Consider the following 115343-nt stretch of genomic DNA (forward strand, 5'->3'; position numbering starts at 1 on the left):
CGGTTTCGATAGTTAAGGTGCGACCATCTCCAAAATCGAAGGTTCGCGTGTGAGCTTGCCAACTCATAATAAATACTTAATTGTTAAGGTTTGTTTTAACTGCCCACGCGGACAGCCGTGTGTATAATAAATAATGACTATGTAATTTTATATTTAATTGCTCCGGAAAAAAACGGATGCTTATTTTAGTGCTAAAATATAAAAAGACTTAACCCAAAAGTTACGGCCAAGTCTTTTCGAGTAACAAAAATTTATAAGTTTTATAAACTGGGGGCTATTGTTTATTAATATACGCAAACAACAAAATTCGGTTTTATTAATTCGATGAATTTACAAATACAAAACAAAGTAAAATCTAAAAATATGGCAATAAAAAAATGCCTCCTGATAGATTTAATTTTTTTGAAGTGCAAAGATACCCAAAAACTAAACATAATTTTGTTAATATAGTCAAATATTCCGGAAAATATTTTTTAAACATTTAAAGTCAAAACAAACTGTTTTTGAACTTATCTTTTTAACTGTGGGAAATAATTTGTTTATACCATCAAAATAAAACTTAGATTTGCCTTAATTTTACGCTTTAAAAAATTATTAAACTACAATGAGTCTTATGAAAAAGCGGTTTTTTATTGTTTTTGCTTCCCTGTTTGCTGTTGCTTTTGCCTTATATACCCAGCCAGTTTTGGCCCAAAGCAAAACAAAACCAAAAAGTACCCCAACCTCGTCTGAGGAACGCGACACGCCCTACAACAGTAATGACGGCGATGCCCCCAACCGCAAAGGCCGTTTTACTTTTGGGGGCGATATAGGATTTAATTTTTACAACAATAATATTTACCTGCGCTTAGCTCCGCTTATTGGCTATTATTTTAGCAATAAATATGAGGCGGGCTTAGGCCCAAGTTTTGAATATTACAAACAAACCGGAAGTTCGTTTAATGCTTTTGGTGGCCGCGTTTACAATAGGTTATACCCCATTGACCGTATTAATTTGTTTTTACACGGCGAGTACAATATAATGAGCTATAAAAACTCGCTGCAAGATGGTCGCGAAATTGTAATGCGCTTACCCGTTGGTGCTGGCTACCAGCAAAGTTTAGGAGGTAAGGCATCGGCCAATTTAACTGTTTTGTACGATTTGTTATACCAAAAATACAAAGACAAAGGGTATAACTATGGTTATTTAAATGGTTTTCCGGGTTTAATTATACAAGGCGGAGTTAATATTGGTTTATAAAGTTTGTACCATCAGTATTAGTCCAAAAACTGATTAAAATGTGCAATTTCGGCCTCAAAATTAAGTGCCGGATATTGTGTTTGTAAAATAGCTATTTTTTTTAATTGTTGTTGGCAAAATATTTGGTGGGCATTACTTTTGGCAGTGCGTGGCCGGTGTTGGGCTGCGGTTGTTATGGCTTCTACAGCCTGCATAATAGGGGTGCATTGGGCTACATTAAAACAGGCTGTGTAAAATTGTTGCCAAATGTATTGAATGGCTGTTTCGGAGGGGTGCAACATATCGGAAGCATAAAAACGATAGTCGCGCAAATCGTCCATCATTATTTCGTAGGCCGGGAAATAAACAGCCGTCTCGCGGTTTGTTGTAGTATTAATTTGTTGGCAAAGCTTATGGGCGGCAGCAATTAAAAGGGCTTTACTATGGGCATTTATTACCGCACCATGCCGCCAATGCCGAACGGGGCTAACGGTAAGTACTATCTTCAAACTTGGGTTGGCTTGCAGCCAGTTTTGTAGGCTTGTTTGCAAGGCAGCCACCATTTCGTCTATATTGCTTAATTGGGTATTAAACGTTTCGTGGGGTGCTTTATGGCAGTTGCCTACTATTTGATTGGTTTGTTTATGTTGCCAGGCAAAGGCCGTACCAAGGGTAATTATTAAAGCACTGGCTTGGTTTATGGCTTGATGCCCTTGCGTAATAGCCTTGTTTATTTGCTGCAAACAAATTTGTTGGTCGCTATGCGAAAAACAACCATGATGCGCCCAGCTTGCCCATTGTTCATTAGTATTTACAAATAAATCGGCGGGGGTAAACAAAGTGGGCTTTAACAGAACTTGTAAAGCATTAGCAATAGCAATGGGGTGGTATAAAATGCCAAAAGGGTTGGTATAGCTGGGCAGTTTATTTTGCGCCGTTATTGCCGATATATTTTGTGCAAAACACGAGCCTAAAAACACCAAAGGGGTATGGTAATTAAAATTAAGTTGTGGAAAAGAGCAGGTTATTTCGGTTCTAAAATTTGACATGCCAATTTGGTAAATAACGACTTTATTAAAACAGGCAAAAATTAACAGTACACGCTGCTAAGTTTTTTCCGGATTAAAAATAGTTAGCCAGTTTTGCCTAAAGGGTGGAACATGCAAACAAGCTACAAGACTTACAACGTAATCAAACAGTTAATATTACTTATCTTATCTAACCTCCATTGCCTTGTGTATTCGGCGGTGCAGAAGTTGGTGGATTTGTATTTGGTGGCGGTGCCTGAGTTGGAGTAACCGGAGGTGAACTTTGCGTTGCCGGAGGTGTATTGTTATTCTCTGCGCCATCTACTTTCCAAACCAAATGATTGGTATCGCCTTGCCACGGAAATGTTTTAATTTTTTGTTTATAGTGCAACACAACGTTCTTGCCCTCATATTTTTGCAACTCCTTAAAAACCTTTTCGTTTAAAGCCGAAAACTGCCAAATATGCGGCATACTACCATCGGGCGCACTACTTATAACTCCCGTTGGCAAGGTGTTCAAGTCACCTTCGTAAGTTTTAAATAAATACCCTTTTTTCGATATTTTAAGAAGCGTACCAGCCCGCGTTCCTTCACTAAAAGTAATATTACAATAAAGGTAATAACCAAAAAAGGCAATTAAACCCACAAGGATGGCAAATAAAAAAATTTTTCGCACAATACGCATACCAGTAAATTATTTGATATTGTTTTCTGTTATTATTGTTAAATTAGTTTGTTTGTTTACGTGTTTTTTACCGTATGGTCTGCAAACTGTTTTATCATATCAGAAGTAAACCACAAAGGTAATAATTCGTTTACCGAATTTACTACACCCACCCATTGTTGCGGGCCTAATAAGTAAAGCTTTATCGGTTGGGCATAAAGCTGCTCGTACTCGGCAAGCACTTGCCTACAAGCACCACAAGGCGAAGCAACGGTATTAACGCTTCCCTCCATTTCCTCCTCCTCCTCCTCAGGGTATTGAATGGTTATGGCAATTGCGGTGATTGGCACATTGGGGTTTAGCGCCGCTGCCTGAAAAACAGCTACCCGCTCGGCACACAACCCGCTTGGGTAGGCGGCATTCTCTTGGTTGTTGCCTACATATATTTTGCCGTTAGCCAATAAAACTGCGGCACCAACCTTAAATTGTGAGTAAGGCGCGTAGGCATGCTGGCAAGTATTTTTGGTCGCTCCAAAAAGCACTCTTTCCTCCGTCGAAAAATTTTGCCAATCATGATGTATCTGCAAAGTACAAGTTAGTTGGTATATTTTTGCCATGTTTTAGGTGTTTGGCTTTTGTTTTAATATTGTTTCTGTTATGCGGTTCCTAATTTACCTCCGTAGTAGCCACAACTTCAAATCCAAGCTGGGTAATGGTTTGTATAATAGTTTGCAATATGGCGTTTTCGCCCGAAAAGGTAACGGCAGCTTGTTTTTCTTCAAAACTTACCGCCACACTTTGTACACCAACGATGCCGGCAACTGCGGTTTCAATGCTTTTAGCGCAATTTGAGCAGCCCATTCCATTTATGGTTAAGGTTTGGGTTGTTATTTTCATGTTAGTAGTAGTTATTATTATGTTTTTGATTAATAAAAATTTTGATTCTGCCAATTTAAAAGGGCAAAATTACACAATATATTGGTTTTTTGTGCGTTGCTAAAACAAAACAATTTGTGCTGTAAATTAACGATTTTAGGAGTTGTTATGCAAGCTTAAAAATAAATGTCTGCCGGATTGTGTTTACCACGTTTCATCATCCGGATAATTACTGCTTGTTGAATTATTTCTTTTTCTCTCGTTTTTATACAGTTTACGGGTATGTACTTTTTTCATTTCGCGTTGCAATATAATTTCGGCTAAGGACAAATGAAGCGCCTGCCCCGAAAAACGCCTAAATGCCTGCCGCACCCATTTTTCTTGCACATCTAAACGATACAAAGCCTGAAAAAAAACGCCTGGTTTATGTTGTAACATCCAGGCAATTTGCCCTCCTAACCAATGGCAAAGCACTTCCCATGTTGCGTTATAGCCCTGTTGTTGGTGTTGAACAACGGATTCTTGTTGGTTCAATTCAAAATCGGTGCAAACTAATTGCATTGTAGCTTGTAGCAGTTGCGCATCGTCAGGGTTAGCAGTTTCCTCGTTGGGTGGGGGCAATGGTGGGGGCGTGTGCATTTGAGTAGGTTATTTAGGTGCAAAAATTCGGTGGCATATTTTTTTGAGGTCCTATTTATACTGGTTTTACTACGTGCAAAGTATGTCTTTAGGGATATTAATCTGATTTTTTCTTGGCAAAGTTAATTACTAAAAGGCAAATCAACTCTTATCATAATTAGCCGTCGGGTAATAAAGCATCCGGAAAAATTTGCACCAAAATTGCCTTAATCAAACTGGCTCATAGCGACTTCCAGGGAGCGTTCTTATAAGTCCGTTTAATTCTAAATTAAGTAATATACCGCTAAGTGTTTGCAGTGGCATTTGTGTTGTTTGCACAAGTTTGTCAATATGTTGGGGATTTTCGTTGCGCAAGGCAACCATTACTGTTTGTTCGTTTGGCATTAAATCGAACAACAGGGCTTGTTTTGTGGGTTGTGTTGGTGCATTGGGGTTTTCAGGCCAGTTAAGTATTGCCACCACGTCTTTGGCATTTTCAATTAACGAGGCAATATTGGCTTTAATAAGCATGTTGCAGCCACTCGAGTACACGTCGCCCACGCGGCCGGGCACCGCCATTACTTCGCGGTGGTACGAGCGGGCTAATTGTGCCGTAATTATGCTGCCGCCTTTGTTTGCTGTTTCAATTAGCAGGGTGGCTTCGGTAAGGCCGGCAATAATGCGGTTGCGGCGCGGGAAATTGGTTTTATCGGGCAGAGTTTTGGTCATAAACTCGGTAAGCAGCCCTCCTTGCTGTTGTATTTTTTGAGCTAATGTTTTGTGTTCGCGCGGGTAAACTTCATCTAAACCATGCCCAAGTACGCCTATCGTATTTAGCTGGTGTTGCAGGGCCGACTTGTGAGCGGCGGCATCAATTCCCAAGGCCAAACCGCTTACTATTAGCGGGTTGTAGGGGGCTAATGCTGCTACTAAGGCTTCGCAAACGGCTTTGCCATAAGCCGAGGCAAGGCGTGTGCCTACAATACTAATAGCCCGGGGCTGATGCAGTGCCGCAGGTGTTTTTCCGGAAAAATACAGGAGTATTGGCGCATCGTAACAATTTTTAAGCCTTGCCGGATAGTCGGGTTCGGTAAAACCTAAGCAAGTAACCCCATTTTTTTGAGCCAAATTCAGTTCTGTTTCAGCGCGTTGCAGGGCAGATTTTCCAAGGTTTACAATATCATCGGCAATTTTAGGTCCAATGCCCGGGGCTTTTTGTAAGGTGGCTTTTTTGGTTTTAAATACCGCCTCGGCACTGCCGCAGTAGCTTATTAGGGTGCGAGCGGTTACGTTGCCAATATTAGGCAGTTGAGTAAGGGCGGCTAAGTATAAAAAATTGAGAGACATAAAAAACTTTGGTGCAAAATTACCAATACAATCCGTAAAATTGCCATTTCCCTTTGCTGTTTAACGAAATAGCCGGGGCTGGTATTTTAATAATATTCAACATATTTAAAGCTATATTTACACCTCGCCACCGAGTTTTAATACGGCTCAAATCAATATCAGGCGAGAGGTAAAATTGCCGTACCCTAACAATATGTGGGGCGTTAATGGTTTGTCCTTGTGGTGTTTCCCAACTGTTTTTTTGTGCGCCCAACAGCCCTTCAACGCCGTAGCCGGCGGCTAAATTTAGCCATTTTGGAAGCCATTTTGCGCGGGGGGCAAAACTTTTAAGATTTGCCGACACCCAATAGGTTTGGCCGTTATAATCTTTTAAAACACGCTCGGGCAACGATTGGCCATACAAACTTAAAGCCCTTGCTTGCACAGCTGGGCCGTAATGGCCATAATTAAGTTTGTGCGAAAAAAACTTTATCCGGATGCGCTGTTGCCGCCATGTCAATGCTTGAATAGTGTGGGCAGCTGCGCCCAAAGCATTAGCCGCAATATCTCCCGGAGATGCCCCCCACCCAACCGAGGTGCCATCGAGCAATTCGATGCCATTTTGATAAACAAGGGCGGTGCCGCCACCTAACAAAGCTGCTTTGGGCAAGGACAGTCCGGCCCATTGGTACAAATTAGTTAAGTATTCGGCTTCAAAATAGGCTGTCCAAGCGTGGCCGGCCTTGTCAATTTGCATCCAGCCATCCCAATCTTTAAACCAATGAAATTGTGTGCGCGGGTATTGCGAGTACCATGTTTTGTTAAGCATTACCATGCTGGCAGTGTAAGTAGCAGTACTGCCGCCTGCCACAAACCATAGTCGGGTTTTATTGGGTTTTGGTGCTGGCTGTAGTAGGGTTAGTTTTTTTGTTTTATAATTAGAAGTAGCGATAATGGCATTTGTTTGAGCTAGGATAGCGGACTTGCTAAAAAAACATCCGGAAAGAAATAAAAACAATAGCAGTTTGCCAATAAAAAGCCTGCCTTTCCACTTGTTTATCCGGATAAAAACGAGAAGTTCAGCTTGTTTTGGGGCGGCCATATCGCAAAAACCAATTTTAATACCATCATTATTTTTATCCGGACAAAAAAAGCAGTTAACAAGCTTAAATCACAAATCAAGTTGTTTAAATTGCCAAAAGTTGTTGCTGTACTGTCGATAATAAAATTTCGACCTCGTTGGCGGTAGGCGCTTCGGCATAAATACGCAATAGTGGCTCGGTGCCCGAGGCCCTAATCATTGTCCACATTGTATCGCTAAGGTGATATTTATAGCCATCAATAGTTTCAGTTTTCTGCACTTTGTAGGGGCCAAAATTACTAAATCCGGCAGTTTGACATTGTTGCAAAATGCGCTCTTTTTGATTTTGGGTAAGGTGTAAATCGCTGCGGTTATAGGCAAACGCCCCCACAATAGCGTAAACTTCGTTTATTAACTGTTGAAGCGTTTTTTTTGTCTCTGCCATCATTTCAATAATAAGCAAAGCCATCCAAACGCCGTCTCGTTCGGGAATATGGCCTTTTACGGCTACCCCGCCCGATTCTTCGCCGCCAACCAATACATTTTCGGTAGTCATTATTTGAGCTATATATTTAAAGCCAACGGGTGTAATTTGATAGGGCAAATTATAAGCATGGCATAGTTTTTTCACTTTTTCGGTTACCGAAAACGCTACTACCACTTTGCCAGTTTGTTGTTTGTAATGGAATAGGTAATGGATTAACAGTAGTATTAGATGATGTGCATCTATATAGTTGCCTTCTCCGTCCATTAAGCCTAAGCGGTCGGCATCGCCATCGGTAGCAAAGCCAAGGTCAATTGGGTGAGTGTGTTGGCGTATAGCTTGGGAAAACGAACTTAGGTTTTTAGCAATAGGCTCGGGATTTATGCCCTCGAACGAGGGGTTGTAGGTGCATTGGTGCAAGAGCGCATTGGGAAAAAGTTGCCGCATAATTTGTTGCCCCGCTCCAAACATAGCGCAGGCGGCTAATTGTAAATTGGCTTGGTTTATAGCATTTAAATTAAATCCTTTTTGAACGGCTTGCAGGTATAAGGCATCAAAATTATAATACTGTATTAGGCCGCTTTGTAGATAGGGCTCAAGGTCTGTAGGAATTAAAATGGCATCATCTGCATCATTATTTGCAGTATCATTAGGCAAGCAGGCTTCAACGGCGGCAATTTGCTGGGGCGTTGCCGGGCCGCCAAAATGGGCTTTTAGCTTAAAGCCATTATAGCTTGGTGGGTTATGGCTGGCAGTTAGCATAATGCCACATTGCGCGCCTAAGTGTAAAGTGGCCAACGAAATCATTGGCGTTGATACAAAATTGGGCGACAAATAGACTTTAATTTGTTTTTCGGCTATTATTTTAGCACAAACCTCGGCAAACATTTGACCACCAAAACGGCAGTCGTAGCCAATGGTTACAGACGGGTTGCTGTGGTTTTGGTTAAGCCATTTTGCTACGGCGGTAGCTACTTTTGCAACGTTGGCATTGGTAAAGGTGTCGGCAATAATGGCACGCCATCCATCGGTGCCAAACTTAATTTGGGTACTCACTCCTATAAATTTTGGGCAAAATTACAGCAATTTTTGGCAATTTATAGCAATTGTGGCTTAGTAAGCAACCCTATTAGCAGCTTACATGGGCTCTAGCAGAGGTATATAGTTTAATTTATAATACTAATGTCTATGGTTAAGCAATAGTTTTTGGCTTTTAATAGCCCTTTGCTCTTGGTATAAAGTAGTCAAATACCACCCAACGGGCAGGTTTGTTGGCAAATTAATAGTAGTGCCGTTGGCAGTGGCAAGGTCTGAGGGCAAAACATTGTGCTGCAACATTATTTTTCCTTGTGCATTAACAAGTTGTAACGAGTATGTTTTTTGACTTAACAGTTTTTCATCCGGATGGTGCGCTATAATTTGCAACCTGTTTTCATCCGGAAAATAAAGTATTTGCAAGTCATTTTTAGGATTCTGTAATTCTTCCTGCTCAAAAATATTGGTAAATACTACTTGTGCTTTTCCTTCGGCAGTACAATCAAAGGCATCGGTTACGGTTACGGCATATAATCCGGGCTGTGTAACGGTAATGGTGCGCGTGGTTTCGCCCGTTGACCAAGTATAAAAAGTACCATCTTCGCCCGCATCTAACAAAATAGGAAAACCGCCGGGGTTTACCTCCGTCCATTCGAGGGGTATATTGGGGTAGGCAGTGCAATAATGGTGAATTTCGGCTGGTTTATACAATACGTTGTTTGTTTTGCAGGCTTCGTTATATTTTCCGGCAAAATCGGCAAATACTGCCACCACATTACTGCCATTTACATTTAAGTCAATAAAATCGTTTTTAAATACCAATTCTAACGTATCGAGCATAGCGGGTATGGGCACCTTTATTGAGTCTAACATTAGCAATGAGGCATCTTCAAATATACGGCCTACATGCAGCCAAACGCTATCGTTTACATATTGGCCGTAGTTGTGCAGTACAAATTTAATGTTTACACCGGGCATTTTTTCGGTAATAAACAAAGGCGTACTAAGCAACGGAAAATCATCGGCGGTACTGTTATAGCGTGTTTGCGATTCATAAATGGCCAATTCGGGGCCACGCGGGTTTGGCACAGCTTGTATCAGAGGGTCGCCGCTTAGGGTAAAAGCTTGGGCTAATAGCTGGGCTTCGGCAGGGCTTAAATTGGGATTATTGGCTAAGGCGTTGCCCGCTAACAGCATGGCCTGACCTAAGCCAAGTCCGTAATTAGTTTGCGTTAAAATAGCTAACAAAGTATCGGCAAAAAGTTGGGCTTGGGCTTGCGGTATTATAAACGACTTGTCAACAAAGCCTATAAATCCGGCATTTTGCGCCATAACGTAGGTTATACTCATGGGTTGATTGTTTCCGTAGTTAAATAAATTGCCCACACTGCCCGCATTCGATATTACTACCGGATACCGCGCTTCGTTGTTATATACATCGGGCGGAAGCAAATAAAAATTCCAAGCCAAACTACCTGCATTTGCCCCGCCAGTAAACGTTATTAAACCAAGCCCTTGGTTAATAAGTTGGGTCATTTGCGGCAATTCGGTTATTACATCACCTTTTTGTGCCAACAAAGTAATTTGCTGTGCTCCTATGCCAAAACCTTTATATAGCGGCTGTTTAGTTAGTGCTTGTTCGGTAAGTGTATTGGTTTCGGGGGCTGAGCTGCCTTGTACCAATTGCAATACGTTTTTACGCCACATATAGGTTAAAGTATCGCAAGAGGGGGGAGCAAACCAGGGCGACTCGTGTTGCATTAATTTATTCAAATAGGCTTTCAACTCGGCGGCGTTGCTTGCCGACACCCTGCCTATGGGCAATTGTGGTTGCAGTTGGGTTGCAGACCGGGCAGTTAGCAATACATCGCTGGGTTGGTATCCATAAGTTGGCACTAAACATGCCTTATAGGCTGTGGGGTCTAAGGTTGTTTTGTTGTAGCTAACACCTTTGCCCAGTAGCAATAGTTGTTTTGGTGGAATTTTCCATTTATCTATGGCGTAGTTTACAAAATTACGAATAGCTAACGGCGATTTATAGGTACCATAAGCAAATTGGTCGTAAAGCGTTTCGATAGATACTGCTGCTGCGGTAAAATTACCTCCGGATGGGCTTTTCCGGTAATTAAGATAGCGTTCAACTTGGTTTACGTCGCCCATGGCCAAATCCGGATGATAAACCATGCAAAAATCACCTTGCAGGGAATCTTCTTCTTGTTCAAAATTGTAAAAAGGTACTGGAATTAAATTCTCTATTTGGGTAATAACTGCGCCCGTTTGAGGGATAAAATTAGTGGTGTTGGCCAAATACAGTTTTCTGTTTACACTTGGGTTTAACCCTTTGGGTAGTTTAATAATAGTTTTACCTGCTTGTGTTATTGCGGGTATTCGCAAGCGGTTGGTAAGGTCGTACAAAACGGGAGCGGTGCCGGCGTTAAAATTAACAATTTCGAGCAAATAAGTATTATCGTTGAGCAGTTCAAAAGAAAAGCCCTTTTTATTGTCAAAATCAAATAAGCGGGGGTAGGTAAGGCGCAGCCAATTGGCCGATATTTTGTCGTCATCGGCTAAGTCGCCAAGGGCTTGCAAGGCGAGGGTGGTTTGGGGCGAGGTTAGCAAACTCGGGTCGAAGCTTGTGGTATAGGCGTTTAAAAAATACCCTTCGTTGGTGTTGTCAATTAGGGTTGTGGTGCTAATTTTTAATTTAAAATGGTGGTCGGGATTAACGCCGGCTACCTCGCTGCGCCCCATTAAGCCAATTTGCAACTGTGGCAGGCCGTCGGCATCGGCAGATATGGCCGGCGTTGCAATTTTTAAGTCGGTTTGGTTGCCTTTGGTTATCAGCGCACCGCAATAGCCCTCGCCCAAATCGAAGCTGGGTGAGTATGCGTTAAAACTTCCGGCTTGGGTAATAATGCCCGGATGAAATGTATTTTTAAAATTTATTTGTTGGGTGTACCAAAACCAGGTGGGTGCAGTTGGTGCATTTATGGTATCGTTTGCAAGGGCAAAATAGCGTTCGTTAAAGCCAAAAATGTTAGTAGTTAAATAATAGGTGGCGGTATCGGTAAACAAATTAATATACGGGTTGGGTTGCCAATTAGCGTTGGCATATAGTAAAGTGTCGAATTGGCCATTGTTAGGTTGGCCATAAAATTCAATGTAGTCATTTGTGCCAAGTTCGTTGCTGGTGGTAACGTAAAGCGGTACTTCTTTGCCATTGCAAAATAATTGGTAGTGGCTGCCTGTTAAACCCAATTTTGTTGTACTTAGCACTTGCTGCGAAATGCGGTAAATGCCCTCGGCACCAACTTTGATTTTATAGTAGTTTTTGCTGGTATTTATCCACTCGTTGCCGTAAAATGTTTGGGCAGCAAGGGGCAAAAAGCATCCGGCAAATATAAATAGGGTTAATAGCAGTAAAAGACGACTGCTGTTAGAAAAAAAATGCTTTGGGCAAGGTATCACAACAAGTTTTTTAAAATCGAAATGTTAATCTAATTGAGACAATTAAAGAAAATAAGCAAGTTTTTTGTCCTTGGTTTAATATAAAGACGCAAAAATAACAAAGTAGGTTGGGTTGGCAAAATTACACACGCTACGCTTTTAAGGGTCGTTTTTTGTATTTATTGGAATTGGAATAAATTGAAAGCAAGCGCTAAAAAACGCTGTTTAAAGTCAAATAATTGGGTAGGTGTATGATTGAAGTTATTTTTTATTCAAAGCCATATCGGCTCGTTTAAAATAGGCGTTTGCTTTATCCATTTGTTTAAGGTTAGCGTAGCTAATGGCAATATTGCGCAAAATAGGCTCGTATTGAGGGTATTTTTGCTCGGCTTTGAGACCAATTTCAAGGGCTTTTTCAAAATTACCCATCATGCCGTAGGCGGTCATATAGTCTTGCCAGGCGGCGGCACTTGCGTTGGGCAGTTCAACGGCTTTAGCTAAAAACTCGGCGGCTTTTTCAAGTTTATTCATTTTTTTGCCGTACAAAATACCCAAGGCGTGGTAGGGCTGGTAGCGGCCATTGTTTAGGGGTAACACTTTTTGCTCTATAAACTCGGCAAGGTCGGCAATAGCGTGTACTTCGGTAATTTGCTCGGCTACTGTTACCAAATTACTGTTTACCAACTCGTGGTTAGGATTTCGCTCTAAGAGTTGTAAATACGGCGGGAAAGCTTTTTGAAACTCGCCCATTTCTAAATAAGCATTTCCTAATAAAAGTTGGGCGTTGTGGTTATCCGGATAAATTTTCAGGGCTTTTTCTAAATAGGCAACGGCGCGTTGGCGCATTATTTTTTGGTCGTCTTTATTATTGGTAATTTTAGCAGCTTTTTCTAACAAAACGCCTCCTGCTGCTGTGTTTACTTTGCTGCTGTTAGGCGAGTTTTCAACATCGGTTAAAAACAGGGTTTCGTTGCTGCGCCATGCGGGTAGGCGTGCCCAGGTACGCAAGCTATATGTTGCCAATAATAAACCCAGCAATAAAACGGGTGCGGTATGGGCTATTTTGGGTTGCCACTTGGGTAGTTTTTGCACCAAAATCCATGCTACTAACACGCAAAAACCAATAGATGGGATAAATAAAAAACGTTCGTTTAAAAATGTTCCTACCGGAAAAAGCAGGTTCGATACAATAATTAAGGATAAGCCGTAAAATGCCCAACACCAAGCCCAAATTTTCCGGCGCAATAGCCCCCAAACAGCCAATCCGGATAATACAAGGTAGAATAGCAAAGGCAAAAATGCCCTATAATCGCTCCAATTGAGAATGGGTATTTGTTTTGGGTAATAATCGTGCGTTAAAGTTAGGGGGGCAATTAAAAGTTTCAGGTAAATCCAAAGGGTATAAAAAATGGTGGCATACTCTTGCGATTTAGTGGCTTCGGCAAACGGGTTGTTTAGCAGTTCGGTTATTTTTTGCCCGCCCGAGTTCCAAAAAAAGCCAATAGCCATAAAACGCACCAGCATAAAAACAGCAAATGCGCCAAACATGGTACCTGCTACTATAATAATTTGTTTGTTTAGTTTGGTTTGGGGCCGAAACACCCATAAACTTATTGGAACAATAGCTAAAAATGCAATAGCACTTTCTTTTGTCATTAAAGCACCAAAATAGCAAAGGGCAAGGCCTGTAATCATCCGGATGTTAAACGTTGTACTATTACCACTATTTGTTTTTGCGGCATATTTAAAGGCAAACCACATAGCTCCTAAGCATCCCAATAGTTCTAAAATTTCCATGCGTCCTTTAATATTGGCTGCCACCTCAGTATGAACAGGGTGGGCTATAAATAGGGCTGTTGCTACAAACGGAACTGCTAAATACCACTTGTTATTTAATGAGTCGCTAAAATGGCTTGTTTGCCACATTAAACTTAGCAGCCTAAACAACAACAAGCCCAAAAGTGCATATAACAACACGTTAACTGCGTGCGAAAAGCGGGGATTTTCGCCTAAAAACTGATATTCAAGGGCAAAAGTTGTTATTACCATTGGTCTGTACCGGGCGCCCTCTAACAAGTCTTTTTGTTCGCCCCAAAAGCCTACAAAACTTTCTTTTGTTAAAATATCGGGTATGCCTTTTAAGCCTTTTTTAGTAAAATCATTTTTGGTTATATACAGTTGGTCGTCTAAGGCGTATTCAAAACCGCTCGAGGCAGTATAGGCATACAGTGCTATTGCCAGCACAAATAAAATTAAGGCGGCAAGTTTGTTTGTTTTCCAAAAATTAGCCGTAGTGCTATTGCTGCTATGATTGTTTTGCGGCTCAGCGGGCAATGATTTTTTACTATTAGTGTTTGTAGTTGCGCTCATATAAATAATAACAAAATACAAATTAAGGGTTAAGTCCGGATTTTTTTTAGATTAAAAACTTATGTTTTAGTGTGCAAACAACCAAAACTCGAGCATATAAACCAAGGCACCGGCAAAATAGCCTAAGGTGGCAGCGAACGAAATATTGCGCACGTACCAAAAAAAAGTTACGCGCTCAATACCCATTACCGCCACACCAGCCGCCGAGCCAATAATAAGCATACTGCCACCTGTGCCGGCGCAATACGCTACAAACTCCCACAGTTTATGGTCTATTGGATATTGCTCAACCGGGTACATTTGTATGGCGGCAGCCACTAAGGGCACGTTGTCAATAATTGCCGATAAAACACCCATCATAACTACAATAATATCTAAATTGCCTACACTGGCATCTAACCCCCGCGCTAATTTGCCCAACGAGCCTATAGATGACAAACAAGCAACGGCGGCCAAAATACCAAAGAAAAACAAAATGCTTGGCGTATCAATGCGCGACAATGCTTTTAAAATACTGTATTGTGTTTTTTCTTCGTTAGATTTCTTGTGGTGTAAAAATTCGTTTAATATCCACACTATCGAAACACCCAGCAAAATGCCCATAAATGGCGGCAAATGGGTAATAGTTTTAAAAACGGGTACAAAAATTAAACTGCCAATTCCGGCAAAAAACATTAAATTGCGTTCAAGCGGGGTGGTTTGGGTGTCCTCTTGGTGGGTAATTCCGTCAAATTCGCCTTTATATTTAAAGCTAAACCATATTAAAGGTACTACCATACAAATTAAACTAGGCAAAAACAGCTCTAAAATAATATTAACGGTCGAAATACGTTCGCTAATCCAAAGCATTGTAGTTGTTACGTCTCCAATAGGCGACCACGCACCGCCAGCATTTGCGGCAATAATAACCAAGCCGGCAAACACTAAGCGGTCTTCTCTATGCCGTATTAGTTTGCGCAGCAACGAAACCATAACAATAGCAGTGGTTAAATTATCTAAAACCGCCGACAGAAAAAAAGTAATAATACCAATAATCCATAGCAGTTTTATTTTGTTGCGCGTTTTAATGCGTGCGGTTATCACATAAAAACCATTGTGCATGTCAATTAGCTCCACAATGGTCATTGCCCCTAGTAAAAATAGTAAAATATTTAAAATTTCCGGAAGATGGTATTCCAACTGGTGTGTTACACTAGCCAAAACACTGCCGTTTGGGTGCTGTGCATAGTCCGAAACCTCGTGGTGGCTTCCTACAAATACGGCGTAAATACTCCATGTTATTACACCGATTAATAAGGCTGTAGCCGCTTTATTTATATGTATATTGTGTTCAAGCGTTATTGCAATATAACCAACAACAAACACAAGTACAATTAGCAATTCCATCATATAACAAGCCGTGTGCGAATTAACAACGATAGGTTGTAGCAAGATTAATAAACAAATGAGGCACGAAGTTAGTGAAATTATAGAAAATGCCCAAAATAGGCCTCGTGTCAATTTTTATACAAACCGGATGGGTAAGCCCTTCCATTAGTTTACTACCACCACATTATAAAATGCTCTTTTGCTTGTTGCTCTTGGCGTAAAAAAACCAAGCCCAACCTAAACAAATCAATGGTTAAAGTAACCTGTGGATGTTGTTGTATGGCCGCCCATGCTTGCTCCATCTCTTTTGACCAATGAATATCGTCAAAAACAAACACTGTATCGTTGTGGGCATGGGGCAAACAAGCTTCAAAATAGCGCAACGTAGGCGCATAGCGGTGGTTGCCATCAGCCCAAACAAGGTCAAGTTGTGGTAGTTGTGGCAATAGTTGTGGCAACACCGCATCAATATTGCCAATATAGCTTTTTATATTGTTTGCCCGCATTTGAGCAAAGTTTTGCCGGGCTATTGCTGCCGTTTTGGCACACCCCTCAATGGTATGGATAGTGGCCTTTTTGCGGGCTTTAGCCAAGTACAGGCTACCCAAACCTAACGATGTTCCCAGTTCAAGGCAGGTGTTCGCTTCAAAATAATTTGCTAATTTAAACAGCAGTTCTCCCACTTTTTCGGTGGCGCCGGCGCGGTTTGCTATAGTTTTAATGCTACGCATGTAAGTTGATGCCGCAGCAACATCATTTTTGCTTGCGGCATTTGTCGAAGCACCTAAGTCAGTAACTATTAGCATGGTTGAGTTTTTCAAGAGCGCACGCCGTAAGTCGGCAATATCGTAAAAAGCATAATAGCTGCGAGGGTCGTAAATAACATTTTCTGCAAGGGCGTAAACAAATGGCGAGTGCAGGTAATACTTGGTTTGTGCTCGAATACCGTAGCGCAGAGCGGCTAACAATTGGTTAAACATGAGGCAAAATTAGGGTTAATAATTTTATTTTTATCCGGACAAAATTTGCTTTTTACTCTCTTAGTTTGAGAACATAGGCAATTACGAGTAAAATTCCATCCCAAAAATCGCCGCAACTATTTTACTCGCCGCAAAATATTTTTTCAACAACAATATATCCGTTAGCTTGTAAAACGGCAAAGTACAAGCCTTGTGGCAAAAATGCCGCCATATTTAAGCTAAATGCCGTATTGGCGGATATATTGCCTTGCCAAACCAACTGGCCTGTAACCGCATACAGTTGTAAATTAGCTGGCACATTTTCGGGGTTAGCATTGTAAATTTGCAATAACCTGTTGCCTGTATGACTATAAACCTGCATTTGCAAAGGATTATCAATGGCTACGCCAAGCGTTATGCTTCGCACAACCGGGCAGCCCGACCCATCTGTAACCGTAAGCGAATAATTGCCAAAGTTTAAACCCGTTATAGTATTTGCGTCCTCTAAACCTGTGCTCCATTTATAGCCATAGGGGGGCATCCCCTCCGAAACCAAGGCCATTATTTGCCCATCAAATTGGTTTAAATGTGCCGCTCGCGTCTGAAAAACTATTTCGGGGGCAGCGGCAACTTTAATTGTAAGTGTAGCGGTGTCGGTGGTATATAAGTCGGCAGCAATAAGTGTTATGGTGTAATTGCCGGGTTGGGCAAATTGCAAGGTAACGGTGTCGGTGGTGGCACTGGCGGGTTGGGCATTGGGCAGCAACCAGTTAATTTTATGCGGCGTGTTATTATATTGTCCTTTTACAAAAATGGGTTCGTTGGTGCAAAACACACCGCTGGCCGGCATATTGCCCACCCAAATAGCAGCAGTCATTGCCGGGTACTGGCTCAATAAGGTGGCATGGGCAATTGTTTGGCAGCCGTTAGCATCGGTAACAGAAACACTGTATTGGCCTGCTGTAATTTGGTTTAATTGTGGTTGGTTGGGTGCGCCGGGCAAACTCCAGTTATATTGAAGCGGCTCAACACCTATAGCAACAGCCGTTAAGCTGCCGTCGGTGGCAACAGGTGTAGTAGGCAACTGCGATTCTATTGTTACCACCGGGGCCGAGAGCACCGTAATAGCTGCCGGCAAATTGGCTTGGCCGGCACCCTCGCCTTTAACTACCAATAAATTTACACTATACTGACCCGCCTGCGGATACACTACCGCAATATTTTTTCCGGATGCTGTTGCCGGAACCGCTCCATCTATCGCCCAGTAATAGGTATCAGCATCCTCCGGATAATTGCAACTATAATATACCGTGTCGTTGGGGCAAACAATACTATCAGATGCGGTAAAAGTTGGCACCAACTCGCCACTACCTTCTACACAAAAACTTATAGATGCGCTGCCCTTAAACTCGGCGCCCTCTCCTAAAAGATTTTGTTCAGCATCAATAAGTTTATAGTTGCCATTGCCAAACTCGCAACAAATGCCATCACTTAGGGCATCGTAAATGGTGAATATATAGCAACCAACCGGCAAACAATAATTAAACATATAGTTTTGTTGTTTATCGGCAAAGCCCGCTTGGGCATACATCGTTTTATTGTTTGTGTCTTTTATATCAAACGAGGTTTCGCTGCCATAGGCATCGGTGGTTAAATAAACGGTTACATAACTGTTTGATGGTACTAAGTTGAGCTTAGTTATGATGGTATTATTTGCCCCATTTTCATCCGGATTATTGTTCGGATTAAATAAGGTGATTTCTAAATTATGTACCCCCGGCTCTAATGCCGGGAGCGGCAAATCTATATAATCAATTTGGTAGTAATTTAACGACCCCGACCAAGTAAACAACAACGGGGTTTGGCCGTTAATACTTAGCTTTATTTCGAGGCTTGTTATGGGGGTACTGCCTTTATTCCGGATTTTTATTTTTGGGTTTAATGGACTATCGCTGCAAGCAAATTCCGGAAGGTCTTCAATGCTCATCAACGCCACATCTAAGGCAAACGGCGGTTGACTGCAATCTTTCCCGTCTATGCTTGTAACACCGGTGTTGTCGGGGTCAAGCCAATCTTTAAGGCGGGCTTTAGAGTCGGCGCCTTTTGCCCACGACATTGACAATTTGCCAAAATCGTCGTAGTCAATTTTGGTACACGAGGCATTACCTCCGTACAATTGCCCAATAATTAACCCAGTTTGATTATACAACGGCGAGCCCGATGAGCCTCCTTCGGTAGTGCCAGCGTCCCAGCCATCAATGCGCCAATGCGAGTTAGGCACGCCGCTACCCCCTGAAGACTCGGTCAAAAGGTCGTCGTTTAGCGAAATTTTTTTAATATCGCCCTTGGGGTGGTGTATGCAGGCGCAAATAGCAACAGGGGTATTGGCGTTGTCCCACCCCGAAAACCATACGTTATAATCGGGCGGAATTGGTTCGGACAGTTCTAAGAGCGCAAAATCGCTGGCAAAACTATTTGCCAATAGTGTTGCCCCCGATACGGTTTGGTTGGTTGGCCCATCGTTATTATTGCAGTCGGGGCTTTCGTAATTAAACATAAACAGCCATGTTTCAGGTTCGGTGGGGTAATCAACGCAGTGATTGGCTGTTAAAAATAAAGGCGTACAATCGTTACGGGCATTGTTAATTAAGGCGCCAGTGCAAAGGCGCGTACCTTGTTGCGACAATATTAAACCTACTGAGCGTTTGGGGTTTTGCCAATCGTCTCCTTCGGGGCAATTAACGTTGATATTGCACAACCCCGAGTCGCCAAACCCTTCTTCGCTTTTTGATTGTTGTTGTTCCTCCTCCTCCTCTTGCAATGATGGCGATTGTCGCTTATTATCCAAATTAAACTGTGCGTTTGCAAAGCCTCTATAATGATGTACAACGGTAGCAACCTGTATTTGCCCTTGTCCGGCATAAGCGGCGGGTTCGTAGTATTCTAATATAGTAGTTTCGCCAAAAATAATACCTGTGGCCATGCGGCCATGTGGTTTGTTGTTTAGCGGGGTAAATGCACCCAATATTTGCTGCTGGTTGGGGCTGTAAAGATGAAGCGTAGCACCGGGCGGCAAATAAAACTGTTTGTAAATTAAATGTATTGCTTGGGCTGCTGCCGAGTTTATAGCAAGGCGGCAAATTTTGTCGCCATTTGGCAGGGTTTGCCATAGTCCTTTTTGCAGTACATCAATATTGGCAGACAATGGAACGCCAAAACGATAGGGCTTGGTGGGGTCAAGGTCGTTTATGGCATCTTTGGCGGCAATTTGCCCCCAATTAATGGTAGTGGGGTTAGTTGCTATAATTGGAAGAGAGGTATTTTTATTTAGCTGTGCTTGTAAAAACGAGTTAAAACTAATGGGTTGCCCGCCCGCGCTTACCTGTGCGCTAGCATTTGTTAAGGGGCATAGTAAGTGTAATAAAGCTACAACTACGCAAATAAAAGTATAAAAACGAAAAAACAACATGGTGCCGCACAAAATTTTATTTCTTTATTCTTTAATTAAACGCAATATTGTTAGGTTTGGGTTGTACGTTTATTGCACAAAAATAACAAAACTGCCATTAAACCAACTTATAGGAGTTAAATTGACAACAAAATGGCTCGATGCTGCTATTTATTATCCGGAGTTTTGGCACTATGGCGTAAAATTAACTTGTTAGTCGTCATCAGCAATAATACCCATTTGTTTAGCTATACTTAATGTTTCACAAATCGCTTTAGAGGCTTGTTTTTCGGCCTCTTTTTTATTGGGACCTTCGCCGCGCCCTAACTCTTCATTATTTACGTAAGCTGCTACGGTAAAGCGGCGGGTATTTCCGGTAATACGTTCGTCAACCAATTCGTAATCAAGGGTATGTGCATGTTTTTGTGCCCATTCTAAAAGCAGGCTTTTATAGTTAAGGTCGCCGGTTTCGAGGCGGTCAATATTAATAAACTGGGCTAATATTTTTTGGTAAACAAACTGCTGTGCCTTGTCGTATCCGGCATCTAAATAAATAGCACCCACTAAAGCCTCAAGTGCATTGCCCAACAACGTATTGGTAACGTGTACGCTTAGGTGGTCGTAGTCTAAAAACTCCGAAAGGTCTAACAAATAGCCAATTTCGCCTAATTTTTTGCGGCGTACAATTTTCGAGCGCATTTCGGTTAAAAAGCCTTCGCCTTTGAGGGGGTATTTCTTAAATAAAAATTCCGAAACGGCTGTGCCAAGTACCGAGTCGCCTAAATATTCTAAGCGTTCGTTGGTGGTGTGTGTAGCCGTTGTGCGCGAGGCGTGCCTAAATGCCATTCGGTAAACGGCAATATTTACGGGTGTAAAGCCCATTAGGTGCCGTAGCTGGTTGACATATATTTTGTGTGGAGAAAACCACCTATTGTACCATTTTTGAAACAGCAAAACGTTACAGTTTTTTTATTTGCGAGGCAAAGGTAAGGAAATGGCTTTAGGTTCCGGATTTATTGTAAGGAAAATACATTATAAAAAGGCATCATTGCTGCAAAAAAAAATATCCGGATATTTTTTATTATCAACGCAAGTTGGATACTTGTTTATTTTACGACGCCTGGGGTCATGGGTACAAATTTAAACTCGTCTCCTTTGGTTTCTACAAACCCGTTTTCTGATTTTCGGGTTACCCCTACCATGGTTTGAATGTTTTTACCCACCGGAACCACCATCATGCCGCCAATTTTTAGCTGATTGAGCAAAGTTATGGGTATTTCTGGGGCAGCTGCCGTTATTAAAATGCGGTCAAACGGGGCATATTGCGCAGCGCCTTCGTAGCCGTCTCCAAATAAAAGTGTAGGGTGGTAGCCCATTTGTTTTAATAATTTTTTGGCGGCAACATGGAGGGTGTAATCTCGTTCTATACTTACTACGCGGCAGCCCATTTCGAGCAAAATGGCGCACTGATACCCCGAGCCGGTGCCTATTTCCAATACATTTGCGCCATTAAACGTTTGTAACATACTGCTTTGATAGGCCACGGTAAATGGCTGCGAAATAGTTTGCCCCTGCCCAATAGGAAATGCTTTGTTTTGGTAGGCTTGTTCGGCAAATTCCGGAGGAAAAAAATAATGGCGTGGTACTTTGTGAATTGCAAACAAAACTGCTGTGTCTTTAATGCCCTCATCCACTAACTCGTACATAAGTCTATCGCGCAGGCCTTTGTGTTTAAAATTATCAATTAAACTATTATCCATAGGACTTGCGAAGGCGATTGGGTTTAAAAAACTTATTGTCGGTGCAAAGTTAGGCTAATACTTTGGTAGTTTTGTTTAATTTGGGGTGGGTTTACCCTGTTTTAGGTGAGAATTGTTGTTTTTTTATGCCTTGATAATCTAAGTAATATAAGAGTTTTAGCGCTACAAAATTGGCTTGGGGTTCGGCAAAGGTTTTGTTTATGTTTTGCAAATAGTTTCCGGTTTTGGTGTTATAAAAAGCTATAATATTGTTTTTCCAAACAAAACTTAGTTGGCTGCCTGGCAAAAACTCCCAGCTATAGACAAAATCTAAATTAAACAGGTTAAAATTGCCATCGTGGGCTTGGTTGTACTGCTTATACCATAAAAGGCGGCCATTAGGTTGTAGCAGGTGGTAATCGTAATAATCAACTTTACCCCAGTAATGGCGTGTTCTTACGTTAATATTCATACGCGGGGTAAAAACATACCTTACCGATACGGTATTTGAAGCATTAAACAACTGCCTGCGGCCAAACACTGTTTGCTGGTTAATGGTGTTTACCCATCCGTAGTTGCTTTGGTCGTAATCGGCAAAAATGGTATATGTGGCGGTCAATCGCTGGCTAAACCGAAAATTAGAGGCAAGTTGGCCTGAGTAGTAATAGTCTTTGTGGTTGTACGAGTCGGCGATATTGCCTTCAAAACTAAACCAAACTTTTTTACGGGTATCGGTTTGCAAATTAAATCCGGTAAAAAAATATCCCGGACGTAAAAAATAGGTATCCTCCTTGCGTGGTTCGTTATAATCGTGGGTATCAAACGGGCTACCATCTACCCAAGCCGACAGCATCCAAAAATTAGTAAATTGACCATTGAAGTTAATATTAACAATCTGTTTTTCGTGTGCAAACGGGGTAAAATGGGTTTGGTAATTAAAATTGCCGTTAACAGACCAGCTATTGAAGGTTTTGTTGGGCTTGTATTGAAAATATCCGGCCTCAATACTTGTTTTTGTGTTGTTGTTACCATACTGTAAGCCCATATCGTTGGGGTCATAATTTTTATCCATCCCAACATGCGAAACCTTCCAGCGCCAGGTGCCCGATATTTTGCCGTAACCCACTTGGTAGTTGTATCCGCGTTGTGTTTGCTCGGCAGTAAATATTTGGCTTGCTTTAAGTGTTGCATTAAACGCATATTTGTTTTTGCTACCAGCCAATCGGGTTTCAAGCGCTGTAACGTTGGCATCGGGGCTGGTGCCATTGCGCAACAAATTTGTGTTTATTAGGCTAATAGAAGAATTGTTTTTAAGCACCTTGTCAAGTACAAAGACGTTGTAATTGGTTAGCGGAGCGGTTTCAAAACGCCGTGTTTTATTGGTTTGGGTGTTAATTATAGCGGCATGTGTAGGGGCTTGTATTACGTTTAACACCCCTATTCCTAAGTTTTTGGCTGTGCGTCCCGAAAATTTTGTGGCATTATATAGCTGGCTCATGGTAGGGTTTTCGGCTACATATTCAAGGGTGTCGGTTTGTAAATAGGCATCGAAAAAGTGTAGGGGCAGGCCTCCGATACGGCGCGAGTAAAAAATATCGCCTTTGCTAAACAATTCGGTGCCCTCGGTAAAAAAGGGGCGGCGTTCGTTGTAGCGGCGTTCAAAAGGGCCTAACTCTAATACTTTATCGTCTGATTGTACTTGGCCAAAATCCGGAATTAACGTTGCATCTAAAGTAAAACTTTCGTTGATACCCCATTTTACATCCATGCCGCCATTAATATTTTTACCTTCTTCGTAGCCGGTTACGGGTAAGTTGTCGCTATTATTTGTCGGGTATCGCTCGTAACTCAAGCCCAAATAGGGCGTAAACGACAGGCGCAAAGGTGGCTTAATATTTTGCAAATTGACCCAGCTACCCCATTGATTTATAATTCCATCAACGGCGGGGTTTATAGCTGCCCAGGTAGTAAACTCTTGGGTGCGCTCGCTAAACCGAAAAAAATTAATGCCCCATGTTTGTACGGGTTTATTTGGAAAACGCAATGCCGAGTAAGGAATTCGTATTTCAATTACCCACCCTCCGTTGGGGTGCATAGTGGCGCGGCTTTGCCAAACGGCATCCCAGGCGTCGTCGTAGTCGGTGCCGTTAATTTTAAAATCGCCTTGCACGTTAGCCGCCGATACGGTAAATACGTTGGCGTTTACATTGTCGTTATAGGTGTCAATTCCAACTCTGAAATAATCGGTGTTTGCATCTACAATTTGGTCGCGCACCGACATTTCGTTGGCAATTGCGTGGGCTTTGTCTTCAAACATTTGTGCGGCAACGTAAATAGCCTTGTCGTCGTACAATAGCCATACTTGGGTTTTTTGTTGTGCTGACTGTCCAAAAACCGGCTCGGAGGTAATAAAATTAGTAGCCATTGGGGCGTTTTTCCAGGCATCTTCCTCTAATACACCATCAATATGCAGGTTTTGGCTGGTTTTGATGGCGGTTAGAGTTAGCTCGTCAAGGGTTTTAAGTGGTGGGGCGGCAAGTAATGAAGTCCAACAAAAAATAAAAAATAAAGCAAGTATAAATTTGTTTTTCATAAAGAGAGCGCGTGAGTATAATTTTGTAAAAAGGGAGCAGTAAAAACAAGGCCGCAATATGGCAATTATTTTTACTAACAACTATTAATTAACAAAATATAGCATTTTACAACTATGCTTAAGAAAAATAATGTTAATTAAGGCGATTCATGGTTTACAACCTGCTATTTGCTTCTTATTATCCGGATAATTATTTTGATTGGTTTTAATGCCTGCTTTATATTCCGGGAAGTTGTTTAATAATTAAACCATATAATTAACCACATAGACACATAGAATTTGTTTAAGTATTAAAAGGTGTGACAGTTTTAAACGCTTGATACTAAGAAAATATTGAGGTAAAAACAGGCTACAAAAATGTAAAACAGATTTATAGAGGACTTAGTTTCGCAATTATTTCAAGGGCACATAGTTCCAAATTAGTTCAACAAACTAATTTTTAAACAATTTCCGGATTAAAAAAAAATCATTCAACTAAAATCGCTAATATTTGTTTGTTGTTGTTTTTCGAGGTTGTATTTTAACTTGCCGTTAGGTGTGTTCGTACAGTTTTTTAAACTCGTTTTGCAAGGCAAATAATTCGTCTCGCAGGCGTGCGGCGGCCATAAAATCTTGTTCTTTGGCAGCTTTTAGCATGTCGCGGCGGGTTTTTTCAATTGATTTTTCTAATTGTGGGCGGGTCATGTATTGTATAATGGGGTCGGCGGCAAGTGCGGTGCTTGTTTCATCGGGTTCAATATAAACGGCGTTGGTTTTATTGCCTTTAATGTCAACAACGGCGGTTTGTTCTAAAATTTGTTCGCGGCTTTTTAGCACGGTTTGTGGTGTAATGCCATTGGCTTCGTTAAAGGCAATTTGTTTGGCGCGGCGGCGGTTTGTTTCATCAATGGTGGCCTGCATACTTTTTGTGATGCGGTCGGCGTACATAATTACCAAGCCGTTGGCATTGCGGGCAGCCCTTCCGGACGTTTGTGTAAGCGAGCGCTCGTTGCGCAAAAAGCCCTCTTTGTCGGCATCTAAAATAGCCACTAACGACACTTCGGGCAAATCTAAACCTTCGCGCAGCAAATTAATACCCACCAACACGTCAAAGTCGCCCAGGCGCAGCCCTCTTATAATTTCAACCCGTTCAAGGGCATCAACCTCTGAATGGATGTATTTGCAATTAATATTTAACTGCGTTAAATATTTGCTTAATTCTTCGGCCATTCTTTTAGTGAGGGTTGTAACCAAAATACGCTCGTTTAGGGCAACACGTTGGTTAATTTCGCCAATAAGGTCGTCAATTTGGTTAAGGCTGGGGCGCACTTGTATTGGCGGGTCGAGTAGGCCGGTTGGGCGCACAACCTGTTCTATAAACTCGCCGCCGGTTTTGGTCATTTCGTAGTCGCCGGGGGTAGCCGACACATACACAATCTGGTTAATTAACTGCTCAAATTCTTGAAAGCTTTGCGGCCTGTTGTCTAATGCCGATGGAAGCCTGAATCCATAATCAACAAGGGTTAATTTGCGCGAGCGGTCGCCGCCGTACATGCCCGATATTTGAGGTACGCTTACGTGACTTTCATCTAAAAACAACAAATAATCTTCCGGAAAATAATCGAGTAAACAAAACGGGCGTTGTCCGGGCTTTCTGTTGTCAAAAAAGCGCGAGTAATTTTCAATTCCCGAGCAATAGCCCAATTCTTTAATCATTTCAATATCGTTTTGCACTCGTTCGTAAATTCGGTCGGCTTCGGCGTGTTTACCTACACTTTCAAAATAGTTTTTTTGGGCTTGTAGTTCATCTAAAATTTGATGCAAAACTTGCCCTAATTGACTTTGGTCGGTAAGGTATAAATTTGCCGGATAAAAAATTGCTTGCTGAAGGGTTTCTATTCGTTTTCCGGATTCGGGGTGTACTCGCTCGATGGCATCTATTTCGTCGCCAAAAAACACCACCCTAAATACATAATCATCGGCATACGGCGGAAAAACATCTACCGTGTCGCCCCGAACTCTAAAAGTACCCCGGTTAAACTCGTCTTCAGTGCGCGAGTACATAATTTCTACCAAGCGGCGCAAAAAAGGGTTCCGGCCAATTTTATCGCCTTGGTTAAGGTAAATTATTTTATCTTTATATTCGTTAGGGTTGCCCATACCGTAAATACAGCTTACTGATGCTACCACAACAATATCGCGCCGCCCCGACATAAGCGAAGAGGTAGCCCGTAACCGCAGCTTTTCAATTTCGTCGTTAATTAACAAATCTTTTTCGATATAGGTATTTGTTACCGGAATATAGGCTTCGGGCTGGTAATAGTCGTAATAACTTACAAAATATTCAACTGCATTTTCGGGAAAAAACTGTTTAAACTCGCCATACAACTGGGCTACTAAGGTTTTATTATGGGTCAAAATTAGGCTGGGGCGCTGTAATTCGCTAATTACATTTGCCATTGTAAAAGTTTTGCCCGAGCCGGTAACCCCTAATAAGGTTTGGTATTTTTCGCCCTGTAAAATGCCGTTTACTAAGGCTTTAATGGCCTGGGGCTGGTCGCCGGCAGGCTTATACAACGAGGTAAGTTTAAACTGCATAGTGTAGGTAAAACAACAAAAGTTTATTTGCTTTGTTTGGTTTTTTGTTTAATTAGTAGTTTTAAAACAGCTATTTTTGCCTTTAAAATTACACCGTCTTTGGCTAAAAACTATAAAATTTGCTCAAAAATAGTCATTTTAGGATTATTGTAATACAAGCCAACTTTTTCTTTGTATAGGCAAATTAAAAAGGTTAAATTGCTTTGGTTTTTTTCACTTAAAATTTGTTCGAAAAATTATGCGCTTGCCTTTTTTTATCCGGAAAATAGCTCGCGAAATAGCACTGCAAATAGCTCCAAAATGGTACAAGCATCGGTTATTGGCTTTTATTCGGCAAGTAAGTTGGCATAATTTAAACACAATTAACCGTAATTTAACCGATTTTGAGCCCGAATTGCTGTTATTGCCTTATTTGTTGCAGCCCACGCTAAGTTTTATCGATATTGGTTGCCACAAAGGAGAGTATTTATATGCCGCACAGTATTATGCAAAGCATCCGGAAAATTTGCTGTTGGGGTTCGAGCCTATACCAAGTTTAAATCGGCTGCTTACTCGTTTTTTTCCTAAAGCAATTATTTCTCCGGTGGCAATAAGCAATAAAAATGGCGAGTTTTTGCTTAAAATTCCACAAATAAACAAACAATGGCGCTTGGCACGTGCTACTTTAAATACCCATTACCTCGAAACCAACGAAGAAAACTCCCAAAAGCTTACAGTTAAAACACAACGTTTAGATGATTTTTTAGCCCAAAACAAGGCGGCAATTGCCCCACCATGCCTGCTTAAAATAGATACCGAAGGCCACGAGTGGGAAGTAATTGAGGGGGCGCAACAAACTATTGCCTTATACCATCCGGCATTAATTGTCGAGGTCGAGCAAAGGCATCACAACCAACCCATAACTCAAATTATAGATGCTATTTGCGAGTTAGGATATAATTGTTACTACTATCAGCCAGTAGCGGGGCAGATGGTGCCGTTTAGTGCCACCCAAGCCAATGCGCTACAAACTGCAAACCCTAAAACAGACCGGCAAGCTTATATTAACAATTTTTTGTTTTTACCTACTAATACCGACCAACAAATTATTAGCAATATAAATACGCAAATAGCAAATAGCACCTGTTAGTTAGGCAAACGCTTGTTCAACAATAGCCTTTTGTTCGGCATCGGATATTGCCTTGAACCCCGATGCAGGTGATGCACTATTTGGCCGTGCTATAAATGCCATATCAAGGTTAAGTTCGGCAAAAAGGTTGCGCAAATACCACAATGCGCCCATATTTGCCGGCTCTTCTTGCACCCAAATCAAGCGTGCTTTTTTAGGGTAGCGGCTAATAATATTTTTAAATTGGGCTTCGGCAAACGGGTATAATTGTTCGATGCGAACGATGGCAATATCTTTACGCTGATCTGTTTGTTGTTTTCGCAGCAGGTCGTAGTATATTTTTCCGGAACAGAGCAATACGGTTTTTATTTTTTCCGGATTATTAAGATTTGTGTCGTCTATAATTTCTAAAAAGCGTTTGTTGTTGCCAGTTACCTCGTCAATATGCGAAGTGCAAAGGGGTTCGCGCAGCAAAGATTTAGGCGACATAACCACCAGCGGTTTACGGAATGGGCTAATTACCTGCCGGCGCAAGGCATGGAAAAAATTAGCCGGAGTGGTTATATTTGTTACAAACATATTGTCGTTGCCACAAAGCTGTAAAAAGCGTTCTAAACGGGCGCTGCTATGCTCGGGGCCTTGCCCTTCGTAGCCATGGGCAGCAACAAAACCAAACCTGTTGCGTTCGTCCATTTCGCTTCAGAGCTGGCAATAAATTGGTCGATAATAATTTGAGCGCCGTTGGCAAAATCGCCAAACTGTGCTTCCCAAATAGTAAGCGCATTTGGCCAAGCAAGGGCGTAGCCATACTCAAAACCCAACACAGCATACTCAGAAAGCAGTGAGTTGTATATTAAAAACTGCCCTTGTTGATTTGGCACCACCTGACTAAGTCGGCAATACTCGTTATACGTGTTTGCATCGTACAACATAGCATGGCGATGGCTAAAAGTGCCGCGCTTTACATCTTGCCCACTCATACGCACATTAAACCCTTCGGCTAAAAGGCTGCCGTAGGCTAAAAGCTCGGCCCCGCCCCAGTCGAGGGTTTGCGTTTTTTGAAAGTTTTCGCGGCGTTTGCGCAGCATAGTATTAATTTTAGGCAGTGGGTCAAAATTTTCGGGTATGGCGTCTATTTGTTTGGCTATTTGGTTTGCAATACCGGCCTCAATACCTGTTATTACCGACTGGGCTAAATCGGTGGGAGTTGCATGGCGCAGTTTTTGCCAGGCCAAGTCGGGTTTTTGTAGTTGGTAGGGCAACGGTTTTTGTTTTACCATATTGAGCCTGTCTTGAAGAAGTTGCCAAAACTCGTCGTTTAGGGCTTTTACATCGTCATTGTTAAAGGTTGTTTCGGCATATAATTTTTGGGCATAAATTTCGCGGGGGTTGGGGTGGTTTTCAATAAGTTTATACAATCCGGGCTGGGTGTAGGTTGGGTCGTCGCTTTCGTTATGGCCATGCTTGCGGTAGCAAACCATATCTACAAACACATCGGCATTAAATTTTTGGCGATATTGCACGGCCAGTTGGCAGGCAAAAACAACAGCCTCTATGTCGTCTCCGTTTACATGAATTACTGGTGCCTTTACCATACTGGCTACGCTAGTGCAATAGTCGGCGGTGCGTGCATCGTCAAAATCGGTGGTAAAGCCCACTTGGTTATTAATTACAAAATGAAGTGCACCTCCGGTATAATACCCTTTTAGCCCACACATTTGGGTTACCTCGTACACAATGCCCTGCCCTGCTACGGCTGCATCGCCGTGTATTAAAATGGGTAAAACTTTGTCGTAATTGCTATTGTATAATATGTCGGCTTTTGCGCGGGCAAAGCCCTGTACTACGGGGTTTACTGCCTCGAGGTGCGATGGGTTAGGCATTAATTTAAGATATAATTGCTGGCCATTGGGGGCAGTATGCTGCGCACTATAACCCAAATGGTATTTTACATCGCCACTGCCCATTTTGTGGTCCATAGCCGCGTAGCCTTCAAACTCGTTAAAAATTTGCTCGTAAGTTTTGCCTATAATATTAGCCAACACGTTTAAACGCCCCCGGTGAGCCATACCTATCAGCACTTCGCTTACATCAAGGTTCGAGGCTGCATTAATAGCGGCATCAAGGCCCGGAATCATAGATTCGCCTCCCTCTAAGCCAAAACGTTTTTGACCAATATATTTGGTATGTAAAAACTGCTCAAAAACAACCGTTGCGTTTAATTTTCTAAAAATATGTTTTCGTTCGTTTAAACTAAATCCAAAACTGCCACCCTGTGTTTCAATACGCTGGCGCAACCATTGCAATGCCTCTAAATTGGTAATATATTCACACTCAAAACCTAAAGTGCCACAATAAATTTTACGCAACTGCTGGTAAACTGTTTCCAGTGTTTGTTTTCCTTGCAGCCCTATTTCGACACCTAAGTTGGTTTCAGTAGTTAAGTCGGCATTGGTAAAACCAAAGTCCGATAAGCTTAGGTGTGCCTTGCGGTCTTTCCGGGGTTTAAGTGGGTTGGTAACTGCCTCTAAATGCCCTTTGTGCCGGTGTGCGGCAATTAGCTGGTAAACACGCAAATCGAAGCTAAGGCTTTGCGTTGTTGTTGTTGCATTAGTAGCAACGCTTTTTGTGTGCCATTGCCATTGCCATTTGTAGGTGTGGTGATGGCATTGGCTAAGGCAAAATCAAAACCTTCGAAAAATTTTTGCCATTGCACATCAACACTTTGTGGGTTTTGTTGATAGGCATGGTATAACGATTCTATAAACTCGGGGTGCGCATTGCTTAAATACGTGTAATTAGCAGACATTTTTTTTAGTTAGATACGATTTAAGAAAATAAAATATTATTTATCCGGGAATATTAACTGCAGGATGAAATGGCTGCAAAATTACGCAATTACCGTTGTTTTAAAAAACGCAGGTCAGCATCCGGAGCAATTTGATACTGCCCGGCAGCATTTTTAAGCTTCATATTGTATTAAAAAGTTTGGAGTTGTTGTTTTCTCGCCCGTTATATTCCATTTTAATTATGGCAGCACCATTTGAACGGTCAAACTGCCGGCGCCGCTATTACCCCACTGTACTTGCACGTTGGGCGAGCCCTGTCCGCTTAGCACTACGCCTCCGGTAACTACCCAGTTATAGGTTGCATTGGCATAGGTTGGGGCAGTATAATCGTGCATCGAGTTGTTGCAGGGATTTATGCTGCCGGCAATAGTTTTATTTACAGTATGAAACTGCAACACACCGGCCACCGATGCCGTGCAACTGCCCATTGCATTTTGTGTAACTTGCACGCTACCTGCTGCAAAATCAACCTGGTAATTGGCGTTTGGTTGAACACCGCAAAGGGTATGTTGTGTTAGCTCGTTGCTGCCCCATACATATTGCGTGTTGGTAACTGGTGCGGGGGCTAATCCGGATTGGCTGTTGAACAACGCAACATATTGGTTTTGGTCTCCATTCGTTATAGCAGCGCCGGTCATTTTTGCATCGGTAGTTGTAATGTTTTGGGTTGTAATGGCGGGCAAATTAGTATTTCCGGCGGTTATAACCGTTAAAAACGGATGTTCGAGGGTATTATTAACGGGGTGCTTTACATCAATACGCCATGTTTGAGGATTTACGTTGTTGTCGTCATAGTATAATGTATCCGGATTATTTGATTCGTCAATTAGGTCAATAGAAGCAGTTTGCGGCAACAAGGTATGTAAATATAGTTTCGAGGTGTTTTTTTGAAGGGTAGTAATATTGCCGTTTTGGGTGGGTTGGCCGGTAAAGTGCCAACGCAATGCTTTTATATAGGGGTTTCCGGAGTTGCTTGCCACCTTAACCTGGTCAAAAACTACCATTAAGTTAGAGCCGTTCAGGTATAAATAATTCCGGTAAAAATGTTGCAGCGGGCTGTTCCATAGTGTTGTATCATAGCTCTTATAGTAGGCTGGGCGTAAGTTTCCGCGCACATAGGTCCATTTATTATTTTGTTCGGCGGCAACAATAGCATCGTGGCCAAAACTTGTTTGCCCTCCTACGTAGTAGTCGCTATCGTACATATAATCGCCGTTATCGTAAAAAAACAAGGTATTGCTATGCGCCGAATTGCTCATATAAACATTGCTGCCTACCATTCCATTACAATCTTCGCCCGTAGTTTGTTTAAATAACGAGGCTTCCATTAAAAGCCATTCGTTGTTTCGTTTTAGTGCAATATGCCCTGCCTGTTTATGTTCGTGGCCTTCATAAGTAGCGCAACCCATGCGTATAGATGCCCAGGTAGCCGAGGTGTCCCAGCTATTGCGCATTAAAAAATAGGGCACGGCCTGATTATTATGCCATCCGCCATAGTAGCCATTGGCAAAACCACTGTGGCAAAGGGGTTTTACTTCTTCAAACGGTGTAGCTGTGGCATTAGGTAGGTGAAAATAAAAAGCCTCCCAAGCGGCATCGGGGTAAGGAACGCCCGATGGGTTGTATTGTGTTATGCACTCGTTTTGTGTAGGTTGTAAAAAAGTGTGTCTAAAGTATTGGGCATACTCGCCTTCGGTAGTACCTGCCAAATAAAATGCTAAGCGTGTGGCTAAATAACGCGGGAAAAATGCGCCCCAATCGCCGCCCCAGTCAGCAAAAAAATCAATTTCAGAGCGGTTGGGCATGCAGCCTCCAATTTGGCCATTTAATAATTGCACCAACCAGTTTTGATAGGTTTGTATTAGGTTTTGGTCGGTGGTGGCGGTGCTGACAACCTGCATATAATCGAGCAGCCGGCTAAGGGCAGCGCCGTAAGCCCAGCCTTCGGTGTACCAGCCGCCAGCTAAGGGTTTTGCTACTAAGGTGTCGGGGTTGTTGTAGGTTTCGGCGCTCAATACGGTGGGGTAACCGCCGTTGTAAAGCTGACTAATATAAGTATAAGCCGTGTCGTTGCCAATAGTGGTCGTTTTAGTGCCATCAAATCGGTTGCGCGCCCAGTCAATCATGGTTTGTGCGTTGGCGTTGTCGTTAAAAAGTGCGTAGCCCATATAACCAATACCAGCCGTATGACCCATAAAATAATTATCGCCGGCGCGTTCTTTATTTTGGTAGCCGTTGTTGCGTATGGCGGTAAAATATTGGTTCATTACGGCAGCTAATTGGGTACGGCGGCTTGCACCTAATTCGTCGTAAGCCCAGTCGTAAATAATGGCTGCAGCCCGGCAAATAAAACGCGAGGGGTAGTGGCTATCAACTCTAATTGGCCAAATGGTGTCGGCTACGCCTACTATCCAATAATGGTTTTGTGCGGCAATAATGGTATCGGCTAATTGTAGCAGTTTGTTCGAGTAATCGGTTGGAAAATTGCCGGTATTATTTCCTTTGCTTATTTGGTGTGCCAAGCCTAAATTCATGGCAGCATCAAACCACCCCGACCCTTGGTAGGAATAAGCGATAGTGCTGCTGGGTTCTTGGGAGTAGGTGGTTTGGTTCCATGTTAAAACATTGAAATTGGTTAAATTGTCGGCGCGGGTTTTAAGTGCCAGCCAAGTTGGGTCGTTATTGTTTTTTTTGTCGAGCAGGGCATTTTTTATATCGGTGGTAAACAACAAACGAGGGTGGGTGCTTACAATTTGAGCACTTGAGTTGATTGAGCCAGTCAAAAAATAGCTTAAAAAAAACAACGGCAAGGCAAGATGAAATAACTTGAAATTGAACATGGTGTAGGTGATTTTTATTAATTTTATTAGTAATGAGATGAAAATGCGGCGTTAAAGTTTATCCGGAGTTTTTGAATGAATTGGCATTTATTGGTCAAATTTTCTAAGCATACTCATCCGGATTAATTTAAGGCAAAAATAATCAGCCTATTTTTAAAAAATCAATTTTTATTGAGCGGCATCTGCCTTTGTTTAATACCGTTCATAAAATATCGTTTAAATGATGTAATTTTGCCTTTATTTTTGCTTTTTTATCCGGATATTTACAAATTGTACGCCTTAAAATAATCATTTTTATACAACAACAAACAAACACATATCCGATTTTACGTTTTTTAAGATAGATTGATTAGTATGCTCGACAAACTTGAAGTAATATACCACAGATGGGAAGATATTGGCGAAAGCCTTGCCGACCCCAAAATAATGCAAGATAATAAACAATTTGTACGCCTTAGTAAAGATTACAAAAACTTAGAGGGTATAGCGCATGCCTACCTTCGCTACCGCACTATTTTAAGCAATATTGATAATAGCCGCGATATAATTGCCAACGAAAAAGATGCTGATTTTAAAGAAATGGCCAAAGCCGAATTAGATATTTTAGAAAACGACAGACAAATATTAGAGGAGAAAATTAGAGAAATGTTAGTGCCCAAAGACCCCGAAGATGAAAAAAATGCAGTACTCGAAATTAGGGCTGGGACTGGTGGCGACGAGGCTTCAATATTTGCCGGAGATTTGTTTAGAATGTATCAGCGATTTTTTGAAACCAAAGGTTGGCAAGTTGAATTGGTTAGCATGAACGAAAACCCCGTAGGCGGGTACAAAGAAATATCGGTACGGGTTGAGTCGGCAAACGATGGCGTTTACGGGCAGCTTAAATACGAGTCGGGGGTACACAGGGTACAGCGTGTGCCAGCAACCGAGGCGCAAGGGCGTGTGCATACCTCGGCAGCATCGGTGGCAGTGCTGCCCGAAGCCGAAGAAGTGGACGTGCAAATTAACACCGCCGACCTTGAGTGGGATACTTTTAGGGCACAAGGAGCAGGTGGCCAAAACGTAAACAAAGTTGAAACCGCCGTTAGGGTTAAACACCTACCAACGGGTATAGTTGTGGCCTGCCAAAAAGAACGCTCGCAACACGGCAACCGTGCCATAGCTCTTGAAATGCTGCGCACAAAAATTTACGAAATTGCCTACCAAAAACACGTAGATGAAATTGCATCGAGGCGCAAAACCTTAGTATCAACCGGCGACAGATCGGCAAAAATACGCACCTACAACTGGCCGCAAAACCGCGTTACCGACCACCGCATTAACCTTACGCTTTATAATTTAGATGCCATAGTAAATGGCGACGTACAACCTTTAATAGATGCCCTTCAATTAGCCGAAAATGCCGAAAAAATGAAGGCCGGCGAAACATTATAGAAAGGGACGAGAACATACAACAGCTCGGCAATGCAATGAAAGGCTTACAAACGGCATAAATAAAATATGCTGGCCAACGCCTATATCGTGTTATATTTTGATTTTTTTCACTTATATTCAACTACAAATAATGTTACGTACAACTGCCTACTGTTTATTGATTGGCATTTTTATAGCCAACACTATTGCGGCAAACGCTCAATTATTTTGCCAAAACACTACAAATAAAGATATTTGGTTGTCTTTAGCTTACAACTATGTTCCGATTGAAAAGATTGGCGAGCCAGACCTGTACGACACCTTTGTGTGCGAAGGATGGTTTTATGTTCCGGCCGGCGGGGCTGCTCAATTAACAACACATATTGGTTTTGACCGCAAGCATGGCGTAAAAACTAATTTCTTTTTTTATGCCTACCAAATTGGTGGTCGCGAGTGGAGTGGAAGCCGCCTGTTTTTAACTGATTTTAATGCACCCAAAAAACAAGGCCAATTAGGTTTTAAAATTGAAAACGCCCAAAAAACGGCTACCAATACAAATCCGCAATATTGGACTTTAAACTTTAAGCGCGGCGTAAATACCGATATGGCAACCTATGTATTAGTGCTGCGCGAAGATGATGTAAACGACCCGCCTCATAGTTTAGAAGCGGCTTTCGACGCCGAAAATCCATTTGACCCACAAACAATGTTTGGCAATGCACACCAAAACGAATCCTACAGCAATTCAGCACCAAATCCGGCAAATAGACCCAGTTCTACTGCGCCAATATCAATATGGTCATCGGCACCCCAAAATATCGACTTAATTCAGGTGCGCCAAAATTTAAAGGAAGTTGAATCCGAAAACCCAAGATAAAAGACTAACAGCAACAATATTGGAGCGTGCCTTAAAATGGTTTCAATTTTTTTAATGAATTTAAGGCTTAATGGACAAAAATGATGCTAAAATCGTCTGGAAAGCTTAATATTATTAGCTTTGAGGACAATCAAAGGTTATGAATAAAAAAAGTGCTTTTACTGCGGTAGTTCTGTTACCAAGAAAAATGGGTTAGTAAAAGGTAAACAGCGATATAAATGTGCCTGCTGTAATAAACAATTTTTAGGTGGGCAACGCATCAATAACGAGCAAATATGGGAAGAATACAAAAGTGGTAAACAGACCTATTTGCAGTTAGCTCACAAGTATAATTGTTCTGTTAAAACGATTCAAAGGCGGTTAGACAAGATTAAAATAGTGGCTACGGAAAAAACAGGTAGAGTAGTCGTTGTATTAATGGACACCACCTATTGGGAGCGGGGTTTTGGCGTAATGCTTTTTAAAGATGCCTACACCAAAGAAAACCTTTTGAAATATTATGTGAAGACAGAGACAAATGGGCTGTATATAGAAGGAATTAAGGAGTTAAAAAGGCGAGGTTTTACTATTTCGGCTATTGTTTGTGACGGAAGAAAAGGCTTAATTGCGTCGTTTAAGGGTATTCCTGTTCAAATGTGCCAGTTTCATCAAGCAGCAATAATTCGAAGATATTTGACCCGTAAGCCAAAGCTAAAAGCTGCACAAGAGCTGATGGATGTTGTAGATTTGATGAAGCAAACAGACAAAGAAAGCTTTGTCGGAGCATTAGGGCTATGGCTTGAAAAATGGAAAGTGTTTCTAAACGAGAGAACTGTAAATCCGACTACAAACAAATCGTTTTATACGCATAAAAGGCTTAGAAGTGCTTATCGTAGTTTGAAGAATAATTTACCTTGGTTTGTTTACTTGGCACGATAACAGGGAACTTCAAATACCTAACACAACCAATGCTATTGATGGACATTTCGCAGATTTAAAAAACAAATTAAGAAACCATAATGGCCTATCAATGAAACGGAAAATGAAATTTATAGATGGGTTTTTAAAGGTATAAGGGCTTTCTGAAAATATCAAAGGCTTACAATATACAGTAAGCCTTTGATAAGACATTTTCGTCAAGCATCTGTTTTATCCCTGACAAGTTGCTCCCCAGCAGAGCTTGTTTCCGTTTTTACAGACATGCAAAGAAATAAAATATTCAAGAATAATGTAAAAAAGTGAATAAAAAAACAGCATTAAAAATGTCCACTTGAACCAAGCGTCTAAAAAATAGCATTAAAAATGTCCATTACTCCGAATTTAACCTTAAAAGCTTTCTTTATCTTCACATAAAAAATCAAGCCTACTTGTTTAAAAACAAGTAGGCTTGATTTGTTTGTTTATGGCAAGGTGCAAACAACAAATAGTTTTTTGCTATCGCATTAGTTCAATAAAGCCATTATATTTTTCGATTACTCCAGCTTCGGGCTTAACGGTAATAACGTAATAATAAGTGCCCTCGGGAGCAGGCTCGCCGTTAGTTTGCCAGTTGCCGTCCCAAACGCACTCCTCGTTAACTGTTTCGGGGCAGTACATTAAATCGCCCCAACGGTTAAATATAAGCAGTTTTACTTCGGCGCCTGGGTTGCAAATTTCAAAATTGGCTATATTGCTAATATACCAGCAATCGTTTTTATTGTCGCCGTTTGGCGAGAAGCCATTAGCAGGCACTAAAACACATTCGGGTTTGGGTTCGATGGTGATATAGACCCAAGCGGTATCGCATATTTTAGTAGCCGGGTCATCCGGATTTGTTTGTACGCACAATACATATTGGAAGGAATCAACCCCTTCATAATCATCCTCCGGATTGTAGTTTATTGGCGTACCATCGCCCGGATTTGTAACAACGCCTTGTTGAGGTGGCGTAATAATGGTTACGGTAATTATTCCGGATGGGTAAGAGTCGTTATCTAAAATATCAATGGTAAGGTCTGTATTAAATGGAGTTGTAACCGTGTCATTTACTGCATCTATAACTTGGTCAATGGTATCGGTGCTAATACAAATGCTTACCAAAGCTGTGTCGGTTAAGCCATCGGGGTCTTGTATTACGTAGCTAAACGAGTCGGTTCCTTCAAAACCGGTTGGCGGCGTATAAATAATGCTATCGCCTGTGGTATTAATGGTTGCTGTGCCGCCTTGCTGGGTAGGTGTTTGCACCCATATAATTAAGAGCAAGTCGCCATCGGGGTCAGTATCGTTGGCAAGTACCGGAATTGTAGCCGTATCGGCAGGGCTAATACAATCTTGCACGTCTGTTAGGTCATCGTTGTTAGCAACTGGGGTATCGTTTACACATGTAATTTGAATAACGGCACACACCGTATCACAAATTTCGCCAAGTGCATCGCAAACCAACATGGTAAAATCATCGTTGCCACAATAATTTGCGTTAGGTGTATAAGTTAAACAGCTTGGGTTGCCAACAATGGGGTTAAGCGTGCCATTAACTGGGGCAGTAACAACCTGAATACTTCCAATAACAAATTCTACTTTATCGGTTGCGCACACCTCAACAGCGGTGTCTTCAATGGTTTGTGCAACCACGCACCCAACTTGGGCGGTATCGGTAATTAAAATAGTAACATAAGCCGTATCGCACAAGCTTGGCGTACCATCGTCGCAAATTACATACTCAAAATATACATTTTCTCCTTCAACGCAGTTGGTATCGGGGGTAAAAGTAACAGAGCCATCGCCGTTATTGGCAACCGTGCCACATTCGGGTTGGGTAATTAAGGTAATAGCAATATTATCGCCATCGGGGTCGGTATCGCCATCTAAAAGGTCAATGGTTACGGGTGTATTTTTGTCGGTGGTGGTTTTTTCATCATCGGCCAGCGGTGGATGATTTACTTTTGGCTCTTCCTCTTCGCTTACAGTTACGCAAACAGTAGCTATATCGCAAAGGTTAGGGGCTCCGTTATCGCAAATAGTATAGTTAAAGCAACAAACGCCCAAAAAGTCGGTAGCAGGTGTAAATATTAACTGGGTGCTGTCGGCGTTAAAGGCTACCACACCACAAACGGGCTGTGTAAATTCGGTAATTACTAAGCTATCGCCGCCAAATGGGTCGTTATCATTATTTAAAACATCAATTTCAATGGGTGTAGTTGGTTTGGTGGTAGCTACATCGTTTACAGCATTAGGCGGCACGTTAGTCGAGTCGGCGGGCAAAACTATCACCTCAACTACGGTAATATCGCATTGGCCAAACACGTCACAAATTTGATACTCAAAATAATCAACGCCTATATATCCGGAGTTAGGTGTGTAAACAATACTATCTCCTACAACTTCGGCTGTGCCATGTTCGGGTTCGTCAATTAAGGTAGGCGTTATAGTAATATCCGTGCCTTTGTCGTTAGCCAGCACATCAATTGTAACGGGGGTGTCCATGTTGGTATAGTCAATATCGGGTTGGGCATCAATAAGCGTTGGCGAAATGGTAATAAATACAATAGCTGTATCGCAAAGGGGCGGATAAGGGCCTTGGTCGCAAACTTCGTAGAAGAACAGGTCGTTGCCCAAGTAGTTTTCATCCGGAGTATAGGTAAATGTGCCATCGCCGTTATCAACAACGCTACCATGTGCGGGGTTGGTAATTGGTTTAAAATCCAAGTCATCAAGCAGGCCATCGGGGTCGCTGTCGTTGGGTTTAACGTCAATGGTAACGGGTGTATTTACAAATGTAGTTTTGTAATCGTCAACTGCTAAAGGTTTTTTATTTAAGCAACTATCTGTACCAACACCTACGGCAACAATGGCATCATCGCAAAGTCCAAATGGGTCGCAAATTGTATAGGTAAAGGTGTCGCAGCCCACAAATCCGGGATTAGGGGTGTAAACTGGTAGGCCGTCAATTATTTCAACGGTACCATTGGCTGCGGGGTTTACATCAGTTACTTCAATAGGGTCGCCATCGGGGTCAAAGTCGTTTCCGGTTACAGGTATGCTAATTGGCTCGTCGGGGTTAGTTGTTGCTACATCGTTTACCGCTACGGGGGGCAAATTGTTTTCTAAACTATCAATAACGATGCTTACCCAAGTCGAGTCGCAGCTATTGCCACAATCGCAAGCTTTGTAGTAGAAATAAACAGTGCCAACAAAATCAGTTTCCGGAATATAGGTTGCCGTTAAGCCATCAGTTGTTACTGTGCCTTTTTCGGGAGTACTTAGTTGCGTAATGGTTAAATCGCTACCGATATCATTTTTTAGCACCTCAATTAAAACTGGTTTGTTTTGTTCGGTATAGGCCACATCGGGTTGTAAATCTATAATGCCGGCAATATTAATTATTACGGTTGATTGTGCTTTTTGCCCTTGTGGGTCGCAAATTTCGAGCACAACAGTATCAATACCCGTAGCACCAGGGTTAGGAATATAACCTATTACTTTGCTTCCAACGCCAATAACCGCCGAGCCTTTTGTAGCTTGCGCAATGATGGCACAAATACTTAATTCACATCCGGAGTCGTTAAGCAATGGGCTAATTTCGGCAGGGGTATCTATGGCAATACAAATTTCGTCGTTTTGTACTAATAAGTTACAGTCAACGCCAATATTAATTTGCACATAGCTGGTATCGCAGAGCGGCACCAAATCGTCATCACAAACTATATAGGTAAAATAATCAACACCTGTATAATCATTGACAGGCGTGTAATCGAACGTTCCATCCGGATTAATTATTACTGAGCCGTGTGCAGGGTTTGAGCCTTTAGAGAAGATAAGTACATCAATGGCATCATCGGGGTCGTTCACCAAAGGTTTAAGGTCATCGCTTACGGGCGTGTTGATGGGCGTGTTGTAAACAGCGGGGTTGGCAAAAGGTGGCAAATTGGGGTAGGGTGCATTAACGCATATCTGAACCAATGCCGTATCTGTTGCACCTTGATTGTCTTTAATTATATAGCTAAAAGTATCGCAACCGGTAAATCCGGAATTAGGTGTGTAGGTAATTTGGTCGCCGTCAATAGTAGTTGTTCCATTTGCAGGCTGCGTTACCGTTTCAATAATTAGCGGTTGGTTTTCGGGGTCGCTATCATTATCTAACACATTTAAAGTTATAGGCGTTTCAAGGGGTGTTTCGCCTGTATCGTTATTTGCGGTTGGCGGCTGATTGGGTGCATCGGGCGGCAATACCGTTACGCTTACAATAGTTTGATCGCAAACGCCATTGCAATCGCAGGCTTGGTAGAAAAAGTAATCAACGCCCGAAAAGCCTTCGTTTGGGGTGTAAATTACCTCGTCATTAGCTGTTAGCTGTGCCTGGCCATTTTCGGGTTTAGTTAAAGAGGTAATATCTAAGTCGCAGCCCTGGTCGTTATTTTTGGGCAATATTGTAATTGGTGTTTCAAAGGGTGTTTGTACTATGTCGGGTTGTAACAGCATAACTTCGGCGCCAATAAATATTTTAACCCACGAGGTGTCGCAGAGCGGAAAGATATCGTCGTCGCAAAGGATATAGGTAAAATAATCAACGCCTTGATAGTTACTGCTTGGCAAGTAGGTAAAATTGCCATCGGGGAATAGGGTTATAACACCATTTTCGGGTGGCGAGCCTAAGGAAACAGTTAAGTCGTCAAGTGCATCGTTGGGGTCACTGTCGTTGGGTTTAACCTGCCCCGAAACGGGTGTGTTTATTTCGGTATAAACGCTGTCGGGTAGGGCAATGGGTGGCAAATTAGGATTGGCAGTTCCGGTACACACAATTACTAATGCTTGGTCGGTAAGGCCACCATTATCTTGTATCACATAACTAAAGGTGTCGCAGCCCACAAATCCGGGATTAGGCGTATAAATAATTTCGTTGTTATCAATAACAGTAGTGCCGTTTTGCGGGCTTGTTACACTTATAACGCTAAGGGGTTGGTTTTCGGGGTCGCTGTCGTTATCTAATACACCAATAGTTATTGGGGTGTCAAGCGGGGTGTTTACATTGTCGTTATTTGCTGTAGGCGGTTGATTGGGTTCATCTTTAGGCAATACGGTTACGTTTACAATAGTTTGGTCGCATGCGCCTTGGCAGTCGCAAGCTGTATAAAAGAAGTAGGTTGGGCCAACAAACCCTTCGTTGGGGGTAAATTTAAAATTTTGACCAATTTTAATAACGTTTCCACCTACTGGCTGGGTAAAATCGCTAATTGTCAGCGAGCAGCCTTTGTCGTTGTCTAACACTTGAAAAGTAATGGGCGTTTCGTAAGGTGTTTGTACCAAATCGGGCTGCAATACTAATGGGTCGCCTATAATAATTTGAACATAGCTGGTATCGCAGAGTGGTAAAACGGGGTCGTCATCGCAAACCTGATAAAAGAAATGGTCATAACCTTCAAATCCGGATGCTGGTATATATTCAAACGTTCCGTCAGCATTTAAAGTTACCGTACCAAAGTCGGCATCGTTAATTAAGGTAACGGTTAAATCATCTTTGGCATCATTGGGGTCGCTGTCATTATCTAACACGTTGCCAAATTTTACCTGGTTTACGCCTGTTGTATAAAAATCGGGGTTGGCTATGGGTGGCAAATTTCCCGAAGTTGTATCAACGCAAACTTGTATGGTGGCTGTTGCCTGAAGGCCTTGTGCGTCTTCGATGGTGTAGTCAAACACATCGCAACCTTTAAAGTTTGGGTCAGGCGTGTAAACAATTTTGTTGTCAATAATTTCGGCTGTGCCATTGGCGGGGTCGTCCACGTTAGTAATAACAAGCGGCTCGTTTTCGGGGTCGCTATCATTGTTTAGTGCATCAATGGTAACGGGTGTATTAATTGGGGTGGTGGTGGCATCGTCGTTGGCAATGGGTGCTTTGTTGGGACTGTCAAAAACGGTTATACCTACAAGCGTTGATTTTTCCTGACCATTGCAGTCTTTTGCTGTGTAGGTAAAATAGTCTTCGCCTACATAATCCGGATTTGGTACGTAATACAGTTTGTCTCCTACTATATCAACACTACCATGGCTGCCCTGCGTCCACGCTACAATTTGAAGGTCGCAGCCCAAGTCATTGTTCAATACATCAATTAAAACCGGTTCATTTTTAGGGGTAGTGGCCACATCGGGTTGAACTATAAACTCAATTTCGGCGGGTTCAATATTAATTTGCACATAGCTTGTATCGCAAAGCGGCACAATATCGTCATCACAAACTATATAGGTAAAATAATCTACGCCTGTGTAGTTTGCGTTGGGTTGATATTGGTAAGTGCCATCGGCATTTACGGTAGCTACGCCATTTGCCGCCTGCGAGCCTAAACTAAAGGTTAAATCGGTGTCGGCATCGTTGGGGTCGCTCACAACATCCAACAAATCGCCCATTATTGGCGTATTGACTTTGGTGGTAATAATTTTTGGAGTGGCAACGGGTGGCAGGTTAGGGTTGTTTTGGCCAACACATACTATAACTTCGGCTTCGTCGGTTAGGCCGCCATTGTCGGTAATGGTATAGGTAAACAAGTCGCAGCCGTTATAGCCTTCGTTGGGCGTGTAGGTTACTGTTTGATTAGGATTAACAACAACAGTGCCATTTGCCGGAGGTGTGGTAATGGCAACTGTTAAGCTGCCGTTTTCGGGGTCGCTGTCGTTATTCAATACCGGAATAGTAACCGGAGTATTGGTGGGTGTGTTTGCATTGTCGTTGTTGGCCGTTGGCGGCAGGTTGGGTGCATCTTTTGGCAACACGGTTACGCTTACAATAGTTTGGTCGCAAATGGTTTCGTTGACATTACAAGCGGTGTAAAAAAAGTAGTCAACGCCGCTAAATCCGGGTTTGGGCGTATATAGCAGTGTGCCATCGGGAGTTAATGTTACATTACCATTATCGGGTTGTGTAAATTCTTTAACGTGTAGATTTTCGCCCTGGTCGTTGGCAATTACGTCAATATCAATAGGGGTTTCAAACGGAGTTTGCACAATATCGGGTTGGGCTACAATAGGGGTTGGGTCGCCAATGATATTAATTTTTACCACAGCCGTATCGCATTTATTGGCACTACAAGTATTACAAAGCACGTAAGTAAACTCGTCTGTGCCGGTATAGTCGGTTTCGGGGGTGTATAACACGTCTAAATTTGCTTGCACATCGGCAACACCGTGTGAGGGTGGGTTTAGTATATTTACGATAAATTCGTATGGCTCGCAAATGCCCAAATCGTTGGCGGTTACAGCTATTAAGTAGTTGGTATTTTTTGGAATTGTAACATTATCATCAACCGCAATAGGCGCGGTACAGCCTACAAAAACAAGCACGTACGCCGTATCGCATTGGCCAAAATTATTACAGGCAACGACCGTAAGGGTATCGGTGCCAAAAAATCCGGGTAGAGCGGTATATTTAAAGCAGCTGTCGCTTAAAAGTTGGATTCCGCAGTTAAAAGTAGCGGTAACGCCAATGATTTGATATTCACCGTCAAGTAAATCGCAAAACTCGGGGCAAATAATTTCCGGAATCATGGGCTCTGCGCAAAGTGCTATGTTTGGGTCGCATTCTTGTTGTACTAATATAGTTACGGTTGCTTCGGCACAATATTTTTCTTTTGTATCGGTTTCGCAAATTTTGTAAGTAAAGGTTACGGTGCCTGTAAACCCGGCGGCCGGTATAAAGGTAAAACACTGGCTTAACCCGTTAAACACTAAGTTTCCTTGTTCGGCGGGTATTGGCGTATTGGCTGTTACGGCAAAAATATCGCCGTTTAAGTCGTAGTCGTTATTGGTTACGCAAATATCAACGGGCGTATCGGCTGGGGTAGTGGCATTGTCGTTTAGGGCTACCGGCGGTACATTGTCGCTGCTGCCGTCGCAGTCTTCTTTAACAATTACGTGTACCACTACAGTTTCGCATTCGCCTTTTTGATTGCACCCGGTAATTGTAATTATATCTTCACCAAAAAATCCGGGCAATGGGGTATATTTTAGGCAGGTGTCGCTTAAAAGTTTAATACTGCAATCAAAAGTAGTAGTTGCGCTTTTAATTTTGGCATCCGTTACGGTACAAAATTTTATACAAATTTCAAGAGGAGTAAACGGTTCGGTGCACAAATTGTCAGGGTTTTGCCACCCGTCGCAAGGGTCGGGGCCGGTTTGGCAGTCGCCATCTTTGCTTACAATAGTTGGTATATTTATGGTTTGGCAGTTGCCTGTGCCGTCGCAAGCTGTTATTTGCATGGTGCCTTCGCCAAAACTGTTGGCGTTTGGCGACCATATTACGCAGTTGCCTACGTAGGTAGTTGTCAGGTTTAAGTTGGAGGTTATATTAGTTATAAAGGCATCGGGTTGGAGGTTGCAAAACACTAAGCAAAAATCTTCGGTGATGCCGGGTTTGCTGCATATTATATCCGGATTGGTGCTGTCATCGCAAGGGTCGCCGGGGCAACTGCCATCGGGGCTAACCCAAGCCGGAACGCTAATGGTTTGGCAATTACCATTTGCATCGCAGGCGGTAACGACTAAGGTGTCGGCGCCAAAAAATCCGGGCAATGGAGTCCATTCAACACATTTTGTGCCTTTAATTTTCAGGCCACAGTCGTAGGTTGCGTGTATTTCGGTAATTGAGGCATCGTCTCCTACTTCGCAAAATACCAGGCAAAAATACTCGGGCACCATTGGTTGGGCACAAATTAAGGTGGGGTTGCTGCTATCATCGCAAGGTTTAGGGTCGCAATCGCCAATATTTATATGTACGACTATGGTTTCGCATTGTCCAAACTCATTACATCCGGTAATATATAAAATATCTTGTCCTTGTTGTCCGGGCAAAGGGGTAAACTCAACACAATTATTATTAATTATTTTAAGGCCGCAATTAAACATCGATTCTACCTTTGTAACAACGGCATCTTCGACGGTGCAAAAATTTACACAAACTTCGATTGGGGTGTTTAGTGGCGTGCATAAATTATCGGGGTTTTCGCAATCGCCTTTTTTAAGTACGGTTACTTTTACTACGGCGTTGTCGCAGCCATCGTCGTCGCAAATAGTGTACATAAACTGGTCTGTACCTGTAAATCCGGGGTCGGGGGTATAACACAGTTTATTGCCGTTTTTTGTTACTACGCCATTGAGTGCATCTGTAAAAGCATCCATATAAAAAGGGTCGCCATCGGTATCGTAGTCGTTATTAAATACGTCAATACATACGGTTTCTGTTTCGTTGGTGGTAGCGGCATCGTTAATAGCTATGGGTTTTTTGCCGTCGCAACCATCAATTTGTAAAACCACATAAACGGTATCGCATACAAGGGCATTGGTGCAGCCTACAACCATAATAGTGTCGGTGCCAGTAAATTCGGGGAAGGGTTTGTAGGTAAAACATTGGTCGCCGCCCTCAACATTACACTCGAAAGTTGGTTTTACACCTGCCAAGGTAATTTTTCCGGTTAGGTTGCAAAAATCGGGGCAAATTTCGATGGGTGTAAATTTGGGGGTACAAAAGTATTGATACAAGCAGTTGCTGCCACCACAATCGTTTTTTACTACTGCGCTTACCGTGCTAAGGCAGTTAGTAGCATCTTTTACTTTTAAGAGATAATTTCCGGAAACCAATTCGGTAATACACAATTGACCATCGGCATTTAAAGTTTTAAAAATACCGGATCCGGATATGCTGTACGGGGCGTTTCCGCCATTAATATCCAAGCAAATTTTGCCATCGTTGCCGTTGCAAGTTTCGCCTTCTGCGTTTACGGCTACATTTATTTTACTGCTAATGGGTTGTTTTACCGTAATTTGTTTTAGCAGCGAGCAGCCGTTGGCATCGGTAATTAGTACGGCGAAGCTGCCTGGCTCGTCGAAACAATAGTTGGCCTGTGTGCCGCTTAGGTCGCTGGCTTGCCAACTGTATGGCGGTGTGCCGCCCGAAATGCTCATACACATTTGATAGGCTATGCTGCAATTTGTTTCAATTATTTTTTCGGTAAAATTGGCGGTAAAATCATCGCAACTACCTCCGCAATCTTCTGGTTTATAAACAGTTACTGTTGTGGTTACCATACAGTCGTCTTCTTGCGAGGCGGTAGCGGCGGTAAGGGTGTAAATGCCTTCGGGTATATTTGTTATACATTCTTCAACACCATCTGTCAATAAAATAATTTCGTTTGATGGTAGTCCCTGTAAATAGTAATTGCCCCCTAAGCCCGTTGCGGTAACACAAATTTGGCCATTTTCGTTGCAAGTGGCATCGGTTACTACAATATTTAATTTAAGCTTTGAGCAGTCGGGGCCACAATCGGCGGGCTTAGCCACCGATATATTTTTAGTAAAAACACATGTTTCGGCATCTGTAATTACAAGGGTGTAATTGCTGTTTGTTACGTTTTTAAAGCAGTACTCGGTATTTTCGTCAATAAGGACGGCTGCACCTAATATGCCCGATACGTTGTAGGGGGCCGCACCGCCTGATACGGTTAAACAAACCTGCCCATCGTTGCCCAGGCAGGTGGCATCGGTAATATTGGTGGCAATAATTACTTGTTTTTCTTCGCAGTTGGGGTTACAGCCTTCGGGGGTGGGCAGGTTTACTAATGCTTGCTTGGTGCAACCGTTGGCATCAACAAATACAAGGGTGTATTGGCCGGGCGGAATATTGGCAATACATTTTTCGGTATTTTCGTTAATGGGGTCAGTTTCGAAAGGCAAACCCGATACATTATAGGGGGCCATACCGCCAAAACCTTTAATGCAAATAGTGCCTCCGGTTAAGCAAGTTGGTTCAACAAGCATATTTGCCACCACTTCCATCTCGTCGCAATTAGGGCCGCAATCTATGCAAGGTACTGGAACAAATAAGTTTTTAGTACATCCGTTAGCATCGGTAACAATTAGGTTATAGTTGTTGCAATCGCCCACGGTTTGGCAGTACTCGCCATTTTCGAAGGTTATTTTTGCATCTAACCCATCAATATTATAGGGAGCTGCGCCGCCGTTTACTAATACACACAAAGTGGTAGGTTTGCCGTCGCAGTCGCCCAAGTCTATAGTAAAATCGGCATTAAAACTAGTACAATCACAGGTTAAGGAAAAATTATACGGTGGGTCGGCTGTAAAACTGCCTTGGTTGTGGTAAACATCGTTAACAGGTGTGTCGGGCAGGTCGCTGTCGGTGCTATTGTTAAAATTAGTTTGGGTTAAATCCCATGCAATATTGGTGGGTTGGGTATCATCTAAAATATCATAACAAATACTACCTAAGGTTAGCCAGTTGGCATCGTCAAAAACTGTGCAATAAACATTATTAACATACGCCGATAAAATTGTAGTAAACTGGGCTTCGCCTATTGTACCCACATCGTCTTGGTTAGTAAAATTAAAATTAGCCCAAGGGGTATAGTTAAAGCCTGGCACCACCACACACGAATCGGTTTTTGGGGTTAGCATGGCGGGGGTATAAACAGCGTTATTAATGGCATTTTTATTATACGACCAATAAACGGTATGGGAGCCAACTGCCAAGTTTGGTGCGCCATCTTCGGCTTTCATTTGTAGATCTATGCAAAGTTGTGAGGTGGGCAAATTGCAATTGACTACCGGATTGGCAAAGCGCAAAGTGTAGGTTGATGGGTTGGTAACTAACTGTGCAGCAACACCTAACGAAAGCACAATGCTTAAAGCCATTGTAATGCATTTGGCAATTGTAAACTTATAATTCATGGTAAATTATAGTAAATTATTAATTTGTTATTCAAAAAAGAAAATACAACTGGGCTATAAAACTACCCACTGTAGCCCAAAATGGGCAACGCAAACAGTAAAAATTAAAAAATTTATACGATACCTTAACAGTAAAGCAAAATACATGCCTAAAATTATACTTTATAGCAAAACTGCTTTAAAAGTTTACCTTAAAATGACTATCCATGATTATTTTGACTTAAATTGCTTCGTTTTTTCTGCCTTCTAAACGACAAAATTTTACTTATTTACTTAGGTAAGAGCGTTTTTTGCCTCCATCAACTTGCAAAACACAAGCTAAAATTAAATTTTAATGTAAATTTGTCTATTCCCGCAACAATAGTTTTAATATTATTTTAATGCGTAGTGTGAAAAAAATCGAGCTAAAAAAAATTGAGTTCAAGATTATTTTGTAATTTTATTGTGTTTATATTTTTTTTATTAACAATTTATTTAAAAACGTTTTTCTTAAATCCGGAATATTTAAAAAATCATCCGGATTTAAAAAGCCAATGCCTTGATTATATTTTTTTATCCGGAGAATATGCTGCAATTGGTACTACTAATTTTTATCCGGAAACAATATCGGGTCGCCGCAATACTGCGCCTTTGCCTTTATCTGTTGAAACCCAGCACTTTAAAATTCATTATACTTTAACCGGTTTACATGCTGTTGCCTCGTTAAATTATGCCGACAGCGTAGCTTTTTACGCCGAATTAGCCTGGCAGCAACTAATAACCCAAATGCGTTTTAAAGCCCCAATACCCGACGATACCACCAGCGGCGGACAAAACTTGTTTGATATTTATTTACAAAACATACCTAACCAAGCCCAAGGCCAAACCTTAGCCGACCCAAGTTTAAACCAAGGGCGTAGCACGGCTATTTGTTATATACTAATACAGCCCAATTTACCCTATATAAACGATTACCAAAGTCAGGGGCTTCGCGCAGTTGTTCAGCACGAGTTTTTTCATGCCATACAAAATGCCTATTATGGCTCGGCATTGGCCGGGCAAACCGGCGATGCCATTACTACCAGCAACAGTATTGCCGTCAGAGAGGGTACGGCTACTTGGGCGCAAACATTAATTACTAATCCTATAGTTAATTATAGCCATTTAGCTTGTTTTATGGCTAATGACGCACATTGGCAACAACCCAATCAAAATATTTGGGCTGGCCAAAACGACTCGTACTTATATGAGCAAGCGAGCTATGCTACGGTATTTTTTTGGCAGTTTTTAACTGAGCATTATGGAAGCGATATCATACGGCTTTTTTGGGAAAAATTAGCTAAAAGTTCGCTACCTGACCCCTCGCAAAGTATGGCCGGATGGGAGTTTACCGCCTTAGATTCCGTATTACAGCCCTATGGCGGTATTAACACGGCAGTAGGGCAATATTGGTGTGCCTTAACTTTATTGCAGTTGCGACCTAATTACGAGGTTGTTCGCCAAACAGAACCCGCCTTAACCTTTAAAGATGGCAATAAATATGTGCTCTATATGCCCAATATTACTACTGCGTCTCCTGTTTTATTAGCTCAAAGCACAACAACCACAAACAAAAATGAAAACCCTTTATTATATGCCATTGGCGGCGCCGCCCTGCACGAAATTAAAGGATGGCAAGCCCAAGAAAAACAAACCCTGTTTAACCTCGAAATACCTACGCCCAACCACAATTTATTGCCATCGGGTTTGCAAGTTTATTTTATTCAATATAACAAAAGAACAGAGTCGTTAAAAATATGCAGTGTTCAAATTAAAGAAGCCATTCAAAATCAACCAAATTTATTCAGTTTTTTTCTTCCGGATTGTGCTCACACCTCATTTTTAAGCCCGAATGATGCAAGTTTAGCCCAATCACAATTCGATAAAAACTACCTATTATTAGTGCGCACTGCCAACCCCGACACCGCCTTACAATTGGGCAACTACGCCCTTCAATATATGCTATATACAACGGTAACAAATTAAACATAATAAAAAACAACTAAACACAAACAAGTAATGACACTTGTTTTTAATTTTACGTCTAAGTATTATTAATATGGGACAATGTAAATAGTAAAAAAATTAATATAAAATAAAAATTATTATGAAAAAACTATTAGTTTTGTTTTTGGCAAATTATTTAGCTTGCCTAACTTTGTTGGCACAGCAACCTGCAACAACACCAAATTACCCGCCAACCATTGACCCCAACTATGTTGAAACGCCCATTCAAGCTACTGCCCCCACCAATTATACTGCTCATATTTTAATGCACGATGGCAAAACCCATTATTATATAATGCTTAATAACGATATTGTGGGCTTGCTTTCAGATGGAAATTATGGCAAAATAGGCATTAAAAAACGCCCGCCTATTGGCCGCGAAACCGAATTTAGCTATATGGTAAAACTACCTCATGTTGTTTATGCTGTTGACCCATTAGGCCACGTTTGGCAACAGGTTTCACCGTACCAGGAAATTGTAGGAGCTGTGGTTAAATAGCACAGGGTTTGCGTTTCTTTTAGAACTTTATAAACGATGCTATAAATCCGGATAAAAATAATATTACCGGAATTAAATACTTGTGGTTAAATTATAACAACTTAAACAAGATGGTCAAGAAAACATAGTGAGAATAAAATATATTTAAACAAACTGTTTACCGCCCAAGTTGTACTAATAAAACCGAAATATCGGCGGGCGACACCCCGCTAATACGACTTGCCTGCCCTAAAGACAGGGGTTTAATTTTGCTTAGTTTATCTTTTGCCTCGTTTGATAAAGCCGAGATTTTAAAATAGTCAAAATTAGGGTTTAGGCGAATATTTTCTAAACGTTGCATTTTGTTGGCCAATTCGCGTTCTTTGGCAATATACGATTCGTATTTTAGGTTTGTTTCGGTTGTTTCGGCGGTTTTGGGGTCAATATCTTGTAAATCGGTGGCAATTTGTGGTATTTTAAGTAAATCGCTTAAGGTTATTTCGGGGCGAAGTAATATTTGCAGTAGTTTTGATTTTTGCCGCAGTGGCGAGCCGCCTTTTTGTTCAATAATGGTATTAATGGCATCGGGGGCAATCGAGTTTTCGGTTAGGTAGTTTACAAGGGCGGCACTTTGGTTAACGCGGTTTTGAACGGCGTTTATACGTTGTTGACTTGCAAGGCCAATTTGGTAGCCAATTGGGGTAAGTCTAAGGTCGGCGTTATCTTGGCGCAACAGCAAGCGATATTCGGCGCGCGAGGTAAACATGCGGTAGGGTTCTTCGGTGCCTTTATTAATAAGGTCGTCAATTAGCACGCCTATATACGCTTGGTCTCGGGTTAAAATCAAGGCGTTTTGCTCCTTAATTTTAAGGTGTGCGTTTATTCCGGCCATTAAGCCTTGGCAGGCGGCTTCTTCGTAGCCGGTGGTGCCGTTAATTTGGCCTGCAAAATAAAGGTTATCAACTAATTTTGTTTCGAGGGTGTGATAAAGTTGTACGGGTGGGAAATAGTCGTATTCAATGGCATATCCGGGTCTAAACAGTTTAGCGTTCTCAAATCCGGGTATTTTTGTAATTGCTTTGTATTGCACTTCTTCAGGCAAAGAGGTTGAAAATCCGTTTACATAAATTTCGATAGTGTTCCATCCCTCTGGCTCTACAAAAATTTGATGTCTGTCGCGTTCGGCAAAGCGTTCAATTTTATCTTCAATACTTGGGCAATAGCGCGGGCCTAAGCCTTTAATGCGCCCTGTAAACATTGGCGACTCGTCAAAACCGGTGCGCAAAATTTCGTGTACTTGGGCATTGGTGTAGGTTATATGGCATGGGCGTTGCTGGTGTAACGGCAAAATTTGTGTTTCGTCGCTAAACGAAAATTTTTCGGGATTTTCATCTCCGGGCTGAATTTCCATCAGGTTATAATTTAGGCTACGGCCATCAACACGTGGTGGCGTTCCTGTTTTCATACGGCCAGTTTCAAAACCTAAACTTACTAATTGTTCGGTAATTCCGGTAGCGGCTTTTTCGGCCATACGGCCACCGCCAAACTGTTTTTGCCCAACGTGGATAATGCCATTTAAAAATGTTCCGTTAGTTAGTACAACGGCCTTTGCGTATATTGTTTGCCCCATTCCGGTAATTACCCCTTGCACTTGTTTGTTGTTTACTACTAAGGCGCGCACCATGTCTTGCCAAAAATCAATATTAGGCGTTTGTTCAAGTTTATAGCGCCATTCGGAGGAAAACAACATCCGGTCGTTTTGGGCGCGCGGGCTCCACATGGCTGGCCCTTTTGAGCGGTTTAACATCCGGAATTGAATCATTGATTTATCGGTAATTATACCCGAGTAGCCACCAAGTGCATCTATTTCGCGCACAATTTGCCCTTTTGCTACGCCACCCATTGCCGGATTGCAGCTCATTTGGCCAATGGTTTGCATATTCATGGTAATTAACAACACACTTGACCCCATATTTGCCGCGGCGGCGGCTGCCTCGCAACCGGCATGGCCAGCACCAACTACAATAATATCGTATTTTTTAAACATGGCGCAAAATTACCACAATTTATAGGTTTAGCAAAATTGGCATTTTATAGCGGTTATGCTAATTTTAAAAACATTCAATTGTTCCACGTGGAACAGTACCGAAAAGCCGCCTTGCATAAATTATTTTGTTCCACGTGGAACAAAATTAAAGCATCCGGACAAAGAGTTAAATTTAGAGGAGTTTCAACTATAAGTTTATTAGTTGTGTAATTTGTCGCTTATCGTAACCATAAACATCGCGGCCAAATTGCAGCTTACCGTTTTCATTTACCCAAGTTGTAAGGTAAAACACATGCACTTTAACAGGCTCGGGTAATTTTGCGTAAGTTTCGCGGCCTTTATACATGGCGCCTTTAATAGCCGATTCATCCCATGTGCTGCCTTGTAAAACTTTTTGGGCAAACTCAACAGGCTGTTGTACACGTACGCAACCATGACTAACAGCGCGGTAATCGGCCAAAAAATCGGTTTTATTAGGGGTGTCGTGCAAATAAATATTATAGCCGTTGGTAAAAGGAAATTTAGCCTGCCCCATACTATTGGTTTCTTTGGGGCGCTGGCGCATACGCACGCGGCGCATATCGACATCATGCCAATTAATATCGAGGGGGTTTACCTTTTGGCCATCTAACCATACATCTACGTCGGCCACAACAATTACAGCAGGATTCATTAAAATAAACTCCATTTCTTCTTTGGCAATATTGGTAGGTATATTCCACACGGGGCTAAAAATTGCATTTGTCATGGGTTTGTTGACCAATATGGGAGTAGCATGTTTAGGCTCGCCCACACAAGCCCTGATTGTTGAAACGGTATCGCCTTTATCAACAACACGAATTAAAAACTCGGGAATATTAACCCAAACATGTCTTTCGCCCAAACTTTCGGGTAGCCAGCGCAAACGTTCCATTGAAAGTTTGATGGCATTTATGCTATTTTCTGTTGTATCGGCTGAAGGTGCTTGTAAATAAAGCGCTAATTGTTTTTTTAGCAGTGGATATTGCGGATGCTGTGGCGATAAATTAGCCAATGCAGTTTCAAAATTATTTCCGGATGTTGTTAAGGCGGCTGTAAGGTTGTCGGCTAAGTTTTGTTTGCGCGGCGAAATATCCCAAAGTCCCTTGGGCTTAAATTGCCCTGTTAATTGGTCAGAAGCGTAAGCCATATAACTAAGGGTTAGTGCGGCATCTAATTGCGAAAGTTTAGCGGTATCGGTGGCTGTTTTACGCAAACTATCAATTTGCTGCAAACCGTAACGATTAGGGTTTAAGCCCTCGGCAGCAGCATTGGCAATAGTTTTAAGCAAAGCACTTCCTTGTTGGTTTATTTCGTCTTTACCAATCCACGCCCATTGAAAATCGCGTTTTGTATAAAATTGGGCAACCGCCGCTTTAATCGAATCGGCAGCTTTGTTTGAAAATCCAGTCCATACAAATTGCTGTGGCGTAATAACCTGCTCAAGCGCTTGTTTAATTTTTACCCGCCCTATTGAATCGGCACGGGCGGCTGCGGCAATTGCTTTGGCATTTTTGTTCTCAGAGTCTGTACCCGAATTACATCCGGATATTAATACTAAAAAAAATGCAAAACAAAAAATAAAATTATAATAAAAAATGATAAAGTCTTTCATAAAATCGCTTTCAATCAAATATTCGGCAAAAATACAAGTTCCGGAAATAATAGCATCATAAAAACTAAATTCAAAGGGCTATCTTTGCGCTAAAATTATTTATCTTACTAAAAAAAGTATTATTGTATTAAATTATGGCAATAAACCCCAATTTTAAACACATAAAGATTACACGCGGCCAAATGCAAACTACAGACATGGATTATATACCGCCGCGTGGTGTTGATGTGCAAACCTTAGCGCGCAAAGTTGAAACAAACCCAAACGAGGCTATTACCGAAATCAGAGCGCTTATAGAAAAACACCCAAAGCAAACAGCATTGTTATATAATATTTTAACGGTGGCGTACCAACATGCTAAAAAGAGCAAAAAGGAGTTTTTAGAAATGACCAAAGAAGGCTACGAAAAAAACCCGAACTACTTGTTTGCAAAAGTTGCATACGGCCAGGCGTGTTTACAAAACAAGCAAAGAAATAAAGTGGTCGAAATTTTTAACGGCAAATTTGATTTGCAAGAACTTTACCCAAAACGGCGCGACTTCCATGTGCAAGAGGCCGTTGTGTTTTATGGTTTTCTGTGCCAGTTTGCTATGAGCGAAAAAGACACCGAAACCGCCGAGCAATATTATGAGTATATAAAATCGCTTGACCCTACTAACCCACAACTAAAACAATTACAACAGCTTTTAATGGTTAGCCGTTTTCCGAGTTGGACGCGCTATGCCATCATTGCAGGTATTGCCGTATTGGTTTTAGGTGTAATATACTTGCTTTACCTGTTATTCGCATGGATTTTCTAAGCAGCAAATAAATTAAACATACAATAATATAGTAAAATATTTTTTTATGCAAACTATATCAATAGCTATTGGAAGCGACCACGCTGGATACACCGCCAAAACAGCCTTAATACAGCATTTAAAATTGCATGGTTACCAAATTACCGATGTTGGAACACATAGCCTCGAAAGTGCTGATTATCCGGATTTTGCCCACGCAGTAGCCAATCAAATTAACAACGGCGATGCCCAAATGGGCTTTTTACTTTGCGGAAGCGCCAACGGGGTGGCAATAGCTGCTAATAAACACACCAATATACGCGCTGCAATTGCCTGGCTACCCGAGTTGGCAGCTTTGGCACGCCAACACAACAACGCCAATATCTTATGTTTTCCGGCAAGGTATGTAACTATAACCGATATTTATGCCATGGCCGATATATTTTTAAACACCGAATTTGAAGGAGGCCGACATAAAAATCGCGTGGACAAAATAAATTGTTAATACACTTTCTTGTTTTCGCGCAAATAAAAAAACAACGAACCATGCAAACTATTATTCACTTTCCACTAATAAGTTAATTAGAATAAAATTTTTTTAAAAAAATCTTTTAGTTCATTATTATAGTGTGGATAAGGTGGAAAATAAAAACACAAAAAACTTGTTTTTCCGGATATTACCACCGGAAAACAACTTATCCACTGTGAAAAAAAGAGCTAACTAATTGATTTTAAGCACTTTGTGGTTTTATTAACAATTAGCGTGCAAGTTATCCACCGGATAAATACCGGCGCAGGCAGTTTATAATAACCAATTTAAACTCGTTGATAAATTATAGTGAATGACCGGATAAACAGCCTGTTTTACACAAATACATGGTCAAGAAAATAACGAGGAGAGCGCAATGAGGAAAAACAAGTGTTTATGCACGCGCCACGCCGCTTAGTTGTGGATAAGTAGAGTTTTCTAAAATATTGATTTTGAGACGATAATAAAATTGCCTTTTTTGTAACGTGTATAACTTAAAAAAATAAACACATAGTCTTATTGAAATGGGGTGTGTAAATTAAAATGTGGATAAGTGGCGATTATTGTGAGTGGGTATAGGTTTATTCACAAAAATAGATGGTGATTTAAAAAAAAAGAGTGGATAACTGAGCGTTTGGACAGAGAATAGAACAGCAATACAGTTTTCCGGATATTTTAGTATTCATTGTTTGAAACGCATAGCTCAAATAGAACAATATTGCTACAACAAGATGAATCATAATAGTTTAATAAAAAAATTAGTTGGCCAAACTGCAATTTATGGGCTACCCGCTATAGTGGGGCGTTTGCTTAACTATTTATTAGTTCCATTATATACCTATATTTTTAACACTGCCGAGTATGGACAGGTAAGTATTGTTTATACTTTTAGCGCGCTAATGGCAGTTTTGCTAACCTACGGCACTGAAACAGCTTTTTTTAGATTTGCCAATAAAAACAACAATGCCGAGTCGCTGACTCTGCCAAACCAAGCCCAAAATATAAATACAAATCCTAAGCAAATATACGCCACACTTGGGCGCGGACTTTTGCTAACCACAGCCATAACAACCGCACTACTTCTTTTAATAACAAAACCAATAGCCGCAGGCTTGGGCATAGCGCAGTATCCCCAGTTTGTAACATGGATACTTTTAATTTTAGCCGCCGACACAATTACATCGTTGCCGTTTGCCTTGCTTCGTTTTCAAAACCGACCGCGCTATTTTGCTTTAGTGCGCGTGGTGGGTATTGCTGTAAATATATTATTAAACATCTTATTTTTAGTTGTTTTGCCCAAATATGCAAACTGGCAGCCACATATTAAATATATTTTTTTAAGCAATTTGGCAGCAAGTGTTTTTACCTTGCTTTTTTTGTTACCTCAAATTAAAGCAATGTTTGCGGCAAGTTTTAACAGGCAATTATGGCAAACAATGTTAAAGTATGCGCTGCCTTTAATAATTGTAGGCTTGGCGGGGGTATCTAATATGGTGCTCGACAGGTTATTGCTGCGATGGTTACTGCCCATGCCCTTTGCCGAGGAGCAAGTGGGTATTTACGCCGCTAATTACAAATTGGCAACCCTTATGGCTTTGGTAACACAGGCATTTCGAATGGCTGCCGACCCCTTGTTTTTTTCGCAAGCCAACAATAAAAATTCGCCAGTTTTTTATGCAAAAGTTACGCATTTGTTTACCGCCGGAGGCGCTTTATTGTTTTTGGCCGTTACGTTTTGTTTGCCGGTTTTACAATATTTTGTAGGGCCGCAGTTTCGCGAGGGATTAAAAGTAGTACCGCTATTAATTGCAGCCAATATATGTTTGGGTATTTATTATAATTTTTCGGTATGGTATAAATTGACCGACAAAACCAATGCGGGGGCCATTATTACAACTATTGGCTCGGTTGTTACCTTGTTAATAAATTTATGGCTAATACCAATAATAAGTTACGAGGGCGCAGCTTGGGCAACATTTTTAGGCTACGCAACCATGATGCTAATGGCGTATATTTGGGGGAAGCGCGTTTACCCCGTACCATATAAAATTTTACGGATGATGGGATATGCCGCCGTTGCTTTTTGTGTTTATTGGTTTAGCGAAAAAATATTGCCAGTTTGGCTTGCTAATTCATCCGGATATTTGCAATACATCCTCCGGATTTTCGTTTTTATGCTAATAACAGCGCTGTTTTTTATCATCGAAAAAAAATCAAAATAAATAATAGTATAATATTTTATAATAAAATGAGATTTTTGTTCAAAAAAAAACTTAAACCCTTATTTTTTAAGACAACGGCAATATTTATTTTTCTTTCCGGATTTTTTTTCTTTCCGGATAAATATGAACTGCAAGCCCAGAATGCCGATATTCGGAGCGGAAACAGTAGTTACAACAAAGGCAATTACGAAGACGCAAAATCTAAATATCAACACGCAATAGATAAAAAACCACAAAACCCACCCGAAGCGGCCTTGTATAACCAAGGCAATGCCATGTACCAACTTGAGCAGTACAACGAGGCCGCAGCCCGTTTTGGCCAAGCAGCGCAGCAAACAAAAAACACCGATATTAAAGCCAAAAGCTATTATAACCAAGCAAACGCCCTGCTAAAAGCCTCGCAGCAACAGCAGCCGGGGCAACAAACACAAAATAATGCCAACGCACACCAGCAACAAGCCGCCGCCGCCTTACAACAAAGTATAGCAGCCTATAAAAATGCGCTGCGACTAAATCCCAACGATGCCGAAGCGCGATACAATTTGAGTTATGCCCTTCAGCAGCAAAAACAACAACAGCAGCAGCAACAAAATCAAAACCAAAACCAAGAACAACAAAACCAAGATAAAGAGCAACAAAACGAGCAACGGAATCAAACCCAAAGCCAGCAAAATCAAAATAAGGATAAGCAACCGCAAAATGAACAGCAGCAGCAACAAAATAGCGGCTCAAACAAAGAAAATGAGCAACAACAACAACAACCCCACAAAACACAAGCCATGACCAAAGAAGATGCCATGCGTGCATTAGAAGCCGCCCGCAACGAAGAGCTAAAAGCCCGGCAGCGTATAGACCGCGAAAAAGCCCAGCGCAACTACCAACACAACAGCCGTCAAAAAGATTGGTAATCAATTAAGCGAGTGCTACCTGCGCACTACCTTTTGCACAACGCTTCCAAGCTCCGAATCGAAGCGCAGAAAATACACCCCTGCCGCAAGGTTATCGCCGCCCCATGTAATGGTAGTGGGTTGTGGCGACAAGTTCAATACCTGTTCTTTCACCACCATGCCAAGGGAATTGGTAATGTGCAGCCTTCCGGAAATTGTATTGTACGAGCTTAGTTCAATTGTAGTTGTTTGGCTAAATGGGTTGGGCTTTATAGCTATTTGGTATATCATCTCGGGTTGGGTTACCGCCAAGGGGAAGCAGTTGTCGTCTGCGGCCAAGTCGCCGGTAATCTTCCATGCCTTGTCTGTTATTAGTATATTTCTTGCAACCTCCGCACCGGCATTGTATTTTAAGTTTAATGCCCCCAATTTTCGGTTTGAAGGGGTTGCGGGGTTATTTGCCCATCCGGATAAAGTTGTAGCATAGGTTTCACAATCCATACCACAATAATCTATCATATAGGTCATAACCACATTTGGGTTTAAAGCCCAAGTACCAAGTGGTTGGTTAAACATTGTGGCTTCAAAAAACATCTCCCACATATTTGTAACATTTTCGGTGTTCCAGTTTTCAATAGGTTGGTTGAAGGCAATCGCCTCGTAAAACATCCCACTCATATTGGCGACACTTGAAGTATTCCAGTTTTCAAGGGGTTGATTAAAGGACTCGGCACGGGCAAACATATTTTCCATATCTGTAATATTTTCAGTGTTCCATTTTTCAATGGGCTGGTTAAAGGCAATAGCACCAATAAACATGCCACTCATATCAGTAACGTTAGCGGTGTTCCATTTTTCAATGGGCTGGTTAAAGGACTCGGCAAACATAAACATACGACTAAAATCTGCAACATTTCCGGTATTCCAGTTGCCAATGGGTTGATTAAAGACAAAGGCAGCTACAAACATTTCACTCATATTTGTAACATTTTCGGTGTTCCATTTTTCAAGGGGCTGGTTAAAGGCAATGGCCCTGTAAAACATATCACTCATATTGATCACATTTTTGGTGTTCCATTTTTCAAGGGGTTTGTTAAAGGACTCGGCATGAAAAAACATATCATTCATATCAGTAACACTTGAAGTATTCCATTTTTCAATTGGTTGGTTAAACGAAGTGGCAATAGAAAACATGTCGCTCATATTGGTAACAGCTTGTGTATTCCAGTTGGCAAGGGGTTGGTTAAACGAAGTGGCAACAGAAAACATCCAACTCATATTGGTAACAGCTTGTGTATTCCAGTTGGCAAGGGGTTGGTTAAAATTCTCGGCAGCCCAAAACATATAACTCATATCGGTAACATTTTCGGTGTTCCATTCGTTTATATTAGTTGGTCCGTTCAGGGAGGTGCACCAGGCAAACATACCGGCCATATTGCTAACGCCTGTTAGGTTGGGCAGGTCGGTGGCGGTGATATTCAGGTTTGCGCAGCCATAAAAAGCATTTTCCATTGAGGTCCAAGCAATATCGCCCCACTGATTTACATCTAATAATTTAAAACGGTCTCCGGAATTATTGAAATAAATACGCGGGAAACTGCCTTGTATGCGTAGGGTGTAGATGCCGGGCGTGCCGTAGTTGTGGGTTGCATTTCCGGATAAATTGGTTTCGTCGTAAATGCCGTCGTTGTCCCAGTCAACTTCGTAATTATAACCGCCCCCGATAGTTGGTAGGGTAAAAGAGGTTTCATTTGACGAACCATCGGAAATGTTTTCTGTATTGATTGTAATAATAAACGCTTCGGGTTGCGCCAACAAACTGTTTGCCGAAAGCATAAAAAATAAGCTTACAAAAGTTAAATTCCGTAGGATATAAGGAAGTGGATACTTGTTTCTACTATTTTTCATGATGGGTAATTTTTTATTGGATTTAAAGGAAATATTTTATTTCCGGATTGGGGAAATTGTTGAGTGCAGGGTTTGGACTATCGAACAATTGGCTATTGCTCTATTTTTACAATTTTGCGCACAACGCTTCCAAACTCCGAATCGAAGCGCACAAAATAAACCCCTGCCGCAAGGTTATCGCCGCCCCATGTAATGGTAGTGGGTTGTGGCGACAAGTTCAATACCTGTTCTTTTACCACCATGCCAAGGGAATTGGTAATGCGCAGCTTTCCGGAAATTGTATTGTACGAGCTTAGTTCAATTGTAGTTGTTTGGCTAAATGGGTTGGGTTTTATGGCTATTTGGTATATCGCATCAGGTTGGGTTACCGCCAAAGGGAAGCAGTTGTCGTCTGCGGCCAAGTCGCCCTCAATAGTCCATGTTTTGTCTATTGTTAGTATATTTCTTGCGACCTCCGCACTGGTTTTATATGTTAAGTTTAAAGCCCCCAATTGCCGGTTTACTGGGGTTGCGGGGTTATTTGCCCATCCGGATAAAGTTGTAGCATAGGTTTCACAATCCATACCACAATAATCAAGCATAGAAATCATATCTACATCCGGATTTAAAGCCCACTCACCAAGGGGTTGGTTAAAAGAGATGGCCTCTAAAAACATACCGCTCATGTTTTTTACCGATTTTGTATTCCATTTGTTAACAGGTTGGTTAAAGGCTTGGGCGGCGGCAAACATATTGCGCATATTTGTAACAGCTTGTGTATTCCAGTTTCCAAGAGGTTGGTTAAAGGAGGCGGCACCGTTAAACATCCCACTCATATCGGCAATATTTTCGGTGTTCCAGTTTTCAATAGGTTGGTTAAAGGCTTGAGTAGCAGCAAACATATTGCGCATATTTGTAACAGATTGTGTGTTCCATTTGTCAATAGGTTGGTCAAAGGCAATAGCGCCATCAAACATACTGCTCATGTCTGTAACATTTTCGGTGTTCCAGTTACCAATAGGTTGGTCGAAGGTAACGGCATTTAAAAACATACTATTCATATCTGTTACATTTTGGGTGTTCCAGTTGCCAATGGGTTGGTTAAAAGCATCGGCGCCCAAAAACATACCGCTCATAGTTGCAACATTTTCGGTGTTCCAGTTTTCAAGGGATTTGTTAAAGGTTATAGCGTATCTAAACATACTGCTCATGTCTGTAACGGCTTTAGTATTCCAGTTTTCAAGAGGCTGATTAAAGGACTTAGCGTTAGTAAACATGCTACCCATATATTTTACGGCTTTAGTGTTCCAGTTTTCAAGGGGCTGGTTAAATACAGTGGCATACTCAAACATCTTCTCCATATCTGTAACGGCTTTAGTATTCCAGTTTTCAAGGGGCTGATTAAAGGCAATAGCACCATAAAACATGCCACTCATATCGGTAACTTTATCGGTGTTCCATTTTTCAATGGGTTGGTTAAACGAGATGGCAACAGAAAACATATTGCTCATATTTGTAACTGCTTGAGTGTTCCAGTTGGCAAGTGGTTGGTTAAAGGAGTCGGCATCTAAAAACATACTGCTCATATCTGTAACATTCACGGTGTTCCATTTTTCAATAGGTTGGTTAAAGGCATCGGCGCCCAAAAACATGCTGCTCATGTCTGTAACATTTACGGTATTCCATTTTTCAATAGGCTGGTTAAAGGACTTAGCATCAAAAAACATATAGCTCATGTCTGTAACTGCTTGTGTGTTCCAATTTTCAAGGGGCTGGTTAAAGGTAAAAGTACTATAAAACATAATAGACATGTTTTTGACGGCGGTAGTATTCCATGTATCAAGGGGCTGGTTAAAGATAAAAGCACCCAAAAACATACCCATCATAGTTGTAACGTTTTCGGTATTCCAGTTACCAATGGGTTGGTTAAAAGCATAGGCATAGCTAAACAAGTAGCTCATGTCTGTTGCGGTCTGTGTGTTCCAGTTGTCAATATTAGTTGGCCCGTTGAGGGAGGTGCACCAAGCAAACATGCCCGCCATACTGCTAACGCCTGTTAGGTTGGGCAGGTCGGTGGCGGTAATATTTAAGTTTTTGCAGCCATAAAAAGCATTTTCCATGGAGGTCCAAGCAATATCGCCCCATTGATTTACATCTAATAATTTTGCGCGGTCTCCGGAATTATTGAAATAAATACGCGGGAAATCGCCTCGTATGCGCAGGGTGTAGATGCCGGGCGTGCCGTAGTCGTGGCTTATATTTCCGGATATATTGTTTTGGTCGTATATGCCGTCGTTGTTCCAGTCAACTTCGTAATCGTAGCCGCTTCCGGTAGTTGGTAGGGTAAAAGAGGTGGCATTTGACGAGCCATCGGAAATGTTTTCTGTATTGATTGTAATAATAAATGCTTCGGGTTGAATTGGCAAACATGCTTCATCGGCAGCGATGTCGCCGGTAATAGTCCATGCTTTGTCTGTTGTTAGTATATTTCTTGCGACCTCCGCACTGGTTTTATATTTTAAGTTTAATGCCCCCAATTTTCGGTTTGAAGGGGTTGCGGGGTTATTAGCCCATCCGGATAAGGTTGCCGAATAGTTTGCGCAGTCCATACCACAGTTGTTAAGCATAAAAGTCAAATCCACATCCGGGTTTAAAGCCCACTCACCAAGGGGCTGATTAAAGGAATTGGCATTTAAAAACATGTTACTCATATCCTCAACATTTTCGGTGTTCCAGTTTTCAAGGGGTTGGTTAAAGGAGTCGGCATAGACAAACATCCCACCCATATTGGCAACACTTGAAGTATTCCATATTTCAATTGGTTGGTTAAAGGAGGCGGCAGAGGCAAACATCCCATGCATATTTGTAACGTTTTCGGTATTCCAGTTGCCAATGGGTTGATTAAAAGATTCGGCACCCCAAAACATACCATACATATTTGTAACATTAGCGGTGTTCCATTTTTCAAGGGGCTTATCAAAATCTAAAGCATAACTAAACATTTGGCTCATATTTGTAACGTTTTCGGTATTCCAGTTGCCAATGGGTTGATTAAAAGATTCGGCACCCCAAAACATACAATACATATTTGTAACACTTGAGGTGTTCCATTTACCAATAGGTTGGTTAAATGCCTCGGCGCTGATAAGCATATGGCTCATATCGGTAACACTTGAGGTGTTCCATTTACCAATAGGTTGGTTAAAGGAGTCGGTATAGGCAAACATCCCACTCATATCAGTAATATTTTCCGTATTCCATTCGTTTATATTAGTTGGGCTATTAAGTAAGCTACAGTTTTTAAACATGGCTGCCATACTGCTAACGCCTGTTAGGTTGGGCAGGTCGGTGGCGGTAATATTTAAGTTTTTGCAGCCATAAAAAGCATTTTCCATTGAAGTCCAAGCAATATCGCCCCACTGTTTAACGTCTAATAGTTTTAAATGCTCTTTGGAATTATTGAAATAAATACGCGGGAAATCGCCTTGTATGCGCAGGGTGTAGATGCCGGGCGTGCCGTAGTCGTGGGTTGCATTTCCGAATAAATTGGTTTCGTCGTAAATACCGTCGTTGTCCCAGTCAACTTCGTAATCGTAGCCGCTTCCGGTAGTTGGTAGGGTAAAAGAGGTTTCATTTGACGAGCCAGGAATAATATTTTCTGTATTAATTGTAATAATAAATGCTTCGGGTTGAATTGGCAAACATGCTTCATCGGCAGCGATGTCGCCGGTAATAGTCCATGCTTTGTCTATTGTTAGTATATTTCTTGCGGCTATTGCATTGGTGCCATATTTTAAGCCTAAAGCCCCCAATTGCCGGTTTACTGGGGTGGCGGGGTTATTAGCCCATCCGGATAAAGTTGCCGAATAGTTTGCGCAGTCCATACCACAGTTGTTAAGCATATCATACATGTCCACATTCGGGTTTAAAACCCAAGTACCAAGGGGTTTGTTAAAGGACTCGGCATAGTAAAACATCTCACTCATGCTTGTAATATTAGCGGTGTTCCAGTTTTCAAGGGGTTTGTTAAAAGCAAGAGCCCCATAAAACATGCTGCTCATATCTGTAACATTTTCGGTGTTCCATTTTTCAATTGGTTGGTTAAAGGACTTGGCTTCGTAAAACATACCGCTCATACCTTTAACGTTGGTTGTATTCCAGTTGCCAAGGGGCTGGTTAAAGGACTTGGCTTTGTAAAACATACTACTCATAGCTTCAACATTTTTGGTGTTCCAGTTGCCAAGGGGTTGGTTAAAGGCAATAGCTTCGGCAAACATATAACTCATATTGGCAACATTTGAAGTGTTCCATTTTCCAAGGGGCTGGTTAAAGGCAAGAGCATAATCAAACATACCATTCATATATGCGACACTTGAGGTATTCCAGTTGCCAATGGGTTGATTAAAAGATTCTGCATTAGAAAACATCCCACTCATATCCGTAACATTTTCAGTGTTCCAGTTTTCAAGGGGCTTATCAAAATCTAAAGCGTAACTAAACATGTGGCTCATATTTGTAACGTTTCCGGTATTCCAGTTGCCAATGGGTTGATTAAAAGATTCGGCACCCCAAAACATACCATACATATTTGTAACATTAGCGGTGTTCCATTTTTCAATAGGTTGGTTAAATGCCTCGGCGCTGATAAACATATGGCTCATATCGATAACACTTGAGGTGTTCCATTTACCAATAGGTTGGTTAAAGGAGTCGGTATAGGCAAACATCCAACTCATGTCTGTAACAGCTTGAGTGTTCCAGTTTTCAAGGGGTTGATTAAAGGCAATCGCCGAATAAAACATGCGGCTCATATCTGTAACGTTTGAGGTGTTCCAGTATCCAAGGGGCTTATTAAAATTTAAAGCATCTCTAAACATCTCGCTCATATCTGTAACATTTTCGGTGTTCCAGAAACCAATAGGTTGCTTAAAGGCATAAGCATAAGCAAACATCCCACTCATATCCGTAATACTTTCCGTGTTCCATTTGTCAATATTAGTTGGCCCGTTCAGTGTTTGGCACCCCCTAAACATGGCAGCCATACTGCTAACGCCTGTTAGGTTGGGCAGGTCGGTGGCGGTTATGTTCAGGTTTTGGCAACCATAAAAGGCATTTTCCATTGAAGTCCAGGCAATACTACCCCACTGTTTAACGTCTAATAGTTTTAAATGCTCTTTGGAATTATTGAAATAAATACGCGGGAAATCGCCTTGTATGCGCAGGGTGTAGATGCCGGGCGTGCCGTAGTCGTGGCTTATATTTCCGAATAAATTGGTTTCGTCGTAAATACCGTCGTTGTCCCAGTCAACTTCGTAATCGTAGCCGCTTCCGGTAGTTGGTATGGTAAAAGAGGTTTCATTTGACGAGCCATCGGAAATGTTTTCTGTATTAATTGTAATAATAAATGCTTCGGGTTGAATTGGTAAACATGCTTCATCGGCAGCTATGTCGCCGGTAATAGTCCATGCTTTGTCTATTGTTAGTATATTTCTTGCGGCTATTGCATTGGTGCCATATTTTAAGCCTAAAGCCCCCAATTGCCGGTTTACTGGGGTTGCGGGGTTATTAGCCCATCCGGATAAAGTTGCCGAATAGTTTGCGCAGTCCATACCGCTATTATCAAGCATAAAAGTCAAATCCACATCCGGGTTTAAAGCCCACTCACCAAGGGGTTGGTTGAAGGCAATCGCTTCGTAAAACATCCAACTCATATCCGTAACACTTGAAGTGTTCCAGTTGGCAAGGGGTTGGTTGAAATTCTCGGCACTCCAAAACATATAACTCATATTGGTAACATTTTCGGTATTCCATTTTTCAATAGGTTGGTTAAAGGTATCGGCGCCCAAAAACACGCTGCTCATGTCTGTAACATTTTCGGTATTCCATTTTTCAAGGGGCTGGTTAAAGGAAATAGCATCAAAAAACATATAGCTCATATCTGTAACTGCTTGTGTATTCCAATTTTCAAGGGGCTGGTTAAAGGTAAAAGTGCTATAAAACATAACAGACATGTTTTTGACGGCGGCGGTATTCCAATTTTCAAGGGGCTGGTTAAAGATAAGAGCGCCCAAAAACATACCGCTCATAGTTGTAACGTTTTCGGTTTTCCAGTTTTCAATGGACTGGTTAAAGGCATAAGCATAAGAAAACATCCAACTCATATCAGTAATATTTTCCGTATTCCATTCGTTTATATTAGTTGGGCTATTGAGTAAGCTACAGTTTTTAAACATGGCTGCCATACTGCTAACGCCTGTTAGGTTGGGCAGGTCGGTGGCGGTGATGTTCAGGTTTTGGCAACCATGAAATGCGTTTCCCATTGATGTCCAGGCAATATTTCCCCACTGTTTAACGTCTAATAGTTTTAAACGCTCTCCGGAAAAATTGAAATAAATACGCGGGAAACTGCCTCGTATGCGCAGGGTGTAGATGCCGGGAGTGCCGTAGTCGTGGGTTGCATTTCCGGATAGATTGGTTTCGTCGTAAATACCGTCGTTGTCCCAGTCAACTTCGTAATCGTAGCCGCTTCCGGTAGTGGGTATGGTAAAAGAGGTGGAATTTGACGAGCCAGGATTAGTGTTTTCCGTATTGATTGTAATAATAAATGCTTCGGGTTGCGCCAACAAACTGTTTGCCGACAGCATAAAAAATAAGCATAAAAAAGTTAAATTCCGTAGGAAATAAGGAAGGAAATACCTGTTTTTAATGTTTCTCATAATAGTATTTTTTTATTGGATTAAAGGAAGTATTTTATTTCCGGATTGGCGGATGTGGATGTGGATGTGGTTTTTTTGAATCCGGTTAAATAGAAGAGGGAGTGCTTAGGCGCAATAATATTCGGATAGAAAAATTGAGGCTTTGCCTTATTGTTTTTCTTACTGCGTTTAAGTTTTGCGTTAAGCGAGGCTATTTTTTGTGTCTTATTATTTATCTAAAGGTTTTGCTTTAAGGGTGGGGTCTAATTGCAGGGCTTTTTTAAAATTTTGTTGTGCCTTTGCCGAGTCGCCCATTTGTTGGTAACAGTTGCCCAAATTAACATAAGGTTTTGCATATTGGGGGTTAATGGCAATGGCTTGCTCGTAGGCTTTTATGGCTTGCATAATTTGATTGGTGGCTAAATAGCTATTACCCATATTAAACGCGGCCATTGCATAGTTGGGGTCAAGGGCTAAGGCTTTTTTGTAAGTGTCAATGGCTTGGTTAAATTGCTTTTGCTTGTGTTGAACAATGCCTATATGCAACAAAATTTTGGCGTTATTGGGGTCAAGTGTCTGGGCTTTTTGTAGCGCTTCTAACGCTTGAGGCAGTTTTTGCAGCTCGCTGTTGGCCATACCCAAACCAAACCATGCATCGGCAAAATTGGGTTTAAGTTGTGTGGCTTTTTCAAAGGCTGCTGCTGCCTGCTCGTTGTCGCCTTTGGCTTGGTAAGCAATACCTAAATTGTTGAAGGCGGCAGGCTCGGTGGTATATTTTGCGGTAAGTTGGGTAAACGATGTTATGGCGGCATCGGTTTGGCCGGCTTGCAACTGCTCAACTCCTTGCGTATTTAGGGCTTGCCCTTCGGCGGGCATATCGCTTTGTATTTGCTTGGAGGCGGTAGTTGATTGATTGTTGCTATTAAGACTGTTGTTGCTGCTGGTTGCCGAAGAACCGCCCGGATTAGTGCTAATATGGTTTCCGTTAATTGCTGTTGTGTTGGTGTTACCGGTGTTTTCGCCCGAGTATTCTTTGTTGTTGATTATAAAAAGCACTAAAAAAATAAAAACCACCAAACCTAAAAAAATAAATAAGGTGCGCCTGCTGGTTTTATTGTTGTTGTTGTTGTTTGAGGTGTTTGGCGTGGGGGTCATAAAAATAAAAATAATAATAATGTGTTTGTAATTAATAATTCAAATAAAAACTAATGCTAACTTATAGACAAAATTAACTAAATTGTGCTATCTAAAAAGTAAATTGCAAAATAGTTATTATATTGTATCTATTTTAGGTTTTTATCCGGAAAATTAAAAAACAAGGCGCTAATATTTGGCTCAATCTTGTAAAATAATCATACTAAGTATTACCTTTTTTAAACAACCAATTTTAAAATATGGACACAAATAAATATTTGTACAGTAGCTTGCAAATACAGCCAAGCGAATTAGCAGATATTGCCGAAATAACAGCGCTTTACCATGCCTGCGCAGCTTATCAAGCCGAAAAAAAGCACGAGGTTTGGCAAATTGCCAGCCCTCAAACCATAACCAACGAAATAAATCAATTACGCCACTACAAAGCGGTTGTTACCACATCAAAAACGGCTAAAAATTGCAATAATAACAAGGAAAGCAGTTGTTATTGTAAAATTGCAGGTGTTTTTACCATCGCTTACACCGACCCAATAATTTGGGGCACCCGCAATGCCGATGCAGCACTGTATTTCCATAGAATTGGCACACACCCATTATTTATGGGCAAAATAAACCTAATGGACGCACTTATACAATGGGGTAAATCTCACGCCTTAAATAATAACTTACAATATTTGCGCTTAGATACCTGGGCAAATAATAAACCCCTGTGCCAGTATTACCAACGCACGGGTTTTACTAATGTTGGCCAAACGTTTATTAACCAACCCCCAGAATTACCACCTCATTATTGGAATATACCCCTTATGCTGTTTGAAAAGGCTGTAAAATAATTAAAAACGGGCAAGGCTATAGTTTTTTTCCGGAACGAACCATTAATTACATCTTGTACGGCGTAAACAGCGGACCACTAAAACACGGGTAGGTTTTAGTAACGATAACACCATCCTCTAAAAAGGATTCAGCCCAGCAGTATTCGCGGCCTTTTGTGTCATCATTTTTTATTTGTGGAACGTACCATACTACTAATTGCGCATTTGTTATAGTTTCGGGGTTTGGCTCAATAAATTGTTCGGGGCCTTGTTTGTAGTCTTCGTTACAACAAGGGCCAATGGTAATTAAGTCGCTTTCACCCTCGTTGGCATCAGGTTTGTACAGGCTTACATACAAGTATGCGTTATCGCCACGCCCGCCATCATCAAATTGGCCATTTCCTGGGGTAATATAATAGCCCGATTGGTTTGGTTGCCCACTTTGCAGCGCATATTGGTAGCCATTTTTGGCATATTTAGTAGTAGGTTTTTGTAATTGCCAGCCTTCTTTTTCCCAGTTTTTCCAAGTTTTACCATCCCATTCGGCAAAATTCATTTGGGGGTTTGCCATGGCAATTCTAAACACGGGCCTATAAGTGGCGTTATCGCCGCAGCCGCGTCCTAAGCTGGCAGAGGTCATTCTAAAACGACCATCGTCATAAAACTCAAAACGCTGTTTATAATTATAACTACAAGGTGTTGGCCACCCTTCGCTTCTAAAAGTTTGTTCGAGGGTAAAACCAACACTTTCTCCGGATTTATTTTTAAGGTCGTTTATTTTTGGCTCATCTATGGCTAAAACGGCTGCCTGACTAAAATAAGGGCAGCCAACGGCATCGCTATAACCAAACCCATCAGTACCCGAGTAACTTACGTGCCAATCGACCAATTTTGCGCTGGTTACAATTGGCTGGTTATTATAAAATGCCTCCGAAACCTGTAAGCCATCGCTACTGGTAATCATATAATTTAGTTTCCAGTTGTTTCGGTTTAGAGCAGTACTTTTTTCGCAAAAACAGGCTGTAATTTTGTCATCTTGTAAGCGCCGTTCGGTAATACGAAGGGCGGGGCCTGTGGTGCCAACATTTGTCCACCTGATACCAACCAAACTATGGCGGGTTAGGTCAACAATTGCCCAAAGGGCTTTGTCGCCCTTAACAAAAGTAGGCGCCACACAAAGGCTTTTACTGCGCTCGCAGCGGGTGCGGTTAAGGGCTGTTTTGGTGCTGGCCATTAAAGCCTGCGCTTCATCGGGTTTATAGCCAAGGGCTTGTTGAACCTCGGGCGAGTGAACGGCAATTTTAGTGGCCAACTCTTTTAAATTGGCCGGAATATCGGGTTGGGCTTGTTGGGTATGATTACAAGTCAGCACTTTTTTTTGGGCCAAGTCAACTATAGCTATCGTTGCTAAATTAAGGCCAAAATTATACATTTCGAACCTAAAAAAATTAGTTAAAGGGCCGGGTGACTTGCGGTCGCTAAAATCGCTTTCGCGGGCGGGGTAAACGCCAAACACCTCGTTGCGATATGGTAAATTAGTTTCGGGTTGACGGGTATAACGCAGCACATTTTCGTCAGACAAGGCAATAAGTTCTGCCATTTTTTGTGCTTCCGAAAGTGTATCCTTGCACAACAAAACCGGAGTTTTTTGCTGCAAAGCCTTCTTTATCTCTGCAACCCGTTCGTTTACAAAATCAAAAGTACGCAAACTGTCGGCGTTGGCAATAATTGAGTTTAGCACATCTGAGTCGGTTGTTAGATTTTGGGGCTGTGTGCCTTCGGTTTTATCAGCAGATGGCTGTTTGCAATGCCATGGTAATAACAATACAAGTATAAAAATAAAAAATATAGTATTGCGCAATTCCATTTTCAATAAAAAAAAACAATTATTTGATTAGCTTATAAACAAAGCCATTAAACAAGGCAACAAAGTTAAGTATAATTGCCGAAACACAACTATTATTATGGGTGGTATTGGGCAAACAATGGCTTAAACCGCTACTTGTTTGCTGCTTGTTTTTTAATATAATATTTGCTGTTTTGTAGAGCCAAATCGTTGCTACAAATTTTAAATAATAGTTTTAATTTTGCCGTTTTGTTTTACTTGTAAATACACACAGTACAGTGAAAATTTTAGTAACAGGCGGCGGCGGCTATATTGGTGCACATACAGTAGTTGATTTAATTGAAAACGATTACGATGTTTTTTCAATTGACAACATGACTCGTGCTTATCCGTCTATTTTTTCCGGAATAGCCCAAACCACGGGTATTGAAGTGCAAAACCATCCGGATGATTTAACCGATGCAGCCTCACTTCATCAGGTTTTAAATCAGCACCCTACCACCGAGGGGGTCATTCATTTTGCAGCTTATAAATGGGTTCACGAGTCGGTGGCTAATCCCCTGCTGTATTACCACAACAATATTGCCTCGCTTGTAAACCTGCTTACTGCCATTAAAAACAGGCCAACAATTAAATACGTAGTATTTTCATCCTCTTGCTCGGTATATGGCAATGTGCAGACCTTACCCGTTACCGAAAACACTCCTTTTGGCGAGGCCGAGTCGCCGTATGCCTACACTAAACAAGTAGGCGAGCGCGTTATTACCGACCTCGCTAAAACGCTTAACAACGTGCAGTTTGTATTGCTGCGCTATTTTAATCCCGTTGGTGCGCACCCCAAAGCATTTATTGGCGAGGTGCAACCAAAACCCGAAAACTTAGTACCCTATATTACACAAACAGCCATTGGAAAACGCCCAACCATGCAGGTGTTTGGCACCGATTACCCTACCCGAGATGGCAGTTGCCTGCGCGATTATATACATGTTTGCGATATTGCCCACGCACATACGCTTGCTTTGGCTTATATGGCTAAAAAACAAAACACCCAAACTAATTGTGAGGTGTTTAATCTTGGCAGCGGGCAGGGTGTAACCGTACTCGAAGCAATAAAAGCCTTCGAGCAAAGTACTAATCAGAAACTAAACTATACATTAGGGCCGCGCCGCCCCGGTGACGTGGCTGCCATTTATGCCAATAACCAACGTGCAACTGATTTGCTTGGGTGGCAACCCAAATACAATTTGTTTGACATGATGCAAACAGCGTGGAATTGGGAGCTTCGTTTGGCTAAAAAATTACCAAATTAATCGTATATTTGTGCAAACTGTAGTGCAAACCTTGCATGGCAGTATTAAAACCATTAACTTCGCTGAAGGCAGCTTACCTGCCACCCTAAAAATTATACCATGAGCAACCTACTACCTGCCACTGCCGACCTGCTGCCTGTTTCGCAAATGGCCGAAACCCTAATTGGGTCTGAAATTATTAAATTAGCCGCCCAAATTAACCAACGAATAGACCAGGGCGAAACCATTTATAATTTTACCATCGGCGATTTTGACCCGACTTTATTTCCGATACCCGATGCTATGAAATTAGGCATTATGGAAGCCTATACACATAACGAAACCAATTATCCGGATGCTAATGGAATGGAAATCCTGCGCAAAGCGGTAGCTGAATTAATTCAAAATACACAACAACTTAATTACCCTCTGAACGAAATATTGATTTCATGCGGCGGAAGACCACTTATTTATGCTTTATACCGAACCATTTTAGATGCAGGCGATCAAGTAGTTTTTCCGGTGCCCTCGTGGAACAATAACCACTACACCCATTTATCCGGATGTAACGCCGTAATGATTGAAACCTCCGAAGAAGATAATTTTATGCCTACGGCGCAACTGTTGGCACCACACCTTAACGAAGCCGCCTTATTAGCTCTATGTTCGCCGCTAAATCCAACGGGTACGGTTTTTGGCCGCCAGCAACTATTTGATATTTGCCAATTGGTGCTAACTATTAACAAAAAACGCAGCTTAAACGGGCAAAAACCGTTGTACGTGCTTTACGACCAAATATACAGCGCGCTTACTTTTGGCCAAACACAACACCACGACCCCGTAACCCTTTGCCCCGATATGCGCCCCTATACCATTTTTGTCGATGGGGTGTCGAAGGCGTTTGCTGCTACGGGGGTGCGCGTAGGCTGGGCGTTTGGGCCGCAGCGAATAGTCGCTAAAATGCGGGCTATTTTGTCGCATGTAGGGGCGTGGCCAGCCCGCAGCGAACAATTAGGAGTGGCTAATTTTTTAAACAACCCCCAAGCGGTAGCCAAGTATAGCAAATGGTTTAAAGCCGAACTTTACGCCCGCCTTGATGGTATTTATAAGGTATTTAAAAGTTTAAACGAACAAGGCTACCCCGTAAAAGCTATTGCGCCACAAGCCGCTATTTATTTAACTGTTAAAATTGACCTTAAAGGCAAAACCAAGCCAAATGGCGAGGTATTAACAAGCACCGCCGCCGTTACCGACTTTATACTGCAACAGGCCGGAATTGCTTTAGTACCGTTCTACGCTTTTGGCAGCGACCACGAGTCGACATGGTATAGGCTTTCGGTGGGTACTTGCCAGTTAGCTGATATTGACAAATTGTATAACGCGCTTAGAAATGCTATGGATATTTTGCGTTAATTACTTAGCTCGCGGCTTCCATTAATATATTGCACAATTGCTGCCCTATATAGCTGCCTATGGCTACGCCCATTCCATTCATGCGCACGCCTGCACAAATGGTAGGACTTATACGCGCTAAAATGGGTTTTTTTATTTGGCCAAATGCCATAATGCCGGCCCATTGGGTGTCTATTTCAAAGGGGGTGTTGGGCAAAATAATGTGTTTAAGCTTGTGCAACAGGTCGTCAATTATTAAGTTAGTCGTTTGAAGATTGGTCGTGGCTTCTCCGGCAAAATCAAGGTTGCGCCCTCCGCCAAAAATAACTCGTTGGCCAAAATTCCGGAAATAAAAATAGCCTTCATCAAAATGAAAAATACCTTTAAATGGCAAATCAGGTATGGGTTTTGTGGCAACAACCTGCCCACGTCCGGGGGTAATATCGGCATCGGGTAAAAATTGTTTGGCAAAAGCATTGGTACAAATTGCCACTTGCCGGGCTTTAAACCGCATTATTTGTTGAATTACAGGGTCAAACACTTCAACTTCGGCAGGATATTGCGTGCCGTTGCCGGTATCCGGATAAATATTTTGCACTTGCGCTCCGTTAATAATCATTACCCCGCGCTGTTGCACGTATTGCAATAACGAGCGCATCATTTTGCCTGTATCAATTTGCCCTTCGCACAGGTTTTGCACCATTGCTTTTACATATTGGGGGTTAAATTTAAATTGTTTTAGCAATGCGGGTGGGGCAGGCTTAAAGGCTTGTGTTTTGGTTATAGGTTTTAACAGTTGGTTTAAATAAGTCAGTTGGTCGAGGCAGTAAATTTCTTTTTCGGTTAATAGCTCGTAGCTGCCGTTGGGCAAATAGCCAATTGCGGTGTCGGTAAGGCGTTGGCGCAGTACTTGTAGGCCGTTTACGCGCCACGAGGTAATTTGCTGTACTTCGGCTTCGCTAAGGGTTTTACAGTTACTAAGCAGTTCGGTGGGGCTGCCAATACAGGCAAATCCGGCATTTTTTGTGCTTGCTCCGGCAGGCAAGATTCCTCTTTCTAAAATGGTAACCTTAGCCTCCGGATTTTTTTCGACTATAGCTGCTGCGGTTGACAGACCTACAATTCCGCTTCCTATAATAATATAATCGGCGGTTAAAAAGGATTCGCGTTCCCAAAAACTAATCACATCAACAAATAAACAGGTTTATTAATTAATTTTTTATTTAAAAGGGCTGGCAAATGCCGGATTATTTAAAAAAGCGGTATCGGTTAAGGCGTGTAAAAATGCCAACAAGTCTTTTTTGTCTTGCTCAGAAAGTCCTAATTTGAGGTCGGTGCCAAAGTCGGCGTAAATAATAGGGTCAATATTAGGCGAAATTTCAATGCCTGAATCATAATGTTCAATTACCTCTTCGAGGGTTTTGAAGCGGCCATCGTGCATATAGGGGGCAGTTTGCGCAATATTGCGCAAGGTTGGCGTTTTAAATTTGCCGTTGTCATTGGGGTTGCCCGTAATTTTGCCATAGCCTTGATCTTTAAAATCGTTAAGTGTGGCAGCTTTGTCTAAACCATTATTGTGGAATTTATTGTCCGTAAATAAGTTTAATCCGGGTTTGTTTATACTAAAAAAGTGGCAATGCTCGCAATGCGCTTTGGTAACATACACATTAAATCCTCTGTTCACTTCTTCGGGGGCAAAATATCCGGAGCCGGGGGTTAGGTATTTATCTAATTCTGAGTCGGCACTAATTAAGGTAATTTCGAACATGGTTATTGCCCGTGCTACATCTTCTTTTGTGATGGTTTTTAGGCCAAAAGCCTCATAAAACAGGGTGCGGTAGGTTTTGTGTGCCATTATCCGGGGCATGGCTTCTTCCCACGGAAGGTTCATTTCGATTGGGTTTTTTACTGGTTCAAGGGCTTGCGCATCTAAACCAGCCGAGCGGCCGTCCCAAAAAAAGGTAGGTCCGTATATTGCGTTAATAATTTGCATGCTGTTGCGGTCTCCGGCAATTTTATCAACGCCTACACTAAAGGCTTTGCCATTGTCGGTAAAGCCAAATTTTTGGCTGTGGCAGGTGGCACACGACTGGGTGCTGTCTTTCGATAAAATGGGGTCGTAAAACAACATGCGGCCTAATTTTACACCATTTTTTGTAGGCTTTAAATAGCTGCTTATATAGTTGTCAATAAGTGGCAAACTCGGTGGCGAGACCAAAGGATAGGCGGTGGTGTCGTGGGTAAGTGTATCGAAGTTGATGCCTAAAAAACACGGGTCGGTTGGATTAGTACAATCCGGTTCGTCTTTGCAGGCAGAGATACCCACTAATAGTAAGCAAGCAATGGCAATAGTACAGATATTATGTTTTTTCATTGGTTGCAAAAAAGTTATTATGGCTGTTTTAATACATACTTGTCCTACAAAATTACGGTAAAAGCCTGCTAAAAGTTATGCAGGCAATTAAATTGTAACAGATAGGCTAAATATTATACAGCTTTGCAACTTTGTTGGAATGCAAGTAATGAAAATAGGTACTAATACATAAACCAAGTACCATTTTACAGGTGTTGGTTTTGTAGTATAGTTATTACTTTTTGTTCGGTAATAAAGGTCATGTCTTTGGGGTGCAACTTGCTTAGGGGCACCCACCTGAATGCCTGCAGGCCGCCTTCGTGGGTTTCATCGTACTGGAACGGAATATCTTTAGGGCTAAATTTAAAGGGTTGCAATGGCTCAACGCGGTAATAAACGGCAATAACTTGCGACTCGGCACTAAACGTTGATTGTACAAAAAAGTCGGTGGTGTAAATATGCTCAAGTACTTCGACGGGTGTTTGGGTTTCTTCTAAGAACTCGCGTACCAAAGCTTCGCGGATACCCTCGCCAAATTCGACCGCACCACCCGGAAATTTGCTTATATCGCGGCCTTTTATTAGCTCATCGCTTATTAAAATACAGTTTTGTTTGTCTATAACAACACCATAAACACGAAGACTAAATTTTTTTATGGTAGTTGAGGTTTGCATGAGTGGGCAGTGGGGGGCAGGTAGGTGAGGTTAATTTTAGCGTTTCATTTTAAAAACAAACAAAGTTGGTGTTTTACCTGCGGCTTCGTTTGTAATTATCATTGTTCCGTCGTTTAAAAAGGTGATGCCTTCGGCTTTGGTGTACATTTCGCTGTTTAACGGTTTCATGCAGGTAACCTCGCCTTGCCTATTTATGGTAAGCAGTATTTTATCGGCAGCCGAAATAATATAAATATCGTTTGTTATGGGGTGAACAGAAAGGCTTGCAGGCCTAAAGTTAAATGGCTTTATTTGGCCTTGTGCATTTGTGTCTTTTTGTTCAATATTAAAGCTTTTGGCTTTTTGCTCGAGGTAGGCAGTATTTAGGCTGTAAACAGGCTCTTCTACTAATTTTTTTGTTGCCAGGTCATAGGCATAGATAAACCTTTCCGATTTTTGGTCGTGGTTGCGGGGCTTACTTTTGGCAGCAATTAACAGACGGTTATAGTTTGGGTCATAGCAAAGTCCTTCATTGTTTGCGGTGGCCAATTCTAATAAGTCGTGGGTTAGCGGCGTTTTATCTTCCGGAAAATTATTCCACTCTGTCAACCGTCCATCGCTGCGCAAAATATAAAGTGTGTTTTGCGCGTAAGTTAACCCTTCAAAATCGCCAATACTGTCAAAAGGATGTCGCGATATTATTTCGCCGCTTTTAAAGTTATAAAGAAATACAATTCCTAACTCATCCTGAACACAAGCAACGGTTGAAGCGTCAATATCGGTTAAGCCCGAAACTTCGTTTAAAATTTTGGGCAGTTGGTGTTGCGTGGTTGGCTTGTCGAGGCAGTATTTAAACTTTGATTGTGCGTGGGCAGCTGTAACAAAAAAGCAAAAGAGAAATACTAATAGAGAGAAGTTTTTCATGTTTTTTTAATTGTAAATAGTGTTTGCTATGCTGCCGTTATTATTAATAAACGAGTCGGCATATTCGGGCAGGCGGTCTTTTAGGGCTTTGCGGGCAAAAAATATCCGGCTTTTTACTGTGCCCAAGGGCAATTGTAAATCGTCTGCAATTTCTTGGTATTTAAAACCGTTGTAGTGCATCATAAAAGGTACTCTGTAGTCGGCACTTAGTTTGGCAATGGCATTCATGGCATCTTCATACATAAGGCTTTTTTCGGCACTATTGGGTATAACGGTCGAAAAGCTGTTTATAAAGTACAAATTATCTGTTGTATCAACTATAACGCGCTGTTTGGATTTTTTGCGGTAAGTATTAATAAAAATATTTTTCATGATGGTAAAAAGCCATGCTTTTAAATTAGTACCCTCAGCATATTTCTCTTGGTTTACCAACGCGCGATAAATGGTTTCTTGCAATAAATCCTTTGCCTCATCCATGTCTTTTGTTAGATTGAAAGCAAAAGGTTTTAAACTACCTGATAAATTAACAACCTGTTGTGGGAAATTAGCAGTAATAACCATAAGAAAATCTTTATTTTTTGAGTTTTTTGTTTAACTTTAATACTGCAAAGATACAACAAGGCGTGCAGTTTTGTGCTTTTGTTTAGCTTTTTTAGCAAAGCATTTAACAAAAAATAACGGGCATCCGGATATTTGACCGTGGATTGGTGTGGAAATGTTTAATCTAAACAAAAAAAGCCGAAGTCAGTAACAACTTCGGCTCAACTCTCCCTAAAAACAATCACTTTAAACGCTTAGTTTTCGCTAACAGTAATTTTGCTTTTTTTAGTAGCGGTATTGTTAGTGTTAGCGGTCAATTTTTCCTCTAAACGGGTTTCGATTTCTTCCAATCGAGTACGTAAAGTTTCAACTTCTTTTAAGTTGTAGAAAAAATCGAATTTTTCGGTTAATTTGCCGAAGTTAGTTTGTATTTTTTCTTGCATTTCAGCCGTTTTAGTTTCAGCATCTTTTACAAAAGAAGTCATCATTTTTTTACCTTCTTCGTAAGAGGCTTTTTGTTGTTCTACCAACATTTCGTTGTATTCTTTCATTTTTTCGTTGGCTAAAACGATCATGCCTACGCTGGTGTAGAACATTTTTTTCATCATGTCAATCATGGATACTAAGTATATTTTGTGTTAAAAAAAATTAAATTATAGGTATTGCTGCGCAATTACAAAATATTCATCTGCAAATAGTATGCCACAACTTTCAATTTTTATTGAAAGTACCGAAAAAACAGAAAAATGGCAAAAGGTCTGCCAAAAAGACTTAATTTTGACCGACACCTTGACATGATTCTTTTGAATTTATTCAGAATTGCGCCAAAACATTTAAAAAACTTTGCTATTTTGGCAGTAAAAATCCGGATGTGTTTTTATACTTATCTATTGCTTCAGGCATATTATTTGCTGTTTTACTTGGCGAATAGGCAATAAAATAAAAATTTGTCATTGTATTGTCAGGCTTTTTTTTATAAAACTATGCGATATAGGCAAAATATAACTGTTTTTATCCGATATTTGCAATATAGAATACCCCCAACCCATTAAAGTAAACATTTTTATATGAACTTGATTTTTACCCCACAGTGTGCTAATTTAAAAAATACCAAATACGGGCAGTTAAAATGGTGTTTTTTTGTTTGTTTATTTACGTGTCTGTTTTCATTTCCACAAACCAATGCCTTTGGCACTCAAGCCACCGGAGTAGCCCGTTCAGCTACAGTTACAACTGATGCTAATACTACCCCGCGCGAAATGGAAATGGTCTCTCTTATTAATAGTTTGCGCACAGATCCGGTCAATTTTACCAGCTATGTAAGAGCGTATCGAACCAAGCGTTTGGCCAAACTTAATAACAACGCACAGCATCCCGAAATCGTTAAAATAGACGAAACAATAGACCTTTTATATAAATTAAAACCGTTGCCGACACTTAGTATTCATTATGACTTGTACCATAGTCAAAAAGCTTTTGCCGAATACATACAAAACACCGGTAGCCTAAACTCGTATAACGACAATCAAAACCGAACGCCGTGGGCGCGACTAAAAGATAATTGTGGGATAGAAGATGGCAATTATTATTATGTTACCGGAAGGTCGAGTATAGCCGACGCGGTGGTAAATGCTTTGGTTGATTTTGAATCGCAGGGAAATGCCCGCCGTAACAATTTGCTGGGGGCAAACTGGAAATTTATATCTTGTAACGAAATAGGTTGGGTGGGTAAATATAAACATTGCTGGATACAAACCTTTGGAAGTACAAATGGCCCGGCAATTGAAGCCCCCCTGGTTGTAAATAATAACACCGAGCCATCAACGCCGGTAAAGAATAATCCGTTTATCGTTTTGCCTTCTACTCCTACCAGCGAGCCTAATATTTCTATACAGCGCCCTTCTACAGCCGATAATACCCAACAAAAACCCACCGCCAACCCCGCTACTGCTATTTTTCCAACTCAAGAACCTGAATTACAGCGCGCAACAAGTTTTACCAACGCTGATTTAACCAAACTATTGACTTTGCCCGAAGTTAAAACCGCCTCAAAATATCAACAGCTTAAAAACTTAATTGATACACGTATTGATGCCGACAATAAAATTAAACAAATTGTTCAAGAGCTCGAAGAAGCACAACTAATACCAAAACAATTTAGTAGAAGGTAACTGTTTCGCCTGCTTGTTTGATTAATTCAATATCTTAGTGGAAATACAAAAGCTACATTATTTAAACTCAATTGTGTAGGCAACAAAGAACGAATGAGATACTTTCTACTTGCGATGCTTATAGTTGGTTTTAATATAATTTCGAAAGCATCGAATAAGATATATTTTCTACATGGTTACGGTGGGCCCGGATTCGAAATGAATCGGATACTTAAAGCGGTAGAGAAATCCGGATTTGATTGTTCTTTATTCAAATATCGCAGCTTGGTCAAAGATATTGATTTAGTTGGACTTGATTTGATTAAACAAATTCAGTTAGATGGTGCCGACTCAATTTCATTTGTAACTCATTCGATGGGTGCACTTGTAGTAAGGTCAATTTACAATTATATTGACTCGCTGGATTCTTTCCCTATAATTAACCGCATTGTAATGATTGCACCACCAAACAACGGCACCCAAGTAGCTGACTTTTATTATAAGTTCAGTTTTTTACGGCATGTCCTTGGGCCTAATTTGCGCAATTTGACAACTGATTCCATTTATGGTGCCAGGCGGTATCCTATTCCAACCTGCGAGGTGGGATTGATAACTGGTAGCTTTGTTGGTAGCAAGACCCTTAATTTATTTTTGGAGGAGGAAAATGATGGTTTGGTTGTTCCCGCACAAGCAAAATTAGGCATTGAAAAAGATACCGTATTAATTAGATCTTGGCACTTTGGTATATTGTTTAAGAAAAAAGTTGCAAGCCATGTAATATCCTTTTTAGAATATGGAAGCTTTACCCCCACTAAATAATCGAATATTAAAAGCGCACCCACAAACAACGCTTAAACCAATGTTGGCCAATAACGCCAACTATTTTTTCCGGAAAAAAAACAAACAAGGTGCTTTAAAACAAGTTGAAGTTTATTGCTACTTGGTTGCCGCAATTTTTTTAACCTAATCTCATAGGCTTGCCAAATTGAAAAAGCGAAAAACAACTTAATTAAAACAAGTTGTTTTTCGCTTTTATGTTATAATATCTTTGCCCAACCTAATACTGGTTCTGGCTAAATAAAATAAAGCTAATTGCTAGCTATAATAAACTGTGCTATTCGGCAGCAGCTACAACCGAAATATAGGTGCGGTCGTTGCGTTTGGTTTCAAACTGCACTACACCCTCGGCGGTGGCAAATATAGTATGATCTTTACCAATGCCAACATTTAAACCCGGATGAAATTTGGTGCCGCGCTGACGTACAATAATATTGCCTGGTATAGCAACTTGGCCGCCATAAAGTTTTACACCAAGGCGTTTGCTTTGCGAGTCGCGCCCGTTTTTGGTACTACCCTGACCTTTTTTGTGTGCCATATTAAATTAATATATTAATGTTTGTGTTAAAAAAAGGTGGTTACATAATTATAGTTTTATGCAACCAAAAAATAAAACTACCTGAGACAGATGTGTAAGGTATAACCGTAAAATAAACGACTATGCAATTGCTTCTATCCGGATTTTTGAAAATAACTGACGATGACCGTTCATTTTTTGATAGCCTTTGCGGCGTTTTTTCTTAAAAACCAAAACCTTGTCGCCTTTGGCATGGTTAAGAACAGTGGCAGCAACACTTGCCCCCGAAACGGTGGGGCTGCCTACGCGCACACCGGCATCTCCGGCTACTAATAAAACGCGGTCAAAACTTACCGATGTGCCTTCGTCATTTGGCAAACGGTGTACATAAATTTCTTGGCCGTTTTCAACTTTAAACTGTTGGCCGGCTATTTCAACAATGGCGTACATAAATTTCTTTGTCTAATTTGGCCTGCAAAGGTACGTGTTTTTATTTAATGTTGTTACTTTTGCTAAAACTTTTTTTTGTAAAAGCAATTTGTAGCCTTAACTTTGCCCACTTAATTATTTGGTTATGCAAATTTTATCTCGCTTTAATTTCAATCTTCGATTTGTTAAACTTGTTGTTTTTTTATCTGGTTTTTGCCCGCTGCTGCTGGTTTTTGCTCAAAATACCGAAGCACCTGAAGCTAAAAAACCCCTAACCGATACTGGTCTTTGGTTTGAAGTAGGCGTTTCGCAACCTGTGGGCGAAAAATGGAGCGTTGACGTATCGGAAGAATTGCGTTTCGACAAGGGAGGGCAACACTTGAGAAGTGCTTATACTTACGCTGGAATAGCCTATAAATTAGCCGATTTTGTATCGTTACAAGCAGGCTATAGGCTAAAAGTGCGCAAAACCGAACATTTGCAAAACGAAATAAGATTTGGCCCTACTTTTAAAACGCGCGTTAAACCCTTAAAACTCGATTTGCGCTTGCGGGTTCTTTATAAACACGAGTTTGCCAAACCTGATGATGCCGCCGATTCAAAGCATCTGCGAGCAGCACTAACAGCCAGGGTATCTCGTAAAAAATGGACGGCTGCACCTTATGTACGCACAGAATGGTTGTATGCACTTTCGTACAAGGGTCAGTTTTTTGATGAAAGTCGTTGGCAAATTGGCGTTCAATACGAGCCATTCAAAAATCATAGTTTTGCCGCTTATTATCAATACACCGCTAATTTAAACGACTCGCCCTTAGAGCGAAAGCATATTTTAGGTTTCGAATATGGCTACGAACTGCCTAATTTGGTGACTAAGCCGCCAAAAACAAAACCATAAGCAGGCGTATTTACAGCCCGTATGTTTTAAGCGTTTAACAACACTTCAAAGAAAAATACTTGTTCTTGCCCTGCCGCAATGGAGCGCGGTATGCCTATGAAAATAAAATATTGAAAAAGTTAATAATTGTTAAAAGCAAAAACCTTTTGTCAAATTAATGATTAAACATTTTTAGTAAACGGGCATTTATGCTTGCTAATTAAAAAAATGCGTACTTTGCCCCCATTAAATCCTAACTATGTTATTTAAGTAAGCATGAATTATTTGCCCAGCAAAATATACCTCCCCTCTTTGTTTTTTATCTTGCTGATTTTATTCGGTTGCAAAAAAGAAAAGGCCGCATCCAGCCAAGCAATGGCGCCAAAGGGGCCAATGTCTTTTGTTGCCGATGGGTTTATTGTTAAGCCTACATCGGTAAGCAATAAAATTGTTTCGTCGGGCAGGCTGGCGGCAAACGAGCAGGTTAATATCCAGCCCGAAGTAAACGGCAAGATTACGCAAATATTTTTTACCGAAGGTAAGGCCGTCAACAAAGGAGCAACCTTGGTAAAGTTGGACGATGCCGACCTATTGGCGCAAATTAACAAAGTTCAAACTCAACGGCAACTTTCAGTAAATACCGAAGAGAGGCAAAAAAAACTGCTCGATATTAATGGCATTAGCAAACAAGAATATGACCTTACAACAACACAAATTAGGTCGTTTGATGCTGACTTGGCCATTTTAAGAACGCAATTAGAGAAAACAGAAATTAAAGCGCCCTTTTCGGGTGTAATTGGTTTGCGCAATATCAGTATTGGCGCAGTTGTTACATCCGGAACCATTTTGACGGTGCTTCAACAACTCAATCCGTTAAAATTAGAATTTTCAGTTCCGGAAAAATATGCCAACGACCTAAAAACAGGTCAAAAAATAAAATGCGCATTTCCCGGAATGAAAGATACCCTCATCGGAACAATATATGTTATTAACCCAATTATTGACGCAGCAACCGGCACAATAATGGCAAAAGCCAAAATAGACAACTCGGGCAACAAATTATCGCCGGGGCAATTTGCAAATGTTGAAATTTTATTAAATTCAAAACCTCAAGCCATTTTAATACCCTCGCAGAGTGTAATTCCGGGCACAAGATTTAAACAGGTTGCAACCTATAAAAACGGAGTAGTGCAAATGAAAGAAGTAGTAACCGGAGAGCGCAACGAGTCGGAAGTAGAAATACTACAAGGGCTTGAGTTTGGCGATACGGTACTAACAACGGGTATTATGCAGGCACGCGACCAAGGCAAAGTGCAACTGAAACAAATTATTAATGCTGCTTCGGCAAATACAAACAATTAAAATAAACAATGAGTTTACCCAGCATATCGCTTGACCGTCCGGTAATGTCTATTGTGATGAGTATCATCATTGTTCTATTTGGCTTACTTGGGTTTTATTTTTTAGGTGTACGTGATTTTCCGGCAATAGACCCGCCCAATATAAACGTCCGGACAAATTACGCCGGCGCAAATGCCGACATTATAGAGTCGCAAATTACCGAGCCGCTTGAAAAAGCTATTAATGGCGTGCCCGGAATTAAAAATATTACCTCGTCAAGCAGCCAAGGAATGAGCAATATAACGGTTGAGTTTGAACTGGGAAACGACCTTGAAGCTGCGGCAAACGACGTGCGCGATAAAGTATCGCAAGCCATACGGCAACTGCCCCCCGATTTAGATGCCAACCCCGTTGTGTCAAAAGCAGATGCCAACTCAGATGCCATCATTTCAATGACGGTAAGGAGCAATACCCTAAACCAACTTGAAGTTACCGATTTTGCAACGAATGTGCTGTTAGAGAAACTTCAAACGATACCCGGAGTAAGTAGCATTCAAATATGGGGAGAAAAGCGGTATGCCATGCGAATATGGATGGACCCAACCAAACTGAACGCGTATGGCCTAACCGCCAATGATATTGTTGCCGCACTGCAACGAGAAAACGTTGAACTCCCATCGGGCAAATTGGCCGGAAACGCTACCGACCTAACAGTGCGCACCTTTGGCAAACTAACCAACGAAAACGAGTTTAACAACCTTGTTATAGCAAACGCAAACAACACACCGGTAAAACTTGGAGATGTGGCCACGGCTGTTTTAGGCCCCGAAAATGAAGAAACCGTATTAAAAGAATCGGGTATTCCAATGATAGCATTGGCCTTGGTGCCCCAGCCCGGCTCTAATTATGTAGCTATTTCAGACGAGTTTTATAAAAGATTTGAACAGTTAAAAAAAGATATTCCGGATGATTTTACCCTCGATATTGCCTTAGATAATACCAAATTTATCAGAAGTTCTATTTTTGAGGTCGAAGAAACCCTTGCCATCGCATTTGTGTTGGTTATCCTTATCATCTTTTTGTTTTTTCGCGACTGGTTAATAGCAATAAGGCCGCTGATAGACATTCCGGTATCGCTAATTGGTGCATTTTTTATTATGTACCTTTTTGGATTTACCATTAACATACTTACGCTTTTGGCCATTGTTTTGGCTACCGGATTGGTGGTAGATGACGGAATTGTGGTTACAGAAAATATTTATAAAAAACTCGAAAAAGGTATGCCCAAAATGCTCGCCGCCCGCCAGGGCAGCGAAGAAATTTATTTTGTGGTTATTGCCACCTCCATAACACTTGCCGTAGTTTTTCTGCCTATTATTTTCCTTCAGGGGTTTGTTGGCCGCTTGTTTCGCGAGTTTGGCATTGTATTATCCGGAGCGGTGCTAATTTCGGCGTTTGTATCTCTAACCTTAACGCCCGTGCTTAATGTACTTTTAACCAAAAAGAAACCAAAACACTCGTGGTTTTATACAGTAACCGAGCCGTTTTTTGCCGGCCTCGAAAGCGGCTACCGCAAAGTTTTGACCGTTTTTACCAAAGTGAAATTAGTAGGTGTGCTTTTATTGTTAGGGTGTTTTTGGGGTATTTATTACCTGTTCAACATCATTCCTTCTGAGCTTGCACCTATGGAAGACCGCAGCCAGTTTAGGCTTCAGGTTAGTGCCCCCGAAGGCACCAGTTTTGATGCCATGGATAAATATATGAACCAAATTACGGATATGGTTATAGATTCGGTTCCTGAAAAAACAGTTTTATTGACGGTAACCGCACCTGCATTTGCCGGAAGTGGCTCCGTAAACTCCGGATTTGCCCGCGTAGCCCTGTGCGAACCAACCGAGCGCACCCGAACACAGGCCGAAATAGCTAACTATATCAACAAAAAAGCATCAACATTAACCGAAGGACGTGTATTTGCCATCCAAGAGCAAACAATTGCAACCAGCAGGCGCGGCGGTTTACCAGTTGCGTTTGTTTTGCAAAATATCAACTTCGAAAAACTAAGCACCGCTTTGCCACTTTTTTTAGAAGAAGCAGGTAAAAGTCCCGTTTTTCAACAAATTGATGTGGACTTAAAATTTAACAAACCCGAACTAAACATTGAAATACTAAGAGATAAAGCCGCCGACCTTGGAATTAGCGTAGCCGAAGTTTCAGAAGCCCTTCAAATGGCTTTTAGTAACAGAAGAATTGGCTTTTTTAACATGAACGGAAAACAATACCAGGTATTAGGCCAATGGGAGCGCGAATACCGAGACGACCCTACTGACTTAAAAAATATTTATGTAAAAACTAAAAATGGTGCACTTGTTAGTATAGATAATGTGGTAACTATTAATGAAGAAACAAGTCCGCCTACAATTTACCACTTTAACCGCTATAAATCGGCAACCGTTTCGGCAGCACTTGTGCCCGGAAAAACAATTGGAGACGGCATTGAAGAAATGGAACGAATTGCAGCTAAAGTTTTAGACAGTTCGTTTACCACTGCCCTTACCGGCGCTTCGAGAGATTATGACGAGAGCGCCTCTAATACCGGATTTGCATTTGTTTTAGCCTTAATACTTATTTTTTTAATTCTCGCTGCGCAGTTCGAAAGTTTTATAGACCCGGTTATTATTATGCTTACCGTGCCAATGGCTATTGTTGGGGCCTTGCTGTCTTTATTTTTGCTTGGTCAAACTGTAAATATTTTTAGCCAAATTGGTATGATTATGCTTATTGGTTTGGTAACTAAAAATGGAATTTTAATTGTAGAGTTTGCCAATGTATTAATGAAACAAGGAAAAAGTAAAGCTACAGCGGCCATAGAGGCAGCAGTAATGCGGCTGCGCCCAATTTTAATGACAAGTTTGGCAACAGCCTTAGGTGCCTTGCCCATTGCCGTTTCTTTTGGTGCAGCATCAACAAGCCGTATGCCGCTTGGTACAGTTGTTGTTGGAGGCATTATGTTTTCGTTAATCCTTACACTTTTCATCATTCCGGTAATGTATATTCTAATTAGCAGACGAACCCCCGCCCCTGTTTCTTCACCCGAAAACGCCCTTGTTTAATGCTTCGGACTTGTTTCCCTTACCGCCAACCATTCCCCAACAAAAAACATGTATGGGAAAATCCTAAATTTAAGCGCCCTTGTTGCCTTAAATTGCACTTCTTCGTTTGGGCACTAATTCCGGCATTTATTTTTTTGTGGCCTCAAGCTGTAAAATCGCAGCCAATTTCACTTAATGAAGCTATTAAATTGGCTTTGGAAAATAATTTTAAACTTCAAATTGCACGAAACAATTTACAGACGGCTACTATCAATAATCATCCCGGAGAGGCCGGAAGGTTGCCCGTTGTTGGGTTACAAACCGGAACTTCGGCAGTGGTAAACAGTATTAGCCAAAAATTTAACAATGGCTCTGAAATTAACCGCGCCGGCGCGTTGTCTTCCAATACGCAATTCTCTCTTTTTTCATCGTGGACGCTTTTTGATGGCTGTAAAATGTATGCCACCGGCCAAAGGCTAAAAGAACAAGTTGTGGCAGCCGACCTTGTACTTACCGAAGAAATGTTGCAAACAACAATAAATGTAGCAACCCAATATTTAAACCTCATCAAACAGTATCAACTGCTTAAAAATATTGATACACTTATTGCCATTTCAAACGAGCGCTTATTGCTTAATAAAACAAGATTTGAAAGCGGACTAAGTGCTAAAATGGATTATTTGCAGGCGCAAACCGATGTAAACGCCCAAACAGCCCAAAAATTAGTTCAACTTAACAGTATTGAGCAAACAAAAGAAAACTTGAATTTGCTTATGGGGCGAAATGCCGGCACACCTTTGGAAATAAGTGAGCGTTCTTTTCCGGAAAATGCGTGGATTTTACCCAATGAATTAGATTTGGATAAACATCCGACTATTAAACAAGCAAAAACTCAAATTGGCATCGCACAATTACAAAAACAAGAAATTGAAGCTGCAAAATATCCAACTGTTGACCTTGAAGCGGCCTACAATTTTAGTTTCAACAAATCGCAGGCGGGCTTTTCGTTATACAATTTAAGCACTGGGCCAGTAGTGGGCGTAAATCTTAACTGGACGCTGTTTAACGGCGGAAAACTAAAACGGGCATTGGCCGTAAACGAAATTGGCATAGAAAACCTGCGCACAACACTCGCTCAAACCGAGCAATTATTAGATGCACAATGGGTTGAGGCACAAAGAACACTTGTTTTTGCCCGCCAACTTGCCGACCTTGAAAAACAAAACCTCAATGTTGCCACTGAAAATATGTTTATTGCACTTGAAAGATTAAGATCCGGAATAGCTAACTCGTTGGAACTGCGCGAAACACAACAAAGTTACGAGCAAACCTTAGTCCGCCAAACAGAAGCGTTGTTTCAAATGAAACTTTCAGAATTAAATCTCTTGTACCTGAAAGGAGAGCTAATTATACAAGAGTAAACCTGCGGCAAATTTGTGTAGATTGCCAACGGATATTATCCGGAGTTGCTAGATCCGGATAATAAAACCAAGGGCAAAATTAAATGGCCGTACAAAGTTTTTTATGTGTTTTACTGTTGCCAGAAAGCATCCGTCAGGTTGTCATCAAACTTTTGATTAGTACCACATGCTTGTATGTTCTGTAATTGCTCACTTGAAGCTTTTGCTTGAATTTCATTAAACAGAACCCTTTCTTCAAAGCGAATATGCTGTTCGAGTTCATCGGCAATTGAATTAAGCGAGGCTTGGCGGTTTGCTTCGTTTTCGAAAAGCTGTTTTATTCTTTTGTGTTCGGCTTTGGCTTGTTCTACAAGTTTGTTTCCCTTTTCAAGAACAGGGAAAAGATGGGTTTCTTCTATTTCAAAATGGTCGGCAAGGTGTGTTTTCCAAAACCATTTTGCGTAGTTATCAATACGGTCAACAGCGATATTTCGTTTAAATCCCTCGCGTATTTTCCAGCATAAAAGCAAGCCGTGGTGGTGCTCGCGGCTAATCGGCTGTAGCGCTTTATGTCGCTTGATAGGTTTATTTTCCATCGCTTATTATGTTTATTTCATTTAATAATATTATTGCATGATTTATTTTTTCATCTTTCGCGGCATAAAGTAACGTGAGGTTTTGCGTTGTTGCAATGGATTTTAGTCGTTTAAGTTCCTCTGTTTTTGTGTTTAACTCGGCCTTATATTGTTCGGCAAAATAATTGAAATTATTGGCCTTGTGCCCGAACCATTTTCTTAGCTCGGGCGAAGGCGCAATATTTTTATTCCATTCGTCTAAAGCGGCATTTTCCTTGCTCAAGCCTCTAGGCCACAGTCTGTCAACCAATACCCTGTAGCCATCGTCAGAGGTAGGTTTTTCATATATCCGCTTAATTTTTATCCTATTCACGAAGCAGATGATTCCATTTCAATAGCTTTCGGAAATAGGATATTGTTTTCTAAGTGGATGTGTTGGTGCAGGTCGTTTTCAAACTCTTCTAACATTGCAAATGTAACCCTGTAGGTGTTACAAGCATCAATTGGGGGGGTATAATTTTGCGTTAATTCCGAAATTTTCCTAAAACGGTCGCCCTCAACGTTGTGTTCGTGTTTCATCATGTTTATAGGGTTTTGTACGGTGCCAAACGGCGCGCTAATAGGTGTGCCCGATTGTTTGGCCGAAACCATTTTTCTGATAAACGGAAATAAAACCATTTCTTCTTTTTCCATGTGGTTTGTTAAGTCTTCGGCTGTGCCACGAAAAAGCTGTTCAACCTCAATTAGTTCGGGGTGCCGGTCGCCATGAACCCTGGCAACTTTGTGTAAAAATGGTGCTATTTCCTGTATTCTCGTTACAACGTAACGATGGTGTTTTTTTTCAATATAGTCGGCCAATAAATCTAATGGCCATGAATTAAAATCAACCCCTGAGGCATCATTTTTTTGAGCTGTTACCTCGTTAAGGTGTTGAATTAATTCGTCTGCATTTTTCTTTTTATGCGTGCAGGCTTCTTCAATATTTCGGTTGCCATTGCAACAAAAATCTATTCCATTTTTTTTAAAAACGGAGGCGGTGCGGTAGTCTTGTGCTACCAATTCACCAATAACGGTTTGTTTTGTAATATTCATGTTGTTGTAATAAAAATGTGTATTAATTTTATAGGCCACTGTTGCAATGGCATTTGTAAGTTATATTGTTGTTACTTTTCCGGATGTTTTTTTATTGGTAGTTTGTGTTTTTTGCTTTTGGAGGTTTTAGCGTATTAAAATATAGTTTCAATATCTATCTATCCGGAAAAAAGCCTGCCCCCCTACAACGGTTGTTATAAAAGAGGGATAGCAGAATTATTATTGTAATAGTTTATTTTAGAAAGGAACATTTCGGCCATTCTTTGGCCCTGCCATTTTGCTCTGTTTGCCTTTTCGCCTTCAAAAAGGGTATCAACTGTTTCGTTAAATAACTGTAGCCATCTTTCAAAATGATTTGCATCAACGGGCAGTTTGGCGTGGGGTATAAACGGGCTGCCAAAATAGGTATGCTCTTCTAATAACACCGTTTGCCAAAAACGGTACATCTTTTCGAGGTGTTGTGGCCAGCGGTTTTGAATGACGTTGTTAAAAATATCGGCCAATTTATCGTCTTGGCGAATTTTGCCGTAAAAAGTATCAACCATTTGTTTAATATCGCTCAGTCCTTTTATATCGTTTTTAATTTGGGTCATTATTGTGGGTAAAGTTTGTAATTATTAATATACGCTGTTCGGCCAAAAATACTATTGAATTAAATAAGCAGTTGATTTGGAGTTTTTAAGAGGTAAATCGGTTTTTGGGGGTCTAAATTTTGTTGATTTTCCTTTATTATAAACGCTTAAACAACGGAATGGTTCGAGCTTCAAGCCCGGCCTCCGGATGCTTTTGCTGTCTATTGATTTATGCGCTCACAAGTTATCGGTATTCATTGCCAGGTAGTTTTTTTCCTTATTTTTAATTTTTAGCTGTCATATTGATAATATCTATTCTGTTTTTAACATCTTCTGTTTTTACTTGTTTGGCATTATTTCCCCAGCTTGTATTTACGTAATTAATAATTTCGGTTATTTCTTCGGCGCTTAGGTCATTGTCTAACCCTACAGCGTTCATTGCTGCATATTCTGCCCTTGCATCATAACCCGTCATAATAATATTTACAAGCAAATCGGGGTTATTTGCTAAAACAATTGGGCTGCCATTTAATGGTGGGAAAGCATTTTTTAACCCTTCGCCATTAGGCTGGTGACAACTTGAGCAGTGCCGGGTATAAAGCATGTGGCCGTTGAGCGGATTAGCGTAACCGGTTTCATTTTTTGTAGTTGTGTTTGCTGGCAGAGTTGCTTGTTTTAAATTTTGCAAATAGGCTACTAAATCAAGGGCTTCTTTTTTGGCTACAATTTTTCCGTCAATACCTTTCCGGAAAGCATTAGGGACAGAAATTTCAATCTCTCCTTTGCTTACAGAATCTTTAATTTCAAACAGCCATGGAAAGGCAGGCATAGTTGATTTTTCTACAGCAGCCCTTGGCTGGTACAAGTGCAACAAGTTCCAGTCTAAGTGTGGGCGGCGCTCGCCTATATTTGTCAAATCGGGGCCAGCCCTTTCGGTTCCTGTCAGTTTTGCAGTATTTTGTTCTAAATTGGTTGGGGTTGTGTCTGCATAGCCGGCGGTACTACTCTCTGTCTTATCTCCATCCAAATTGCCCCCTCGTTGGGTATGACAGGCCACACAGCCATTGGCAATAAAAATTTGTTTGCCTGCAACGGCATCTCCGCCAAGTGCTTGCGCGCTTTGTGGAGACGTATTGTTTTTTTGATTATTAATTGCCAGAATTATGGCAACAATTGCCGCTAACAACAAAAACAGTCCTAACGCCAAGCCGAGTAATTTTTTATAACCATCGTAAAACTTCATAATATTAATTATTGGCATTATATTGCTTGCTTGCCATTTTAACTATCAGTGTTTTAAAAAGAATACCCCTTTTTCTGTTTTTACTGCCAATGATTTTATGGTGCTTGTTTCAAGCATATTTCTTAAGTTATCTCGAATTAATTTAAACTGATTGTGAACCGGACATGGCTTTTTATCGCTGCAAGATTTTAATCCCAAGCCACATTTTGTATAAATACCGTTGCCGTCAATTGCCAATACAATGGTGCTTAATTTTACGTTTTCGAGTTCTTTTTCGTCCATCGAAAAACCACCGGTAGGGCCTTTGTCTGAGTTGATAATTCCAAAGCGTACAAGCTGCTGTAATATTTTAGAGGTATATGCTTCGGGCGATTCAATAGCGGTTGCGACCCCCTTTAAACTCACTTTTTTACCCAGCAAAGAATGTTCGGCAACACAAATTGCTGCCCTTATTCCATATTCACAAGCTTTTGAAAACATTAATACGCTGTTTAATGGGCAAAGATAATCATTTATTTTTAATAGTGGATGCTTTTGTCCACTATTTTTTGAAAGGGCATAAAAACTTTCCAAACACCTTTCCTTCCGGATTTATTGCATTGGTTGTTAATTTGTATTGTTCTACATTTATTTTTCCGGAGGAGAAAAAATGAAAAATAGTATCGCCTAAACAGTTGGCTAAAAAGCAGTATATACGTACAAATTAAAAATAACTAATTTTGCCGCCCGAACGTATTTATTTGTTTGTTTTTATCTTTCTTTTTTTATTTTATATGTAGGTATGCAATTTCAAATTACCGACCTGCCAGTGTTTAAAAGCCAGCTAATGGTTTGGGCCTCGCAATTTAACACTTGCTTTTGGCTCGACAGCAACGAATACAGTGCCGATGCTTATACGCAATACGAGTTGTTGGTGGGTATTGGTTTGCAAAAAAAGGCTATAACTACGGCAAAAGTAGGCAAAGTTTTACCCACACTAAACCAACTGCAAACACAAATACAGGCAAAAAACAATACTAAACCTATTGACAAATGGCTGTTTTTAGCCCTGGCTTACGATGTAAAAAATGAAACAGAACCCAACAGTAATCTATATACCCGCCAGCCAAACAGTATGGGGTTTCCGGATTTGATAGCCTTACAACCCGATTTACTCCTTAAAATCCGGAAAAATGGTTGGTGCGAAATTGAAATCTCAGACAAATACGCCAAACTATGGCCTCCGGAAAAAATACGAAACGCCATTGAATCTAAAAATACATTTGATTTTACTAATAAACTTGCTGGCAACTTATTAAATGGTAAACCATTGGTAAATTTAACGCAGCCTATTGCCCCATTTATTAGCAAAAAACGCTATTTGCAACAAATAAAAGCCATGCAAAAACATATTTGCCAGGGCAATATTTACGAGGCCAATTTTTGCCAGTCGTTTGTGGCCAAAAATGCACAAATAAGCCATCCTTGGGCTTTGTTTAACAAGTTTAACTCGTTAAATGCTGCACCCTTTGCCGGGTTTATGCACGTTGGGCATTGGCAACTGTATTGCGGCAGCCCCGAAAGATTTATACAAAAAACAGGCAATCAAATAATTTCGCAGCCCATAAAAGGAACAACCAAGCGCGGCGCCACCCCCCAGCTTGATGCTGCCTTAGCCCAAGCACTGCGGCAAAACCCAAAAGAACAAGCCGAAAATGTAATGATTGTTGATTTGGTGCGCAACGATTTAGCCCGCATGGCGCAGTTAGGCAGCGTGCGAGTGGCCGAGCTTTTTGGTGTTTACTCGTTTGCAAAAGTGCATCATTTAATTAGCACAATAACGGCACAATTGCCCCAAATAAATATTAATTTTACTCAAATTCTACAAGCCTGTTTTCCAATGGGGTCAATGACGGGCGCCCCAAAAATTAGTGCTATGCAAATTTGTAATACCTTAGAGGCCTCGCGCAGGGGCATGTACGCCGGCACCATGGGCTATATTGACCCTAACGGCAATTTTGATTTTAATGTTATCATCCGGAGTTTGATTTTCAACGCCAAAAAACAAATTTTATCTTTTCAGGTGGGGGGGGCAATTACCCATCAGTCAAACCCGTTGGCCGAGTACGAAGAGTGCTTGTTAAAAGCTACTACCATGCTCGATGTTTTACAATAAACCAAAACCAAAAATTAATTAACGAACTGGTCGTTTAGGCAATATTTCTTTTTTATGCGAATTGTTATTTTAATTCCTTCGCTGGCAATGGGCGGTGCCGAGGGGTTGGCGGTACTACAAGCAAACGAGCTTTACAAGGCAGGGCAAATGGTATGGTTGGTAAGTGTAACCGACCAAATGTTATTGGCAAAAAATCTTCTAATACCGCAAACCAACTGTATAAGTTTGCACTACCAACACGCGGTAATAAATGCCCAAACTGTTTTGCAAACCGGCAAACTAAAAAAAGCATTCAATTTGTTGATGCACACCATAAAGCCCGATTTTATAATAGCACATTTGCCCTTATGCCATTGGTTAGCCCGGTGGTCAGTATGGCGGTTGCGGGCGGCAAAATATCCGGATAAAAATACAATACCGCGTTTAATTTGTTACCACCATTCGGTGCAATTTAGGGCAAATCCAATTAATAGTATCGGCAAATATTTGTTTAACAAAGTAAACAGGTTTTTAGCGCAAAAAGCCGATTGGGCAAATATATTTGTATCTAAAGCCTCGTTACTTGACCATGAAAAAAAATGGCACAAATTAGTAAATCCTTATGTTTTGCCTTCGTGCATAGTGCGCCATAATGCGGGTAGTCAGGTGGCAAAAGCCTTATTACAACAAAATGGCATACCGCAAACCGCATTTTTAATTTTGCTTCCGGGTAGGCTACACCCGGCTAAAGGACATCTTTTATTTTTAGATGCCTTGGAACAATTGCAAAAATTACCATTAGAAACGGCAGCATTGGCCAAATGGTTTTTTCCGGATATTGCCGTTCTGTTTGTTGGCAACGGTCCAATGCGCAGTCAAATTCAACAAACGATAAACGATAAAAACTTGGCAGACACCGTTTTTTTATTAGGCCAACAACCCAATGAAATTGTGCAAGCATTAATGTCTTTGTGTGCATTGGTTGTAACGCCTTCATTGTTTGAGGGGTTTGGTTTGGTGGCCGCCGAAGCCCTAATGCAAGGCTGCCCGGTATTGGGTAGCAAGGTGGGCGTTTTCCCCGAAATAATAGCGTCAAACACAAACGGCTTATTGTTCGAAACAGGTAACAGCACACATTTAGCCCTGCAATTACAAAACATAAGGCAACAAATAAACGAAGGTATTTATAACCGCGAGCAAATACAATGCAAAGCCGATTTGTTGTTTTCGGTTAAACAATATATGACTGGGTTAATGCAAATTTTGTCGCCATCATAGCGCAGCAAAAACGGCCATAGAGAACAAAAAGCAAATCCCCCGCTGTTTTATTACCAAATAAACAGCAGGGGATTTGTTTTACAATTTGCTTAGGCAAATAACAGTCAGTCAATTATTCGCTATATGCAATCATATTAATTAATTAGTTAGTTAGCTGATACTATATTGACTCCAGCAATGAAGTACAGTTATCAACCACGCCGCCAACAGTTAGTTTAAAAGCGATGGCCATAGTTTTAGTTGCGCCATTTACTTTTAAAGTGCCGGTGCCAGTGCTTTCAACACTAAATTGGGTAGCTTCGGGGGCGTTATACGTGCCAGTTTGAGCTTTAATTTCGTAGCTGTACTCAGCCTTAGCTTCATCGTAGCTTAAGATAGTGGCTTTTACGGCGCTACCTTGTAAACCTGTAAAATTGTTAATAACAAACTCGTTTACAGCACCAGCCGAAGTAGTAACAGTAACGTTGTTTACATAAGTACCCGAGTTGCATTCATCGCTCATTTTATACGAGCCAAGGAATTTAGCACGCATTTCTTTGTCGCATTGGTCGCCTTCATAACCAGTTTGGCAAAAACATTCGCAAGCTTTGCTTACTGTGTTATACACGGGCGATTCGGGGGTAAATTGGCTATTTGCGTTTTTGTCGCATTCAATGTTCCAACAGGCATCGTAGTTTTCGCAAGCTGGGCCACTGTAGCCGTCGGCGCAATCGCACTCGGCAATGCCGTTGTTTACCACACATTTACCGCCGTTTAAGCACTCAACGCCATCGCATTCAGAGTTTGGGCAGCCAGTAAATAAAACAGTTGCGCTAACAAGGGCAACAAGCACCATAGCGTAACGGAAAAAATTAAATTTAATCATGGGTTTAAGATGTTTGATTTTTAATTATTGTTTTTAATTAATTGATTAGGTTTATTAATTTTAAATTGGTTTGTTTTTTTTATTATACCAGCGGAGGTTATAAATTTATGTTTTCAATTAAACAGTAAACGTGTTCGCGCGATAAATTGATTGCCTAATTCCGGAATGAAAATTCGCTATCTATTTTATAGAATTTTTCCTGAAATTCAAACTCAGAAAAAATCAATTTAAATAAAATAAATACAATAGATAGGGCAAAGGTACAACTATTTTAGCATTTTTTAGCAAATTTCCTATTATTACTTGTGCTTGAGACACAAAATTGTTAAATTTGTTTAATCCATTAAACTATAACGTTAATGCTTAAATAAAATTTGAATAAAACGCTTGTATAAATTTTGACTGTATTTTTTGAGTTTGGTTACTTAATAATTTTATTTCGTATGCTAACGATGTTATACCTAATAAAATGGTTGCATGTATCGAAAATATTTTTTGTGCAGTATAAAAATTGTTGTCTGCCCTTATTTATTATAGCCCAAGCCGTATAAATTAGTTTATTCGCTTTTTGTTAAAGCCGGTCAAACTATTAAATTTTAGTTGTAATTTTGTCCGTTATTCAAAATATTTATTTCATTAAAAAAACAAAATGACCCCCGATCAATTAAAGCAGCTCGAAAATCAAATGGCTGTACTAAGGAGATATCTTTGACGTTGACAACCGCATCATCCGGATTGAAGAAGCTAAAATACAAACTGCCGACCCCGAATTTTGGAACGACCGCGCAAAAGCCGAATCAGTTTTAAAAACCTTAAAAAATCATGAATTTTGGGTGAATCAGTATAATATTGTTCTTGCCCAATTCAACGATTTGCAGGTATTACTTGAATTTGCTGAAACCGACCAAACAGTTTGGCCTGAAGCTGACGAACAATTTAACTTAGTACAACAATTAGCTAACGACCTCGAAATACAGTCAACCCTCAATCAACCCGAAGACCAGTTGCCATGCGTACTAACTATTAATGCAGGCGCGGGTGGTACCGAAAGTTGCGATTGGGCTAACATGCTGCTGCGCATGTATATTATGTGGGGCGAAAAAAACGGCTATACCATTAGGGAAGTAGATTTTCAGGCGGGCGACGTAGCAGGCATAAAATCGGTTACACTTGAGTTTGAAGGCAATTTGGCTTATGGGTATTTAAAAAACGAATCGGGTGTGCATAGGTTGGTGCGTATTTCGCCCTTCGATTCAAGCAACAGGCGGCATACTTCTTTTGCCTCGGTATTTGTATATCCGTTGCTCGACGATAGTATTGATATTGAAATTAACCCCGCCGACCTTAGTTGGGACACCTACCGCAGCAGTGGCGCAGGCGGGCAAAATGTAAATAAAGTTGAAACAGCCGTTCGGGTAAGGCATTTACCAACCGGCATAACAATAGAATGTCAAAAGGAACGCTCGCAACATGCCAACCGCGAACACGCCCTGCTAATGCTAAAGTCGAGGCTATACGAGTTGGAACTGCAAAAACGCAACGAAGAAAAAGCCAAAGTGGCAAACAGCAAACGCAAAATCGAGTGGGGGTCGCAGGTGCGCAACTACGTACTACAACCTTATAAATTAGTAAAAGACCTGCGCTCAATGTACGAGACCGGCAACGTACAGGCAATTTTAGACGGGCAACTGAACGAACTTATAAAATCCTTGTTATTAGTAGCCAAAGAAGATGCACTATTGGTTGAAGATTAGGCGTAGTATATGCACCAAAACACCTTGTTCTTTAAAACCTAAATTAATATAATATCCGGATAAACACAAGGTTGCAAACTTGTTTTTTCTAAGACGGCAATTTCAAATTTTGCTTCTCTCACCATATAATAAAACATAAAAACTCAAACAAATAATTTTTAGTTATTAATTATGTATAAAAAAACTACTTTTGTGCTCAGGGCCTTACTGTTTGTAGTATTTACCAGCCTAAATATATTAGCACAAACCAACTCGGTACAATTGGCAACAGGTGGCTATTGGCAAGCCACCCCGGAAAATCAATTGGTGCGCAAAGGCATACGCGACCTTTACCCACAAGCCTATCAAACCTATACGCTTAGGTTGCAACAATTTACCAAAGCACTATCGGCAGCCCCGCTACAAGCATACGGGGCAAACCGCCCCAACCCTTTAACAGTAGCTTTGCCTATGCCCGACGGCTCAATGCAGCGCTACGCCCTTGTTGAATCTCCGGTAATGCACCCCGATTTGGCCGCTCGCTTTCCTGAAAACAAAACCTGGACGGGGCAAGGCATAGACGACCCCACCGCCACTATGCGTTGTAGTATTACCCAGTTTGGTTTTAGAGCCATGATAATTGGCAACCAGGGCACTATATATATTGACCCTTATGGCGTAGGCGATTTGCATAATTACATTGTATTTAATAAAGCCGATTTTTACGCAAACAACGATTTGGGCTATAGCTGCGAAACCAACGATTCGCATTTTGCCGATGACTACCACCCAAATACCGAAACTCCGGCATACAGGTCAAATGGTGTACTGCGCACTTACCGCGCAGCCTTTGCCTGCTCAAAAGAGTTTACCAATACCCACTGTGGCGGCACCCAAAGCGGCGGCCTTGCCAAAGTAGTCGAAGTAATTAACCGATTAAATACCATTTACGAACGCGACCTTTCAATACATCTCGAAATGGTTGCAAACAGTATTGATATTGTATATACCAACACCAACACCCCCCCAGTTGCTTACTCAACCAGCGACCATAGTGCTAATAATGATGCCAACCAAACAAATGTAGATACCGATATTGGCAGTGCCAACTACGATGTTGGCCATGCACTAACAACCGTAGGCGGTGGCCTTGCCTGGCTTGGGGTATTTTGTAATGGTAATGACCTTAAAGCCAAGGGCACATCTGGTACCGGCGGCTGGTCAACCGGCGACCCGTTCATGGTCGATATTGTATCGCACGAGGTTGGCCACATGTTAGGCGCTGGCCATACTTTTAACAGTAACGCAGCAGGCAACTGTGGCCCTAACCGCTCAGAAACTACTGCTTGGGAGCCCGGATCCGGATCTACGCCTATGAGTTACTCCGGATTATGCGGCGGTGGCCACGACATTCAATCAAACAGCGACGATTATTTCCACTCAGGGTCTATCAATCAAATTTTAAATACCATTAATGGCAGCGGCGGCTGCGCCAGTTTTACTAATGTAGGCAACGCCGACCCCACTTGTGAGGCCGGTCCTAATTATACTATTCCCAAATCAACGCCCTTTATGCTAACCGGCACCAGCAACGATATTAATGGCAATGGCTCGCTAACCCATTGTTGGGAGGAATTGGATTTAGGCCCCGGAGGCCACCCCAACAGTCCAGTTGGTCAAGCACCCATATTTAGAAGTTTTTACCCAACGGCAAGCAAAACCCGTGTTTTTCCTAAATGGAGTGATATTTTAAACAATACCCAAACCACCGGAGAAATTATGGCTTCGTATGGTCGCACCATTAGCTTAAACTTTTTTGTGCGCGATAATTTTGCAGGTTGTGGTGGTGCCGATGTTGACAATATGGTAGTTACCGTTGATGATGTTGCAGGTCCATTTGTTGTTACCGCACCTAATACTGCCGTAACATGGGAAATAGGCCAAACTCAAAATGTAACATGGAATGTTGCCGGCACAACCGCTGCCCCCGTAAGTTGCGCCAACGTAGATATTTACCTTTCAACAAACGGTGGTACAGAATGGCCTATGTTATTGGCAAGTAACGTACCCAACGATGGCACACACCCCATAGTAGTTCCAAATGCCATCACTACCCAAGCGCGCGTAATGGTAAAAGGGCGCGGCAATATATTTTTCGATGTGTCGAATGTCAATTTTACTATTAACGCCTCGTCAGTACCTACTTATTTGATGGAGGTTGCCAACGACACGGTAAATGTATGCGCCCCCAGCGATGGCACGTTTACAGTTAATTTAACAAGTTTTACCGGATTTAATAGCCCGGTAACCTTATCGGCATCTGGTAACCCACCCGGCACAGTGGTAACATTTTCACCCAATCCGGTGACCCCAACAGGAAGTTCAACTATGACAATTAGCAATACCGGCGGCTTGGCCGATAAATCTATCCATTCTTTTACCGTATCGGGCACAGGTGGCAGTATTACCCGCACGCAAAGCGTTGCTATTCAGGTTTCGCAAGGGGCAGTGCCCGAGCTTACCGCAACCTACCCAAACGATGGCAACAACAACGTACCACTTGCTCCAACTTTTAGCTGGACAAGCAGTGCCAATGCCTTGAGTTATGATTTTCAGTTGGCAACCGATGCCATTTTTGCCAATATTATAGCCTCGACCAATACCACTGCAACGAGTTATAATACCGGACTAACCCTTACCCCTAATACCGTTTACTATTGGAGGGTGCGCGGCAACAATTACTGTGGCAATGGCCCTTATACTGACGCAGCCTTTGCTACTTATCAAGTAATTTGTCAAACATTTAACAGTACCGATGTTCCCAAAAATATACCAACAACGGGTAGCAACACGCCTATTAACTCAACTTTAAATATAGGGTCAAGTTTTACTTTGACCGACGTGAACGTTGTAAATATTGCCGGCACCCATACTTTTTACGGTGATATGACTATGCGTTTAAAGCATCCGGATGGTACAGTAATAGTTTTAAGTGATGTTTCATTTTGCGAAGCTCAGGATAATTTTGGTTTGGGCTACGATGATGAGGCTGCATCGCCTCCGCCCTGTGTACCTTTAACCGGACTTTATACCCCTTTCGACCCTTTGTCTGACCTTGATGGCAAAACATCAATTGGCAACTGGACCTTCCAAATTTACGACTTTTATAACGGCGACGGCGGCACCCTAACTGCTTGGGGCTTAGAGCTTTGCTACACGGCACCCTCGAACCAAGACTTTGGTACGGCTTTGGTTGTGCAAATAAAAGCTTTGCTGCAAGGCCCCTACAATACCGGTACCGATGTTATGAGTACGGCCTTGCGTGCAGCTAATTTATTGCCCATTAGTCAGCCGTTTAATGGTTTACCGTGGGCTTACGTGGGCACCGAGTCGGTGGCTTCGCCCAATGATATTCCGGCAAATATTACCGACTGGGTTATTATTGAGTTGCGCGCAGCCGGAAATAAAAATACGCTTGTAACGCGCAAAGCCTGTTGGTTGCGCAGCGATGGAATGGTGGTTGATTTAGACGGAACTCCAGGCGTTAAATTTTCGGGTACGCCCCCCGGAAATTACTATGTGGTTGTGCGCGACCGTACTCACCTCGATGCTATTAGTGCCAATGCGGTAGCGCTGCCAAACGGAATTACGCTTGATTTTACCAATCCTGCCAACGTGTCGGGTGGGGCTGCCCAGTTAGGTTTGCTCGAAGGGGCTACTTATGGTTTGTTGTGCGGCGATTATGACGGCAACGGCAAAATAACCATAGCCGACTTTAACAAATATAATGCCGATGCCAGCAAACTAAATGGCTATTATCCCGGAGACGGAAATTTAGACAAAAACGTTACCATTACCGATTTTAATTTATATAACGCCAATGCCTCAAAATTAGGTGTTATTGAAATACAGTATTAATTGTTTTAAATAAGCTGCCTGCCTAAATCAGGGCGATAAAAATTTTCAATGGGCAATACTGCCATGCAGTATTGCCCATTAACTCGATAACCAGCTAAGATATTAAAATATCACATGAAAACAACATGTATAGATAAACAATATACTTGTTCAGGTGAATTTGTCGCCAGAAGAATTTCAGCAATTAGTCAAACAGGTACGGACAGAAGGTAAGGATATTGCATTTACAACAAAATGAGAATACCAGCCACTATTGGTGAGTGTAAAAAATAGCGGCCTAATAAGCCGAAGGTAAGCCTTTGTACTTTAAGTTAGTTTTGAAAATAGCAGAAAATTTTTTCTCTAACTTACCTTCAAACTAATCTAAAACAAAAAGAAAGTTGGAAATTTGTGTTCATCGTTCCTAAACAAAGCGCTAAATTTGACCGCGCAAAGGCGCAGATTTAAATTAAACCATATTTTTTATCAAACATGTCAACATCCTTAGAAAAAGCTAAAAAACTACTCTCGCATTTTTCAAAGCTTGTTCCTTTTGAAAAAGTACTCGACATGGTGGTACAAACGGAGACTACCGAGGCGCAAAATTACCCCCGAATTCCGGAGCCTATTTCCTGGAACAGCGAGGCTATGGCAAAACGACAGGACTACATTAAACAACAAACAAAACTTGATTTCCCGTATTTATCCGGAGAGAAAAACATAACAGATGCCTCCATTTTCAAAGGAAATATCGAACAGCAAATTGGACTAACACAAATCCCAACAGGTATAATTGGCCCACTGCTTATAAATGGAACTGTTGCCCATGGAAACTTTTATGTGCCGCTTGCCACAACCGAAGGAGCCCTTGTGGCCTCGTACAACAGGGGGGCAAGGGCAACCGCACTTTGTGGCGGTATTGTTTCGGTTTGCCTTACCGAAGGGGTACAGCGTGCGCCGTTGTTCAAATTCAGAACCCTACAAGAGGTCGGAACCTTTATGCAATGGGTACTTGGGCAAACCAATGAGTTTAAAAATATTGTTTCAAAACACAGTAATTATGCGCAGTTAGAAGATATTAAAATAAATATGGAAGGCAACCATGTGGTGTTGGTCTTTGAATATCAGACAGGCGAAGCCGCCGGGCAAAATATGGTAACCATTTGTACCGATGCTATTTGTCAATATATTGTTGAAAACACACCCATTAAGCCGCAACACTGGTTTATTGAAGGCAATTACGCCGGCGATAAAAAAGCCACTGCGGTTTCTTTCTCAACAGTTCGAGGGAAAAAAGTTACCGCCGAAGCAATTATCTCGCGAGCAGTGGTAAATGGAATTTTAAAAACATCCCCCGAAAAAATAGCCCAATATTGGCAATCCTCATCGGTAGCAGCGGTGCAAAGTGGCAGTATTGGTATTCAAGGGCATTTTGCCAACGGGCTTGCAGCTTTGTTTTTGGCAACAGGGCAAGATGTGGCCTGTGTGTCAGAGGCCTATGTAGGCATTACGCGAATGGAAGTAAACGAAGATAATGATTTATACGTGTCGGTTACCTTGCCAAGTTTGGTGGTAGGAACAGTTGGCGGAGGTACTAAACTGCCAACCCAACGCGAATGTTTGAAACTTTTAGGTTGCGAGGGGCCCGAAAGTGCAAGAAAATTAGCAGAAATTTGCGGCGCAACCATATTGGCAGGCGAATTAAGTATTGCCGCAGCCATTGCTTGCGGCGATTTTTCAAGGGCGCATGAAATTTATGGCAGAAACAAATGACACAACAAGCATCTTTATTTAAACGGTTTTTGACGTATCAAAAAGAACGTTATCCCTTTGCCGGATACTTTTTCCTCATCGGCTCATTTAGCTTCTCTGCCATTGCCTACTCGCGCATTTGCAGAGGTTTAACAGAATTTGTCTCTCCGGATAAATTTTTTGTTTGCATTTTCAACACCGTTACCCTCTTTTTTATACTCAGAATTTTAGATGAATTTAAAGACCACGAAGACGACCAAAAATACAGACCTTATTTGCCAGTTCCGCGCGGTTTAATTTCGCTGCATGAGTTAAAATACATTGGCCTTTTTACCCTCGCGCTTCAACTGCTTGTTACAGTTGTTTTCTTCCCCAAAATGTTATTATTGCTGGCAATGGTGTATGGCTACCTGTTCTTTATGAGCAATGAATTTTTTGTAAAAAAATGGTTAAAACAAAATCAGTTTTGGTATGTAACCAGCCACATGCTTATTATTCCTTTGGTGGACGTGTTTGCAAGCGGCTTTGATTGGCTGTTAGACAAGGCAACAGTGCCCGTGGGTTTGGCGTTCTTTTTTGCCGTAAGTTTTATGAATGGTATTGTGTTAGAGATAGGAAGAAAAATAAAAGCTCCGGAGCAAGAAGAAAAAGGGGTGCTGAGCTACACCTTTCAACTTGGCACAAAACATGCCGTTGTTTTTTGGATTTTTATTTTGTTTCTTACCTTGTTGCTAGCTGCTGCGGCCTCTTATTATGCAGGGCACTCGGCAGGCACCTACCTTGCACTTATTGCCGTTTTTTTGGTGTGCTCCTTTCCAGCTTTTCTGTTTTTAAATAAGCAAACGGCTCGCTACGGCAAATTAATAGAATACAGTTCGGCATTATGGACTTTTGCCATGTACCTGATACTTGGCGGAATACCGATGCTCCTTAGTTTATGGCGATGAATTTATTTTTTTTAAACACTATTTCCGTTCAAAATTCAAATTTTGGAGGCAAGGCAAACAACCTAATTGCAATAAAAAACAAAGGTTTTGCCGTTCCCGAATTTGTTGTTATTCCAGCCGATTACCTGGGTTCGCTTTTACCTGCCGATACTGCTTTAACTAAGGAGTTTATTCGTTCGTATCAGTTTTCTCCGGATTTTTTAAATGAAATTTTTCGGCACTTCAACGAAACCGAGTTTGTGGCGGTGCGCTCATCAGCCCTTAATGAAGACGGAAAAGAAAACTCCTTTGCAGGCCAATACGAAACCCGGTTGTTTGTTACAAAAAACACTTTGAACGAAGCCCTTGTTTGCGTATGGCTTTCGGCGTACAGCGAGCGGGTGCAGTTGTACAAGGCAAAAAATAATATTGAAGGTGCAGGTATGGCAATTATGGTGCAACGTATGATAAATGCAGATACTGCCGGCGTTGCCTTTGCCGTAAATCCGCTAACAGGAAACGAAAATGAAACAGTGATAAATGCCGTTTCCGGATTGGGAGAAGGTATTGTTTCGGGCGAATTAGATGCCGACTTATATACAGTTCAGCAAGGGAAAATTACGCAACAAATTGCCGATAAAAAATGGGCAATCAAATTTGATGAACAACATAAAAGCGGCACAATAAAAACCACACTTACCGAATTACAATCAAAAACTGCGTGTTTAAGCGAAAAACAAATTTTGGAAGTAGCAGTGCTGGTAAAAAAAATATCCGAGCATTTTCAGGCACCGCAAGATATTGAGTTTGCCTATCTGAACGGCAAACTGTATTTGCTGCAAAGCCGCCCAATTACAGCCATTGCCAAGCCAAAACCAATTACAATTTGGGACAATAGTAATATCATAGAAAGTTACCCCGGACTAACCTCGCCGCTTACGTTTTCTTTTATTGAAAAAATGTACGAAGCTGTTTACCGGCAACTCTCCTTGATTATGGGCGTTGCTGCCAAAACGATAGAAGCCAACAGCTCGGTATATGCCAATATGTTGGGTTTGTTGCAAGGACGGGTTTATTACAATTTAAACAACTGGCATAAATCGCTTTCCTTACTTCCGGGGTACAAACTAAATGCCGAGTTTATGGACAATATGATGGGCGTGAAGGAAAAATTTGATACAACCATCGAAAAATCCGGAAGCAAATGGGGTGAATATTTTAATGTGCTGAGCGCCATTCTGAAAATTTTAAAGCAACACGCCTCCTTAAACTCATCCAGAATTGCATTTCAAGCCTATTTCAACAGCGTGATGCAAGAATACGAAGCCATGGACTTTGAACAAATGCCCTTACAAGAACTGATGACACGTTACCTTCGGTTTGAAAATACTTTGTCGAAGAAATGGGAAGCGCCCTTGGTAAACGATTTTTTTTGTATGATTTATTTTGGCGTATTGCAAAAATTGACTGTAAAATATCAATTAGATGAAAATGGCACCCTGCACAACGACTTGGTAAGTGGCGCAAAAGACATCATTTCTACCGAACCAATAACGCTTACTTTGTCCATCGCAGCACTTATAAGGCAATTACCCGAAGCATTGAATTTGTTTAAAAACAACTCGCCTGAAAAAATTTTGACCGAATTGCAAACGCAAACCAAGTACGAAAAAATTGATACCGCCATAAAAAAATATATTCAAAAATGGGGCGAGCGCTGTGTGGGCGAACTTAAATTAGAAACCATTACCTACAAACAACAACCCCAAAATTACATTAAAATTTTACAGACGTATGTAAAAGAAGCACCAAAAAATCATACATTACAAGAAAGCAATATCCGGCAAATGGCCGAAGAAAAAGTAAAGCAAAAATTGAAAGGCAAACCAATAAAGAAATTCATTTTTTCGTATGTACTGAAAAAAGCGCGCTATTTGGTAAGCAACCGCGAAAACCTTAGATTTGAGCGCACCCGTGGCTTTGGAATGGTTCGCATAATGATGATAGCGATGGGCAAAAAATTAGCAGCCGAAAATATATTGCAACACGAAAGAGATATTTTTTACCTCACTCAAAAAGAAATATTTGACTTTGTAAATGAAACCGCCATCCGGATTGATTTAAAAAAATTAGTTGAAAACAGAAAAGAGGAGTACACAAAATTTGAAACAAAAAATCTTCCGGAAAGAATAAAAGCAACAGAAGCAATAAGTGATAACACCATCTTTGATTTGCCGGATGAAACTATTAATAATGCCACCTCGCTACAAGGCATTGGCTGCTGTGCCGGAATAGTACGAGGGAAGGTTTGCGTAGTGAATTCGCCACAAGAAATTGACAGCCTAAACAACAATATTTTAGTAACGGCAAGTACCGACCCGGGCTGGGTAGTTTTGTTTCCGAGCGCATCGGCCATTGTGGTGGAACGCGGAAGTTTGTTAAGCCATTCGGCAATCGTGTCGAGAGAAATGGGTATTCCTTGTGTGGTTGGTGTGAAAAACTTATTAAATATCCTTAAAACGGGCGACCTGATAGAAATTGACGGCGCAAAAGGAACAGTAAAAATTTTAGACCGAATATGAACGAACGAATAAAATATGCCAATTGCTGGGAAGATGCCGATTTACTTTTGACCTCGGCTAATTTGCCCCCAAACGGCAATATATTAAGCATAGCTTCGGGCGGAGACAATTCTTTTGCCTTACTCAGTACTGCCCCCAAAATGCTTTATGCGGTAGATACGAATGTGGCACAGTTGCATTTATGCGAATTGAAAGCCGCCGCTTTTTCCGAATTGAAGTATGACGAAACTTTAGCCTTATTTTGGGGCACACCACAGGCAAAAGATTTTTTTGAAATACTTAAAAAACAACTAAGCCCGCCTTGCAAAAAATATTGGGAAACCAATGAAAGCAGTATTCAATCCGGAGTTATAAATGAAGGAAAGTTTGAGCAGTATTTCAGGTTTTTTCGCAAAAGAGTTATGCCGTTTATTCACTCAAAGAAAACAATCAACGAATTATTAAGCCCCAAAACCGAACAAGAGCAAACAAATTTTTACCATCAAAAATGGAATACTATTAGGTGGAAATTTTTATTCAAACTGTTTTTTAGCAAGTTTGTTTTAGGCAGGTTTGGGCGAACAAAAGCATACTTAAATCAAGTTGAAATTCCGGTTGCAGCATTTATTTTTGAGCAAGCCGCACAACACTTGCAAAGCAAAGATTGCCAAAGCAATTATTTTTTGCATTATATTTTTACCGGAGAATTTAAACCGGAACTTCCCTTTTATTTGCGCGAAGAAAATTACCAAAATATTAAACAAAACCTTGCAGCCTTAACCTTAAAACAAGGTTTGGTACAGGATTTTATTAATCCGGAAACTGCTTTTAATTACTGTAATTTTTCAAACATATTTGAATATATGAACAAGGAGGAATTTGCAAATTTTCATCAATTGCTTGAACAATATTTGCCCAATAAAGCCATTATAGGCTATTGGAATTTAATGGTGGACAGGGTTTTTTCCACCTCTTTCCCGCAAACATTTTCGCTTTACAACAAACCCCAAAAACAACCAACAGACAAGGGTTTTTTCTATAAACGATTTGTAACCGAAATAAAAAATGAACGATAATTTTATCCACCTGCTTTGGCTGAGTAGTTTTTACCTTATTCTGTTTGGTACGGCAGAATTGCTGTACCGTGTTGCTAAAATTCATGTCGAATACACCCGGAAATTTGTTCATATCGGAACTGGTTTACTAACTATGCTTTTTCCTTTAATGTTTACCCATTATGGTTGGGTAATCTTTATTTGCGCCGCGTTTTTTGTGGTACTTTCTATCAGTTTAAAATTCGGATTTTTACCTTCTATCAATGCTATTCAGCGCAAAAGTCACGGAAGCCTTTCTTACCCCGTTGTGGTCGTTATTGCATTTATGTTTTATTATTTTAAAACCAAAGGCGTTTCGCACGAATATTTTTATTTCTACCTTCCGGTGCTCACCATGGCATTGGCCGACCCGCTGGCTGCTTATTTCGGCAGTAAATTTCCAAGAGGAAAATATTCATTTGGGCAAGAACAAAAAACATTGACAGGTTCATTAGCATTTTTTATAGTAGCATTGGCACTTAGTTTTTTCTTGATCCCCAATCCTAATTTATTTTTCTTACTTGTTATTCCGTTGGTGGCAACTGTTACAGAAGCCATTACCAGCAAAGGTTTAGACAACCTGACTATTCCGGTTTCTGTAATTGCAGTATTATATTTTTATCCTAACGTATGAATATTGAAACTATAAAAACACGAGTGCAATTTGAGCAAATTCTTAAAGATTTTGCCCCGGTATTGTATGGGCAACACAATTTACCCAATTTACTTTGCCACGAGGCCATAGACAAAAATTTTGACCAAGGTTTTGTGCTTTATGCCAACAATGAAACTAAGGCTACAGCCTGCGTTATTAAAAATCCGGATTTGTTTTTCAAAAATGAAAAAGCTGTTTGCATCGCCTTTTACGAATGTGTGGAAGATATCCGGATAGCTGAAAAATTATTGCATTCTGCAGTAGATTATTGCAAAGAGCAAGGCTATAAATACCTCATTGGCCCCATGAATGGCTCTACCTGGAACGCCTACCGTTTTGCCGTTGAGCCAATAACCGACAGCTATATAAGCGAGCCATTTCATAAATCATATTACGCAAATCAGTTTGAAAATTTTGGCTTTGAAATCCTTGCCGAATATATAACCCAAATAGACACAACTTTGCATTTGCCCGATGCCCCAAAAATATTGAACAAAGAAATTACATTTCGTACCTTAGACAAAAACAATTACGAAACAGAAATGAAAACAATCTTTGCGTTTTGTAAAGATATTTTTTATAACAATTTTTTATACACCGAAATCAGTGAAAATGCTTTTTTGGAGAAATACATGGCTTTAAAAAATATTATTAACCCCAACTTTGTAATTATTGCCGAAGACAAAGGCGAAGTAGTGGGGCTAATTCTTGCCCTCCACGACCATTACTGCCAACATAGCAAGCGAATAATTGTAAAAACACTTGCCCGAAAACGGGGCGAGCGTTACGCTGGGGTTGCACACGAACTCTCGCGAAGAATTACAATGCTTGCCTTGCAACTAAATTACCAAAGCATTTTGCACGCTTTTATGCACCAAGCCAACGCTTCAACAAACATATCGAGGTTATTTTCGGGCGAGCCTTTCAGAAAGTACAAACTTTATTACACCGCAGTATGATAAACGAAAACATAACATCGTTGTTTTACAAGGCGTGCAAAAATTTTCCGGAACGGCACGCAGTTATTCAAGAAAAACGCGCGGTTACCTTTAGCCAGCTTGAGCTTGAAGTAGCCCGCACCATTGCCTACTTCGAAAAAAAAGGCATTAAAAAAGGCGATAGGGTTTTGGTTTTTGTTGGCATGAGCATTGATTTGTACCGGATTGTTCTTGCCTTGTTTTCAATGGGTGCGGTTGCTGTTTTTGTAGATGAATGGGTAAATACCGAGCGGCTTTCGTTGTGCTGTAAAATTGCCAAATGCAAGGCCATAATTGCGCCTTTACCCTACCGAATTATAGGGCTGTTTATCGCCGAAATAAGAAAAATTCCAATTTTCCTTAACCATAAAAAACAAACAGAAACAAGCATAAAAACAAGTACCGAACCAACTGCCGCATCAGATTCGGCCTTGATTACCTTCACTACCGGAAGCACCGGCACTCCCAAAGCCGCCGACCGCAGCCACGGATTTTTGAAAGCACAGTTTGACGCGCTTACCCCGTTGATAAAAGGAAAAGCAAGCATGACCATGTTGCCGGTTGTGTTGTTGCTCAATCTTGGTTTGGGCATCACTTCGGTAATTGCAGACTTTAAAACAGCTAAACCAAAAAAATTTAAGGCGCAAAAAATTTTAACACAAATAAAAAAATACGAGGTGGACAGCCTCATTGCCTCGCCGTATTATTTGCTTGAATTGGCAAAGGCAACACAAGAAAAAACCAGTTTAAAGCATATTATTTCCGGAGGAGCCGCTATATTTGCATCGGATGCCAAAATAATTTCAGCCAGTTTTTCTAATGCAAATTTTACAGTGGTTTATGGCTCAACCGAGGCCGAGCCAATTAGCCATTGCCAAGCAAACGAACTAATTGAGTGTAAAAACGATTTCGGGCTTTTGGCCGGAAAACCAGTGTCGTCTGTCGCCTTAAAAATTATGCCACCTCAAAAATTGCCGCACACCACCGAAAAAGTATTGAATAATTTAGAACTACCACAGGGCAATATCGGCGAAATAATTGTGAGTGGAAATGCCGTAAACAAAACCTATATAGATAATCCGGAAGCGGTGGCCGAAAATAAAATTATCACCGAAAAAATCATTTGGCACCGCACAGGCGACAGCGGCTATTTAAACGAACAAGGCAATTTGTTTTTAACAGGGCGCACCGCTCAAATAATTGAACATAATAAAAAAGTTTATTACCCGTTTGTAATAGAAAATAAACTGAAAAATATAGAAGGCGTAAAATTGGGAACCTTGATTTTATGGAACAATAAATTGATTTTAGCACTTTGCACAACAGATTCTTTTAGCGAAAATTTATTATCCGGAATTGAATATGACGAAATACGGTATTTCAAATCATTACCGCTTGACCCGCGACACTATTCAAAAATTGATTACCAAAAATTGACTCAATTATTGTAATTTTATTGAAGTTGAAGAAGAAAACAAGCGCTAAAACTGCTATGGCAATAAGGTTGCAAAAAATAAAAATGCCAATCAAATGAAAACAAAAACGCTGTTTCTATGTCTTATGGCGGTTGCTGCGGCATGTTCGGCACAAAACGTGCTTACGCCTGAATGGGTAAAATCAAAAGCAAGCCCCGTTGGGGGAAATGCAGAGTCGTGGGGCATAGCTATAGACCAAAGTGGAAATTTTTATTGGACAGTTAGCGTGGACAGCAGCGGCCAAGGACTTGATATTCTTTGCTATAAGTTTGATGCCGATGGTAATTCGCTGTGGACAAATCCGTTTTTTTATGGCGGCGCAAGCACACAACACGCATTTGCCTGCAATGCTAAAGATACTGCCTTATATATTGGTGGCCGGTACTGCCCTTTGACAGGTTTTTCGTGTGATATGCTTTTGCTGAAAGTGGATAAAAACAACGGCTCGCTAATATGGGGCAAGACAAAAGATTTTGGCTATTCCGGATATGACGAAGTAGATGGGCTTGTTGTTCAAAACGATGGAATATATTGCACTGGTTGGGCGCAGGCTTTGCAAACAGGCCCGTATCAGTTAGATATTGGCTTGTGGAAAGTAGATTTTAATGGAAATACAATATGGTCGAACTATTTTGGCAAGGCCAGCACCGCCGAACATCAGGACGGACACATTGTAATTGATGCCAACAATATTTATTGCGCGGGTTTATGGGATGGCAAAAGTATAGCCAATGCCTACAATGGCGCTGCCTTTGTGGGTAAATTTTCTAAAACAGACGGCTCTTTTATTGACTCTACCCTGTTTGGCTACCCTTCTAATGCCCTTTTTGATGCTGAGAACGCGCTAGGTATGGCCACAGACGGAACTTACCTATACCTTACGGGTTATACAACGCCTGTTGATGCGAACGATTGGCAAATTTTTGTCGCTAAATTTGATAAAAACCTGCAGCAAATATGGTATCAGACGTGGGGCGGCAGCAGTAGCGAAGCGGCAAGAGGCATTGCCGTAAGCAAGGGAAAAGTATTTGTTGCCGGAGTAACCCAGTCGCCCGAATTTAATTTGGGCGGCGCAGCCGATGCCGTTCTGCTGGTTTACGATACTACCGGAAATTTTATTGCCTACAAAACATGGGGCGACACCTTAGACAATGGTTTCAGAGATATTGCCATTTTAGATGATGCTATTTATATTTCGGGCAGTTCGGGCAAAAATTTATTTGGCGGCGGCAGCAGCGACAATGGGTTTGCAATGAAGGTGGACCTTAGCACGATTCTTACCTCAATTAACGAAATCAAACCAAACTCGTATTATTTGAATATTTGTTTCAACCCATCTTATACGTCTAATAATGCCGTCATCAGCACAAATTTTGACCTCGACAAGGCAACCTTGGCTATTTATAATATATCTGGTGAGCAAGTTTTTTCCATACCTCAATATAAAGGCAAACAGGTTAACCTACATTTGGAGAATCTTCGAAAAGGAATATATATTTTGTTTCTTGCCAAAGACGGGCAAACAGTAGCAAAAAAATTTATTATTGACTGATATTTGCCGTTTACTTAAAAACCTGCTTCCTCCGGAAAGTTTTTTGCCTTAATTTTTAATGCATTTTATCGCTTCGGCCATAGTGCCATTCTTAATAATTCTTATGGTATATATTCCGGCAGGTTTGTTAGATAAGTTTATTGGAATTGTATTTTTCCCTTTCGATAAATTTACATTTTGTAGTTGTAATTTTTCGCCCAAGATATTGTATATTTCTAAAACGACCTCCGGATGCTGCGCCTCTGAATCTATTTCCACCTCAATTATGCCATCAAAAGGATTAGGATAAATACGGGCAGTACGACCTTTGGTGAGGGGTTGCTTGGGCAAACTGTTTATTATTTGAACAAACTCTGTGCAGCCAACATCCCAGGCTTTGCCTTGTGGCCTAAATTCGCCCAAGCAATCGGTATCGAAATAGGGAAGGCTAACGCCTGCATCTATTAAAATGCTGGTGCTCAATAAATTTCCTTGTGTACTGTCGGCAAATTGGCTCCAGGTGGTAAAAAAGGCTTAATGGACATTTTTTAGGCTAAAAACCTTCGAAAGCATTACTATTGTTAGCTTTGAGGACAATCAAAGGTTATGAATAAAAAATGCTTTTACTGTGGTAAAAGGTGTGTAAAGAAAAACGGACTTGTAAAAGGAGTTCAATTGTATAAGTGTGCTCATTGTGGGAAACAATTTTTAGGTGGCAACGCATCAATAACGAGCAAATATGGGAAGAATACAAAAGTGGTAAACAGACCTATTTGCAGTTAGCTCACAAGTATAATTGTTCTGTTAAAACGATTCAAAGGCGGTTAGACAAGATTAAAATAGTGGCTACGAAAAAAACAGGTAGAGTAGTCGTTGTATTAATGGACACCACCTATTGGGGGCGGGGTTTTGGCGTAATGCTTTTTAAGATGCCTACACCAAAGAAAACCTTTTGAAATATTATGTAAAGACAGAGACCAATGGGCTGTATATAGAAGGAATTAAGGAGTTAAAAAGGCGAGGTTTTACTATTTCGGCTATTGTTTGTGACGGAAGAAAAGGCTTAATTGCGTCGTTTAAGGGTATTCCTGTTCAAATGTGCCAGTTTCATCAAGCAGCAATAATTCGAAGATATTTGACCCGTAAGCCAAAGCTAAAAGCTGCACAAGAGCTGATGGATGTTGTAGATTTGATGAAGCAAACAGACAAAGAAAGCTTTGTCGGAGCATTAGGGCTATGGCTTGAAAAATGGAAAGTGTTTCTAAACGAGAGAACTGTAAATCCGACTACAAACAAATCGTTTTATACGCATAAAAGGCTTAGAAGTGCTTATCGTAGTTTGAAGAATAATTTACCTTAGTTTGTTTACTTGGCACGATAACAGGGAACTTCAAATACCTAACACAACCAATGCTATTGATGGACATTTCGCAGATTTAAAAAACAAATTAAGAAACCATAATGGCCTATCAATGAAACGGAAAATGAAATTTATAGATGGGTTTTTTAAAGGTATAAGGGCTTTCTGAAAATATCAAAGGCTTACAATATACAGTAAGCCTTTGATAAGACATTTTCGTCAAGCATCTGTTTTATC

The 115343-nt window shown here is 41.1% G+C and carries 74 protein-coding genes and 4 pseudogenes (1 of these 78 only partly in view); 35 read left to right on the forward strand and 43 right to left on the reverse strand.

All coding sequences use genetic code 11. The features are described from left to right. A pseudogene (locus tag IPI59_02155) lies at positions 1-67 on the reverse strand (polyribonucleotide nucleotidyltransferase) (it extends 2170 nt beyond the left edge of the window). 546 nt (positions 68-613) lie between these two features. Between IPI59_02155 and IPI59_02160 the strand changes: the two are divergent. Then, positions 614-1240, forward strand: a complete 627-nt coding sequence (locus IPI59_02160; protein MBK7526369.1) for a hypothetical protein — start codon at positions 614-616, stop codon at positions 1238-1240. A 17-nt stretch (positions 1241-1257) separates the two neighbouring features. Here IPI59_02160 and IPI59_02165 read toward each other — a convergent pair whose 3' ends face one another. The 13 genes from IPI59_02165 to IPI59_02225 all read right to left on the reverse strand — a co-directional run bounded on the left by IPI59_02165 (position 1258) and on the right by IPI59_02225 (position 19944). Next, positions 1258-2268 carry a GSCFA domain-containing protein gene (locus IPI59_02165; protein MBK7526370.1) on the reverse strand — a complete coding sequence of 337 codons (1011 nt, stop codon included), beginning with the start codon at positions 2266-2268 and terminating at the stop codon, positions 1258-1260. Positions 2269-2437: 169 nt separating this feature from the next. Continuing rightward, positions 2438-2932 carry a hypothetical protein gene (locus tag IPI59_02170; protein MBK7526371.1) on the reverse strand — a complete coding sequence of 165 codons (495 nt, stop codon included), beginning with the start codon at positions 2930-2932 and terminating at the stop codon, positions 2438-2440. Positions 2933-2988: 56 nt separating this feature from the next. Continuing rightward, positions 2989-3528 carry a cytidine deaminase gene (locus tag IPI59_02175; protein ID MBK7526372.1) on the reverse strand — a complete coding sequence of 180 codons (540 nt, stop codon included), beginning with the start codon at positions 3526-3528 and terminating at the stop codon, positions 2989-2991. Between the two features lie 49 nt (positions 3529-3577). Next, positions 3578-3808 (reverse strand): heavy-metal-associated domain-containing protein, encoded by a 231-nt coding sequence (locus IPI59_02180; GenBank protein ID MBK7526373.1) that lies wholly within the window; start codon positions 3806-3808, stop codon positions 3578-3580. Positions 3809-3991: 183 nt separating this feature from the next. After that, on the reverse strand, positions 3992-4426 hold the full coding sequence (locus IPI59_02185) for a hypothetical protein (protein ID MBK7526374.1): 435 nt from the start codon (positions 4424-4426) through the stop codon (positions 3992-3994). Positions 4427-4636: 210 nt separating this feature from the next. Further along, positions 4637-5752: a DNA-protecting protein DprA gene (gene dprA, locus IPI59_02190; protein ID MBK7526375.1), complete on the reverse strand. Its 1116-nt coding sequence runs from the start codon at positions 5750-5752 to the stop codon at positions 4637-4639. A 19-nt stretch (positions 5753-5771) separates the two neighbouring features. Continuing rightward, complete coding sequence (locus IPI59_02195) at positions 5772-6833, reverse strand: DUF2279 domain-containing protein (protein ID MBK7526376.1); 1062 nt, start codon at positions 6831-6833, stop codon at positions 5772-5774. Between the two features lie 85 nt (positions 6834-6918). Beyond that, positions 6919-8358 carry a phosphoglucomutase/phosphomannomutase family protein gene (locus IPI59_02200; protein MBK7526377.1) on the reverse strand — a complete coding sequence of 480 codons (1440 nt, stop codon included), beginning with the start codon at positions 8356-8358 and terminating at the stop codon, positions 6919-6921. Positions 8359-8475: 117 nt separating this feature from the next. Next, positions 8476-11799 carry a hypothetical protein gene (locus tag IPI59_02205; protein ID MBK7526378.1) on the reverse strand — a complete coding sequence of 1108 codons (3324 nt, stop codon included), beginning with the start codon at positions 11797-11799 and terminating at the stop codon, positions 8476-8478. 240 nt (positions 11800-12039) lie between these two features. Further along, complete coding sequence (locus IPI59_02210; protein ID MBK7526379.1) at positions 12040-14148, reverse strand: tetratricopeptide repeat protein; 2109 nt, start codon at positions 14146-14148, stop codon at positions 12040-12042. A 66-nt stretch (positions 14149-14214) separates the two neighbouring features. Further along, positions 14215-15534 (reverse strand): sodium:proton antiporter NhaD, encoded by a 1320-nt coding sequence (nhaD, locus tag IPI59_02215; GenBank protein MBK7526380.1) that lies wholly within the window; start codon positions 15532-15534, stop codon positions 14215-14217. Between the two features lie 155 nt (positions 15535-15689). After that, positions 15690-16496, reverse strand: coding sequence for a class I SAM-dependent methyltransferase (locus tag IPI59_02220; protein ID MBK7526381.1), 807 nt, complete (start codon positions 16494-16496; stop codon positions 15690-15692). A 121-nt stretch (positions 16497-16617) separates the two neighbouring features. Then, complete coding sequence (locus IPI59_02225; GenBank protein MBK7526382.1) at positions 16618-19944, reverse strand: trypsin-like peptidase domain-containing protein; 3327 nt, start codon at positions 19942-19944, stop codon at positions 16618-16620. Between IPI59_02225 and IPI59_02230 the strand changes: the two genes are divergently transcribed. Then, positions 19943-20140: a hypothetical protein gene (locus IPI59_02230; GenBank protein MBK7526383.1), complete on the forward strand. Its 198-nt coding sequence runs from the start codon at positions 19943-19945 to the stop codon at positions 20138-20140. The genes IPI59_02225 and IPI59_02230 overlap by 2 nt on opposite strands. Here IPI59_02230 and rnc read toward each other — a convergent pair. The 4 genes from rnc to uvrB all read right to left on the reverse strand — a co-directional run bounded on the left by rnc (position 20137) and on the right by uvrB (position 26832). Continuing rightward, positions 20137-20805, reverse strand: coding sequence for a ribonuclease III (rnc, locus tag IPI59_02235; protein ID MBK7526384.1), 669 nt, complete (start codon positions 20803-20805; stop codon positions 20137-20139). The two genes, IPI59_02230 and rnc, sit on opposite strands and share 4 nt — an antisense overlap. 224 nt (positions 20806-21029) lie before the next feature. Next, on the reverse strand, positions 21030-21683 hold the full coding sequence (locus IPI59_02240; protein ID MBK7526385.1) for a protein-L-isoaspartate(D-aspartate) O-methyltransferase: 654 nt from the start codon (positions 21681-21683) through the stop codon (positions 21030-21032). A gap of 91 nt (positions 21684-21774) precedes the next feature. Beyond that, on the reverse strand, positions 21775-24255 hold the full coding sequence (locus tag IPI59_02245; protein ID MBK7526386.1) for a carbohydrate binding family 9 domain-containing protein: 2481 nt from the start codon (positions 24253-24255) through the stop codon (positions 21775-21777). Between the two features lie 531 nt (positions 24256-24786). Then, complete coding sequence (uvrB, locus tag IPI59_02250) at positions 24787-26832, reverse strand: excinuclease ABC subunit UvrB (protein ID MBK7526387.1); 2046 nt, start codon at positions 26830-26832, stop codon at positions 24787-24789. A gap of 238 nt (positions 26833-27070) precedes the next feature. Here uvrB and IPI59_02255 point away from each other — a divergent pair, with 238 nt between their 5' ends. Next, positions 27071-27961, forward strand: a complete 891-nt coding sequence (locus IPI59_02255) for an FkbM family methyltransferase (protein ID MBK7526388.1) — start codon at positions 27071-27073, stop codon at positions 27959-27961. Here the strand turns inward: IPI59_02255 and IPI59_02260 are convergent. Both IPI59_02260 and IPI59_02265 read right to left on the reverse strand, forming a co-directional pair. Further along, a pseudogene (locus tag IPI59_02260) lies at positions 27962-30749 on the reverse strand (2-oxoglutarate dehydrogenase E1 component). A 219-nt stretch (positions 30750-30968) separates the two neighbouring features. Then, entirely contained in the window at positions 30969-33629 is a 2661-nt protein-coding gene (locus IPI59_02265; GenBank protein MBK7526389.1) for a hypothetical protein, read from the reverse strand. Between the two features lie 354 nt (positions 33630-33983). On the opposite strand from IPI59_02265, the gene prfA reads away from it, so the two are divergent. From prfA to IPI59_02280, 3 genes and pseudogenes are all read left to right on the forward strand, one after another. Beyond that, complete coding sequence (prfA, locus tag IPI59_02270; protein MBK7526390.1) at positions 33984-35063, forward strand: peptide chain release factor 1; 1080 nt, start codon at positions 33984-33986, stop codon at positions 35061-35063. A gap of 130 nt (positions 35064-35193) precedes the next feature. Beyond that, positions 35194-35919, forward strand: coding sequence for a hypothetical protein (locus tag IPI59_02275; protein MBK7526391.1), 726 nt, complete (start codon positions 35194-35196; stop codon positions 35917-35919). A 258-nt stretch (positions 35920-36177) separates the two neighbouring features. Then, positions 36178-36973 (forward strand): annotated as a pseudogene (locus IPI59_02280) (hypothetical protein). A 359-nt stretch (positions 36974-37332) separates the two neighbouring features. Here IPI59_02280 and IPI59_02285 read toward each other — a convergent pair. Further along, positions 37333-48567, reverse strand: coding sequence for a tandem-95 repeat protein (locus tag IPI59_02285; GenBank protein ID MBK7526392.1), 11235 nt, complete (start codon positions 48565-48567; stop codon positions 37333-37335). A gap of 480 nt (positions 48568-49047) precedes the next feature. Between IPI59_02285 and IPI59_02290 the strand changes: the two genes are divergently transcribed. Then, entirely contained in the window at positions 49048-50607 is a 1560-nt protein-coding gene (locus IPI59_02290; GenBank protein MBK7526393.1) for a hypothetical protein, read from the forward strand. A 121-nt stretch (positions 50608-50728) separates the two neighbouring features. After that, complete coding sequence (locus IPI59_02295) at positions 50729-51127, forward strand: hypothetical protein (GenBank protein ID MBK7526394.1); 399 nt, start codon at positions 50729-50731, stop codon at positions 51125-51127. 157 nt (positions 51128-51284) lie between these two features. On the opposite strand, the gene mnmG is transcribed toward IPI59_02295, so the two are convergent. Together mnmG and IPI59_02305 are read right to left on the reverse strand one after the other, a co-directional pair. After that, on the reverse strand, positions 51285-53153 hold the full coding sequence (gene mnmG, locus IPI59_02300; GenBank protein ID MBK7526395.1) for a tRNA uridine-5-carboxymethylaminomethyl(34) synthesis enzyme MnmG: 1869 nt from the start codon (positions 53151-53153) through the stop codon (positions 51285-51287). A 187-nt stretch (positions 53154-53340) separates the two neighbouring features. Further along, on the reverse strand, positions 53341-54786 hold the full coding sequence (locus IPI59_02305) for a L,D-transpeptidase family protein (protein ID MBK7526396.1): 1446 nt from the start codon (positions 54784-54786) through the stop codon (positions 53341-53343). Between the two features lie 134 nt (positions 54787-54920). Between IPI59_02305 and IPI59_02310 the strand changes: the two genes are divergently transcribed. From IPI59_02310 to IPI59_02325, 4 genes are all read left to right on the forward strand, one after another. Further along, a complete protein-coding gene (locus IPI59_02310; protein ID MBK7526397.1) occupies positions 54921-55586 on the forward strand; it encodes a hypothetical protein in 666 nt (221 codons plus the stop codon). A 46-nt stretch (positions 55587-55632) separates the two neighbouring features. Beyond that, the gene (rpiB, locus tag IPI59_02315) at positions 55633-56070 is read left to right on the forward strand and encodes a ribose 5-phosphate isomerase B (GenBank protein MBK7526398.1); all 438 of its coding nucleotides are present in this window, start codon (positions 55633-55635) and stop codon (positions 56068-56070) included. 755 nt (positions 56071-56825) lie between these two features. Then, the gene (locus IPI59_02320) at positions 56826-58316 is read left to right on the forward strand and encodes a polysaccharide biosynthesis protein (GenBank protein MBK7526399.1); all 1491 of its coding nucleotides are present in this window, start codon (positions 56826-56828) and stop codon (positions 58314-58316) included. A 26-nt stretch (positions 58317-58342) separates the two neighbouring features. Beyond that, positions 58343-59224: a tetratricopeptide repeat protein gene (locus IPI59_02325; GenBank protein ID MBK7526400.1), complete on the forward strand. Its 882-nt coding sequence runs from the start codon at positions 58343-58345 to the stop codon at positions 59222-59224. Between the two features lie 15 nt (positions 59225-59239). Here the strand turns inward: IPI59_02325 and IPI59_02330 are convergent, their stop codons facing one another. The 3 genes from IPI59_02330 to IPI59_02340 form a co-directional block, all read right to left on the reverse strand. Then, a complete protein-coding gene (locus IPI59_02330) occupies positions 59240-61111 on the reverse strand; it encodes a BspA family leucine-rich repeat surface protein (protein MBK7526401.1) in 1872 nt (623 codons plus the stop codon). A gap of 92 nt (positions 61112-61203) precedes the next feature. Beyond that, positions 61204-67734: a BspA family leucine-rich repeat surface protein gene (locus tag IPI59_02335; protein ID MBK7526402.1), complete on the reverse strand. Its 6531-nt coding sequence runs from the start codon at positions 67732-67734 to the stop codon at positions 61204-61206. A gap of 279 nt (positions 67735-68013) precedes the next feature. Beyond that, entirely contained in the window at positions 68014-68940 is a 927-nt protein-coding gene (locus IPI59_02340) for a tetratricopeptide repeat protein (protein ID MBK7526403.1), read from the reverse strand. A 239-nt stretch (positions 68941-69179) separates the two neighbouring features. Between IPI59_02340 and IPI59_02345 the strand changes: the two genes are divergently transcribed. Next, the gene (locus IPI59_02345) at positions 69180-69773 is read left to right on the forward strand and encodes a hypothetical protein (GenBank protein ID MBK7526404.1); all 594 of its coding nucleotides are present in this window, start codon (positions 69180-69182) and stop codon (positions 69771-69773) included. A gap of 46 nt (positions 69774-69819) precedes the next feature. Here IPI59_02345 and IPI59_02350 read toward each other — a convergent pair whose 3' ends face one another. Then, positions 69820-71619, reverse strand: a complete 1800-nt coding sequence (locus IPI59_02350) for a hypothetical protein (protein ID MBK7526405.1) — start codon at positions 71617-71619, stop codon at positions 69820-69822. Positions 71620-71876: 257 nt separating this feature from the next. Here IPI59_02350 and galE point away from each other — a divergent pair, with 257 nt between their 5' ends. Then, positions 71877-72908: a UDP-glucose 4-epimerase GalE gene (gene galE / locus IPI59_02355; protein ID MBK7526406.1), complete on the forward strand. Its 1032-nt coding sequence runs from the start codon at positions 71877-71879 to the stop codon at positions 72906-72908. A 132-nt stretch (positions 72909-73040) separates the two neighbouring features. Further along, a complete protein-coding gene (locus IPI59_02360; protein MBK7526407.1) occupies positions 73041-74300 on the forward strand; it encodes a pyridoxal phosphate-dependent aminotransferase in 1260 nt (419 codons plus the stop codon). 4 nt (positions 74301-74304) lie between these two features. On the opposite strand, the gene IPI59_02365 is transcribed toward IPI59_02360, so the two are convergent. The 6 genes from IPI59_02365 to IPI59_02390 form a co-directional block, all read right to left on the reverse strand. Further along, positions 74305-75465, reverse strand: coding sequence for an FAD-binding oxidoreductase (locus IPI59_02365; protein MBK7526408.1), 1161 nt, complete (start codon positions 75463-75465; stop codon positions 74305-74307). 33 nt (positions 75466-75498) lie between these two features. Further along, complete coding sequence (locus IPI59_02370; GenBank protein MBK7526409.1) at positions 75499-76653, reverse strand: cytochrome-c peroxidase; 1155 nt, start codon at positions 76651-76653, stop codon at positions 75499-75501. Positions 76654-76838: 185 nt separating this feature from the next. Next, on the reverse strand, positions 76839-77288 hold the full coding sequence (locus IPI59_02375) for an NUDIX hydrolase (protein ID MBK7526410.1): 450 nt from the start codon (positions 77286-77288) through the stop codon (positions 76839-76841). 54 nt (positions 77289-77342) lie between these two features. Beyond that, the gene (locus IPI59_02380; protein ID MBK7526411.1) at positions 77343-78209 is read right to left on the reverse strand and encodes an SdiA-regulated domain-containing protein; all 867 of its coding nucleotides are present in this window, start codon (positions 78207-78209) and stop codon (positions 77343-77345) included. Between the two features lie 6 nt (positions 78210-78215). Next, positions 78216-78770: an RNA polymerase sigma factor gene (locus tag IPI59_02385; protein ID MBK7526412.1), complete on the reverse strand. Its 555-nt coding sequence runs from the start codon at positions 78768-78770 to the stop codon at positions 78216-78218. 233 nt (positions 78771-79003) lie between these two features. Then, positions 79004-79357, reverse strand: a complete 354-nt coding sequence (locus IPI59_02390; GenBank protein ID MBK7526413.1) for a hypothetical protein — start codon at positions 79355-79357, stop codon at positions 79004-79006. Between the two features lie 459 nt (positions 79358-79816). On the opposite strand from IPI59_02390, the gene IPI59_02395 reads away from it, so the two are divergent. From IPI59_02395 to IPI59_02405, 3 genes are all read left to right on the forward strand, one after another. Next, positions 79817-80920, forward strand: a complete 1104-nt coding sequence (locus IPI59_02395; protein MBK7526414.1) for a hypothetical protein — start codon at positions 79817-79819, stop codon at positions 80918-80920. A gap of 198 nt (positions 80921-81118) precedes the next feature. Further along, entirely contained in the window at positions 81119-81718 is a 600-nt protein-coding gene (locus tag IPI59_02400) for a hypothetical protein (protein MBK7526415.1), read from the forward strand. Next, on the forward strand, positions 81693-81866 hold the full coding sequence (locus IPI59_02405; protein MBK7526416.1) for a hypothetical protein: 174 nt from the start codon (positions 81693-81695) through the stop codon (positions 81864-81866). The genes IPI59_02400 and IPI59_02405 overlap by 26 nt, the downstream gene beginning before the upstream one ends. A 147-nt stretch (positions 81867-82013) precedes the next feature. On the opposite strand, the gene rpmA is transcribed toward IPI59_02405, so the two are convergent. Together rpmA and rplU are read right to left on the reverse strand one after the other, a co-directional pair. Further along, entirely contained in the window at positions 82014-82274 is a 261-nt protein-coding gene (gene rpmA, locus IPI59_02410; GenBank protein MBK7526417.1) for a 50S ribosomal protein L27, read from the reverse strand. Between the two features lie 120 nt (positions 82275-82394). Further along, entirely contained in the window at positions 82395-82703 is a 309-nt protein-coding gene (gene rplU / locus IPI59_02415) for a 50S ribosomal protein L21 (GenBank protein ID MBK7526418.1), read from the reverse strand. Between the two features lie 124 nt (positions 82704-82827). Between rplU and IPI59_02420 the strand changes: the two genes are divergently transcribed. The 4 genes from IPI59_02420 (at position 82828) to IPI59_02435 (ending at position 89407) form a co-directional block, all read left to right on the forward strand. After that, complete coding sequence (locus IPI59_02420) at positions 82828-83577, forward strand: DUF2490 domain-containing protein (protein MBK7526419.1); 750 nt, start codon at positions 82828-82830, stop codon at positions 83575-83577. 372 nt (positions 83578-83949) lie between these two features. Then, positions 83950-84918: an efflux RND transporter periplasmic adaptor subunit gene (locus IPI59_02425; GenBank protein MBK7526420.1), complete on the forward strand. Its 969-nt coding sequence runs from the start codon at positions 83950-83952 to the stop codon at positions 84916-84918. Positions 84919-84926: 8 nt separating this feature from the next. Continuing rightward, the gene (locus IPI59_02430) at positions 84927-88007 is read left to right on the forward strand and encodes an efflux RND transporter permease subunit (GenBank protein MBK7526421.1); all 3081 of its coding nucleotides are present in this window, start codon (positions 84927-84929) and stop codon (positions 88005-88007) included. Beyond that, complete coding sequence (locus IPI59_02435) at positions 88007-89407, forward strand: TolC family protein (GenBank protein ID MBK7526422.1); 1401 nt, start codon at positions 88007-88009, stop codon at positions 89405-89407. The genes IPI59_02430 and IPI59_02435 overlap by 1 nt, the downstream gene beginning before the upstream one ends. A gap of 110 nt (positions 89408-89517) precedes the next feature. Here the strand turns inward: IPI59_02435 and IPI59_02440 are convergent, their stop codons facing one another. The 6 genes from IPI59_02440 to IPI59_02465 all read right to left on the reverse strand — a co-directional run bounded on the left by IPI59_02440 (position 89518) and on the right by IPI59_02465 (position 93348). Further along, entirely contained in the window at positions 89518-89982 is a 465-nt protein-coding gene (locus tag IPI59_02440; GenBank protein ID MBK7526423.1) for a hemerythrin domain-containing protein, read from the reverse strand. Then, on the reverse strand, positions 89972-90334 hold the full coding sequence (locus IPI59_02445) for a DUF488 domain-containing protein (GenBank protein MBK7526424.1): 363 nt from the start codon (positions 90332-90334) through the stop codon (positions 89972-89974). Before IPI59_02445 ends, IPI59_02440 begins: the two co-directional genes overlap by 11 nt. Then, a complete protein-coding gene (ric, locus tag IPI59_02450) occupies positions 90331-91053 on the reverse strand; it encodes an iron-sulfur cluster repair di-iron protein (GenBank protein ID MBK7526425.1) in 723 nt (240 codons plus the stop codon). The genes IPI59_02445 and ric overlap by 4 nt, the downstream gene beginning before the upstream one ends. A 194-nt stretch (positions 91054-91247) precedes the next feature. Beyond that, positions 91248-91646: a group III truncated hemoglobin gene (locus tag IPI59_02455; protein ID MBK7526426.1), complete on the reverse strand. Its 399-nt coding sequence runs from the start codon at positions 91644-91646 to the stop codon at positions 91248-91250. Positions 91647-91908: 262 nt separating this feature from the next. After that, a complete protein-coding gene (locus IPI59_02460; protein MBK7526427.1) occupies positions 91909-92868 on the reverse strand; it encodes a cbb3-type cytochrome c oxidase subunit II in 960 nt (319 codons plus the stop codon). Between the two features lie 45 nt (positions 92869-92913). Further along, positions 92914-93348, reverse strand: coding sequence for an Rrf2 family transcriptional regulator (locus IPI59_02465; GenBank protein MBK7526428.1), 435 nt, complete (start codon positions 93346-93348; stop codon positions 92914-92916). A 301-nt stretch (positions 93349-93649) separates the two neighbouring features. On the opposite strand from IPI59_02465, the gene IPI59_02470 reads away from it, so the two are divergent. Then, entirely contained in the window at positions 93650-95023 is a 1374-nt protein-coding gene (locus IPI59_02470) for an anthranilate synthase component I family protein (GenBank protein ID MBK7526429.1), read from the forward strand. Positions 95024-95077: 54 nt separating this feature from the next. Further along, positions 95078-96280, forward strand: a complete 1203-nt coding sequence (locus tag IPI59_02475; GenBank protein MBK7526430.1) for a glycosyltransferase family 4 protein — start codon at positions 95078-95080, stop codon at positions 96278-96280. A gap of 160 nt (positions 96281-96440) precedes the next feature. Here the strand turns inward: IPI59_02475 and IPI59_02480 are convergent, their stop codons facing one another. Next, complete coding sequence (locus tag IPI59_02480) at positions 96441-97145, reverse strand: calcium-binding EGF-like domain-containing protein (GenBank protein MBK7526431.1); 705 nt, start codon at positions 97143-97145, stop codon at positions 96441-96443. Between the two features lie 649 nt (positions 97146-97794). On the opposite strand from IPI59_02480, the gene prfB reads away from it, so the two are divergent. From prfB to IPI59_02530, 10 genes are all read left to right on the forward strand, one after another. Further along, positions 97795-98899, forward strand: a protein-coding gene (prfB, locus tag IPI59_02485; GenBank protein MBK7526432.1) for a peptide chain release factor 2 whose coding sequence is annotated in 2 segments (ribosomal slippage) — positions 97795-97854 and positions 97856-98899 — 1104 coding nt in all. Because the reading frame shifts where the segments join, the coding sequence is not laid out codon by codon here. Positions 98900-99070: 171 nt separating this feature from the next. Next, on the forward strand, positions 99071-102796 hold the full coding sequence (locus IPI59_02490; GenBank protein ID MBK7526433.1) for a proprotein convertase P-domain-containing protein: 3726 nt from the start codon (positions 99071-99073) through the stop codon (positions 102794-102796). Positions 102797-103267: 471 nt separating this feature from the next. After that, the gene (locus IPI59_02495) at positions 103268-104548 is read left to right on the forward strand and encodes a hydroxymethylglutaryl-CoA reductase (GenBank protein MBK7526434.1); all 1281 of its coding nucleotides are present in this window, start codon (positions 103268-103270) and stop codon (positions 104546-104548) included. Next, positions 104545-105474 carry a UbiA family prenyltransferase gene (locus tag IPI59_02500; GenBank protein MBK7526435.1) on the forward strand — a complete coding sequence of 310 codons (930 nt, stop codon included), beginning with the start codon at positions 104545-104547 and terminating at the stop codon, positions 105472-105474. The genes IPI59_02495 and IPI59_02500 overlap by 4 nt, the downstream gene beginning before the upstream one ends. Beyond that, positions 105471-108035: a phosphoenolpyruvate synthase gene (locus tag IPI59_02505; GenBank protein ID MBK7526436.1), complete on the forward strand. Its 2565-nt coding sequence runs from the start codon at positions 105471-105473 to the stop codon at positions 108033-108035. Before IPI59_02500 ends, IPI59_02505 begins: the two co-directional genes overlap by 4 nt. Next, entirely contained in the window at positions 108032-109090 is a 1059-nt protein-coding gene (locus tag IPI59_02510) for a DUF3419 family protein (protein ID MBK7526437.1), read from the forward strand. Before IPI59_02505 ends, IPI59_02510 begins: the two co-directional genes overlap by 4 nt. Then, on the forward strand, positions 109080-109742 hold the full coding sequence (locus IPI59_02515) for a phosphatidate cytidylyltransferase (protein MBK7526438.1): 663 nt from the start codon (positions 109080-109082) through the stop codon (positions 109740-109742). The genes IPI59_02510 and IPI59_02515 overlap by 11 nt, the downstream gene beginning before the upstream one ends. Next, positions 109739-110722, forward strand: a complete 984-nt coding sequence (locus IPI59_02520) for a hypothetical protein (protein ID MBK7526439.1) — start codon at positions 109739-109741, stop codon at positions 110720-110722. Before IPI59_02515 ends, IPI59_02520 begins: the two co-directional genes overlap by 4 nt. Beyond that, positions 110719-112191: an AMP-binding protein gene (locus IPI59_02525; GenBank protein MBK7526440.1), complete on the forward strand. Its 1473-nt coding sequence runs from the start codon at positions 110719-110721 to the stop codon at positions 112189-112191. The genes IPI59_02520 and IPI59_02525 overlap by 4 nt, the downstream gene beginning before the upstream one ends. Before the next feature lie 79 nt (positions 112192-112270). Next, positions 112271-113767: a T9SS type A sorting domain-containing protein gene (locus IPI59_02530; GenBank protein MBK7526441.1), complete on the forward strand. Its 1497-nt coding sequence runs from the start codon at positions 112271-112273 to the stop codon at positions 113765-113767. 48 nt (positions 113768-113815) lie between these two features. Here IPI59_02530 and IPI59_02535 read toward each other — a convergent pair whose 3' ends face one another. After that, positions 113816-114229: a T9SS type A sorting domain-containing protein gene (locus tag IPI59_02535; protein MBK7526442.1), complete on the reverse strand. Its 414-nt coding sequence runs from the start codon at positions 114227-114229 to the stop codon at positions 113816-113818. A gap of 239 nt (positions 114230-114468) precedes the next feature. Between IPI59_02535 and IPI59_02540 the strand changes: the two are divergent. Next, positions 114469-115275: pseudogene (locus IPI59_02540) on the forward strand (hypothetical protein). Positions 115276-115343: the final 68 nt, after the last annotated feature.

The sequence above is a fragment of the Sphingobacteriales bacterium genome, assembly GCA_016706405.1.
GTDB lineage: Bacteria > Bacteroidota > Bacteroidia > Chitinophagales > UBA2359 > BJ6.

Excerpts from the sequence above, each read along its gene's own strand:
- IPI59_02510 (MBK7526437.1), top strand. The coding sequence starts at position 108,032 with ATGAACGAACGAATAAAATATGCCAATTGCTGGGAAGATGCCGATTTA.
- IPI59_02495 (MBK7526434.1), top strand. The coding sequence starts at position 103,268 with ATGTCAACATCCTTAGAAAAAGCTAAAAAACTACTCTCGCATTTTTCA.
- IPI59_02195 (MBK7526376.1), bottom strand. The coding sequence starts at position 6,833 with ATGGCCGCCCCAAAACAAGCTGAACTTCTCGTTTTTATCCGGATAAAC.
- IPI59_02175 (MBK7526372.1), bottom strand. The coding sequence starts at position 3,528 with ATGGCAAAAATATACCAACTAACTTGTACTTTGCAGATACATCATGAT.
- IPI59_02350 (MBK7526405.1), bottom strand. The coding sequence starts at position 71,619 with ATGGAATTGCGCAATACTATATTTTTTATTTTTATACTTGTATTGTTA.
- IPI59_02165 (MBK7526370.1), bottom strand. The coding sequence starts at position 2,268 with ATGTCAAATTTTAGAACCGAAATAACCTGCTCTTTTCCACAACTTAAT.
- IPI59_02435 (MBK7526422.1), top strand. The coding sequence starts at position 88,007 with ATGCTTCGGACTTGTTTCCCTTACCGCCAACCATTCCCCAACAAAAAA.
- IPI59_02295 (MBK7526394.1), top strand. The coding sequence starts at position 50,729 with ATGAAAAAACTATTAGTTTTGTTTTTGGCAAATTATTTAGCTTGCCTA.
- dprA (MBK7526375.1), bottom strand. The coding sequence starts at position 5,752 with ATGTCTCTCAATTTTTTATACTTAGCCGCCCTTACTCAACTGCCTAAT.
- IPI59_02325 (MBK7526400.1), top strand. The coding sequence starts at position 58,343 with ATGAGATTTTTGTTCAAAAAAAAACTTAAACCCTTATTTTTTAAGACA.
- IPI59_02335 (MBK7526402.1), bottom strand. The coding sequence starts at position 67,734 with ATGCTGTCGGCAAACAGTTTGTTGGCGCAACCCGAAGCATTTATTATT.
- IPI59_02525 (MBK7526440.1), top strand. The coding sequence starts at position 110,719 with ATGATAAACGAAAACATAACATCGTTGTTTTACAAGGCGTGCAAAAAT.
- rpmA (MBK7526417.1), bottom strand. The coding sequence starts at position 82,274 with ATGGCACACAAAAAAGGTCAGGGTAGTACCAAAAACGGGCGCGACTCG.
- IPI59_02320 (MBK7526399.1), top strand. The coding sequence starts at position 56,826 with ATGAATCATAATAGTTTAATAAAAAAATTAGTTGGCCAAACTGCAATT.
- IPI59_02380 (MBK7526411.1), bottom strand. The coding sequence starts at position 78,209 with ATGAAAAACTTCTCTCTATTAGTATTTCTCTTTTGCTTTTTTGTTACA.
- IPI59_02255 (MBK7526388.1), top strand. The coding sequence starts at position 27,071 with ATGCGCTTGCCTTTTTTTATCCGGAAAATAGCTCGCGAAATAGCACTG.
- IPI59_02385 (MBK7526412.1), bottom strand. The coding sequence starts at position 78,770 with ATGGTTATTACTGCTAATTTCCCACAACAGGTTGTTAATTTATCAGGT.
- IPI59_02420 (MBK7526419.1), top strand. The coding sequence starts at position 82,828 with ATGCAAATTTTATCTCGCTTTAATTTCAATCTTCGATTTGTTAAACTT.
- IPI59_02490 (MBK7526433.1), top strand. The coding sequence starts at position 99,071 with ATGTATAAAAAAACTACTTTTGTGCTCAGGGCCTTACTGTTTGTAGTA.
- IPI59_02500 (MBK7526435.1), top strand. The coding sequence starts at position 104,545 with ATGACACAACAAGCATCTTTATTTAAACGGTTTTTGACGTATCAAAAA.
- IPI59_02265 (MBK7526389.1), bottom strand. The coding sequence starts at position 33,629 with ATGTTCAATTTCAAGTTATTTCATCTTGCCTTGCCGTTGTTTTTTTTA.
- IPI59_02225 (MBK7526382.1), bottom strand. The coding sequence starts at position 19,944 with ATGTTGTTTTTTCGTTTTTATACTTTTATTTGCGTAGTTGTAGCTTTA.
- IPI59_02275 (MBK7526391.1), top strand. The coding sequence starts at position 35,194 with ATGTTACGTACAACTGCCTACTGTTTATTGATTGGCATTTTTATAGCC.
- uvrB (MBK7526387.1), bottom strand. The coding sequence starts at position 26,832 with ATGCAGTTTAAACTTACCTCGTTGTATAAGCCTGCCGGCGACCAGCCC.
- IPI59_02530 (MBK7526441.1), top strand. The coding sequence starts at position 112,271 with ATGAAAACAAAAACGCTGTTTCTATGTCTTATGGCGGTTGCTGCGGCA.
- IPI59_02220 (MBK7526381.1), bottom strand. The coding sequence starts at position 16,496 with ATGTTTAACCAATTGTTAGCCGCTCTGCGCTACGGTATTCGAGCACAA.
- IPI59_02405 (MBK7526416.1), top strand. The coding sequence starts at position 81,693 with ATGGAAGCTTTACCCCCACTAAATAATCGAATATTAAAAGCGCACCCA.
- IPI59_02515 (MBK7526438.1), top strand. The coding sequence starts at position 109,080 with ATGAACGATAATTTTATCCACCTGCTTTGGCTGAGTAGTTTTTACCTT.
- IPI59_02430 (MBK7526421.1), top strand. The coding sequence starts at position 84,927 with ATGAGTTTACCCAGCATATCGCTTGACCGTCCGGTAATGTCTATTGTG.
- IPI59_02455 (MBK7526426.1), bottom strand. The coding sequence starts at position 91,646 with ATGACCCAAATTAAAAACGATATAAAAGGACTGAGCGATATTAAACAA.
- IPI59_02505 (MBK7526436.1), top strand. The coding sequence starts at position 105,471 with ATGAATTTATTTTTTTTAAACACTATTTCCGTTCAAAATTCAAATTTT.
- IPI59_02160 (MBK7526369.1), top strand. The coding sequence starts at position 614 with ATGAAAAAGCGGTTTTTTATTGTTTTTGCTTCCCTGTTTGCTGTTGCT.
- IPI59_02305 (MBK7526396.1), bottom strand. The coding sequence starts at position 54,786 with ATGAAAGACTTTATCATTTTTTATTATAATTTTATTTTTTGTTTTGCA.
- nhaD (MBK7526380.1), bottom strand. The coding sequence starts at position 15,534 with ATGGAATTGCTAATTGTACTTGTGTTTGTTGTTGGTTATATTGCAATA.
- ric (MBK7526425.1), bottom strand. The coding sequence starts at position 91,053 with ATGAATATTACAAAACAAACCGTTATTGGTGAATTGGTAGCACAAGAC.
- rnc (MBK7526384.1), bottom strand. The coding sequence starts at position 20,805 with ATGGGCTTTACACCCGTAAATATTGCCGTTTACCGAATGGCATTTAGG.
- IPI59_02240 (MBK7526385.1), bottom strand. The coding sequence starts at position 21,683 with ATGGATAATAGTTTAATTGATAATTTTAAACACAAAGGCCTGCGCGAT.
- IPI59_02245 (MBK7526386.1), bottom strand. The coding sequence starts at position 24,255 with ATGAAAAACAAATTTATACTTGCTTTATTTTTTATTTTTTGTTGGACT.
- IPI59_02470 (MBK7526429.1), top strand. The coding sequence starts at position 93,650 with ATGCAATTTCAAATTACCGACCTGCCAGTGTTTAAAAGCCAGCTAATG.
- rplU (MBK7526418.1), bottom strand. The coding sequence starts at position 82,703 with ATGTACGCCATTGTTGAAATAGCCGGCCAACAGTTTAAAGTTGAAAAC.
- IPI59_02425 (MBK7526420.1), top strand. The coding sequence starts at position 83,950 with ATGTCTTTTGTTGCCGATGGGTTTATTGTTAAGCCTACATCGGTAAGC.
- IPI59_02390 (MBK7526413.1), bottom strand. The coding sequence starts at position 79,357 with ATGATGAAAAAAATGTTCTACACCAGCGTAGGCATGATCGTTTTAGCC.
- IPI59_02370 (MBK7526409.1), bottom strand. The coding sequence starts at position 76,653 with ATGAAAAAACATAATATCTGTACTATTGCCATTGCTTGCTTACTATTA.
- prfA (MBK7526390.1), top strand. The coding sequence starts at position 33,984 with ATGCTCGACAAACTTGAAGTAATATACCACAGATGGGAAGATATTGGC.
- IPI59_02480 (MBK7526431.1), bottom strand. The coding sequence starts at position 97,145 with ATGATTAAATTTAATTTTTTCCGTTACGCTATGGTGCTTGTTGCCCTT.
- IPI59_02210 (MBK7526379.1), bottom strand. The coding sequence starts at position 14,148 with ATGAGCGCAACTACAAACACTAATAGTAAAAAATCATTGCCCGCTGAG.
- IPI59_02475 (MBK7526430.1), top strand. The coding sequence starts at position 95,078 with ATGCGAATTGTTATTTTAATTCCTTCGCTGGCAATGGGCGGTGCCGAG.
- IPI59_02180 (MBK7526373.1), bottom strand. The coding sequence starts at position 3,808 with ATGAAAATAACAACCCAAACCTTAACCATAAATGGAATGGGCTGCTCA.
- IPI59_02400 (MBK7526415.1), top strand. The coding sequence starts at position 81,119 with ATGAATCGGATACTTAAAGCGGTAGAGAAATCCGGATTTGATTGTTCT.
- IPI59_02395 (MBK7526414.1), top strand. The coding sequence starts at position 79,817 with ATGAACTTGATTTTTACCCCACAGTGTGCTAATTTAAAAAATACCAAA.
- IPI59_02170 (MBK7526371.1), bottom strand. The coding sequence starts at position 2,932 with ATGCGTATTGTGCGAAAAATTTTTTTATTTGCCATCCTTGTGGGTTTA.
- IPI59_02440 (MBK7526423.1), bottom strand. The coding sequence starts at position 89,982 with ATGGAAAATAAACCTATCAAGCGACATAAAGCGCTACAGCCGATTAGC.
- IPI59_02230 (MBK7526383.1), top strand. The coding sequence starts at position 19,943 with ATGGTGCCGCACAAAATTTTATTTCTTTATTCTTTAATTAAACGCAAT.
- IPI59_02340 (MBK7526403.1), bottom strand. The coding sequence starts at position 68,940 with ATGACCCCCACGCCAAACACCTCAAACAACAACAACAACAATAAAACC.
- IPI59_02330 (MBK7526401.1), bottom strand. The coding sequence starts at position 61,111 with ATGAAAAATAGTAGAAACAAGTATCCACTTCCTTATATCCTACGGAAT.
- IPI59_02345 (MBK7526404.1), top strand. The coding sequence starts at position 69,180 with ATGGACACAAATAAATATTTGTACAGTAGCTTGCAAATACAGCCAAGC.
- IPI59_02185 (MBK7526374.1), bottom strand. The coding sequence starts at position 4,426 with ATGCACACGCCCCCACCATTGCCCCCACCCAACGAGGAAACTGCTAAC.
- IPI59_02460 (MBK7526427.1), bottom strand. The coding sequence starts at position 92,868 with ATGAAGTTTTACGATGGTTATAAAAAATTACTCGGCTTGGCGTTAGGA.
- IPI59_02285 (MBK7526392.1), bottom strand. The coding sequence starts at position 48,567 with ATGGCTTTAAGCATTGTGCTTTCGTTAGGTGTTGCTGCACAGTTAGTT.
- IPI59_02310 (MBK7526397.1), top strand. The coding sequence starts at position 54,921 with ATGGCAATAAACCCCAATTTTAAACACATAAAGATTACACGCGGCCAA.
- rpiB (MBK7526398.1), top strand. The coding sequence starts at position 55,633 with ATGCAAACTATATCAATAGCTATTGGAAGCGACCACGCTGGATACACC.
- mnmG (MBK7526395.1), bottom strand. The coding sequence starts at position 53,153 with ATGTTTAAAAAATACGATATTATTGTAGTTGGTGCTGGCCATGCCGGT.
- IPI59_02520 (MBK7526439.1), top strand. The coding sequence starts at position 109,739 with ATGAATATTGAAACTATAAAAACACGAGTGCAATTTGAGCAAATTCTT.
- IPI59_02465 (MBK7526428.1), bottom strand. The coding sequence starts at position 93,348 with ATGTTTTCAAAAGCTTGTGAATATGGAATAAGGGCAGCAATTTGTGTT.